We start from the raw sequence: 115343 nt of genomic DNA, 5'->3' as shown, positions 1-115343 counted from the left end.
TTGCGTATTTATCCCTACCTGACAAATAAAAAAAGAAGAATATAATGTTGCTACCAAAAAAATAGTTTTTGTTCTCATTAGTTATTATTAAAAAATTGATTTTCTTTTTGCTTGGATGAATTAGAAAAATGTTAGTTTACTATTAAAAATTTAACTTATTTCTCTTCTTCCATTTAGCCACACTGTTTCGGCTTATTCTAAAATGTAATGCAATCTGCGAATTATTGAGTCTATTTTTTTTCTGATATTCAAGAATTTCCATTATTGCATCATCAGTATAAGAACGGTGCTTTTGGTTCGCCTCCAAAGTTTCTTTATTCTCACCGAAAATCATTGTATTAAGTTTTATAATATCTAAAGTAGAAAGCATTTTTTTATCCAAAAGCTTTTGGCATTCTACAATTTTATGAGGAAATTTCTTATTAAGAACATCTTTGTAGATACGTTTGTAGTCAGGTGCATTTTCCATATTATTATATTTTGTTTGGCTATTTTTTTCCGTATTTGCTAAGCCATTTATAAAGAGTTGTTTTAGGAATTCTATACTCTTTTATAATCTGCGTTTTGCTCTTCTCACCAGTTCTTACAAGATCTAATATAAATTCTATAATCTCTCTGGTATAAATATTTTTTTTGAAATAGGGAAGTTCTGTATTTCCAATATTATACTGTACAGATGCCTGCGGAGAATACAGGATGAGATGCTGAGAATATATTCTGAAAAAATCATAATCTAATAATTTACTCCATTTCAAAAGCTGTTCGCATTCAAGAGACTTCTTTATGTATACTTCTTCAATTTCTTTTTCTGTACATTTAAAAAAATTGCAAATTCTCTGATCATCAATTTTACATTCCAGGACTCTTTGTTTGATTAATTCTCCTATTTCTATTTCTTTAAATTCTGTTGTCATCTTATTCTACTTTAAATAAAAGCCCCCCTAATTTCTTCATCATTTGTGTAATTAAGAACTAATTAATCAAGGGGGGCCTTAGGAAATATGAATATGTACGCGATTATTATTTTGATTTTAGAAAATTTATAAAAAAGTATTAATACTATTCTATATTTCCAAAGAAAGTGGCCGAGATAGGACGATTACCTCGACCGATGAGGGGAACTGAAAACACTTTCTTTAGGTTACTCTAATTTTTATCTTATTTCATTCATTTCTTTATTCGTGCATTCAAAATTTTTATTTTGTATTTTATTAAAAAACTATTGCAATAACTAAAGGGATTTACAGTAAAAGTGGTGTCTATCATGATTGATATATAGGCTTTTCAGTTAATGGGGAATATTAACATGATTGTTCAGCAAATTTCTCCCTTTGTATTGCAATAGCGAATAAATATTAAAAAAATTAAAAATTCTATTCTTTATTTTTAGAGTAATACCGCCTCCCCATTCATATTGCTCTCCATAAATACCTTATTATGAGAAGGCTGAGTATTATTAAAAAAACACAAAATAATGAAAAATTCTATCGTTAAATGTTATCCTTTTTTACTTGAAATTTTATTTTAATTAAAAATATAATCGGTTCTTATTTTTTAAAGCGGGCATAGTGAAGATTAAAATATGCCCGCTAAAGTCAAATTGAATAAAATACCTGATCTCAATTATTACAAAGTTGCATGAATATTTTTATAACTACAGTTGAACTATCTTAATAAATACTCTTAAAATATAATAAGCATTTTTTCGTTTTTAGACTATTTCATCGTTAATATTGTGTAGTATCAGATTTTCTGTAGCGAAATATTAAATACAACTTACATAAATGGATAAAATAAAAATTCTGTTTCTATTATGTGTGTTTTAGAATCATATTAAAATGTATTTAATTATTATAAACCAAAACCTGCATTTTTGTAAGCATAGCTTCGTTATCGCCATTATATCCCTGATACGTTGAAGGAACAAAATTAACTGCCGCAGCACCATCCCAAGAGGTATACTGAACTTTGAAAGTATAAGTTCCGGAAGGTAAAGTTATTCCTTTCAGGAAAGTAACAGGAACAGGCATGTTAGAATGAGCTTCACCAGTCCCAGCACCTGGAAATTGTCCTGCTTTAGAAGCAAAAGCAGAAGAAATTTTAGCTCCATTTTGTAATAAAGAGAAAACACCTTGTGTTGTATTACTATTTGCAAGTACCGCATATCCTAAGATTGTAAATAGAAAAGTTTGAGTACGCCCTGCAGGAACCGTTAAGGTTACACTAACTCCTGGAACATCTGCCGTTACTCCCTGATTGACTGTAATAGATGAGGTTCCCTGTACATACGTTGTAGAAGAGATCGAACCTTTAACCATGTTAACATTCTCCCAACTAGCTGCGGCTCCTGCCCCATTTGATACTAAAATCTGGCCATCTATCCCTGCAGATCCTGCTGTTGAAGCATTCCCTCCTACATTTAATTCGTTGGTTAGCTGTAAAGCACCATTAACATGCAATTGCTTTTGTGGTGTTGAAGTCCCAATTCCTATAAGACCGGAAGAAGTAATTCTCAAACGTTCTAAGTAATTGCCACCTAAAGAATTCCCAAAGAAAAAATCTTCGGTAGACGCAGCAGTACGGATGGTACCTATTCCCCAATTAGCTCCTCCCGATGTAGCCCCGTTATTGGTAAATCCTAAAAGAGCATAATTACCAGTAGCTGCAGGAGAAGAGTTTCTTAATGCCATAATCACCTGTTGATTATTACCTGCAGGCCCATCAATTAATGTAAACCTACTGGAAACAGCTGCAGTACTTGTTACATGAAATTTACCTTCAGGAGTAGCTGTTCCAATTCCAACTCTATCATTAGCAGCATCTACGGATAAGGTAGTTCCATCCACTGAAAATGCATTTGTTGCAGTTCCGTTAAATGCTAATGTATTCCCTCCCTGTGTTACAGTTCTGTTTCCGGTAAGAGAACCATCGGCATTGTAAATATTAACAGACGCAGGACTCGAAGCTGTAAGAGTTCCTCCGGAAAAAGATAAACCGGCACCTATTGCAACATTTCCTATATCCCCATTTGCATCTCTACCCATAATACTTGTTGAGGTACCGGTAGAACCAGTAATACGAGCCGTACCTTCTACATGTAATTTTTGCGCGGGCGTAGCAGTACCAATCCCAATTAACCCTGCAGAAGTAATTCTCAAACGCTCTAAGTAACTACTTCCTAAAGAATTTCCAAAGAAAAAATCTTCGGTAGACGCAGCAGTACGGATGGTACCTATTCCCCAATTAGCTCCTCCCGATGTAGCCCCGTTATTGGTAAATCCTAAAAGAGCATAATTACCAGTAGCTGCAGGAGAAGAGTTTCTTAATGCCATAATCACCTGTTGATTATTACCTGCAGGCCCATCAATTAATGTAAACCTATTGGAAACAGCTGCTGTACTTGCTACATGAAATTTGCTTTCAGGAGCGATTGTTCCAATTCCGACTCTATCATTCGCAGCATCTACGGATAAGGTAGTTCCATCCACTGAAAATGCATTTGTTGCAGTTCCGTTAAACGCTAATGTATTCGTTCCCTGTGTTACAGTTCTGTTTCCGGTAAGAGAACCATCGGCATTGTAAATATTAACAGACGCAGAACCCGAAGCTGTAAGGGTTCCTCCTGAAAGAGATAAACCGGAACCTATCGCAACATTTCCTATATCTCCATTTGCATCTCTACCCATAATACTTGTTGAGGTACCAGTAGAACCTGTAATACGCCCCGTTCCTTCTACATGTAGCTTTTGTACTGGAGTGGTAGTTCCAATTCCAACTCTACCAGCATCCGTTAAAACCATACCTGGCGCCTCTGTTGCTGTAGAAGAAGCATGAAACTGTAAGGTAGCTGAACTGACGCCTAATCCATAGAAATCGGTTCCACTACCATTATTATAAACTGCCAGCTTTTTCCCTACAACATCTGTAACGCTACTTCCTACATCACTCCCCAAGTGTAATTTATTGGCAGGAGCAGTAGTTCCAATTCCTATCCTTTTATTAGCTGCATCTACTGAAAATGTACTTCCGTCTACTGAAAATGCATTAGCTGCAGTTCCTGTAAAAGCTAATGTATTTGCTCCTTGTGTTACGACTCTGTTTCCGGTAAGAGAACCATCCGAATTGTAGATGTTAATATTAGAACCAGCTGATGAATTTAGCTTAGTCCATACTGTACCATTATAATAGTAATGACCTACTGCGTCTATATTAATTGCAGTACCTGCCTGTGTACCTGTTGCAATACTATTTACATAAATTATGGTAGAAGTAGGAACATCTATCATCCCTTGAGCCCTCTGTCTGTCTACTCTCGGAACCAGTAACCCGTCTACATTGGTTGTAGAACCTGTTTCATTTTTTGCAGTTATATCTAACGTAGCTGTAGGATTTGGGGTATTTATTCCTACCTGAGAATAAGCAATTACAGGGAAAAATAATGCTGCAATTAAAATTGATGTTTGTTTTTTCATCTTAAGTTTAAAATACTTTTGTTTTTATTGTGTTCTAGAATCATCTAAGTAAGCTAAATGAAAAGATTAAACTAGATTTATCAATTTGATTTAATCTTTTCATATTAATCATGCAAAATTGGAATAAAACATTAAGAACAACAGTTGAATTATCTTAATAAGCACCATTGAATTATCTTAATATTTTATTGAAATTTTAAATTATTTCATCATTATAACTATATTAAAATTTATATTTTCTGCAACTTAGATATTAAACACCTTTATATAAGTGGATAAAATCGAAATTCTGTTTCTGTTGTGTGTGTGTTTTTAGAATCGTATCAAAAAAAGTAATTTGTTATTATGATTATGAATTACATCAAAATACCAAATCAATATATATTATAAGAGGGAATAAGGGGGCAGAAACAAAATTTCAATAATAACCATTAGATCTATTAAAATTAACCGGTTTGAAAAATCTATTTAAATCTGAAAATTGACATTCTGGTTAAATTATCAATTGTAATATTTGGTTTATTAATAGTCTAATATTTTTCATCATTATCCTAAAAAATCTTTATTATAAAAAATTTAGGACTACTGGTTTAAAATACAATTGGAATTGCTATAATTCATAATATTATTGGGTATAGTAAACGACATTTACTGAATTCACTAAGGTTCTATTATAATTTATAGCCTCTACATTCAAGGAATTCGTCACAGGATTTATATATCTTGTTAGGAACATTACTTTTTCTCCTGCATTCATAAAAATCATACCTGTGGACAATAGAGTAACTGGAAAATTACTACTAGATACATTTTCATCTTTTTGAGCTAAAAATGCAAATGTATCATTTCCCACACCACTTGTCAGTTTTGCTCCTGTATATGGCTTGGAAACACCAATTCTTGCAAGTCCCGCATAAGGACCTTGAAAACACAGATTAATCTGAAAATTAAAATATCCCGATTTATTAGCAATAAATTCCTTTGTAGAAAGATCATAAGTAGCAGCATCACCTTGCATATTAATTTTATCAAATAAAACTTGTCTAATATTTGAACCTCCGCCAAGATCTGCACCTAAATATGTTGTATCATTTCCTGATGCCTGAAATCCTAAAGCATTTGCAACGACAGCAGTTCCTGTAGGTAATGTCGTTTCATCTATAAATCGGAACCACTTATTCAGTGTAGAATCAAATCTATAGAGATTATTTTTAATTACATTATTCGGAGCTACTCCTGAGTTTACTAAATTATATATAATTAATCCATTAACAGGATTAGGAATAGTTACTAGATCCGTATTGCTTGTTAGGGAAACTTGAGGAAAAAGTATTCCTTTTTTTCCATTTGCAGGGAGATTATTCACATTAATATCCAACATTGCAGAAGAATTGGGGACAGTAGTTCCAATACCTACATTTCCCTGTGGAGTGACAATAAAATCATTGGCCTGTTGGTTTATAGTAGGAGTACCTGATATTAAGTTATCTTTAGCACCATCTACATGAAAAATTCCTTGAGGATTACTAGTATTAATACCTACTTGAGAATACCCATTTGCATATAAAAATAATGCAGCTGTAATAGATAAAAGTTTTGTTTTCATTTTTTTTAAATTATTAATTGTGTTTATAGAACCGTCATTAAAATGACCTTTTTAAATAATTGTATTTTTAATTTTCATACAATTAATTAATATTTTAATAAGTAAAATATATTTTATTTAAAAAAATCATTTCAACAAGGCAAAATTGTGAAAATATTTTCGTTGTAACCGTTGAACTATCTTAATAAGTACCATTGAATTATCTTAATCTTTTAGCTACTCATGAAAATATTATCTGATCTTAATAGGGATTATTATATAGTAAAAAATAAGTAATGAAAATTGAGATTTATAGTTCAACGATAGATAGAGAGGTACGACCTGTTTGTATTGTACGGGCAATATTGTTGTTGTTCATCCATGCTCTAATAGTCAATTGCTGACCCGCATTCATTTGTACTAAGCCATTTATACTTACTGTTGGGCCCCAATTTGATGCATTCGTAGCAACAGAAAATACAGTACTGTTGGCTAGAGTTGTAGTTCCGTTTACCTGGGCGTCAAGATAAAGCTCATTTGTTGAGAGGTTCCAATCAATAGAAGGTGATATTATGATATTAGCATCAACCATATAATAACCGGTTCTTGGTGCCGTAAATACATTTACCGCAAAGTTATTACCCACATCTAAACTTTCACTATAAGAAAGTTGTGTAAAAGGACCTACTGATGGACTATTATTAGCCGCTACACTTGTTGTGCTTATAACTCCTTTTACCATAGCTTTTTGAACAACATTCTGCACTACTACATTTCCATTTGTATCAACTGCCAGTCCTGCAGCATTTGCGGTTGGAGTAGAAGAACTATTCATATTGGTAAATTTTAATCCGGATATACCACTTGTTCCGGAAGAAATTTCTAATCTGGAAGTAGGAGAAGTAGTTCCTATTCCAACATTACCTCCACCTTTTAAAACCATTCCCGGTGCAGCCGTTGCTGTAGAAGCTGCATGAAATTGCAAAGTAGCAGCGTTAATACCCAATCCGTAAAAATCAGTTCCTCCGGCATTGTTATATACAGCTAGTTTTTTTCCTAAAACATCTGTAACACTGCTTCCAACATCATTCCCTAAATGCAATTTATTAGCAGGAGACGTAGTTCCAATTCCAATTCTTTTATTAGCAGCATCTACTGAAAATGTACTTCCATCTACTGAAAATGCATTAACTGCAGTTCCTGTAAAAGCTAATGTATTAGCAGCCTGAGTTACTACTCTATTTCCATTTAGGGAACCATCTGAGTTATAAATGTTAGTGTTTGAACCTGATGATGTATTTAACTTATCCCAAATTGTTCCATTATAATAATAATATCCAACTGCATCTATATTAGCTGCAGTACCTGTCTGTGTACCAGTTGCAAAACTATTTACATAAATCATAGTAGAAGTAGGAATACTTGCCATACTTTGAGCTCTTTCTCTATCAACCCGTGGAATAAGAAGCCCGTCTACATTCGTTGTAGTTCCTGTAGCATTTTTTGCCGTTACATCTAATGTGGATGTAGGAGTCATAGTATTAATACCCACTTGGGAATAACCATTTGCATATAAAAATAATGCAGCCGTAATAGATAAAATTTTTGTCTTCATTTTTTTGTTTTAATTATTAATTATGTCTCTGGAACCAATATTAATATTTTTATTAACCATATTTTGAATTCTCATACAATTGATTAATACTTTACATATTAAAATATATCTGATTTAAAAACATTCTTTCAACAAAACAAAATTGCAGTAATATTTTTATTACAACTGTTGAACTATTTCAATAAATAACCTTAAACTATATTAACATTTTTTTTATTTATTGACGATATTTCTTCTTATTTTAGATAAAAATTCGGGGGTAATTCCTAAATAAGAAGCAATTTGAGAACTAGGAAGTTTTTGGGCTAAAGCTGGATATTGCTGGAGAAACAGAAGATAACGCTCTGTGGCAGTATAACTGATACTATATAAAATCCTTTTTTGTAGTAGGACAAATTTATCTTCAATAATCATTCTGAAAATACGTTCAAATTTGGGGCATATTGCGAAAAGAGTTGTAAGGTCTTCCTTACTTATTTGTAATACTGTGGATGGTACCACTGCTTCAATAAATAATACACTTGGAGCTGTAGAATTAAAACTATCGATATCAACAATCCAGTCATTTTCAACAGCAAATTCTATATTATATTCAATTCCTTTACTATCAATTCCATACATTTTAAAACATCCTTCCATAATGAAACTGTAATAATGACAAACCATACCTTCCTGTAATAAAAATTGTCTTCGCTTAATTTTACGTTTCACAACTTTATTTTTTAAAAGTTCAGCCTCATCCGGAGTTAGTGCGATATGATTTTTCAATAATATCTTTATTAGATTTTCCATCGATATCAAGTACTATCTATAGAGAGAAATGTTCCCCAAAAAAAGTAATATGATTTGCTATAAATACTATTTTTCAAGTTTATAGCTCCATCATAAAAAAACTAGAACTGGCATGAAGCCAATTCTAGAATAATTTTACTTTTTATCAAATTATCTCAACTCCATAGTTTTAACTCCACAAAATTGCAGCAATATTTTCTTTACAACCCTTGAACTATATTAGAAAATAATATTAAACTATGTTAAGTAATGCATACTATCTATAGACAACGTTTCGTCTTATTTTACATAAAAATTCTGGAGTAACTCCCAGATATGAAGCAATTTGCGTATTAGGAAGCTTACGTGACAAGGCAGGATACTGTTTTAGGAATGATACATAGCGTTCTTCTACAGTAGAACTGATATTTTGCAATACTCTTTTTTGTAGCAATACAAATTTATCTTCTATAATCATTCTGAAAATTCTTTCGAATTTGGGACATATATTGAATAAAGACATCAGATTCTCTCTATTTATCTGCAGAATAGTTGAAGGCTCTACAGCTTCTATAAATAACGAGCTTGCTTTTTTTGAATAAAAACTTTCAATATCCACCATCCAGTCTCTTTCTATTCCAAATTCAATATTATATTCACTTCCTCTTGTATCAATACTATACATTTTAAAGCAACCATCTATAATAAAATTATAATGCTGACATACCATCCCTTCCTGTAGAATAAATTGTCTGCGTTTTATTTTACGGACACTGATATTATTTTTCAATAACTCTATTTCGTCAGAAGTTAATGAAGTTTTAGTTTTAAGTAATGTGTTGACTAAGATTTCTTTTGATATAGGCATAGCAATTGTGTTTATTTTTTTAGAGACTACTTTTTTATGAATTTAAAACCATCATTTTTATTCGAAATTTTCAGAAAATAGGTACCCTTTAAAAGCTCCTGTATTTTTATTTTTCCCTGTTCTATCTTACCAGACTTCACGATCTGCCCAAGAGTATTAAAAATGTTGTATTCCTGATCCTTTATTTCTTTAATAGTAATAAAGTCTACAGCCGGATTCGGATATATTGTAAATATTTGTTTTTCAACAGATTCATCAACATTAAGAGTTGGTAAGACTAAATTTTGAGCATATACAACCGGATTAGAATCTGTTGTTTTTTGTTCCTGAAATACCAAAACACTTTGCCCATTAATTGGCTTTAATGAAGTAATATAAGATTTTGCGGCCGCGAATGTTGCCATCGGCATATAATTTTGAGACCATGCAAAATCGCCGTTATTATCCAACAAAACTGCGTTTAAAGAAATATTTAAAGAGGATGTACCTATTTTTTTCTGAACAACAAAAAACGGTTTGTCATCTAATAAATGTAAGCTTCCTGTATGAAAAATAGAATTTGTATCTACTGGAAAAACCTGTTTAGCATTGTTTGTAAAGAGTTTGGCTCCTGTATTTTTATCAAACTTCTGAACAAATTCTCCGTTTTGTCCTTGTGCAGAATCGCTATAATTTGCTATTGACCAAATATAAGGAGATCCCGGCGTAAAAGCAATTTTCATGTCTTTCTCATAGTATGTTTGATTGGTATCAAAGTCAACTCCGGCAGCTCCCCAAGGTAAAGTTCCATCTAAGTTTACTCTTTGTAAATAACCATCAAATCTACCTCCTTGCCCACTACTAAATCCGTAATACAGAACATTTCCATCTACAACTCCTTGATATTTAATATTCCATGAAGTTGTTTTTGTTGCAATCTGAACAGGTGCGCTCCAAACTATTCCTCCGTTAAGATTAAGCTTTTGTGCAAACAGATAACTATTAGTTCCTGTCATTACTTTACTGAAAATCACTTCAAATTCATTGTTCGGTAACTCAAAAAGATCTGCAGGAACAGTATTTTTTGTACTGTCATCAGACATAATCTGAACCGGTGAAGCCCAAACAGGCTGTCCGGCAGGATTAAATCGCTGTACTTTTGTATATTTTTGAGTTGATGGCCAATAACTTACTACGACATCACCATTTGATAACGGAAGAATTGTAGGAAGATATCCTTCTCCCAGATTAATACCATTCGGCCAGGCAGAAGTACCTTGAGGAGTTACTTTAAATACATATCCCGGAGTACCCGTTCCCGTTCCCGTAACGCCAATATATAAATTATCTGAAGAATCAACAGTAGTTCTTTCAACATATGTATAGGATCCCATTGCGATCTGGTTGCTCAATAAAATCCCATCCGAGCCCAATTGCTGAAAACCGTTTTGATCTAAAATCTGTAGACGCAATTCAAAATTTACAGGTGCTGCTACTTTTTTCCAGAATCCTATATAAGTTTTTCCGTCACTCATTCTTGCAGAAAAACTTGCGCCTCCTGTTCCGGGATTTGCTGTCAGTAAATTTTCATTAAGATTAGAACTCCATTGAGATTTTACAATTGAAATAGCATATAGAAATGCACAAAAAGTTAATAATTTCTTCATAATTGCAAAGTGTTTAATTGTTTTTGCAAATGAAGAAATTAAAGACCTACTCAGTCAAATTTAGTCCCACACAAATACCACTGATAACAAAAAAACATCCACATACTTACCACACACATACCTTAAAACCCGTTTAAATATTGGGAAAGGTCTTCTTTACTATTCGTTAAGTCCAATTTTTTTCTTAATCTGGTTCGAGAATTTTCCACTGTTCGCGGAGTTACATTTAGTACATCAGAAATTTCTTTGGTTGATAATTTTAACTTCAGCATGGCTGCTAATCTTTTATCATAATTCGTAAGTCCGGGATGCTTTTCATCCAAATTTTTATAAAAGGATTCATGAATATTAAGGAAGTGATATTCAAAACCCGCCCAGATATTTTGCTTCGAATTAATCTCAACTTCATTCACAATATCTGAAATCTCTTTAATGTAAGTGTAGTTATTTTTATCCTGTAATTTATTAATCTGATTTAAAATTGATTTAAAAATTTCCTCAATTCTAGATTGCTCCATAGATTTGTGAACAAGCATTTTTTCTTTCAACTGATTATCAATATCCAATTGTTTTTCTCTTTCTTCTATCAATTTATTTTCTAATCGAAGCTGCTCGGCTTTGTTTCTATAATTAATCACAAGGAGTAAACATATGATCGCAAGCAATATTAAAACCGCGACAACAACTATAAATAATATATTTTTTTTATTTTCCTCCAGATCCTCAACTTTCTTTTGAAGTTCGTATTCGTACTGAACTTTCATCTTTTCAACATTCACAGCCTTCTGCTCAATATTTAAAAGCTCCCGAATAGAATCATATCTTTTAAAAACTTTCACCGAGTTTTTATAATCATTATTCAATAAATGAATCTCATAAAGTGATTTTAAAGAAACTACATTTTGAAAGTTCGGAGTTTTTGTATCTACATATTTCTGAGTATTTTCAATATAAGTGAGTGCTTTTTGAGGATCATTTCTAGCTGCATAAAAATTTCCAAGATTATAATTAACTAGATATCTAGATTCCTTATCCTGAATATTATCTTTATCAAGAATATTAATAGCATCCAAAAAATATTTTTCTGCAACAGAAACTTTCCCTTTGAAAAAACTAAGCTTTCCAATATTTGAAAGCACAGTTGCTTTTAAAATTGGATTATTATATTGATTCAAAATGGGTAAGGATTGTTCAAAATAATATTGTGAAGAATCCAACTTTCCAAGGAACCGATACGCATTACCTAAATTATTAAGAGCTTTTAAAACAGATTCATTGTCTTTTGCCTTTTTATAGAATTTTAAAGTTTTTTTATAATAAGAAATCGCCAGTTTCGTATCATTCATTTGGGTGTATATAAATGCAAATAGTCCATTTGTTTTGGCTATTTTTTGTTCGTTTTTATCTTTTGTGAAAATTTTTTGAGCTTCTACACAAAACTCCAAAGCAGCATCAAAACGATCTACGTCATTATAGATATTAGCAGATTTCAAATAAAAATCTCCAAGATCTTTTTCTGAAACAATATTTTGAGCTTTTTTTATATTGAGTTCAGCTTTTTTCCAATCACTGGACTTCAATTTATTGGCAATATCAATATAATAAGAATAAGATTTTTCAGCTTGCCCATAAAACAAAACAATAGGAAACAGTAATATAAACTGTAAAAATCTAATCATCATAGGTTCTGTATTTTATACCTATAAAATTACATAATTATGACAATCATATTGAAAAAAATTATTAAAAAGACAGATTTTCAAACAGTTTTTTTTAGTTATATAAAAAATACCATTAAATTGACTCAAAATGAGATGTATCATAAATAACGTTGAATATTTTAGCTAAATTTGCTCCCTTAATTTTTAAATATCACACATGAAAAAAGGTTTAATTTACAATTTTCCCGTTCTTTGGCAGAAGCCGGCAAAACGACAATCACTGATTTTGAAATATCTAATTCAAATCGTTTAAAAGTATTCTTATCTAAAAATTGGTTTATCTTAATACTTAAAGCGCAGAATTAACATTTAATTTAAATTAAAATTCATTTATAAGTGAATAAAATTAGTTAATAACTGTCTTTTAATAAATTACATATTAAAACAAATTTATTATAACTTCGTCAGCTTTATATTACAATCTGCATTCAAAACCCTTATAAAACCCTCATTAATAAAGGAATATAGACTAGAGATATACTAGAATGAAATGCATAGTATTAACAGTATCTTCATTATAGATATTAAAAAAAAATGCTACTTTTGCTGACAGGAATAAAAATTGTTTTTTAGCGTTTTTATTAGTAATTTAGATATACCAAATTATAAAACATTAAAAATCATCACATGAAAAAAATAATTCTACTATTTACTTGCATGTTCGGTATTTCGGTTTTTTCACAGATTAAGGTCTTGAAAAACGAAACTTTAGTGGAAATTGGCAAAGATAATTCCGTTGGTTTATATAAAAAAGACGATAAATTTACGATCAACTATCAGGATCTTAATACCGCTAATCTAAATACTTTCAGATCTTTTTCATTTCAAAATATGAATAAAGATGTTGAAGGTTTATATAAAATGATTACCGACGGCTTCATCGATTCTCCTGAAGGAAATATTGTTTTGGAACTTCCTAACGATATTATTGAGCTCCATTACGAGAAAAACTTCGGACAGCCAACTGTTCAGTTTATTCAATATATTAATAAAAACAAAAAATATGTTGGAAAATCGCAGTTTCTGAACAAAAAACAGGTTGATAAGCTTTTTGGAAAAACAAACGGCAAATCTGCATTGTATGAGAGATCTGTAGCAAAAACAAATTCTACAATGGGCACAACAAGCTATAACTCTTCAACGAGTACAGCAATACCATTGAATGACAATCCTACAAAAACGCAATCTTCTACGCCAAAAAGCAAGAAATATAAAAAATAATCAATCTTTACAAAACATAATTAAACTCATTCTTCCCGGATGAGTTTTTTATTTCTATTTTTGTAAAAACATTGTTTTCATTTATGTCACTTCAAATAATCAATCTGACCAAGAAATTTGGTGAACAAACCGCACTTAACAACATCAATATTTCAATTGATAAAAGCGAGATCATCGGTCTTCTGGGTCCCAACGGAGCCGGAAAATCAACTCTAATGAAATCCATCGTTGGTGCTTTGAAAATAGATAAAGGTGAAATAATTTTCAATGAAAAAAACATTTCCGAACACGAGATTGAAAGTAAGAAAAACATTGGATTCTTACCTGAAAACAATCCGTTGTATCTGGAAATGTATGTAAAAGAATACCTACAGTTTGTCGCAAATATTCATAAAATTTCTGAAGCGAGAGTTGATGAGGTGATTGAATTAGTTGGTATTACTCCTGAAAAATCTAAGAAAATCAGTCAGCTTTCTAAAGGTTATAAACAAAGAGTTGGTCTGGCGCAGGCGATTATTCATCAACCTGATTTATTGATTTTGGATGAACCAACGAATGGTTTAGATCCCAATCAAATCATCGAGATCAGAAATGTTGTAAAAGAAATTGGTAAAGAAAAAACGGTTTTGCTTTCTACACACATTATGCAGGAAGTTGAAGCGCTTTGTTCGCGTGTGATTCTTATTCACAAAGGAAATATTCTTCAGGATTGTCCGATTGATGAATTTAAGGGCAAATTTGGAAGCCTGGAAGAAGCCTTTGCAAGTTATACTCAAACTGAAACAGTAAGCGTAACAGAAGAAATTAATAATTAAATCAAATATAAAAAATCCTGCAAGTTGTAGGATTTTTTCATTTAAAATATCTCTTTAAATTTAATTAATCCAATAAAATTTTCACTAAACAAAAATTTGTGGATTGGCATTAAATTTGAGAATATCCAACTAAATCAAAACTCGTTACAATGATCAAAAAAATTCTCTTGGGAGCATTTTGTATCGCTCAATTCTCATTGGCGTATGCTACCGAAATTAAAAACGAATCACCAAAATCATCAACCGTTTCTGCAAATTATCAAAAAGTACCCAAAACGGTAATTATTAAAACCAAAAAGTTTAAAATAAGAATTGATAAACAACCTAACGGTAAATATTTATACCAATCTTGGGCTGCCAATGCAAAAATCACTTCAAAGCCAAGTATGATAATCCCTGACGGAGAATTGATTCCTGACGGTACCGGCGGTAACTATTATTATGAATTTGTAAATAATGCTTTCACTTATCAAGTTTGGAGAAATTATTTAACCGCTTCGGCTAAAAAAGCACCTTATACTTTAAAAGTAGATGACAATACAGGAAAAACGATCGTCAATCAAGACGGACAAGTCGTAAAAAATTAAGCATAAAAAATCCCACTATGAAAGTGGGATTTTCTTTTTATTTATGTCCCTGACTGTTTTAATTTTGGAAAGAAACTACTTTCTGCAAAACTGTCCTTTGCGGCATTGTATCCTATATTAAAAATCTCTTCCAAACGGTCTTTTTTACGTTCAAAAGTTCCATAGCTTGAAAGATCCTGTGAAGATATAAACCAGTCGCAATATTCGAATTTCGATTTCTCAACTCTATATGAAAGAAGATCATAAGACCTTGAAACAATAGCTTTTATCGTTTTTAAATCATTAATTTTAATATCATGAGGCGGAGATACAAAAACACCTATCAACTGATTGCATTCATCTCTGATAATGTCTGCGGGAAAGTTATTTAAAACTCCTCCATCACAGTACATTTCTTCTCCCAAAATATAAGGCGTTGTAACTCCCGGAATAGAGCATGAAGCAATAACAGCATCTGTCACCTTAAAACTATTGTCAAAAATTTTCTGAGTTCCGGAAACCAATTCTGTCGCTACAATTTTTACTTCTTTATCTAAATCACCAATTTTCATATCCTGAAAAATAGGCCTTAAATAATTATTAAAAATCACCGAAGAAACCAATCCCGGCTGATTGAAGGCAAAATGTTTCCAATTGAAAAAATAGATGGACTGAAAAAAATCTAAAATCTCCTCAGGTGTTTTTCCCACTGCATGCAAGCTTCCGACAATGGAACCCGCGCTGCAGCATGCTAAAACATCTATATTAATATTCTTTTCTTTCAAGAATTTTAAAACTCCTGCATGGGCAATTCCCTTCGTTCCGCCACCAGATAAAACCAGTCCTGTTTTTTCAAAATTCATAGAATAAAATTAAGAAAACGTAAGGAGAAAATGAGATTAATTTTTCTAAAAATGCGGATTTTAAAATTATTTTAATAATTCTTTCATTTATCTTAAAAATATAAATATTTAATGCATAAAAAAAACCACAGACAAAAATCTGTGGTTTAATATTTTTATTTTTTGTCGTAGAGCTTAAGAATATTTAATATATCCTTATCTTCAATCACAACATCTACTAAAGCTGATAAGTCTGGATAACCGTATAATTTTTCTTTGAGCTGAGTAACAGAACCTCGCATCTTTAAATGCATTTCAATTACACTTTTATCTTTACGGAATAATACATAATCGGTATCATTTGTTTCATAAGTATAGATAGGTCCTGAATAAGAGCTTTTTCTATACCAAGCTGTCTTCTTTCCATTATACTTCACTTGGAGCAATCCAAGATCTTTAGAAAATATAGATTTTCCATTTATAAATTTCCTTTCAACTTTCTTAAGATCAACAATCTCCATATACTGAACATCATCTTCGTTTACTTTTATTCTTTTTCCTGAAGGATCTAAAACCGTCATTTGTTTGATATAAGTTGCGGGAGAAAACTCTTCGTTTGTATAAAATCCAATATTTAAAATCTTCGTTTTTATGGTGTCTTTAGAACTTTTTAATACATATTTTACAGGAAAATATATTTCTTGAAATTTATCTTCCTTTTGAGAAAAAAGAAGGTTACAATAAACAAATGCCAGTAATAAAATAATTTTTTTCATAGTTGTATCATTTATAAAAAAAGCCCAGAACGAATCTGGGCTTTAAATATAGTGTAAATAATTTATCGTTATTTAGAAGCCATATTAAATATGAATAACTTCTCCGTAAGCAGCAGCAGCAGCTTCCATGATAGCCTCAGAAACTGTTGGATGCGGGTGGATAGACTTGATGATCTCATGACCTGTAGTTTCTAGTTTTCTAGCAACAACAGCTTCAGCAACCATATCAGTAACACCTTCACCAATCATGTGACAACCTAACCATTCGCCATATTTAGCATCAAAAATAACTTTGATGAAACCATCCGTATTTCCGTTTGCAGTAGCTTTTCCACTTGCAGAAAGAGGGAATTTACCAACTTTGATTTCGTAGCCTTTTTCTTTAGCTTGCTTTTCTGTAAGACCAACAGAAGCAACTTCAGGGTGACAGTAAGTACATCCAGGGATATTACCATAGTCGATTTTCTCAACGTGTAGTCCTTTGATCTTTTCAACACAAGTGATTCCTTCAGCAGAAGCAACGTGAGCAAGAGCCTGAGTCGGGATAATATCTCCGATCGCATAGTAACCCGGAACAGAAGTTTCGTACCATTCGTTTACTAAAACTCTACCTTTATCTGTCTGGATTCCAACTTCTTCAAGACCGATGTTTTCGATATTTGCAGCGATACCAACAGCAGATAATAGGATATCAGCTTCAAGAGTAATAGTTCCAGTAGCTGTTTTCACAGTAGCTTTCACCCCTTCTCCACTTGTATCAACGCTTTCTACAGAAGCATTTGTCATAATTTCGATCCCTGTCTTTTTCAAAGATTTTTCTAAGTGCTTAGAGATATCTTCATCTTCCACAGGAACGATGTTTGGCATAAATTCAACAACAGTAACTTTCGTTCCCATTGTGTTATAGAAATCAGCAAACTCAACTCCGATAGCTCCAGAACCTACAACAATCATAGATTTTGGCTGCTCAGGAAGAGATAATGCCTGTCTGTATCCGATTACTTTTTTACCGTCTTGAGGTAAGTTTGGCAATTCTCTAGAACGTGCTCCGGTTGCAATAATGATATTGCTTGCAGCATATTCAGTCACTTTACCGTCTTTATCTGTAACAGAAACTTTTTTATCTTTTAAAACTTTCGCAGTTCCTAGAATAACGTCGATCTTGTTCTTTTTCATTAAGAACTCAATCCCTTTACTCATTTTATTAGCAACGCCACGGCTTCTTTGAATTACATTTGGAAACTCAAAACTTGGCTCCACTTTATTCAAACCATAATCTTCTGCATGGTTGATATAATGAAAAACCTGAGCAGATTTCAACAAAGCTTTCGTTGGAATACATCCCCAGTTAAGGCAGATTCCTCCTAGATTTTCTTTCTCGATAATTGCAGTTTTGAAACCCAATTGTGCCGCTCTAATAGCTGTAACATATCCACCAGGACCACTTCCGATGACAATAATATCGTAGTTCATTAGCTTAAAAATTTTAATGCGAATTTAAGGAAAAATATTGGATGTTTCATGTTTCTGAAAATTCGTGAGGTAATGCATAATAAAGCCTGTTTTTATTATATTTCCAACAAAAAAAGAGAACATAAAATACGTTCTCTTTAATAAATTTTTATTTTAATTTGAAATTCATCAAAACCTGATATATAGAATTAACCTATTTCAATTTTAATAATTTCAAGAAATGTCTGTTATTACATTTTTTTTAGTAATCTTTTTTGACTTCTATATTTTTCATTTAGAGCCTTCAACTGTTCCTGTTTCATTTTTTTTGAAGCAATTGGATGATTCAAAATCAATTTCTTTTCCTGATTATATCTTTTATCAAGCTCACGTGATTTGGTATTAATCAATTCACTTTTTGAAGGATGAGGTGGTGGCGTAGGATGTTTTTGTGCTGAAACATTCATTGATAATCCTACTAATAAAATTGTTGATATAAAAAACTTGTTCATGATATTTACATTTATGAATGATTTTAAACTTTTAATTAAATTCATTCGGATTCGTAGTGAATATTACATATATCGTACCATTAAATTTTATCCTTCTCTTTTTTTAATACTTCTTTTTGACTTTCGTATCTTTTTTTCAGAGCTTCTTTTCTAGTTTTTTTCTGTGTTTTCGTTAAAGTTTTATTATCATCAATCAGATCTTTCTCTTTATCATATTTTTTTTCTAATTGATCAATTTTATCTTCCACTTGCTTTTTTCTTCCATCTTTAGAAGTTCCGTATTTTTTCTTGTAAGCTAAATCATATATTTTATTATCCTGATCTTGTTTTAAAGCCAATTGCTTTTTCAATCTAGCCTTTTCAGGACCTGATAATTTAGAATTTTCATTGATTTTTCTATACTGTTCAGCATATTCTTTATTGATTTGATCCTGCGTTTTCTGAGCAGAAACATTCATTGACAGGCCTAAAAATAATGCGGATAAAATGAAAAATTTGTTCATGACATTTATATTTTAAAATGAATATTTAAATTAAAAAATTTCACTTCTTAAGTGCAGATATCATACCATATATTTTACCGCCAAGCCAAACAAAAATTTTAATCTACTATTATGTTTAAAGATAAATAAAGGTATTTCATTTAAGAAAGTTATAGAATCTTAATCCTATATAATCTAAAATTATTGAATCTCAATATTTTGTTTCAACGGCAGGTTTTTCGAAGAATTTCCGATAAAAATCCTGTAGATGCCTTTTTCTACAATCCAATTCATTTTTTCGTCTAAAAATTTTAATTCCTGAACTGGAACTTCAATTGAAATTTGCTTTGATTCTCCTGGTTTTAGCTCTACTTTTTGAAAACCTTTCAATTCAATAATCGGTCTTGAAACCGAAGCCAGCAAATCTTTTACATATAATTGAACGACTTCGCTTCCCGCTTTTGAACCTGTATTTTTAACATTAACTTTAGCAACAATCGTTTCGCTTTCAGAATATTTTGTTTTATTTAATTGTAAATCAGAAATTTCAAAAGTTGTGTAACTCAATCCAAAACCAAACGGATACAACGGTTCGCCGCTCAAATCATAATAATCATTTCCGCGTCCGGTCGGGTGATGATTGTACGTCAAAGGCAACTGACCTTCCTCAATCGGAAACGTAATCGGTAATTTCCCCGATGGATTTTCTGCCCCGAAAAGCACTTTTGCAACGGCATTTCCACCTTCTTCTCCGGGATACCAAACATCTAAAACAGCCCCGACTTTATCTTTCCAATCCGTAGTTTTTATTGCAGAACCGCCCACCAAAACAACTGTTGTCGGTTTGTTTAATTTTGAAACTTCCTGAATAAATTGTTCCTGATTTCCGGGAAGACTCAACGAAGAGCGATCCTGAAATTCACCTTCATGAATTCCCGCTGTAACGATAATGTAATCTGCATTTTGAGCTAATTTTAAAGCATCATTAAAATCTTTCTGATAATCATTTAAGCCATAATTCCAGATCAATTCAATATTTGCTTCTCCTCTGCTTTCATGAAATTCAATGACAATATCAGATTTTTGACCTTTTACAAAATCTATATCAACAGTTTTGGTTGAATAACTCAACTTTTCCCAATTGTCAATCAACAATTTTCCATTTACATATAATCTGAAGCCATCATTTCCTCTTAAACCCAACTGATATTTTCCTGAATTTGGAGCTTCTAATTTTCCTGTCCATCGAACACTGTAATTGTCGGGTTGTAGCTTTTCAGGATTTGGAGAATATAAAGTCCATTTGAAATTTAATTGTTCGTCCTGTTTTTCAAAAGCGGGATTTCCTTTTAAATCAGAATTGGAAAAATAATTTCCTTTCAAACCTTTTTGATTTTCAAAAGATAAAAACTCAGCTGGAACGGTTGTGAAATTCTTCAAACTCCAATCAATTCCTTTTGAATAATTTACTTCAATATTTTTATTTTTAGTGAAATTTTTAATTCCATCCAAAATACTCACTTTCTTGTTTCCCGGCCCGGAATAACCGCCCAATCTTGCATCAACAGCATCAGTCCCAACCACTAAAATCTTTTTAATATTTTCCGAAATCGGTAGTGTTTGATTATTATTTTGAAGCAAAACAAAAGATTCAATAGCTGTTTTTTCGGCTAATGGTTTGTGATTTAATTTCTTTAATTCCGAAATAGCTGCATCGGAAACGTAAGGATTTTCAAACAAACCCAATTCAAATTTTGCTCTTAAAACTCTAGCGACAGCATCATCAATTCTTTCCTGTGAAATCCTTCCATCCAAAAACGGTGGAATAAACAATTTATAATGTTGATATTCTGTCTGGAAAATCACGTCAAGACCTGCATTGATCGCTTGTGCAGAAGCATCATCATAATCTTTTGCTGTAAAATGGAGAATATTTGCTCCACCTACCGCGCTTGCATCACTGATGACAAAACCTTTGAAATTCCATTCATTTTTTAATTTTTCGGTCAATAACCAATGATTTGCCGTTGAAGGTCGCCCGTCCAACAAATTATACGAAGTCATCACCGACCTGCTTTTGCCTTGTTTGAAAGCTTTTTGAAAAGGAATCAAATGTGTTTCTTCCAAATATCTTTTGCTCCAATGAATTGGATATGAATCTCTTCCACCTTCTCCCACATTCGCTAAAAAATGTTTTGGAGTGGTAATAATTCCCTGATTTTCAAATGAACTGACAAAATTTACACCCATCACGGAAGTCAAAAACGGATCTTCACCATACGTTTCCTCCGTTCTACCCCATCGAACGTCGCTCGCCAAATTGACAACTGGTGTTAAAATCTGACGAATTCCTCTCAATTTCGTTTCTTTTGCAATCGCTGTTGAAACTTCTTTCATCAACTCAGAATTGAAAGTTGCTGACAAACCAATTGCTTGTGGAAAAGCCGTTGCACCTTCACGCATTAATCCATGTAAAGCCTCATCAAAAGGGATAATAGGAATTCCCAACCGTGATTCTTCCACAAAATATTTTTGAATTGCATTGATTTTTTTTGCCAATCTTTCTGCATCTTCATTGGCATTATATTTCAGCAATTGCCCTGCAATTCCACCTCCTTGATTTCCTGCACTTACCTGTAAACCAAAAATTCCGTGAGAATATTGACCTTTCGGAACATTCTCCAAATCTCCGGGAATCATGAAACACTGCCAGAATTTTTCTTCCGGTGTCATTCTTTTCAACAAATCCTGAACTCTGGCTTCTACAGGTTGTTTGGGATCTTTGTATAAAGGTTTTTGAGCGGTAATAAATGTAATGCTCAATAATGAAATTACTATAATTTTAAATCTGAGTTTAAAAGGCATCGTAAATAATTTAGTTTAAAATCAGTTCTTTTATCTTGAAACAAAAGAACCAAAAGTTCAAGACTTGGAACTCTCCACTAAAAATAAAATCTGTTCTCTAAAAATTCTAAAACTCGCGCGAATTTAATAGTGGTTTTCAGTTCAAGATTTGTGTCGCGCTCAAACAGTAGAATTTTCTTAACGTTCACAGACTTTATTTTCTTAACGCTCCGATTTCCTATGTCATTTTAAGACAAAAAAAGTTTGCAAATTCAACTATTGTGTAATTTGGACTACAGTTGAATATTTTAATTGATTTCTTTCTTTTGGTAAATTTATTTCAATAAAATTTCCTGATTTTTTCCATTGAATTTTTGAGGAAATTCCTAATATTTTCAATGATTTTGGTTTAAAATTTTCAGGAATTGTAAATTTTAAAGTTGATGGAGCCTGATAATTCGTTTTTTCATCAATGTGAAAAATATTCATTGTTTTTCCGTCTTTGCTTTGAGTATAATAAAAATCTCCTTCATGATAAGGTGCTACAGCTCTTGTTGCAAAAACAGCGGACTGATTTTTATCCATCCAAGTTGAGATTTCCTTTAATCTTTCATAAACGATGGCATCGTAGTCTCCGTTGGGTCCGGGAGCGATATTCATCAGGTAATTTCCACCTCTCGAAATGATTTTAACTAAAGTTTCAATGATTTTCTGAGACGATTTATAATTGTCATTCGGAACATACGAAAACGAGTCACCCATCGTGATACAGCTCTCCCACGGGATCGAAAGCGCGTGCTCAGGAACGGCTTGTTCGGGTGTCACATAATTTTCCCACTTTCCGGGAACCGTGCGGTCTACAATAATAATTCCGGGTTGATTTCTTCGCGCCATTGTTCCAATTTTATCCATATCAATGTCCTGTTCAACCTTGATCGTTCTTTGCCATTCTACTTTTGGATCGATGGTGTTGAAAGGGCGAACCCAACCTCCGTCTAGCCAAAGAATATCGATTTTACCGTAGTTTGAAGTGATCTCGTTTAGCTGATTAAATGTAAAATTTTTGAAATTGTTCCATCTTTCAGGATATTTTTTTGGATCATAATTGACATTTCTATCTTTCGGCGGAAAATATGACCACCAATAATCATCAGAATGCCAATCGGGTTTTGAGAAATAGGCTCCAATTTTTAATCCTTCTTTTCGAAATGTATTGAAAATCTCTTTCGTTACATCCGCTTTCGGATTTTTAGAAAAAGGCGTTTTTGGAGAAGTAATTTTATAATCAGACTGTTGTGTATCAAACATAGTAAAACCATCATGATGTTTTGTTGTGAACACCACATATTTCATTCCGGCTTTTTTTGCTGCATCTGCCCATTTTTGAGGATTAAATTGAGTCGGATTGAAAGTTGTCTGAAGATTTTCATAGTTTTTCACGTATTCATTGTAAGATTTTCCGTGTTCGGGTTTACGCTGCGTCCATGATTCATCTTCAGGACAAAGGCTCCAACTTTCGACAATTCCCCACTGACTGTAGGTTCCCCAATGCATAAACAATCCGAATTTTAAATCCTGCCAGTTTTCAAGATTCTGAATAACAAGCGGATCAGTCGGTTTTTGGTAGCCCTCCGAAACATTGTGAGCCTGTGAAAAAAAAATGGATGATATGAGGATTGAGGAAAGAAATATGGTTTTTGCTTTTTGTCTGATTAACATTGAAGTTTAGTTTTCGCTAATTTAATCATCATTTATTAAAACCACAAAAGTCATAAAAGATTTAGGTTGAGGTCAAGATATAGTTTAAGATAAATTTTTAAATGTAGATTCGATATTTGGATAAGAAAATTCAAATCCGTTTTTGATTAATTTTTCGGGATAAACGTTTCTGCTTTTTAATAATAATTCTGTTTCGGTTTGTAAGAAAATTGACGCGATTTCTAATTGCCAAACAGGAGCGTTTAATCCAAATGGGATTTTCATTTCTTTTCTTAATTTCTTCATAAATTCTTCATTAGGCAAAGGATTTGGAGCAGTTACGTTGATTACTTCGGACATATTTTCGTTATCAATAATGTGTTCGATCGCTTTACAAAAATCATCGATGTGAATCCAGCTTACATTTTGATTTCCTCTTCCCTGTTTTCCGCCCAGCCCTAATTTTGTAATCAATTTTAGTTTTGGAAAAGCACCTCCGTTGTTGCCTAAAACAATCGAAGTTCGTAACGCTACTTTTCGCACATCTTCATTTTTAACAGTAAAAAATTCTTTTTCCCAGCTTTTGCAGATATTCATGGAAAAATCGTCACCAATGATTCCGTTTTCTTCTGTATTTAATTGTGTTTCTGAGTGAGTGTAAATTGTTGCTGAACTCGCATTCAACCAAACTTTAGGTTTTTTGATACATTGATCAACAGCGTATTGAAGAACTTTTGTACTTTCAATTCTTGAAGAATAAATTTCCTTTTTGTTTTTCTCGGTATATCGACAATCGACAGATTTTCCTGTGAGATTGATTAGAACATCAGCATTTTCAATCCAATTTTTCCATTCGCCTAAAGTTTTGACATTCCAATGAATTTCGTTTTTACGTTTTGGATTTCTTGTTAAAATATAAACTTCATTTCCTTTTTCTATAAAATATTTTTCCAGATTTTTCCCGAGGAAACCGGTTCCGGCGGCGATGATTATTTTCATTTTGGTTTGGTTGATAGTTGTTGGTTGCAAGTTAATGGTTTTTTGTTGAGATGCTTCGACAGGCTCAGCATGACAGCGCTAATACTAACCGTTTCTGAGACATGTATTTAAGCTAGATATTTCTTAGTTTTCACTTCAATTTCAGAGCCTTCTGCAAGCATTACGGAAATTGGTTTTTGATTATTTAAAAATTCAAAATCTTTTCCGTAGATCTTATTGAAATCAATTTCGAGCTGATGGTTTTTGACCAGATAATAATTCCATTTTGGATGACAGACTTCGTATTCTGAAGTTTTGTTCTCTCTTTTTGTAAAACCAAAATAATGTTCGGTGATAAATTCAAATTCTGAATTATTTTGCATTGGTAGTAATTCGCTTTCAGCGGTGATTTCTATTGAATGCCAAGTTTTATCTTTCCAAGAGTATTTTATTAACAGTTCTCCATCTTTTTCATTAATAAAATTTTCCATCGGCATGGTTTTATAATTTTCTTTGTAAATTGAATTTGCGACAAAGCTCAAAGCAGGTTTCGGAACAATTTCTTTGATGAAAACGACACCTCTTTTCCACTCATTTCCTTCTTTTTTCTTGACATAAAATCTCAAATTAACTTCTTCAAAGTTTCTGTGAAAAGGAATTGGAAATCCTAATAATTTTGTGTTTAAAAACATAAAACCAACCAAACTTATATAACATTTTCCTTTGTAGAAATCGAGTTCGGTACCTTCGGGAAGGTATTTTATTAGAATTTCTGGATTGATTTCGAAGTTTATGATTGCTAATTTTCGCCATTCGGCTTTTAGGAAGTTCATTGTGATGTTTTTTTGTTGTTAATTGGTTGATTGATATATTTAATAGGATTTTATCCTATTCTTTATTAAATCGCCACTTTGTGGCTCTTAGATTCTGCCGTAATTTTTATTAATTTATTTCGTTCTAACAGAAAATTTTTCATATAATTTTTAAGAAAAAATTTATTAAAAAGTTTTCCGATGATTCCAAATGGAGATTCAAATTCGAGAATATCAGTCATTATTGTGTTTTTGCCCTCTTGGTTAAAAATATGTTGATGCTTAAATGATTTAAAAGTTCCTTTTAACATGATATCTGTGAATTGATAAGGTTTTTCCATGCTGATAATCTTTGAGGTATGTGTTTGATAAACACCTAAATGTTTTGCCCGCCAAGTCACCGTCTCGCCTTCTTCAATTAATCCTGAAATTCGACCGGCGATCGCTTTTTCGTCTGTTTTGAAAGTTGATTTTTGATGTAAATCAATGTCTCTTGCTAAGTCGAAAACGGTTTGAATATCGGCTTTTATGATTGTTTTTAGATGGATGGTTGACATTTTTATTTATGTTTACTTTTATGATTGATAGGATTTCATCCTATGTTAAATCGTCTCGTTGAGACTTCCGAATTCTGTTAGAAGGTTTGCTTTTTATTTAATTCAGGCAAAACTTTATCTATTCTTTTTGCGAGTTCGGGTAATTTTATTGTCGGAACTGCAGGGAAAAGATGGTGTTCCATGTGATAAAACATACTAAATGTTAGTTTATTTTTCCAAAATCCTCTTTGCGTTCTCGCGATGTTTGGATTTTCATGAGTGTCATGATGAACTGTCCAAACTGCGAAAAATGCCATTAAAAATTCCCCAAAAAACATAATTAAGATGTGATATATCAAAAAGTTAATGTTAAAATAAAAAGCGATACATACAAAAGCTAAAATCGAAATTAATTCTAAAATCATATTCCGTTTATAATTTTTATTTGCCAATTTGAAAGTGATCCAATGAATTAAAAACATATGTTTTGGACCATAAAAAATCGCTTCATACCATTTCATTGAAGCAGATCTCCCTTCATAATCTTCTTCTGAAAGACAGAATTTATGATGTCTGATGTGATTGAATTTCACAGCATGAATCGAAGCTATCATTGAAATACTGTTGAGATACATTGACAGCCAAGTTAGAAATTTTCCTGTTCCCAAGGAATTGTGAAAACCATTGTGAACTTGTCTCAATGCGGTCAGAAAATAGAATCCCGAAAACGGAAGCGCAATCCAATAATATCCTTTATAAGCCAAAAACAGTGAAATCAAAAGCCATGGCAAACTGATATTATTTTCAATCAGCATTTCTTTGACAGAAAGTTTTTTGAGGTCTTTCCATTCTACTTTTTTTGTGAGTTCGAGATGATTCATTTTTTTGTTTTTTAAAGTTTATTATTCCAATTGATTGGAATTTTTCGCTAAAATCAATTTTTATTATCTTTCTTATTTTTAGAATCAGATAAACTAATGAATAATGATTGAAAAATAAGTATTGGGGTAAGAATTGTCCAAGACAAAGCCATAATTCCTGATAGTTGATCGAGAGCATCCCAATGAAAAACAAAAGACAGTTTCCAAGTAAGAAAACCTAAAACTACAAATGTCGAAAGAAACATATACAGTTTTCGAGAGTCTGTCCTCACATAGTTTTTATTGAAAAATTTGACTGTATTTAAAGTATATTGTATAATTGCCATAACAAAAAATTGAATTATAAATAGCATCGAAAAGAGATCTTTTTTAAACACTATTATTGTGATGATGGTGACGATAAATAATGCAATCAGTATCTGCTGAATCTTTGATTCATATTGTAAAAGAGTTTTCATAGTCTTATATTTTTAAAAGTCTATTTTTTTTGTTTTTCCTCCGAAATAAAGGATTAAAAATAAATGAATGATTAAATTTTTCATAATATTCAATTTTCGGAATTAGCAAGTTCTTCAGTTTTGGCTTTGTCTTTATTCATTGCGTGTTTACGGCCTTTCAAGAAAAGTAACAGGTTTAAAAGCATCATTATTCCTAAGTAAATTGAAAAACCACCGATCTTTTTGCTTAAAGCAACAACAAGTCTTTCAACGGTTTCGATTTGAAAAAACTCGATGATACATAAGGCAAATCCAATATTTAAAAGGTAAAAACCAATTTTAAAGAGTGAATTTGTTGCCATTGCGATGTCTTCTTTCTGGTGAAAAATATCAATCATAAAAGTTTTTGAATTTTTAAACAGAAATTGAGAAACCAAAACCGTAAGTGCGATTACAATTGGTAAGTAGATCATGTACGCTGAAAAGTTGTACGTTTGGGTAAGGATAGTTGCAGTCATGATAATTTTATTTTATTGTTAATTTTTTTCTTAAAATGTAAAGCATGAGAATATTTGTAAAATGTAAAAAGCAAAGAATTAAAATGATATATCCGATACGGCTAAAAACGGTTGCTAAAACTTCTTCCATACTTGTTATTTTTCCCCAAGAACTCAAGCTGATAGCGATGTAACCGAGATTGACCAAATAATAGCTCCCTAAAAGTATTCTGTTGACCGTTAAGCAAAAATATTTGTCTTTGATCAGATATTCCAAATACACTTTTCCGGAATTAAAGCATCTTCTGCCCACATCGATCGTGATGTACGAACTGATGGAAAGAAAAAGCAAGTATGAAACAATATTGAACATTTTATAAATATTATAGTTTCAATAATTTTTGAAAGTTTATCTGAAATAAAAAAGGATTTTGAAGTCCTTTCTATTTTAATAAGTTGGTAATCTTCCCGACCAGCCAGTGATCATCACTTTTGATCGCCAGATCCATAATATTGTTGATTTTTCCTGTTACAGAACTAAAATCATCCATTAATTTGATAAACTCTTTTGCTCCTTCAGAATCTTTGTCTTCAATATTTTTAAGTTCTTCTAAAAAGGAAATTACAGGTTCGATTTCTCTTTTTCTGCGCTCTTTCGTAATCTGTTTAAATAGATACCAAACATCTTTTTCAGCTAAAAAATATTCTTTTCTTTCGCCTTTTACGAATTCTTTTTTCACAATTCCCCAATCCATCAAAGCGCGAAGATTCATATTGGCATTTCCTCTTGAAATTTCAAGCTGCTCCATCACCTCATCGGTAGAAAGTGCTTTACCACTTGCCAAAAGCAAAGCGTGAACCTGCGCCATCGTACGGTTAATTCCCCAATTTGTAGCGAATGTTCCCCAAGTCTGAATGTATTTTTCTTTAGCTTCTGAAAGTTGCATTTTGTTGTACTTTTAATTTCTATTACAAATGTAATAATAATTTTCGAACTTTCAATAATATTTGAAAGTTTATTTTAAAATAAAACAGACATTCGATGTGAATGCCTGTTTTAGCTTTATTTTTTGATTGATTTATAGCTTTCAACTAATCTTATAAATTCAGATCTGTAGCCTTCTTCATCTTTATTTTTCCCCTCTTTGGCTAAATTTTCAATTGTATTGAGATCTTTTTCTTTTATTAATTTAGAATCTCTTAAAACCAATCCAAACCAAGCAACAGAAGTCGCAAATTTGAAATCCGGACTCGATTGTGAAATAGACTCATTAGAATCCTTAACTACTTTTGTAATCTCTGTACTTTTATCTCCATCAGGCTTTTTATAACGGAACTTTACAGTCGCCAATTCGTCTCCAAAATTTTCTGTAGGTGAAGTTGAAGAATATTTTAACTTACTTTCCTTCGGAGCATATGAAGAACTTACACCTGTAGGAATGACTTCATACAGAGCAGTTACCGTGTGCCCGCTTCCCAATTCTCCTGCATCAATTTTATCGTTTGTAAAATCTTCATTTCTTAATTTTCTGTTTTCATAACCAATTAATCGATAGGATTTTACAAATTTCGGATTAAATTCAATCTGAATTTTCACATCTTTAGCAATGGTATACATACTTCCTGCAAATTCTCTTCCCAAGAACTTATTAGCTTCCTGTAAATTATCAATATAAGCGTAGTTTCCATTACCTTTATCTGCTAAAGTTTCCAGTCTGTTATCTTTGTAATTTCCCATTCCGTAGCCAAGACAGGTAAGGAAAATTCCGGTTTTTCTTTTTTCTTCAATTAAAGTTTCAAGGTCTTCTTCAGAAGAAATTCCTACGTTGAAATCCCCGTCTGTAGCCAAAACTACACGATTATTTCCCCCTTTAATAAAATTTTCCTGAGCCAATTTGTAAGCCAATTCGATTCCCTCTCCTCCTGCTGTACTTCCACCTGCCTGAAGTTTGTCTAAAGCTTTAATAATCGTTTCTTTTTCGGCTGCCGAAGTCGGTTCCAACACTGTTCCTGCATTTCCAGCATAGACAACAATCCCGACTTTATCCTGTGGTTTGAGTTGATCCAACAAAATTTTAAGCGAAGATTTTAACAAAGGAAGTTTATTGCTTTCATCCATAGAACCTGAAACATCAATCAGAAAAATAATATTGGAATTCGGAAGATTTTCCATCGCAATATTTTTTCCCTGAAGTCCAATTTTCAATAGCTTATGATTAGGATTCCACGGAGAATCGCTGTATTCTGTATTGATTCCGAAAGGGTGCTTATTTTCAGGTTGAGGATAATCATATTTAAAATAATTAATCATTTCCTCTATTCTCACCGCATCTTTATCAACAATACTTCCGTAATTGATCATTCTTCGGATATTGGAATAAGAAGCATTATCCACATCAATAGAAAATGTAGAAACAGGCTGATTTTTAGTTGATTCAAAAGGATTTTCAACCAATGAATTGTATTCTTCATCAGTATTACTGATTTGTTTTACTCCTTTTTTTGAGGCTGTTGTCGTAATTTTTTTATTGTAAACTTTATTATCAGTTGCAGTTTTAGCCTGTTTTACAGGTTTTGAAGGCACATTACGCTTTTGCTTTTTCTGTGAACCTACCATTGCGACACTTTCTATTGAATATGAAATTTCCTCTGCTGTCACTCGTTTCGGTTTCGGACAACCATTATATTCAGGCATTCCGGGAACGGTTGGGCAGGCATCATCCTTATCCAAAACTCCATCTCCATCTGTGTCAGGCCAAGGACAACCGTTATTTTCTGCGGGTCCTGCAACTGTTGGGCAAGCATCATCTTTGTCGATGATCCCATCACCATCCGTCTCTGGCCAAGGGCAGCCGTTATTTTCCACAGGCCCGGCGATTTCCGGACATTGATCTAATTTATTGGGAATTCCGTCCTGATCTTTATCTTTTTTTATACTTAAAGGTTTTGATTCTTTTGTAGATTCAGAAACGGTTTTGGTCTTACAACTTCCTAATAAAGCTAAAGCCAATATTGATATACTAATTTTTTTCATTATCATTTTTTCGTTATTAAATATAAATAAATTTGACGGCTACAATTATTTCTGCTAATCAAGCTTTGAACAAGTTTGAACTTTTTATTTTAACCACAAAAGCAACAAAAGATTAACACATTAGTATTTTAAGTTATCTAAATAGACCGTAAATAAGATCACATTAGCTTTAAAAATCTTTGATTTTTTATTCTTTTGAGCGCTTTTGTTTTCAAAACTTTTAAATTTTAAATCATTGCTTTTGTATATTTTGTGGTTAATTTTTTAGTTAGTTTAAACAGGTTTGTTATATATAGATGCAAAAATTAAAAAAAGTTTCAGTTTATTTTAATTTTTTCTCAATTAAGGTTCTATTTTAGCTTTAATTCCTTCATTCCAGAACTTAGATTCGGGCATATAATAAAGATATACGTTGTTCGCTTTTCCTGTGTATTCACCGGCAAATTCTACTTTTAAATCCAGATTGATAACTTTCGTTTCATTGGCGGCAAAATGTTCCCAATATAAAACCAGATAATTATCAAAAATTTCATAATAAGCGATCTGTTTTTTATCAATCAAATCCTTCAGCAATGCATTTTGCAACGTCAATCCGGCAGGAATTCCGATTTTGGCTGTCGTCATCGGCAATTGACCGTTGATTTTATTTTTAATTGAAATCGTCATTCTGTTCGTCTCTCCTACTTTTGAAATTTCAGATTTTAATTTGGTTTCCATTGTTAAAGGAATATCAGTACTTTTCGGAGCCTGCAATGTGAAATATTGATACTCCAATTTATAAGGAAGCCCTTTTTGAGTCGGATAATTCACACTGATTGTATTTTCTCCTGTTTTAAAGGCAGATCCTAGGGAATTATTCACGTTAACTTCCGCTCCATTGATCTTTATTTTAGGCTTTTCATTGCCATATAATTTTTCATTTTTAGCAAAAAACTGAGACAAAGCTTCCAATGCCAACGTTGTTGCCTGTGTAGAACCAAAACCGTAATATCCGTTGTAATTGATTAATTCATCGGCAACTTCGGCGATTTTTAATTGATTTAATTTTTCATCTTTTTGCAAAGCCATAACATACAGCGACAATATTTCTGCGTTGGCAGATATTCCGCCTGAACCCGTGAATGTTGTTTTTGTCTTTATATTTTTTTCTTCGTATTGTTTATTTAAAAGACCCAAAATTGTTTCATATTCTTTTGTCTTTCCTAGATTGACAGATGCATTAGCCATTAAAGCCAATTGGTAAGAATCTTTAGTTGCTAAAGCTTTATTTAAGCTGATTTTATATGAATCTTCCAGCTCATTTTTAAAGCCGATTTTAGACAAAGCATATAAAACATACATATTTCTCGACCATGCAAATTCAGAATAAGGATGATTGATTTCATAACTTTTTCTTACTTCAAAAATTCCGTTTTGATTTTTCTTGGATAAAATGAAATTGGTCAAATTTTGAATTAATTTTGAATCAATATTCACATACTTTTTTAAATCTCTAAATTCCAGCAAAGCAAAAGCAGAAATTGCCACATCAGATTCCGCAGAATTGAAGTATCCGAAACCGCCATCCCTGTTTTTATAACTCAACATTTTCTGATAGCCTTTTTTCATGTTTCTAATGACAAAACTTTCTGTTTCTGGTGTAATTTTCTTGACAGATTTCAAATAATCCAGAATAAAAATATTAGGATAAACCGTTGAGGACAACTGTTCAAAACATCCGTGAGGTTCTCTTTTAAGTCTTTCTATATCTTCAAACATCTGTAATGCTGTATTTTCATAAACATAATATGATGCGAAAAAACTTCTGTTGATATATTCCGGAATATCAATTTTTATATCCTCGGTTTTATTATTAATGATCGAATAATAATGTGGAAAACCTTTTTCTTCAACCCCAAAAGGAAGAATCACCGTCTCCCTGAAATCATCTGACTTCACGCTAAACTGAATATTAGAATTAATAATTTCATCAGTCTGTATTTTCACAAATAATCTTCCAGATTCTAATGGCTTTAACGTAATAATACTGTCAGACTTCATCAATTTAACTCGATTTGGAACTATCACATCCATTGTCATTTTTCTGGTTTCTGACGAATTATTTTTAATCACAACAGGAATGGTCATTTGATCCGTTCTCGTCAGATATTGCGGAATTTTAGCATCAATTGAGATCAGACTTTGCGCGGCATAAGTTGTTTCGTTCCTTCCAATTAATCCCGAAGACGAAATTCCTTCCGTTATAATTCTGAAAGCTGTATTGGCATCAGAATTATAAAATTCAACCTGAGCTTTTCCGTTTTTATCGGTTTCTACAATTGGATTCCAATAAATGCTTTCTCTATAATCATGTCGATATGAAGTATTTGTCGTTTGGTAAACGGGATAGTAGAAATCTCTGCTGTAGGAATATCTCACCAAACTATCTTGGGGAATGGTCATCACGGCATAATATGATTTTGGAGTAATATCAAATTTGATGTGGGATATTCTGTTTTTGAAAGAATTAATAACTATCACTCCATTCGCTGCTCTACTTCCATAAATAGAGGTTGCAGCGACATCCTTAAGAACTGTAATACTATTAATATCATCAGGGTTAATCGTCGTTTTAAAGTTCTCTACCGGAACACCGTCCACCACAAACAAAGGAGTTTTATTAGAAATCGAAGCAGATCCTCTTATTTGTACATTAATCGGACTTCCCGGTAGACCATTTGTCGTATTTATAATAAGCCCGGCAACCTTACCACTCAAAACTGAAGCTATATTAGGGTTTTGAAAACCATTGTTATCTACTGTTACCGTGGCTGCGGTTGATTTCGATTTTACAGACATACGAGAATATCCCAAAACAACAACTTCCTCTATATTCTGTGATTTTACGGTATCACTTAAACGTCTCAATTTGGAAGTATTGGAACGGTTTTCAGTACGACTTTTATTTTTTTCTTCGTTAGTTAATTTTTTATCCGCTTCTTTTACGGCTTCCTTCACCACTTCTTCTACATTTACATTGTTCAACGATTTTTTGGCAAGCGGATTTACAGCTAATTTATATGACAAAATTCTGATCTTAACTTCCTGTTTTGGCTGAAAAGACTTTGCAACCAGATTATAAGAATTTCCTCCATTCAAATCTGAAAAATAAAATGTTCCATCATCTGAAGTAATTTGTTTTTTGATTAATGAACCATTGACCAAATAAACCTCAGCTTTTACAGGATTTTTGTTTTCATCTTCTACAATTCCGTAGATCGGATTTTTCTTTTCCGGAAGGTATTTATATTTCTGATTTTTGATAATTTCAGGAAGCAATTCAAAATATCTGTAACCGTTCGTAAGCATTACCAGATCAAGACTTCTTTTTGCTTTTTCTTCTTTTTTGTCAAAATAAAACTGTGGTTTTTCAATTTTTCCTCTTAATTCAGAATCCATTAAAAACCAAGAGATGATATGATTTTGCTTATCGTCGGCATATGTCCAAAGCTTGTCATCAACGACACTCATTACAAGGTTTGCAGGAATGGGTTGATTATTTTCATCTGTCGTTTCAACATTTACAATCACTTTCTCTCTTGGAAGATAATTTTTCTTGATTGGCGTTATTTTCACATTCATCTGCTTGTTTTCATTGGCGAAAATGATACGTTCGGCAAGAGGAATTTCACCTTCAAAAACGGTAAATCTGCAAATTCCGATCGGAAGTTCGTTTTCTGAAATTTGAAATTCATTCAATCCCTTTTTTAAAGAAAATAATTTCATGTAAACCTCTTTTTCACGGAAACTTCCTTTCACAACAACATTTCTTTCATCTGTTGAAATAATTTTAAAATTGATCTTTCCATTTTCTTTATTGAGATTAAAAACAACACCGTCATCTTTAGCCATTGGAAGCTGATAAACCTGATTAATATTTTCGGGTTTTATAACTTTAGCATAATAATTTTCACCTTTTTTAGGCGTAAAAAGAAAACTTCCCATCCCAAAATTGTAAGCCGAAACTTCTGCAACTTTCTGATTATTTTGATTAAGAATCGCTAAAACGGCATCAACCGGTTTTTCAAATTCATCTAATATTTTGAAAGCGATATTTTGTTCGATTCCGTTGATGAAAGTTCCGCCTTCAGGCATAAATTTAATATCAAGATTATTCAAAACAATCGGAATATTTCTAGAAATGGATTCTGTAAATCCATCGAAATTCACTTTAATGTTCAACAAAGCATCAGAAGATTTTAAAACTGACGGAAGAGTAAATTTCAACTGTTTTTTTCCTTCCTTATCTGTAACTAATTTCCCTTGTGAAATGGTTTCGCCATTATGCATTACCGTAAAATCTGCCTCATAAAAAGGAATTGGCAAATTACTCAGACTTCTCATCGAAAAATCTGCCAACACTTCATCTCCTGCTCCGTATCCTTTTTTAGGAAAATCAAGTTTCATTAAAATTCTTGGAGAGACAATTTTCTGTAAAGTGATTTCTTTCTCAAATACATTTTTGCCTTCTTCATTCTGCATCCAATTCGTGAAAGCTCGGATCTTGTAAATTCCGCCTTTCATCTCATCATTAAAGTAGAAATATCCTTCTGCATAGCCGTTTTTAATTTCGTATTTATCTTTTTTAATGACACTTCCACTTGGATCAATTAACTCAAAATTTACGACCTTACTTTGATCGGCAGGAAGATTATTTTCTGCTTTTACAATGTAAATTTTAAAGTACATTTCCTCACCAGGTTTATAAAAAACATGATTGGTCTGTATATACGTTTTTTCTTTCTCGAAATCTTTAAACTGATTTTGCGCTTTCAAACTCAAATTTGAAAACAAAAATCCTAGTACGATATATAATGTAAACTTGAAATTCATAAATTAAAATTGAAATGAAACCATACACCCAAAAGTCTTATAAGAAGGAAGATTGAAGAAATCGAGCCCTCTTCCGTTATCAAAATCGTAGAAATTCTGATTCGGATCTGCTCCTTTATTGGCCTGCCAAAGCAGAATATTATTCACATAAAATGTAATTCCCAGCCCTCTTTTGAAAATTCCTACGTCAAATTTTGCCGTCAAAGAAATATTGTTGATTCTTATGTAGTCTGCCTTTTCAACATAATTTTCTGCAACACCTAAATAGCCGTATCTTGTCCATCGATTTTCTGAAACATCTTGATTCGGATTGTAAAAATCAACAGGAATTTGATTGGTATTTCCACTGGAATTTACGCCTTGAAAAACATAGTTTTTGATATTTCTTTCGTCAGCAAAAATTTGAGAACGTCCGTAATAATCGAGAACAGCCTGCGTTCCATTCCAAATTTGTCCGCCTTTTTTCCATTCCCAATTAATGTCTAATGACAACATTTTATATGTAATATTATGATTGAATTTTAATACAAAATCGGGAGTCGGGTCTGCAATTATTTTCATTCCGTCCGCTTTTTTAGGATAACCAGATTCATCGATAATCAATTCTCCATTAGCATTTCTTTCAAAATAACTCCCCATTACCACGCCTAAAACCTGACCTTCCGCCAACGTCTTATAAATATCACTGAAACCCGAAAGCGCAAGATTATTGTAGCCAGTATTTACCCTGTCAACTATATCTTTATATTTAAAAAATGAAACTTTCTGATTCATTCTAAAATCTCTATCCAAGTAAATATTGTCATAAGAAAAGTTTACTTCATACCCGCTGTACGTATGATCTGCAATGTTTTTTAATTTCAACTGATTATTTTCAAACACAGGAAAAATATCGTTAGTCGTTTTTCTTTTAAAATATTCGGCTTCCACATTCAGTTTGCGTCTGTAACTCAATACAAAACCGGTTTTCCATTCTTTGCTGTTGATATTTGATAAATTTTTAAAGGTTTCTACTTCATTAATCGGGAAATATTGATACGCATTTTGAGCATTAAATAAAGTCGTTCCGTAAGACGCGTAAGATCTTGTAATTTCTGGTTCCGAACTCAATTGCGTGTAAGTTCCGAGCATTTTAAAATTGAGGTTATTCCAATTAAAAATATCTTCAAAAGTGGCATATGCGCCAACTTTTGGAAGCCAATAATTATTTTTCTTAGAGGTATTTGAGATATAGAATGCGTTTCCAATATTTGCTCCTGCCTTAAAATCATAATCATCGTAGTCGAGTTTGTAATTAAAAATATAATCTTGTGACGTTCTTTGATATAAATAATTTTTATTATTTGAATTATTGTAAATATTTGATTCTCTATCATTCAAAATATGATTAAAACCCACCTCACTTCTAAAATCATACCTTCCAAAAGAATAAGTTCCTAAAATATTAGAATTATATAATTTATTATTTTGAGCTCTTTCATTAAAAAATCCATTAGCAAATCCGTAAGTTGAAGGCTTATAAACATCTAAATTCCAGAAGTAATCATTTTCATAAGACTGACTAATATTTAATCTGAAATCACCCCAACTTCTCGCAAGATCAAAGCTGAATTGTCTCCTGTTATCCCGATAATTGTATTTATTTTCCTGATCAAATAAAAACTGTGGATTGTCTGCAAACTGGCTGTAACTTCTTTGTAAACCATTTGATAAATACAAATTCTGCTCATTTGAAAAAGAAATCGGCGTTAATAATGAATTTTGATAAACTCTGTTGAAGAGTCCAATTCTGTTGGAGTTTGTGGCTTTATTTTCTTCATAATTAAAGGCAAAATTTAAGCTGTATTTTAAAATTTTTGTACTTAATTTCGTTTTAAAAGAATTTATAATATTATACTGATCAATAAAATACATTTGATCTTTCTGTTGTCCCAAATCTAATGATAGCCGGAATTTATCACTATAATTATAGCTATAACCATTATCACCGATGAATGCGCTCAACCTTAGTTGATTATTGTAGCCGACAGTTGTTTTAAACAGATCATTATGGTAAGCTTTTGCGGGAGAAATTCCGTTGGTTAAAGGAATTAATCTTCCATTTTGGTCATACTCATAAGCCTGATGATCAAATCCTAATGTAGAAATATCCGGCCCAAAACTGAAGAGCTCATTGGTTTTAGGACCCTGCCAAATAAGTTGCCCGTTTTCCGATCTTCCCTGAACATATTGAGTCTGAGTCTGCGGAATAGAATTTCGACTTTTGATGTCAAAAGAAGTGGTGAAACTTCCGTTAAAATTCAAATATGTTTTCGTTTGCCTTTTAAGTTTAAAAGTATCTTGAGCAATCTCTTTTAATTTTCTTATTGAATTAAAATTCTTATCTGATTTTATCGTCAACTTTTGAGGAGAATTTTCAATACTGAATTCATCCTTCGAATCTTTAGAAACCAAACTGTCATACGTTTTGCTGCGAATATTTTCTACTCCTTTTCTCGCGATTTTACTTTCAAGAATATATTTAAGTTCTTGCGGACTGTACACAACCATCTTATTTTTTCCATTATTCCAAACTAAGGTGTCGAAAGTTTTTGCGGCAATGATGGCAAAACCTTTTTCATCGGTTAATTCATAAACACCGCTGTTTTTATTTAAAACCTTTAAAAAATTCTGTGGTTTTTCTTTATGATTTAAAAATATTCCGGAATAATAAAACTGCGAATTTTGCGCTGAAACAATTTTAAAAACAAGAAGAAATAGCAATAAATAAAATTTTCTCATATTTTAAATTATATTAATAAATGGCACTTTCAAAGGAAACTTTCCTTTAAACTCATTGTGTTGAAAAACGGTTAAAATTTTAATAAATCTGTGAGTAGACTACGGTTTTTCCTTATTCTCTAAATGTTTTTTTTCATTTACATCTTTAACCTTTGATGCTTCTTTGGTTTCCACTACAATAACTCCGTTTACAGCTTTACTTCCATAGATTGAAGTTGCTTTTTCTCCTTTTAAAACGGTCATTGTGTCAATAGAATCTGCATTTAAGCTCTTGAATTTTGCAGCATCAGAAACAGCTCCGTTGATGATATATAAAGGATTTGCATCTTCTTTGACCGAGCTCACTCCACGAATAACAATCGCATTATTAGATTCAATTTTTCCTGAACCTATATTGATTGAAAGCCCTGAAACCGATCCTTGCAATGAGTTTGTAAAATATTTATTTCCTACTTTTTCTGCCAATCTCGGAACTGCTGCAATATTCCTTTTTATATTTGATTTATTATAACCCATAACCTCAGGATTAACTCCATTATCAGGTGTAAGAGATTCTGCTTCAGACGTTTCCTGTAAAGAACTTAAAAGTGGATTATTAGATTTCTTTTCAACTTCAGCAGAAGAAATTGTTTGTGCAGAAGATGTAATATCTTTTTTTGCTCTTTTCATTCCAAAAGCGGTTACGACAACTTCTTCAATATTCTTTTGTTTTAAGGTATCCTCCATTTTATAGGGAGCGATAGACGGAGGTGTTGGAATACTTTGAGGTGCAACATCAAAAACGGGAGATGGAGAAGGAACGTGCACTGAATTAACAGCATACCCCTCAAGTTTAACTACAGGATTTGGTACTGAAATTTCCTTCTCAAGATTTGATTTTACAATCTCATCTATTTTTTGAATTTTCTCAGATTGAGCAATTGTACTTTTAGGAATTTCCGTATTTTTTGCAATAACAGGTTTTACAGGTTCAGTTATATTTACTTTTTTATTCAAAAAATAAAACCCTCCTACACCGATCAGTAAACTTGCTGCAATTCCATACGGAAGCCAGATTGGGAGAATTCTTTTTTTATCTTCTTTTTTATCTAATTTCTCTTCAACTTTAGCCCAAACTTTATCAAAACCCGGAAAAGTCGCAGGTTCTTCTACATCTTTAGAAGCCTCATTGAATTTTTTATCGATATCGTGATTATTTTCCATTGTCTTAAAAGTTTAAATGTTTTGATTGATCAAAAGTTCCTGTAATTTTTTTCTGGCAAAATTGAGTTGAGATTTCGATGTACCTTCACTTATTGAAAGCATCATCGCAATTTCTTTGTGCGGATAACCTTCAATCGCAAACAGATTAAAAATCGCGCGGCAACCTTCTGGAAGAAAGTTTAATAAACCCAAAATATCTTTCTCAAAGGAGATTCCATCTGTTGAATCTGAAGATTCAGCGTGGCTGTCTTCTAGCTCAATGTGTAAAGCTTTACTATTTCTTAATTTCTGCAGACATTCGTTTACAGCAATTTTTCTTGCCCAACCTTCGAAAATATCATGATTTTGCAGTTGATCAATCTTCGTGAAAATTTTGTAGAACGTATCAGCTAATACTTCTTCAATATCTTCATCGTTTTTAAGATAGCGTTTGCAGACCGAATATAATTTTCCCGCCATTTTTTCGTAAACTTTCCGCTGTGCATTGCGGTCGTTCCGTTGACATTCTAACAGTAATTCTCTTTCCATAGTCAGGCTTTATATTAGTATAGATGCAGAAAATTTCAAAAAGGTTGGAAACATGATAAACTTTTTTTAAAATTAATGGAAAATGGCGAATGTAGCAAAGAGATTTATTAGGGTTGCAAGCTGGAGGTTGGAGGCTGGAGGTTATTAAAGTTTAAAAGATTAATTAGTTTTAAACGATCTTCGTTCGAGTACTTTTGATAATGAAATGAAAAAAAATATATTGAAAAATTTAATTAAACTTAAATTCTCGACATGATTTACACTTCAAAAATCTACTCTAGGAGATATTGAACTTTCGACATAAACCTTCTTAAGCTCTGATTAATAAACTGTTCAATATTAACTTCAAGCTCCCCACTTCCAACTTCCCTACCCTTCCATCTACCTTTTCATAAAAAACTTTCATTTCAAATTTAACTTTTCCCTTTGTAACATATCTTATAACTTACCGACTATTCATATAAATAATCTTTTTATAGTAATGAAAAATAACAAAATTGCATCATTACTTTTTGTTTTGTCTGCAGGAAGTATAATGTTTGCACAGGATGACTTAATCAATAAGTTAAAAAACAATCAATCTCAAAATGCCAATTTTAAATTCACGACTTTAAAGGACGTGGGGGCAACTTCGGTAAAAAATCAAGGTTCATCTGGAACTTGCTGGAGCTATTCAGGAAACTCTTTCCTTGAATCTGAAATGCAGAGAATGGGTAAAAAACCTGTTGATTTGGCAGAAATTTTTACGGCAAGAAATTCTTATCACGATAAAGCAAAATTATACGTTCTTAATAACGGAGCAATCAGCTGGGGAGACGGAGGAGAATTGCATGATGTTGTTAATATGTACAAAAAGTACGGAGCTGTACCTCAGGAAGCTTATACAGGTTTGAAAAACGGACAAACAGCCAACAATTTCAAAGAAATGCAGGATAAATTAAAGCCTGTGTTGGATAGTTTGGTTCAGGCAGCTACAAAAGGAAAACTTTCTGATAACTGGATGGATTCTGTAGATGCGATCTTGGATGAATATTTAGGAAAAGTTCCTGCTAACTTTACATATGACGGAAAAAATTATACTCCAAAGACTTTTGCTAAAGAAGTTGTAGGTATCAATCCTGAAGATTATGTAGAAATTTCTTCTTACAAAGATTATCCATACTACCAGAAATTTGTAGTTCCAATTCCTGATAACTGGAGTCATGATTCTGACTGGAACGTTCCAATGAAAGACATCACAACAATCGTTGATAACGCAGTAAGCAAAGGATATTCTGTAGGTTGGGCAACTGACGTTTCTGAGCCTTATTTCTCATATAAAAATGGTGTTGCCTATGTTCCTGACATGGATTTAGACCAAATCAATGCTGAAAACAAAGGAACTTTATTCACAGAGCCTAAAAAAGACAAAACGATCACAGAAGATATGCGTCAGAAAGCTTTGAATAACCTTTCTACAACCGATGATCACGGAATGCACATCGTAGGATTGGCAAAAGATCAGTCTGGAAAAGAATATTATATGGTTAAAAACTCTTGGGGTGTAACCAACGATTTTGAAGGATATATTTATGTAACAAGACCTTATGTTGAATATAAATCAACGGCAATCTTGGTTCACAAAAATGCGATTCCAAAGAATATTTTAAAGCAATTGAAACCAACTGAAAATATTGGTTTATAAGAAATCACTGTTGTCATTTATTTGACAATTTTAGATATTTAAATCTGTTAATAGACCGTTCTCATTTTTTGGGAACGGTTTTGTTTTTGAACTTATTTTAACTTTAACCACAAAAGTTACAAAAGATTTTAACACTTAAGATTTTTAAGTAAAACTCATACTGTTAACAAGTACACATAAGTTTTTTGAAAATCTTTGATTTTCTTCTTTTGTGAACTTTATTATTCTCGTATAGTAAAACAAACTAATCAAAAAAGCTTTTGTGCCTTTTGTGGTTAAAAGTTAAAATTCAATATAAATCAATTCAAATATCAAAATTAAAAACCGCTTCCAGAAATTCCGGAAGCGGTTTTTGTTTAAAAAAATAATTAGGTAGAAAATTTAATATAAATAAGTGAATTGTCAATGGTTTACCAAGCTAATAGTCTAACAGCGAAGTAAATTCACAACTCAATAATTGTCTTTTTTAGTAAAGAACTCCTAAACTTTCAGCTGAAAAGTTTAAAAGGTCATCTGTATTTCCTTCTTTTACTTTTTTCACCCATTCCGGATCTTGTAAAAGGGCTCTTCCGACTGCGACAAGATCGAAATCTCCTCTTTCCAGCCTTTTTATTAATTCTGATAGATCTGCTTTTTCAGTTCCCTGTCCTGCAAATGCTCCCATAAAATCTCCTTCAAGACCTACAGAACCTACAGTGATTGTTGGTTGTCCTGTGATTTTTTTAGCCCAACCTGCAAAGTTTAAGTCAGAACCTTCAAATTCAGGTTCCCAAAAACGACGTTGTGAACAGTGGAAAATATCTACGCCAGCTTCTTTTAAAGGTAACAACCATTCTTCCATTTCAGCAGGTGTTGTTGCTAATCTAGATTTATAATCCTGTTGTTTCCATTGAGAAAGACGGATAATAATTGTGAAGTCAGGTCCAACCGCAGCTCTCATTGCTTTAACGATATCAACAGCAAATTTGCTTCTTTCTTTCAATGTTTTACCACCGTATTCGTCAGTTCTCGTGTTGGTTACTTCCCAAAAGAATTGATCGATCAAATAACCGTGAGCTCCGTGAATTTCAAGAACATCAAATCCAAGATCTTTAGCCGATTTTGCAGAAGCTGCAAACTGAGCAATAGTATCCTGAATATCTTCCAATGTCATTGTAGAAGCCTTTTCCATATCAACCAAAGGATAATCTTCAGAACTTCTTGTATCACCTACATGCCAGATCTGAGGTCCCATTTTACCTCCATTTTCATGAACGGCGTCGATTACGTTTTTCCAGCCGTTTAATGCTTCTGTTCCATAAAAATCAGGAATATTCTGCATGTTTTTTGAACCTGGTCTGTTGATTACTGTACCTTCAGAAAGGATCAAACCTACTTCTGAAGCCGCTCTTCTTGCGTAATAATCTGCGATTTGCTGAGTGGGTACTCCGTTATCAGATTGTGCTCTTGTCATCGGAGCCATTACCACTCTATTTTTAAGTTGAAGATTTTTATAACTAAATGGACTAAATAATGCGTCTATACTCATTTTGCAATTATTTTATATTTAACATTTTTAAATTGTTACACAAAGTAACTAATAATAGTTCGGATTTGTATCTTATGAAGAAAAAAAGTGGTAACTTCGCAGTAACTTACATTAGTAACTTAAAAGTAACGTATGATAAAGAGTGAATTAATGAAATACAGCTGCCCTCTAGGCAAAGCAATGTCTGCATTGGGAAGCAAGTGGAAACCGATCATTGTATTGGTTATCAAAGACCGTAAACTTCGTTTCGGAGAGCTTGCCGTACGAATTAATGTGATCTCAAGAAAAGTGCTGACCGACCAGTTAAGAGAAATGCAAACCGACGGATTGATCATCAGAGAAGAGTTTAAAGAACTTCCTCCAAGAGTTGAATATTCGCTGACAGAAAAGGGATTGGCGCTGTTGCCGATTTTATATTTGCTGGAAGAATGGGAAGCGAAATTTGATAATAAGGAGGTGCAATATGATAAGGATTGTAATTTAATTAAGAAGGAAACAAAAAAGGCTGTTGAAGCTTAATATTGGTATTTTGTATCGTTGAAAATTAATTCCTTGTTATTTTATTTCTGTAATTCATAATAGGCTTTTCTATGAGCTGATAAGAAATAGCAGCAGTAATAAATGACAAAATAAAGAAAATAATAAACTTTAAAGATCCCGGAATAAAATTGAAATATGAAATTTCTAAAATTCTGTAAACCAACCAATGGGTAAGATATAGTGAATAAGAAATCTTACTGATGAAAGTAACAGATTTTATTATCAATGGATTATCAGATACATACCCTTGCAAAAAAGGAAATAACATAGCAATTCCTATTCCCAAGACAGAAAAATAAATTGTATTAAAATATTGAATATCAATAAATTGACTTTTAAAAACCATATATTGGTTAAAAAATAAAATAATGATACCTGTTATTAATAATACATACTTTTTTGAGGAAATTTCATCTTTAAAATATTCAAATCCATAAGCAGTCAAAATCCCATAGGCAATAGAGTCCAGACGGAAAAATGCGATTTTTCTGATCCCTTCATAAAAGGTAAAATCATACTCCGGAAAAGCAAAAAATCTCATCATCAAAAAGTATGAGATAAATACAAAAATACCTATTCCAAATAATTTTTTACTCGATATTTCGGAATTCAATTTTTTAATCATAAAAAGAACAGCCGGAAATAAGATGTAAAACCACTCTTCAATACTCAAACTCCATGAAACTCCAAAAAATGAAGATTGATGCTGAAAAAAATTCTGAATGAAAAACACATATTTCCATACACTAAAATCACCATTCTTCACCGGATCCAGAAAGTAATTTCCAACTCCATACACCACTAGCATTACAAAATACAGTGGCAACGTACGAAGCCAACGTCTAATTAGAAAATTCTTCAGTTCCTTTTGAATATTATCCGAATTAAAAACATTAATCAATAATTTCCCGATAAGAACACCACTGAGAACAAAGAAAAATTCTACCCCAAAAAAACCACTAAAAAAAGAGTAAAAAAATGAGTTGGCTCCAGAATATACATATCCCAGCACATGGCCAATCATCACAAGCAAAATGGCTATTCCACGAATAAGATCATAACCGAAAATTCTTTTCATCACATATTTTTAATAAATTTATATAAAAAAAACCGCTTCCAAACGAAAGCGGTTTCAAAATTTATCTAAAATTCCAATTAAAATATCGCAGGATATTTCTCGGGATTTGTTTCATTAAATAAGGCATAAATTCTTTCAACCATATCATCAGAAGATGGCTTGCTGAAATAATCTCCATCACTTGCATATGCAGGTCTGTGATCGTTTGCAGCAATCGTCAACGGATCAGAATCCAAGAATCTGAATGCTTTTTGTTTCTCTAAAATCTGTTGAAGAATAAACGCTGAAGTTCCACCTTCCACATCTTCGTCGATTACGACTAATCTGTTGGTTCTCTTTACGCTTTCAGCAATTTCGCTTGTTAAATCGAAAGGAATTAATGACTGAACATCAATAACTTCCGCAGAAATTCCTAATTTATCCAATTCTTCCGCTGCATCCATTACAATTCTCCAAGTCGAACCGTACGTTACCAAAGTAACGTCTTTTCCTTCTTTTGTAACCTCGATTTTTCCAACAGGAACAGTGAATTCACCTAAGTTATCAGGTTGTTTTTCTTTTAATCTGTATCCGTTCAGACATTCAACAATGATAGATGGATCATCACTTTGAAGCATTGTGTTGTAGAATCCGGCAGCCTTCGTTAAGTTTCTTGGAACTAATACCAAAATACCTTTTGAAAGGTTCAAAATTCCCGCCATTGGAGAACCTGAATGCCAAACTCCTTCCAATCTGTGACCTCTCGTTCTGATGATTACAGGCGATTTCTGACCGCCTTTTGTTCTGTACTGAACTGTCGCCAGATCATCACTCATTCCTTGCAAACAATACAAAATATAGTCTAAATATTGGATTTCAGCGATTGGTCTTAAACCTCTCATCGCCATTCCGATACCTTGACCTAAGATCGTAGCTTCACGGATTCCTGTATCAGCAACGCGAACATCACCATATTTTTCCTGCATTCCTTCAAGGCCTTGGTTTACGTCACCGATATTTCCGGCATCTTCACCAAAAACTAAAGTTTCAGGATATTTTTCGAATATTTTATCGAAATTATTTCTAACCACTACTCTTCCGTCTACATCCTCAGAAGCATCAGAATAAATTGGTTTGATTTCTTTTACGTTTTCAGCTTTCCACTGAGACTGAGAGTATAAGTGAGAAGAATAATTGTCTTTTTCAACCTCAAAAATCTCGTTGTATTTCTGCATCAATTGATTTCTTTCAGCAGAATTTGTTCCTCTTGTTGCCAATAAAGATTTTCTTACTAAATGGAAAACATCTTTTTTAGCTTTTGAAACTAATTTATTGAATTGATTAATATAATTTTCAATTTCAGTATTTTGTCCTTTAATATTTTCAACTAAAGGTAAAACTGATTGAATTAAATCCGTAATTGTTTTCTGATAACTTTCCCAAGCCGATTTTTGTCCGGCTTTTACAGTTTTTTTAGCTTCTTCATCTATTGCATCCAATTCTTCAACAGAAGCAATGATTTCTTCTTTTCCTTCAATTTCGATTGAATAATTCAAGATCCATTCTCTGAATTTCACCAATCCATCAAACTGAGATTCCCAAGCTAAACGATCTTCATTCTTATATCTTTCGTGAGATCCTGAAGTTGAGTGACCTTGAGGCTGTGTAACTTCAATTACGTGAACTACAACAGGAACGCTTTCCATTCTTGCAAATTGTTCCGCTCTTGCGTACGCGTCCAATAATGCAGGATAATCCCAAGCTTTCACCTGAATGATCTCGCAACCTTGGTTTTCACCTTCTTTTCTTTGGAAACCGCTTAACATTTCAGAAATATCAGCTTTTGCTCTCTGATTTTTGGTTGGAACTGAAATTCCGTAACCGTCATCCCAAATAGAAACAATCATCGGAACCTGAAGTGCACACGCAGCATTCAAAGCTTCCCAGAAATGGCCTTCTGCTGTAGAAGCATCCCCGATTGTTCCAAAAGCAACTTCGTTACCTTCTTTTGAGAATTTCTCAGAACCGTCAAATTTTACTGATTTATATATTTTTGAAGCCTGAGCTAATCCTAATAATCTAGGCATCTGTCCGGCTGTCGGAGAAATATCCGATGAGATATTTTTTTGAGCGGTAAGATCTTTCCAGCTTCCGTCCTCATTTAAGCTTCTTGTTGCGAAGTGCCCGTTCATCTGTCTTCCGGCCGATGCTGGCTCTCTTTCAACGCTTGTATCTGCGTATAACTGGGCAAAGAAACTGCCAACCGTTAAAGCATCTGCAGCTAATGCAAAAGTCTGGTCTCTGTAATATCCTGAACGGAAGTCTCCATTTTTGAAAACTTTCGCCATTGCCAACTGTGGTAACTCTTTACCGTCACCAAAAATACCAAATTTAGCTTTTCCTGTAAGAACTTCTCTTCTGCCCAGATAAGACATTTCACGAGAGATTCTTCCTAATTTGTAATCTTCAAGTATTTGATTTTTAAAATCTTGAAAGGAAATCTGCTGAGTTTCAATATAGGTTGTTTGCATAGCCAATATAAAAAATTTTTAGTTTTCGAAGTATTTTGCTAATATACACTTTTTAAATTAATTTTAATTTTTAATAATCTTTTTTAAAAATTTGATAATAAAAAAAATTGTGTTTATCTTAGAATAAATTTGTAAAGATGGAAAAAAAGTCGGGTCATATTCTTAACGCATCGAGTAACCTTTTAGGGTTTTCACTGCTAATTATTACTTCTTTAAAGATCACTAAAATAAGTGGCAATACCCATTTAGACGAATTTGCAGGAGTTGCATGCATCTTTTTTGCGTACAGTTGTTTCTTCTCATTTTTGGCCATTAGAACAACAAATGATAAGCAAGAAAGTAAATTTGAGACCATTGCGGATTATTTATTTTTAATCGCTTTATTTTGTATTGTTTTGGCTGTTATAATTGTAACTGTAAGGATTATTTAATTTTAAATTTTCAACAAATCAGACGATTTAACATAATAATTCGAAGCTTTTCAATATAAAAATTAAGACATTCTAATATAAAATAGAATTGTTTTAATTAATTATTAAAAAATATTTTATGATTTTTTTAATATAAATTTTAAATAAAGATTACAATAATTTCATAGTTATGTGATAAATCTATAATACTTTCAACCAAACAAAGTACCATATTAAGGAACAATAGCAATAAAACAATTCATAATAACATGAATTAATTTATAAAATACATCAATTTTAAGTGATATAATTAAATAATTCGCAACAAATTAACGTCAAATACAATTAATATTCATTTTTTATCGAAAAAACTAGCTATGTTTGTAAAATATTATACAAACATACACAATGAAAAAACAAATTATTTTACTCGTAACATTATTAATTAGTGCTAATCAATATGCTCAAGTTGGTATCAGAACTAGCAATCCCCAAACAGCTTTACACGTTGACGGAGCCAAAGACAATGCAGCAACGGGCGCGCCAACTGCTGCTCAACAGCTTAATGATGCCGTTGTAACATCAACAGGAAATTTTGGCCTAGGAACAATAGCTCCTACAGAGAAACTAGATATTGCTGCAGGTAACGTCCGTATTCGTGATATCAATACAAATATTGGCGTTGGAGGCACCGACAGAACCGTAGTAGCTGATGCAAATGGTATTTTAAAAACGATTAATTTTACTGATTATTCACTATTTCATGCACGTTTGGCAGGAGATCAAAGCCATACTAGCGGAGTTATCAGCACATTAGTTTTTACAACACCTCTGGCAACTTCACCTTACTATAGCTATAATACAACCACAGGTGTTCTCACTTTTAATCAGCCAGGAAATTACATCGTTACTTTGCAGGCAAGTTTTACCAATTTAGCATCAGCAGGAACACAGATTGTTTTAGGTGTACGCCCCGTTCCCGATGCCAATTATATAGCAAGAGGAAGTCACTATAATGCTGCAGTCACCAGTGGCACTATTGGAGAATTAATGAATTACACAACGTTGGTTATTATACCTACTTCAGGCTATCAAATTCGCTTTACAGCTGCTACAAATGCCAGCTGTACAATTTTAGCAACAGAAACCGGAGGAACAGGTAGCGGAAATGTCACGAATGTAACAGTGCAAAAAATTTAAAATACAAAACCAAATAAACAAAAAACGGAACTTTTATTGAGTTCCGTTTTTTTATGATAAATATTTTAATTAAAATTTTCTTTCGATAACATAATCCAACATATTGTGTAAAGATTTTCTTACCTCAGTATCAGGGAATTCATTAAGAATATCTTTTGCTTTCTGTTGAAATTCTTTCATTATTTTGATCGAATATTCCAGACCGCCTGAACTTTTAACAAAAGCGATAAGCTCTTTCACTCGCTTTTGATCGTTATTATAACGTTTTATCGTATTGAAATAATACTTTCTGTCTTTTTCGCTGGCAATTTTCAAAGTATGAATCAAAGGTAAGGTCATTTTCTGTTCCTTAATATCAATTCCTACAGGTTTTCCGATGACATTTGAACTTAAATAATCAAATAAATCATCCTTAATCTGGAAAGCCATTCCTGTATACGTTCCGAAATCCTGCATTTTCTTAGCAAGCGTTTCATCAGCATTATTGGATAAAACCCCAATCTCACAACAGGCAGCAATCAAAGTAGCTGTTTTCTGTCGAATAATCTCGTAGTAAACATCTTCCGTAATATCTAATTTTCTGGCTTTTTCCAATTGAAGAAGCTCGCCTTCAGACATCTCACGAATCGTTCTCGAAATAACGGCCAACAAATCGTAATCTTTATGGTCTGTAGATAATAAAACCGATTTCGACAAAAGATAATCTCCTACCAAAACGGCAATTTTATTCTTCCACAACGCATTGATTGAGAAAAAATTACGTCTTTTAAAACTTTCGTCCACCACATCATCATGAACCAAAGTCGCTGTGTGAATCAACTCGATCATGGAAGCTCCACGAAAAGTTTTCTCATTGACGTCGCCAATTAGTTTTGCACAAAGAAATACAAACATCGGACGCATCTGTTTTCCTTTAGTAGTAACGATAAAACGAGTTACTTTATCTAATAAAGGCACTTTGCTTTGCATTGATTCATAAAACTTCTGCTCGAAAAGTTTCATTTCCTCATTGATCGGGTGTTTGATGTCTTCTACAATATTTGCCAAAATCTACGAATGATGGATAATAATTATTAATATCACAAAGATAATTTTTTTCAGTCAATTTTAAGTTAAATTAATCTTAGAGTTTATCTTTCGGAATAAAATAAAAACTCTGCTTTGAACCTCCCAATGGCGAACTGAATTTTTCACCGGAAATATAGACTCCTTTTTCATCAACTGCAATACCCTCAATCTGCCCGATTGACAGAGAACTTCCGAGATAATAATGCTTTGGTTTTTGCTTAAAAAAGATTCCGGATTCTGTTTCATCAAAGACATCCAAAAATACTTCTGTTTTCTTTGTATAGCCTATCAAATAAAGCTTTTTATCGAAATAAGAAGCATCTGTAACAACGAAATTGGTTTTATATGACTCTATTTTTTCGGCTTTTTGTTTTTCTGAAATTTCAGGATCAACAATATAATGTGAAACCGATCTTGACGCCCATTCTTTTGAAAAAACATGCAGTTTTCTATTTAAATAAATCATTGCTTCTGCATCGTAGTCAGTATTGGTGTATTTTGGAATAAATTCTGTCTGGTCTGGATAATAGAATGAAATTATTTTAACAGAATCGTTTTTCAATTCATTATTTTGAAAAGGAACTTTATAGATTTCCAGATCTCGTCTTGTTCCGCCATTGTTTCCAAAATCTCCGATGTAAAAGTATTTTCCATCATTTGCGAGCGCTTCCCAATCTTTATTTTTAGCATTGATTTTTAAGGTATTGATAATATTTCCTGAGTTTTTATCAATCTCAAAAAGCTCGGGAGAATTTCCGCTGTCATTGAAAGTATATAGTTTATCATTAAAAAAACTTAATCCTGATGTTTCCTTTAATTTCTCATCAAGATAATTGATTCTATATTTTCTTATTTTAAGAAAATCAGATTGCTGCGAAAATGAGTAGGTGAAAATTACGGTTGTTATTATTAGGAAAAGCTTTTTCATGGAGTAAAAATAATTTTTATTTAAACACGAATTGCACGGATTTTTGCACAAATTACACAAATTTATGTGTTTACTTTATCATTTCACAAACATCTAAACTTTACAAGTTGAGATTCTTTCTTCTTCAGAAGGACAAACTGTATCGTAATATAATTCTTAGAAGAGATTTGTGAAATTTGTGAAAAACATTCGTGCTTATTTGTGTTTGAAAAATCAAGCTGATTTCTTCAATTTCTGTCTTCTATTTTGCTTTTCCAAATGTTCTTTTTGATATTGTCTAACCGTTTTTCCGGTTCCATCATGTCTCCAACCTGGAGAATTAAAAAGATAATTGATTCTGTCTGAAAATTTTAAATCTGATTGTTTGATATCTTTCCAAATTTTTCTCCATTCATAAAAAAGAACTGTATCAGGTTTGTTATCGGGCATTTTTGGATAAATTCCGTATTTCACAGGAACATTGGGATCTTCTTTTTCAAAAGTTCCGAAAATTTTATCCCAAATAATGAGACACATTCCCATATTCCTGTCGAGATATTTTATGTTACAGGCATGATGAACACGATGATGAGAAGGTGTCACCAAAATATATTCAAGAATTCCCATCGTTTTTACCGTCTGAGTATGAACCCACGTTCCGTACACCTGACCGATCGCGTAAACAACCATAATATGCCAAGGATTAAAACCTAAAAAAGCTAAGGGAGAAAAGTATAAATACCGATAAAGCGGTTGTAAAACCGGACTCCTGAAACCTGTTGTTAAATTGAAATATTCCGAACTGTGATGCGTAATATGAACCGCCCAAAATACTCTTGAATGATGATCAACATAATGAAGAACATAATACGCAAAATCTGTAATCACAAAGCAAATCAACCAATACCAGATTGTAAAATCCCTGGAAAAAATTCGGTGATTGTAGAAGAAAAACATGACCCCCATCGCGGAAACTTTCATCAAGAGATCCAGCCCGAAGTTCATCAATGCAAGAAAAACACTTGTTGCAACGTCTTTTCCATTGTATAATTTGGCTTCAGAAATATGACTGTAAATCATTTCTGCCAAAATAACAGCAGCAAGAATCGGGATCGACCAAGCATAGACATTTTCTAATCCGTCTTCACCTAAAAAGTAATCCGTCATTGTACATTAGTTTTATACAAATGTAGGATTTTAAGAAATCGTTAAGAATTAATTTTTGATTTTTTAATGAAATTTTAATTCACAGCATCAGCCGTTTTGTTGGCCAACTGTCCGCAAGCCGCGTCAATATCTCCTCCTCTACTTTTACGGATCATTACGGTGATTCCTGCATTTTCAAGCTGACGAACATAATTCTCTTCTGCCTGTTTGTTGCATTTATCATATTTTCCGTCGCCAATCGGGTTGTATTGAATTAAATTAACCTTAGAAGGAACCTGTTTACAATATCTGATCAAAGCTTTAATATCTTCATCTCCATCATTAATACCTTTCCAGACACAATATTCAAAAGTGATTACTGAACCTGTTTTTTTGTACCAATATTGAAGAGAATCCATAATATCCGTTAATGGGAATTTATCCGAAAACGGCATGATTTCGTTACGCTTAGATTCAATTGCTGAGTGAAGAGACAATGCCAATTTAACACGCAGATCGTCATCAGCCAACATTTTGATCATCTTTGGAATTCCTGATGTAGAAACGGTAATTCTTCTTGGAGACATTCCCAAACCTTCCGGCTGGGTGATTTTTCGGATGGCTTCCACTACATTTTTGTAATTCATCATCGGCTCTCCCATTCCCATAAAAACAATGTTGGAAAGCGGTCTTTCGAAGTACATTTTACTCTGGCTATCGATCAGGGCAACCTGATCTACAATTTCAGCAACTTCAAGATTTCTCATTCTTTTCAGTCTTGCTGTAGCGCAGAATTCGCAGTTTAAAGAGCATCCAACCTGTGAAGAAACACAAGCTGTAGTTCTTGTTTCTGTAGGAATTAATACAGATTCTACCAACAATCCGTCATGAAGCTTCACTCCGTTTTTGATGGTTCCGTCTGTACTTCTTTGAAGAAGATCAACAGAAACAGGATTTATAGTATATTCTTCGGAAATTCTTTCACGAAGCGTTTTCGAAAGATTCGTCATTTCATCAATCGAATGGAGATTTTTACTCCACAACCAGTCGTAAACCTGTTTCGCACGAAACGGCTTTTCTCCTAAAGTCAAAAAATAGTCTTTAAGCTGGTCTAGTGATAAAGTACGGATATCTTTCATTTGAGGGTTTAGGTATTAGGACTTAGGATCTAGGGACAAACTAAGCCCTAAATCCTATCTCCTATTATCTTTTTATAAAATTAACATTGCATCACCGTAAGAGTAGAACTTATATTTCTCTTTTACAGCTTCTTCGTAAGCTTGCATAATGAAATCTCTTCCTGCAAACGCTGCAATCATCATCAATAAAGTTGATTTTGGCGTGTGGAAGTTAGTAATCATTGTATTTGCAACTCCGAAATCGTGAGGCGGATAGATGAATTTATTCGTCCAACCATTGAAAGCAGAAATTTTCTTGTTTGAAGAAACAGAAGTTTCCAAAGCTCTCATTGTAGTAGTTCCCACAGCACAAACTCTTCTGTGCTCGTCTACCGCTCTGTTGATGATGTCTGCATTTTTCTCATCGATGATGATTTCTTCAGACTCCATTTTATGTTTAGAAAGATCCTCAACTTCAATTGGGTTGAAAGTTCCTAATCCTACGTGAAGCGTAACTTCAGCAAAATCAATGCCTTTGATCTCTAATCTTTTCATTAAATGTCTTGAGAAGTGTAAACCAGCAGTTGGTGCCGCTACAGCTCCTTCAATTTTAGCATAAATTGTCTGATATCTTTCAGCATCTTCAGGCTCTACTGCTCTTTTGATGTATTTTGGAAGTGGAGTTTCTCCTAATTCTTTTAATTTAGTTCTGAATTCTTCGTAAGAACCATCAAATAAGAATCTTAACGTTCTACCTCTAGAAGTAGTATTATCGATAACTTCAGCAACCAAAGATTCGTCTTCTGTGAAGAATAATTTGTTACCAATTCTGATTTTTCTTGCCGGATCTACCAAAACATCCCAAACGCGAGTCTCTTTATCAAGCTCTCTTAAAAGGAAAACTTCAATTTTAGCTCCAGTTTTTTCTTTATTTCCATAAAGACGTGCAGGGAAAACTTTAGTATTGTTGAAAATAAATAAATCTTTTTCATCAAAATAATCAACCACATCTTTAAATAACTTATGTTCGATAGTTTGTGTTTTTCTGTCAAGAACCATTAATCTAGCCTCATCTCTGTGCTCTGATGGATGTTCTGCCAATAATTCTTCAGGAAGATCAAAATTAAAATCTGATGTTTTCATTTTTTAAATTACGGTTTAAAAATTTAATGAAATTACAAGGTGTAATTTTCGAGTTGCAAATATACGACATTGGATACCCCTTTGTCAAGTATTATTTAACATGATATTAAAAACCGTAATATCACGGTACTTTTCAAGCCGAAAAAAGTTTATTTTTGAGAACATTAAAAAATTAAACTTTAAACACATGAGTAAGTATTCAATTGAAGCTTTCGTTAACGAAACAAAAGAGAATCCACAGGAAAGAGACTATTTCGAACTTGAAAAACCACAACTTTTAGAAATCAACCTAAACAACCAATCTGTATGGACCAAAGCAGGAAGCATGGTAGGTTACGTTGGAAATGTAAAGTTTGAGAAACAGGGAATGCTTTCCGGCGGATTGGGAAATCTTTTGAAAAAAGCAATCAGTGGTGAAGGCGCAAAACTGATGAAGGCAGAAGGAACAGGAAAATTATATGTTGCAGATGCCGGGAAAAAAGTTCGTATCCTTTATTTAAATAATGAAGCTGTCTGCGTGAACGGAAATGATGTTTTAGCTCACGAACAAAGCATTAAAAATGACATCACCATGTTGAAAAGCGTTGCAGGAATGATGTCTGGCGGATTGTTTCAGGTAAAACTATCAGGAACAGGTCATATCGCAATCACAACTCACGGTGATCCGCTGACTTTATTGGTTACTCCAGATTCTCCGGTTTTCACAGATCCGAATGCAACAGTTGCATGGTCCGGAAATCTAAGTCCTGAACTGAAAACCAACGTATCTTTCAAAAGCCTGATCGGAAGAGGAAGCGGAGAAGAATTTCAAATGAAGTTTTCAGGTCATGGTTGGGTGCTTATTCAGCCTTACGAAGAAGTTTATACGATAGAGAAATAATTATTGATGATTAATTTAAATCAGATCTTTAATAATTAATTATTTTTACAATGTAAGTAATTCAATATTGTTAAAAATATACATCCATGAAAAATTTATTGACTGTGCTATTATTGATCACTATCAACATAGCTTATTCACAACTCCAAAAAGTCGAAAAAGTAATCGATTCCTGTGTGAAGACAGACAATTTCAATGGTTCTGTATTATTAGCAAAAAACGGCAATATTGAATTGCTTACTTATAAAGGTTTAGCCAACAGACAGTATAACATTAATTTTTCTGACGAAACCAAATTTCATATTTTTTCTCTTACTAAAACTTTTACGGCAGTGCTTATTATGCAATTATACGAAAGAGGAAAAATCAATTTAGATGCTACGATTTCTACTTACTATCCTGAATACAAAGGAGAAGCTGCGAAAAAAGCAACAATACGAAATTTGTTGACCTACAGCAGCGGAAGATTTCATAAAGACATCAGTTCACCCGAATTTATTCATCAGGCTTACGACAATACAATTTGGGATCTTGATAATTTTATCACCACTTTTTTATCTGAAAAACTGATCGACAAACCGGGAACGAAATTCAGCTATAACAATGGTGACTATATTTTACTTGGAAAAATCATTGAAAAGATATACAATAAACCATTTGAAGAGGTTTTAAAGGAACAAATATTAATTCCTTTGAAAATGCAGAACACAGGATTTCTGCATCATAATGATATTGTTAAAAATATCGATGAAGGCTATTCTGCCGATGAATCCGACGCTTTCTCACTTCACATGCCTACAAATACTTATATTGATAATCTTTACTGTGCCGGAGCTATGTATTCTACTCCAAAAGATTTGTTAGTTTTTGATCAAGCAATTTTCAATCATACTTTACTTAAAAAATCAACTGTGGATACGATGCTTACTCCATATAAAGAGCTTGGAGATACTGCTTTTAGTTTTTGGGTTTATCCTAAAAAATTTGGCTTCGTAGACACTTTATTTGCAGAACGTCAAGGTGAAGGGTACGGCCACAGTGCAAATTGGGTGCATTTGATTGATAAAAATGTTACGTTAATTATTTTATCAAACACAAAAGATATTAAATATTTAAACAAAATGAGAGAAAAAATATTAACTTCATACTACGGACAGTAACATTACAAAGAAATTTGTTCTACAAAAAGACACATTATTTAAATCTTTAAGCAAAAGGACTGTTTTATAATATATAACAGTCCTTTTGCTTAAAATAGAATAAAAAGATTCGTAGATCACAATCAATTGCTTTATCCATGGTCATAATTTGATATAATTAGCTTTTTGATATTAATATTTTAATATCTTTAAAAATAAAAATACACAGATGAATAATTCCCGTAGAAATTTTATCAAAACAACAGCATTGGCAACTTTTGGCGCCCTTGTTTTGCCCAATTCTTTATTTGCTTATTCTGAAAATTTTAAATCTGACAAAAAAATTCGTGTAGGCTTCATCGGAGTCGGACTTCGAGGACGAGAACATGTAAAATTACTTGCAAAACGTAACGATGTCGAAGTCATTGCCTTTGCAGATCCCAGTAAAATCATGTTAGCCGAATGTCAGAAAATACTTAAAGACAACGGCAAGCCTGCCGCAAAAGAGTTTTCAAATGGTGAATATGATTATCGAAATCTATTAAAACAAAACAATATTGATGCAGTAGTGATCGCGACTCCGTGGGAATGGCATTTGACACAAGGTGTAGAAGCCATGCGTGCAAAGAAAATTGTAGGAATGGAAGTTGCCGGAGCAATTAAACTTGAAGACTGCTGGGAGTTTGTAAAAGCTTACGAAGAAACAAAAGTTCCTATTTTCATGATGGAAAACGTCTGTTACCGAAGAGATATTATGGCTGTTCTCAACATGGTTCGTAAAGGTATGTTTGGAGAATTGGTTCACGGAAGAGGTGGTTACGAACATGATCTGCGTGGCGTTTTATTTAATGACGGAGTTACTCCTTATAATTCGGGAGTTGAATTTGGTGCAAAAGGGTTCAGTGAAGCAAAATGGCGAACGGAACATTATGTAAAAAGAAATGGTGAACTCTATCCTACTCACGGATTAGGGCCAGTTTCCATGATGATGAACGTCAACCGTGGAAACAGATTAACAAGACTATCTTCATTTTCCTCAAAATCCGTAGGATTACATAAATATATTGTAGAACATGCAAAAGGTGGCGAAAATCATCCCAATGCAAAAGTAAAATTCCATCAGGGAGATATTGTAACCACGCAAATCGCCTGTGAAAACGGAGAAACCATCCTTTTAACTCATGATACAAGCTTACAGCGACCTTATGATCTGGGATTCAGAGTTCAGGGAACAGAAGGACTTTGGCAGGATTTCGGATCGGGAGGACCTAGTGAGGGACATATTTATTTCGAAAAAATTATGAACCACACCCACAAATGGGACAATCCTGAAAAATGGCTAACAGAAAACGATCATCCAATGTGGAAAAAATATGAAAATATGGCTACAGGAGCCGGACATGGTGGAATGGATTTCTTCGTAATGAACACTTTTATTGAATGCATCAAACGAAACATAGAATTCCCGATGGATGTTTATGATTTGGCAACTTGGTACTCTATCACTCCGCTCAGCGAAAAATCCATCGCAAAAGGAGGTCAGGCAATTGACATCCCTGATTTCACGAAAGGACAGTGGAAAAACCGTAAACCCGTATTTGGAATGACAGATGATTTCTAAAAAAACACTTCTCATATTAGCCGGAGGTTTAGGCAGCCGATACAAAGGCCTGAAACAGGTAGACGGAATTTTAGAGAACGGATCTCCTCTCATGGAATATTCTCTCTATGATGCTCTGGAAGCAGGTTTTAATAAAGTAGTTGTAGTTTTCAACCGATTTATTCCTGAAAGTTATATTGAAAGGCTTGAAAAAATTTCGAAAAACAATAATTTCGAACTGCATTTTGTTTATCAGGAACAGGAAATGTTTGTGCCCAAAAATTACGATCATTCCGCAAGACAAAAACCTTGGGGAACCGGTCATGCTATTCTTTGCGCAAAAGAGATTATTAATGAAACATTTACAGTAATCAATGCTGATGATTTTTATGGAAAAGAGGTCTATCAACTCGCTTCAAAAGAAATTGATCTTGGGAATATTTCACCATCACAATTTGAAATTGTTGCATACAATTTAGCAACAACATTGAGCGAAAATGGAACTGTTGCAAGGGGAATCTGCACGTTGGATTCTGAGGATTATTTAATAAAAGTTGAAGAGCAAACCTCGATTCGTAAAGAAGGAAATTCAATTATTTACACTGAAAATGAGAAAGATATAAAAGTTGATCCTAAAACTTTGGTTTCAATGAATTATTTTGTTTTTCATCCTGAAATTTTTGATTCTTTGGAATTATATTTTAATGATTTTATCAACTCAGATCCTTTGCCTAAAGAAGAATTTTATATTCCGTCCGCTGTTCAGAGAATGATGGATGAAAATAAGGTAAAAGTATTAGTAAAATCTTCACCCTCGCAATGGATGGGAATGACGTATGCAGACGACAAAGAAATTATTAAAAATTATCTTGAAAAAGAAATTGAAAATAACCGATATCCACAGATTTTATGGAAGTAAATCATATTGTTCAACAATTCATTACTACTGAAAATTACACCGTCAATTCTATCACAAATGGATTGATCAATGCTACTTTTGTCGTAGAAAATAAGGATACTGATCAAAAATTTATCTTACAGAGAATTAATAATCACGTTTTTAAAAATTCAAATTCAATTATCATTAATCATTTACAGGTTAATTGTCTATTGCAATCCAATGATTATCAATTAAATATAATTAAACCCATTCTTTCTCTTTCAAAAGAATTTTTAGTACAGGATGAAAATTTACAGCTTTGGAGAATGCAAAGTTTTGTAGAAAACAGTGTGACTTTTATTAAAGTTCCGTCACCGGAAATCGCTTTCGAAGCAGCAAAAGCATTCAGTCATTTTCTTGACACAATAAATACGAAAACACTTCCCAATATTGAAGAAACCTTGCCCGATTTTCTCAATTTTGAGAAACGAGTGAATGATTATAAAAATGCATTAGAAAATGCAAATCTTCAATTAATTGAAAACGCCAAAACTGAAATAGAAACTACCAACCAATTTTTGTCTTTGCCTAATAAATGGATCGAAATGGTGAAAAATAATCAACTTCCCAAGAGAATCATTCATGCCGATGCCAAAATCAGCAATATTTTGTTTGATGAAAACCATAAAGCATTAGCCGTTATCGATCTTGATACTGTGATGATTTCGACGATTTTATACGATTTCGGAACGATGATCCAATCCTACACCAACACGACAAATGAAGATGACGGAAGCGCTGAAAATAATTTTAATCCTGAAATTTATAATGCTGTAAAACAAGGATTTTTATTTCATTTAAAAGAAAAATTAACTCCGGAAGAGTCTGAGAATCTTGATTATGCAGCCCAAGTGGCAATTTACATTCAGGAGATTCGTTTTTTGACGGATTATTTAAATGGAAGTATTTATTATTCAACAAAATACGCGGAACATAATCTGGATAGAACTAAGAATCAGCTGGAACTTTTGAAAGGGTTGAATGAGTTTTTGAGCTGAAGAGGGTTTCAGGGTTGGAGAGTTTTAGAGTTGGAGGGCTTTAGAGATGCTTCGACTACGCTCAACATGACACTGCTAGAAACACAAGCCCCGCTAAATTATGCTGTTAGTATTAGAAATGTCATGCTGAGCGTAGTCGAAGCATCTCTACAAAACTGGCTAGATTCCTCCGGAATGACAAACTTTAAGTAAAATTTTAGTTAACTAATATTTATAAAAAATTCAAAATAACTTTCCATTCTTCATACTTTTTTTCAAAAGAAACCGTGTGTAACGGACTTGTTGAAGGCAATAAAATAATAGGAATTTTATAATTCTTTCCTAAAATTTTCTGTAAATTTTTATAAGATTTTCCGCCGTTGCAGAAAATAGCTTTTACGTTTGGATACTGCTCCAACAGTTCTCCAATTTGATTGGCCTCTTCATTTTTTATTTCAGAATCAAGACTTCCTTTTCTTTCGCAGGAATCGATGACATCCCAAATGGCGATATGGTGTTTCTTTAAAACAGCAATTCTTTCAGTATAATTTTGTGTAAAATCTTCATTGAATAATTCAAAAATAATTTTCCAGAATTTGTTTTGAGGATGAGCATAATATTGCTGTTTTTCTAACGACTTCACACCGGGAATTGAACCTAAAATTAGAATTTTAGACTGATCGTCAATGAATGGCGGAAAGGATGAGATTCTGTTTTGCATGATTCAAAGATATAAATTTTGGCTAAAGCCAATCGAGTACTATCAAACAAAAAGCGGGCTAAAGCCCGCTCCTATTGATATTTTTTAAACAATTAAATTCGATTATAATCTAATTATAAAGTTTCTTTCAACCAGTCAAAGAATTCTCTCTGCCAAACCAAACCGTTTTGTGGATGAAGAACCCAGTGATTTTCGTTCGGGAAATAAACTAATTTAGATTTCAAACCTCTCAATTTTGCAGCTTGGAAAGCTTCCTGACCTTGTTCGTAAGGTACACGGAAATCTATTCCACCTTGGAAAATCATAATTGGCTTGTTCCACTTATCTACAAAATTACTTGGGTTAAATTCTGTATATGCTTTTGGAAGCGGTTTTTCCCACGGAGAACCTAAATCCCAATTTGCAAACCAAAGTTCTTCCGTTGTCAGATACCAAGATTTCATATCAAACAATCCATCGTGAGCAATGAATGTTTTAAATCTGTTTTCGTGAATTCCAGCCAACATAAATACGCTGTAACCACCGTAACTAGCTCCAACAGCTGCTACTCTACTTCCGTCAACATATGGTAACGTTTTCGCATAGTCTGTTGCTGCCAAATAATCTCTCATTGGCTGTCCGCCCCAGTCTTTAGAAATTTCTTCGTTCCATTTTGTTCCCCAACCCGGCATTCCGCGACGGTTTGGTGCTACCACAATGTATCCGCTGGCTGCCATTAAAGCAAAGTTCCATCTTGTGCTGAAAAATTGAGTTAATGCAGATTGAGGACCACCTTGGCAATAAACTAAGGTTGGATATTTTTTATTCGGATCAAAATTTGGCGGATAATGGAACCATACGCCCATTTCTTTTCCGTCCGTTGTTTTCACCATTTTCAATTCAGATTTTCCTTGAGCCAATTTAGAATACATGTCTTTATTAGCTTCGGTAACCTGCTTCATTTCACCATTTTTCAGATTAACTGAGAAAAGATCTGTTGCATGATTTACATCTGTTCTTCCAACAACCAATGAATTTTTATTATCAGTAAAAATTTCGTTGACGTCAAAATCTCCTTTTGTAATTTGCTGAACTTTAGCATTTTTAGGATCTAAAGAAAACAACTGTTTTGTTCCTCTAAAAGCTGCCGTGAAGTAAATCGCCTTAGAATCTCCGCTCCAAAAAACATCTCCGGAAACGCTTTCATCCCAAGCTTTTGTAAGATTTGAGGTGTTACCAGACTTCCAATCCATCAATTTGATGTCATTTTTATCTGCTTCATATCCGTCTCTTTCCATGCTCTGCCAAACCAAAGACTTTCCGTCCGGACTGAATTTTGGGTTAACATCGTAACCTTTATTCGTTTCAGTTAAATTTTTAGTTGCTCCTGAAGTTAAATCGTACGCGAAAATATCTGTATTAGTGCTTGTAGAATATTCTTTACCGCTTTTCGGTTTTGTAACATATAAAAGTTGAGAAGAATCCGGGCTCCAGATGAAATCTTCAGCTCCACCAAAAGGTCTTTGAGGGGAATCCCAAGTTTTCCCGTCCAATAAATCTTTCGCAGAATCAACACCAGCTGAAATATTTACGACAAAAACGTGGTTGTATTTTCCTTCATTAAAATAATCCCAGTGTCTGTGGTTTAAGTCTGTATAAACCTGAGCAGTTGTTTTTGGAGTGTCAGCATATTTATCTTTCCCCATTAATTTTTCAACCAAAACCTGCTTACTGAAAGCAATTTTCTTTCCGTCCGGAGAAATTACAATATTATCTACTTCACCGATCGTGTAAAATTCAGTCCAGGTTTTTCCATTATCCTTTGAAAGGAAAATTTCATCGCCTTCCTGAGCGTAAATTCCGTTCTTATCCCACTGAATAAGAGCTTTTTTACCCAAATCGATTTTAGAAGCCTGATTATTAAGAACATTTAGAAAATAGTTCTCACTTTTTGTTTTTTCTGTTTTTAAATCAACTTGTCCTACCTTATAAATAAGCGAAGACTGATCCGGTGAAACTGCCTGTACTCCAACTTTTTTCAAAGTCCAAAGGATTTCAGGAGTCATTAATTGTTGTGCATTCATTAAAAGCGGAGCTGCCAAAGCCAGCAGACTGTACTTAAGTTTCATATATTGATATTCATTTTGTTATTGATCCACGAAATCGCATCATGATTTCAGTAAATCCCTATTTAATTCAAAGATTTCCAAAGTTAATGTTTATCTTAAAATTGAACGAAAGAATTAACAATTATGTTTGGAACAAAAAATCCGTCAGCTAAAAAACTGACGGATTTTTATTTGATATGAATTTAACGCTTTATTTTAATCTCCATCCGAGAACATAGAATTGGCCAATGAAGTGACCAGTGAAAGTGCAATACTGAATATAAATGCCCACCAGAAGCCATCTACAGTCATACTATCAATGAAATAATCTGCTATCAGGATAATGATCGCATTGATTACCAAAGCAAATAATCCGAGAGTGATGATCGTAAGCGGAAGTCCGAAAAGACTCAAAATAGGCTTTACGATAAGGTTTAAAACTCCCAAAACGATCGCAAAAATAATTGCCGTTGAGAAACCTTCAAAATTTACTCCGGGTAAAATTTTAGTTAAAAGATACGCAACTATCGCAGTTACGAACAGGCGAATAATTAAGTTCATAGTAATTGATTTTTTAATGTTTATAGGTGCTACCGAGCAAAAGCCATTCCATTTAGACTAAATAAATCGATAACAATTAGTTCAATTTAAGAAAATTTTAAATCAAATCTTAAAATCAGCTTTATATATTTCTGAATATTAAAAACTTAATGAAAAGTTGAGGCTCTGTAGACCAATTCCGTATCCATTATAATTGTTTTATTGGGCGCAGAAATATCTTTTATTTTTTCTAAAATTAATTGCGCCGCAGTTTCGCCCATTTTAACTAAAGGCTGTTGCACACTTGTTAATTTCGGATGTACAATTGTTGCCAATTCCGTTCCTGAAAAACTCGCAACAGCAACCTGTTCCGGGATCTTTATTCCCTGTTCAAGAAGATAATTCATCGCTCCGATTGCCAATGTATCACTGAAAGCAAAAATACTGTCGAATTCTATTTTCTTGTCTAATAATTGTTTCGCGGCGTTTTCTCCGGCATCGAACATCATTCCGTCTGTTTTTATCGTCAATTCGGGATCAAAAATATTATGTTTAGTCAAAATACGTTTGTAGCCCATTTCTCTCTCGATCGCATTACGGATTGTTGAAGGTCCCATGATGTGAGCAATCCTTTTTCTGCCTGTGTTTATCAAATGTTCAACAACCAATGAAGCTTTAATGTTATCATCCACCACAACTTTTGAAACATCCAACGTTTTACTCGGAATTCTGTCGAAAAAAACAAATGGAATCCCTCTATCCATGATCTCCTTGTATAAATCTTCGTTGTAGGTTTCATGGCATAGATTAATAATAATTCCATCAACATTAAATTCTTCTAAAAGTTGCAGATTTTTCCTTTCAATTAAAGGATTTTCGTCCGATTGAGTGATAATTACCCTATATCCCAACGGATACAAAATATTCTGAATTCCCTGAAGAACTTTTGAAGAAAAAGGCGTAATCATTTCGGGAACTACAAGCCCAATATTCTTTGTCTGGCCGTACTTTAAGCTTAAAGCTGTCGCGTTAGGTTTGTACCCTAATTTTTCGGCTGCTTCCACTACTCTTTTCTGAGTTTCGGGGTTGATATTTTTATCATTCAAAAGCGCCCTTGATATCGTAGAAGTCGACAAGGATAGGAATTTGGATAAATCTTTAATGGTAATTCGTTTCATCAGGTGCTTTTTTGAGGTAGATTTTCATCAAAAATACACAAAAATTACACAAATGGGAACGTTCCCAAACTTTTGGGAACGTTCCCATAAAGAATTTTCAAATAAAAAACATTATCAATAATCAAATTAATATAAGTTTGAGAAATCGACTATTATTTAAAAAATATATAAAATTTTTCTCATGGATATACAAGCCTTTCAATACGATTCTAAAAATATAAAATCCGGTATTCTGCACATTGGTGTAGGTAATTTTCACAGAGCGCATCAACAATTTTACACCAATGAATTGCTAAAACATGAAGACCAGCAAAATTGGGGAATCTGTGGAGTTTGTCTGCTTCCATCTGACGAAAAAATTGTCAATAATTTAAGATCCCAAAACCTTGATTATACTTTAACCATCTGCGGAAGAGACGGAAAAGATGAAATTCACAAAATAGGTTCATTAACGGAATTAATCTGGGGCGTTGAAGATCCAAAAGCTGTTGTTGATAAAATTGCAGACTCTTCCATCAAAATTATCACTTTAACGATTACAGAAGGAGGTTATAATTTAGATAAAGAAACCAATGAGTTTAATTTAAATGATGAAAAAATTAAATATGATCTTGAAAATCCAAACAATCCGACAACTGTTTTCGGATTTATAGCGGAAGGTCTTCGTAAAAGAAAAGCAGACGGAACCGGAAGTATTACCATTTTATCTTGCGACAACCTTCAACATAACGGAAATACGGCAAAAAGATCTTTTACCACTTTTATTGAAGCTCAGGATAAAAATTTAGCTGAATGGGTAAAAGAAAACGTGACTTTCCCAAACAGTATGGTCGATAGAATCACACCTGCAACAACTCCCGAAGATGTTGTGAGACTGAATAAAAAAAGTGGAATTGATGATAAAGCTCCCGTGTATTGCGAAGATTTTACACAATGGGTGATCGAAGATAATTTTATTGCCGGAAGACCAAGTTGGGAAAAAGTTGGAGTAGAATTTACACAAGACGTTACAGCTTTCGAAAATATGAAATTGAGCTTACTGAATGCTTCTCACACTCTGCTTTCTTATCCCTCATTTTTAAAAGGTTACAGACAAGTGGATGAAGCTATGGAAGATAAAAGTATTGTGAAATTTATCCGTGATTTTATGGATACAGACATCACTCCTTACGTTCCAGCTCCTGAAAATACCGATCTTGAAAAATATAAACAGACTTTAATTGAAAGATTTGCCAATCACAGCGTGAGCGATCAAGTGAGCAGACTGTGTTTCGACGGAATTTCAAAGTTTCCGGTTTACATTATGCCGAACCTTGCAAAAATGATCGATGATGATAAATATCTTACTCGTGTCGCTTTCCTATTCGCTTCTTACAGACAGTATTTAAAATATAAAGTTGATGATAAAGGTCATTCTTACGACGTTGCAGAACCCTGGATGACTGAAAATGATGAAAAATTTATTTCCAGCGACAACGCTCTCGATTTCTTAGGTTTATCTGCTTTTAAAAGTGTTGATTTGAAAGAATCAGGCTCATTTATTCAGCTTTATGAAAGATTTGTAAGCGAAATTAAAAATCAGGGAACGACTCAGGTATTAGAATCAATAATATAAAAAACAAACACTTATGATAGTTAATTCAGATATTAAAACCCTTGATACAAAGACGAATACCAGCGTATTTCCGTTCGCTATTATTACGTTTATCTATTTCATCGTTGGTTTTTTAACCACCGTAAACGAGCAGTTACAAGCTCCTTTGAAGTTCACATTTCTTTCTCATGCAGGAAGCTTAAAAAATACTTTTACTACCTTAATTTCCTTCTTTTTCTTCTTAGGATATTTATTAAACGGAACATTAGGAAGTAAATGGGTGAATGCTTTCGGATATAAAAATACCATTCTGAGAGGGCTTTTATTCATGATCTCAGGATTATTTATGTATTTGTTCTCGTCATGGTTTGGCTCGCAATATCCGAATATGGAATTTAGTGTTGCTGATGCCGTTATCCCTTTCGGATTCATCATTTTCGTTGCGGGATCTTATTTAATGGGAACTTCTGCGGCTGTTATTCAGGTTGTTGTGAATCCTTATGCTGCTTCTTATCAGTTAAAAGGCACTCAGCCTGTACAAAGATTGAATATTTTAACAGCAATTAATTCCATCGGAACCACTTCTGCCCCATTCTTCGTTACTGTTGTGATGTTCAGCGGAATTTCGATTGAAAGTATTGAAATTAAACAATTATTACTTCCGCTTTCTGTATTGATAGCATGTATTTTAACTGTTATTTTAATCACAAAAAGACTTCATCTTCCTGATATTGAAAACACCAGAGCCGTTGGCGGTGAAAAACTGGAAAGAAGTATTTGGTCGTTCAGACATTTTGCATTCGGAGTTGTAGCGATATTTTTCTATGTTGGAACTGAAGTTGCGATTGGTGCGAATATCAATCTTCATGCTTTTGAACTAACAGAATCCGGCCATCCCATTACTTTTTTCGGAAAAACAGACATTATGATTGGCGGAATGGACTTAGGAATTCACGCTTTACTTTCCACATTATATTGGGGCGGATTTTTAGTTGGAAGGTCAGTTTCAAGTTTTCTGAGTCATATTTCAGCAAAAACTCAATTGGCGGTTACCACTATTTTGGCCACGATCTTAGCGATTATTTCAATGATTACTCAAAATCTTTGGTTCTTAGTTGCCATCGGACTTTTACATTCATCGATGTGGAGCTGTATCTACACACTTTCAATTAAAGGTTTAAATAAATACACTTCAAAAGCTTCGGGAGTTTTCATTTCGGCAGTATTTGGAGGGGCTGTATTTACGCTTGTTCAGGGTGGATTGGCAGATGCTTTCGGATCTTGGAGATGGACATGGATTTTAACCGTAGTTTGTGAATTATTAATGCTGTCTTATGCATTATTTGGATCAAAAATCAGAGAGAAGGATTTAATTAACTAACAATATTCATTTTTGTGTTTACGCATTCCTATTATCCGGTATTTATTTGTCGGATGTAGGGATGCTACAACAAAAATCTAAAAAACACAGCATCATGATCAAAACTAAATTATTGATAATTTCTTCAATTATCATCGGAAGCTCATTACTTTACGGGCAGAAAATTCATTCGGCTTTACAACTAAGAAACAGTCATTTATGGAGAGGACTTGAAGTTTCTTCAGGTTTAGTTTATACAGGAGACATTCATTTAGACGGAAAAAATTTCTACGGCGGATTTTGGACGGGCGGAAATTTTGACGGTTCGTACAAAGAATTCAACAATTATGTTGGCTATAAAAATAAACATTTGACGGTTGAACTTTGGGACATTTATAATTTTTCACCTGATGCAACCTATAACAACAAAGAGTTTTTTAATTATAATGCCAGCGAAACAGGTCGTTTTTGGGATTTGAGATCGTACTACACTATCAGTGATAAAGTTCCTTTAACTTTAAGTGCAAACACTGTTATTTTCGGGCGTGACAGGAATAAAGAAAATACAGAAAACAAATATTCATCTTTTGTTTCCGCAGAATATCCTGTTTATAAAAATGTAGATGAAAATCTGGAAGTCCGCACAAGAGTCGGCTATGGTTTTGCATTAAATCATGCCGGAGAAGAAAGTAATTTCTTTGCTAAAAAAGATGGCATCAATGAAGTGAGTTTAATTGTCTCTAAAACGTTTATGGTTGCAGGTTACAAACTGCCAGTCGGCATTTGGGGAATGTGGAATCCTATCGGAAATAATGCTTATCTGCAGTTTTCTGTTCAGGCATTTTCATTCTGAGTTTGTTTGAGAGTATTAGAGGTTGAGGGTTGTAGGGTTTGAGTGTCGTAGAGTTTGAGAGTGTTTGGGTATGAGTTTTTTAATGCTAAAAGTTTATTTTGATATGATATAAAAATTAATTATACCCTATTTTTTATTTTATCTTCATCATCGTAACTAATGAAGTTGCAACATGACTTTCGGAACCTCCATTTTCGTCAACAACATAAATTTCTGTTCTGATGACACTGATCTTTGCGCCACCTTTTACAACATAAGATTTTGAAACCAAAGCATCTCCGATTGCAGGTCTTAAATAATTCACTTTTAATTCGACTGTTACCACATAACAATCTTGTTCATAATGACTCACCGCAGCATATCCTGAAGAAACATCCACCAAAGAAGCGATCATTGCGCCGTTGAACATTCCTGCTTTTCTGGTCATTAATTCCATTTTTGGGATTTTCATGGAAATGAAATCGGTGTCGACTTCCAGTAATTCTGCTTTGTAGAATTTTAAGGTTTCTGAGCGGTTGAAGCTGTCGGTGATGAGTTGTTTTTTTTCAGGTGTCATTGATTGTTGTTTGAATGGTAAATTTAAACACAAATTGCACTAATATTTTACACAAATAGCACAAAGCTTAAAAACAAAGCTTAAACTTAATACTCTTCTTAATAAAACTTAATGGTTATTTTTTTGAAATAGTAAGAAGCATTAAGTTTTTAAGATTAGTTAAGTTTTGGCTAAAGCCATTTGAAGATTGCTTAAAATGAAAACGGGCTAAAGCCCGTTCCTATTGATATTATTGAGAATAATGTTCGTGTTATTAGTGTAAAATATTTGTGCAATTTGTGTTTGAAAAAAAAAATTAATTAAGTTGAACCTGAAAATCATCAGACAACAATAAAATTCCTTCCGCCAAACTTTCCGGATGTGTTGTAAATCCTTTCAACTTTGAAGTTTTTCCTTTTAACACTAAGTCTAAAAGTTGTTTATCCGAAATCTTTTTTCCGAAAATATCAAAAGAGATTTTAAAGCCACAATTTTTAAAATCAGAACAGCCGACAGCGGTTTTTCCTTTGATCAGATTATGTTCTTTACATTTGGGACACTTGGTTTCTTCCCAAGTCTGGAGTTCTTTTTTTACGGCAGGCTCGCGTTTTTTCTTTTCAACAACAACTTCTTCTTCCTGCAGCATGATGACCTTTCCTTTTCCGTCAACCACTTTTTTGGTTAACTCCGTTACCATTTGGATCAATTCTTCTTTGAACTGGTTGGCTTCATATTCACCACTTTCAATTTTACGAAGTTTTAATTCCCATTCACCCGTTAATTCAGGGCTTTTCAGTAATTCATCTTCAATCGTATCGATCAATTGAATTCCGGTTTGAGTAGCGATCAGATTTTTTCTTTTCTTTTCAATATACTGTCGTTTGAAAAGCGTTTCTATAATGTTGGCTCGGGTGGATGGTCTTCCAATCCCGTTATTTTTTAATAATTCTCGAAGTTCTTCGTCTTCCACCTGTTTTCCCGCGGTTTCCATTGCTCTCAGAAGAGTTGCTTCCGTGTAGGGTTTTGGAGGTGACGTTTTTCCCTGGTGAATCATTGGATCGTGCGGTCCGGTTTCTCCGGCAACGAATTCAGGAATTGTTTGCTCCTCTTCCTTATCTTTTTCTTTATCAGTCGGTTCTTCTTTGGCATCTTTTGCATAGACTGCTCTCCAGCCGGGTTCAAGAACCTGCCTCCCACTTGTTTTAAATGGAATAGTTCCTACCTTACCTTCCACCAATGTATTTGAAATTTTACATTCAGGATAAAACACAGAAATAAAACGTTTTGCGATGAGGTCATACACCAATTTTTCTTCCCTCGTCAGGTTTTGAGAAGGCGGAACTTCTGTTGGAATAATCGCATGGTGATCCGTTACTTTAGCATCATCAAAAACTGCTTTCGATTTTGGAATTGGTGCTTCTAATAAAGGCGCAATCAATTCCTGATAGAAATACATTTTTCTAAGAATCCCTTCAATTTTCGGATATAGACTTTCCGATAGATACGTTGTATCAACACGTGGATAAGTCACATGTTTTTTCTCGTAAAGACTTTGAATATATTTTAAAGTGCTTTCCGCAGAATAACCATATTTTTTGTTGGCTTCCACCTGAAGTCCAGTCAAGTCAAAAAGCCTTAGATTTTTTTCTTTTCCTTCTTTAATTTCAAAAGAAACGATCTCAAAAGGATTTACTTTAAGATATTCCAAGCCCTTTTCTGCACGATCTAAGGTTTTTAAACGGTCAATCGCTGCGTTGAAAATAACGTCACGATATTTGGTTTTCAGTTCCCAATATTCTTCGGTGTTAAAAGCATCAATCTCTTTCTGGCGCTGAACCAACATCGCCAACGTCGGAGTCTGCACTCTTCCGATAGAAAGTACGACTTTATTTCCGCCAAACTTTTTGGTGAAAAGTCGAGTTGCATTGATTCCCAATAACCAATCGCCAATCGCTCTTGCATTTCCTGCGAGGTAGAGATTTTTGTAATCTTCGGCTGGTTTTAGGTTTTGAAAACCTTCTTTAATCGCTTCTTCGGTAAGGGAAGAAATCCATAAACGCTGAATCGGTTTGTTGCATTTTGCTTTCTGCAAAACCCAACGCTGAATGAGTTCTCCCTCCTGCCCGGCATCCCCGCAATTGATTACCTCATCACATTCTTCCACTAATCTTTCAATCACTTTAAACTGATTTTCAACACCTTTGTTAGGTATTAATTTGATCCCGAAATTATTTGGAATAATCGGCAGTAAAAAAAGATTCCAGGATTTGTACTGAGGACCGTAGTCGTGAGGTTCTTTCAGGGTACAAAGATGTCCGAACGTCCATGTCACGCAATAACCGTTTCCTTCCATATAACCTTGTTTAGGCGTGGTTGCGCCCAATACTTTGGCGATATCTCTGGCAACACTGGGTTTTTCGGCAATACAAAGTTTCATGAATTTCGGGATTATTGAAAGGGTTGCAAAAATCGGGATTTTTTTTGGATTTCGCTAATTTAGTTGAGGGTTGATAAATTGAGTGTTATGAAAATAATACTTTAAAATATTAAAATATTCGTCTGTTTTAAATCAAAAAAGCTCCCTTAAAAAAGAGAGCTCTCAACAATATTAATGAATCTAACTTCATTATTTCTTATTCACCTCAGCAATCGCATCCTTAATTCCACCGCCTGCAACTTCAAAGAAAGACGGACCTGCCAGCAGATATACTTTTTCTATTTTTTTGGTATTTGATAATTTGTGTTCCTTTAAATAAGTTTCAGAACGATTAGCTGATACAATCCCTTTCACTACATTTCCGGCTACCAGAGCGGTTGGAGAATCAATTCCGGCATCTTTAAGATCGCTGGCAAAGGCGAAGTTGGTTACTCCTAATTTCATCGCTTCACGAGCTGCCACTTCTCCTACGGAAGCCATCAGTTCGGGAGTGAATTTATTGCGGTCTCCTAAGCCTATCAACAGAAGTTTTTTTGCTGACATTGAGCCTGCCGGAGGGGTAATTAAAATTGTTTCCAATGAGTGTCCCTGAAATTGCCCTGACTGTCTGATTTTGGTGAATTCACCTTTCAAAGCATCATCCAAATGGACTAAACCATTTAAGTTTGCGGGTAATGCTTGGGCACTGCGAATATCATTTTCAGTATATTCGAAGACACAGGCAACTTGTAATTGAGCATCTGCGGAAGATGGTCCCTGAACCAATCCGATCATTGAAATTCCGTCAACAGAGCCCCAGTTTTTTGATGTTCCGATGGCTGTGGGTGTTGGAGATGAGTTCGCTGAGCTTGTTTGCGCGAAAGTCAGTGTTGAAAATGCTAATCCTGCGATGAATAGAGATTTTTTTAAGCTATTTTTTAGTGTATTTTTCATAAGGTTTATTTTAAAGTTTAAGATTTTTGTTTTAACGCTAAGTGCGCAAAGTTTTTATTTAAATATTTTCTGTTTTTAAGTTCGCAAAGGCGTTTCACTCAGCTAAGTTTTGCGATGTTAACTTGTAAGATTTAATTCTAATTTATTATTTGTCTTATTGTTTTTCAAAGGTAGTTTCTATCTAAAAATTTCACATTGATGTGGGATAATAAAACACAAATAGCTCAAATATTTTTACAAATAATACCATTGAAAATTCTTGCTTTTTGAATAGATGTTTGTGATATTATTGTTTCATTTAAAATTTAAATACGATTCTGGAATTAATAAAAAGACCGTCTTTATCATCTTCGATCACATCATTGACGAACGCTCCGGTTTTGAAATACTGGATTCCAGTGTTGAAGGTCAGAAACTTATTGATTTTATAATTAATACTTCCCAGAAAAGCCGTTCCTATATATTTCTTGGTCGAGTTTGAAGAGGTCAGGTTCAATGTTCCGCTGGGTCTGTAAACGCCGTCCTGTACTGAAAATCGCCAGTTGAAAACTACGTCTCCCTGAATTGTTATTTTACTGTTCAGATCAACCGTTGCATAAGGGTGAATATCAATCAGATTCACAGGACCGATTTGCGGATTGAATCCGAAATAACCGCCTTTTGGATAGAGAGGATTGAATGTTCCCAGTGTTCCGTCCCCTTTTTTACGGTCGCCTGAAATATAGTCGTTTCGGAGGTTGACCGTAGGTTTTCCCTTTACATTTTCGAACATATAGCCGATATCTGCTGAAGCTGTCCAAGCACTGATATTTCCTTTATTGAAGTTTCCGAACTGATAGGCTCCTTCAAAATTGTAAATAAATCCGCCGCCATATCTGTAGAATCTTCCGCCTAATGTATGTCTTGTTTCAGCTCCTGATCCGTCTTCAAAACGTGATTCCTTACGGTGAATTCCCAAATAGTAAAACTCTATGTTTCCGCTTTTAGGAAGGATAAAAGTGTTATAACTTCCCCAAAGATTGATTGATTTTGAAGATATGTTGTCAAAAGTTCCGACGTTCACTTCACTCGCCATCATCATAAAAGCATCTGATCTGAAATTTCCTCTTTTGTACATGAATTTTAATCCATCAAAATAAAGTCTCAGGTTCGGACCTTCGCGTACAGAAATCAGTCTTCCGCTTCCATAATCCAATTCCTGTCTTCCTGCACGGATCGTCAGTTTTTCTTTTTCATTTTTGATCGCATCAACGTCTACAAAAAGGTTCTGAATATTCAAATGATCCTCATCAATGGGTCTCGGACCGTTTTTTCTTCCGTTTTCCCAGGCACTTCTGAGTTGTCCGAAAATTCTCACCCTTGAACCCAAATGTACATCTGCATGCACTGTATATCTCTGGATTAAAAACGGATTGCTTCCAATTCCAAGTCTTCCCCAATCTTCATTATTAAAATCTACAAATTCAAGTCTTGCTTCTCCGCCCAGCGACAGGTATTTGTCTTTTTTTTCGGATAACGGAATGTATTTTATTGAATTATAAAACGTTTCCGTTGAGTCTTTATAGGCAGAATAATCTTCATCAAACCTCATCAATTTAAACTGAGCAAAAAGATAAGTCGGGAAAATGATTTGCAAAAGCAATAGAACAATGATCAGCTTTTTCATGGTTTTGAATTTGATTTTTCAATGGTTGATTTAAATGATATAAGTTTTTTAACGCAAAGAATGATTTTTAAAACTGTAGATTAGAAGAGCAAAGAGGAATCAATTTCATTGATTTTTAGAAGCTAACTTTTATGAACCAATCCGTCAACAATTCTTTGAATTTTCACCACCATCCAATAGAGAAGAATTTTATGATGGCGAAATATTATTTAGTTAAAATTTAAATGATTATTTGGTTTGGTAACCTCCGTAATATTTTACCGGTGACCATTCCGGAAGTACGGGCAATGAAGCGGGAGCAACGTTTTTGTAAGATTCGTCTCCATATACTACTTTTCCGTCTACGATGGTTAATTTTGAAGTAATAGTTTTGATTTCCTCTTCATTAACCGTGAAATAATCTTTATCTAAAATCGTAAGATCTGCAAAATATCCTTTCTGAATTTTTCCTTTTTCGTAGTCTTTTATCAATTCATATCCTCTATATGTAGAAAGTGATAAAGCTGTTTTTCTGTCGAGTGTATTTTCTTTTGCCATCACCTGAGTTCCACCGATTGTTTTTCCTGAAGTGATCCAGTATAAAGCAACCCAGGGATTGTAGCTTGCGACTCTTGTTCCGTCTGTTCCCAATCCTACAGGAATTCCCATTTCAAGCATTTTTTTAACAGGAGGAGAAGCTAATGCTGCTTTTTTACCGTAACGGTGGATGAAACTCTCCCCCTGATATGCCATTCTGTGTTGTACAGCAATACCTCCGCCCAATGCTTTGATTCGTTTCATATTCTCTTCTGTCACGGTTTCTGCATGATCAATAAACCAAACCAGTCCGTTCAGAGGATTTTCCTTATTCACTTCTTCAATGACATTCAAAAATCTCGTAATGCTTTCATTGTAGGTAGCATGAATTCTGAAAGGCCATTTTTTTGTCACCAAAAGACTGACTACCTCTTTCATGCTTTTTTCCATGGTAGTGGGAAGCTCAGGTCTCGGAAAAAGAAAGTTTTCAAAATCTGCTCCGTCAGAAACCAGGTTTTCACCGCCTCCGTTTACGTGATAATCAATATCATTAAAATCATTATGTCCGTGATCATCAATTTCTACCATTCCTGTCCATTTTGTATAATCCGCCAGTTCAGAGCCTTTCTTCTGAGCAAACAGGTAATAAGGCAGACGAACGGTAATTTTTCCTTCCTTATTCAGTTTATCTGTTGTACCGTAGTCGTCGGGAAAATTCTGAAAACCACCTCCCGCATCCATTACAGCGGTTACTCCAAGACGATTCAGTTCTGTCATATACTGAAGGGTAGAATTTTCTTTTTCAGCCTCTGTCAGCTCTGGTAGTTTTGCCAATGTTGAATACAGAATAAAAGCATTGGGTTCTGCCACCAATAAACCTGTAGGGTCGCCGTTGTTATCTTTTTCAATTAATCCCTGCATCGGGTTTGGCGTATCTCCGTTGATATTTAATTCTTTCAGACCGGCTTTGTTCAGCCAGGCTTTTCCATAGAGATACATCACGAAAGCCGGAACATTTCCTGTCGCTTCGTTAATCTCTGCTAGAGTCGGAAGTCTTTTTTCTTCAAACTGATATTCATTCCAGCCTCCGATTACTCTTACCCACTGTCCTTTCGGAGTTCTCTGAGCCTGCTCTTTCAACATTTCCAATGCTCTTTTCAGAGTTTTCACGCCATCCCAGCGGAGTTCTGTATTATAAAACCTTCCACCGCGAATCACATGCAAATGGCTGTCGAACAATCCCGGAATTACTCTGCTTCCTTTTGCATCGATAATTTTTGTGCCGTTTCCCTTTAATTTTAAGATCTGAGCATTGGTTCCGGTCTGAAAAATTTTATGATCTTTAATAGCTACGGCCTGAACTTCCGGATTTTTGTCATCCATAGTGGTTATTTTTCCGTTCGTTACGATCAAATCAGCCTGTTGAGCATATAATAATCCTGAGCCTAAGATGAAAGAGAATATAAGTTTGTTGAATAATTTCATAATGATAATGATTTATAATTGAAATTGCGACTATATGACTATTTTGAGAATTTTAAGCGCAAAGATTTATTTTAATAATCTTTATATTTTAAGGAGCAAAGTTTTGCGACAAGTCGCTTTTAAGCTAGTATATTCTTTGCTCCTTATTAGTTTTAATTAATGTTTAAGCATATCCTGAGCATACTGAATACCCAATCCGTAAGCACCTCCATATTTTTTCATTAAATCATTTACAGGTTTGTATGTTTCTTTTCTTGACCAGTCTCTCTGTAATTCAAGCACATACTGAACTGAAGTTATTGGATGCGCTCCCATTTGAACCATACGTGTAATCGACTGATCATGAGCTTCTTTTGAAATATCACCTGAAGCATCCGTAATAACATATACTTCATATCCTTCATCTATTGCTGATAAAACAGGACCTACAATACATACACTCGTCCATAATCCTGCGAAAACCAGTTTCTTTTTATTTTTTCCTGTGATCGCTTTGTGAGCATTGATGTCTTCCCAAGTATTCATCGTGGTTCTGTCTACATAACCGCTGGTTGCTTCCGGATACACTTCAGAAATTTCAGGGAAAACAGGTCCTGCAAATGATTTCTCTGCCACTGTTGTTACGACTGTCGGAATATTGAAGATTTTTGATCCGCCTGCGATTAAGGCTACATTATTTCTCAGTTCTTCCATGCTGATACTTTTTGTTGCGAAAGCCATCTGCCCTTCATGATCAATTAGCACTAAAGCGTGATTGGTTGGGTTTAATAATCCTTTTCCAGGTTTTTGAGCTGATGCTGCGAATGATAGTAAAACGGTTGCGAATGTTAAGATTAAGTTTTTCATGTTGTTTAAATTTTTAATGTTGTTTGTTTATTTATTGTATTGATTTTTAAAACTTGTTGAAGTATTTGTTTGATTTTGATATGACAAATTTAGGGCGATCAGAAACCCTGCACATTTAACTAGTTTAATAAATCATGTGTTTGTAGAAAAATATTGAATATTTTTACATTTAGTATTAAAGTAGAAATATCTTCAACATAAAAATCATTAAACAAATCAATACAAATAACTTTAAATCAAATATTTAAAGCATAAGCAACAGTAAAATTTTAGAATATTATTCAATCAAAAAAAATAGGCTCAGATTATAAAATCCAAGCCTATTTTTTCAACTATTTAATTCTCACAAAAGTGAGTGTTTAATTTTATTACATTGTCATTGGTACTTCCATCAATAATATTTCTGTACCTCCTGTTGTTGCTTTAATTTTTAAATTTGAAATGTCCCAAACTCCGAATCCGTCTCTCGTTTCCAATTGCTGACCTTCAATCTCAGCACTTCCATTTAAAATGAAGGCATAGACTCCATTTCCTTTTTTCTTGATCTGATAATTGGTTTCGATCGTATTTTCAAAATTCCCTAAGTGAAACCAAGCATCCTGATGAATCCAAACTCCTTCGTCATCAGCATTCGGAGATAATATTTGCTGGAATCTGTTTTCACTTTTTGTTTTATCCAATGTAATTTGATCATATCTCGGCGTTACATTTCTCTTATTTGGATAGACCCAGATTTGAAGAAATTTAACCTCGCTATCTGTATTTTTATTGAATTCACTATGCATGATTCCCGTTCCGGCGCTCATCACCTGAATATCACCACTTCTGATAATGGCCGAATTTTCCATACTGTCTTTATGCTCCAGATCTCCTTCCAACGGAATGCTGATAATTTCCATATTGTCGTGAGGATGGGTTCCGAAACCTCTTCCCCCTTCCACTTTATCATCATTAAAAACCCTCAATACTCCGAAATGCATTCTTTCCGGATTGTGGTAATTTGCAAAACTGAACGTGTGATTACTCACCAACCACCCATGATCTGCCTTACCTCTTGAATCTGCTTTATGAATAACTGAATTATCTTTGATTTTTGACTCTGGATTAGGTAAATGATTGTATCCGATCGGTTCTAATGGTTCGATTTCGTCAATCTCATTTTTCATTGTGTTTCCCAATGAAGCTGATGCTACAAACATTCCTGTTCCTAGTAAACCTTTCTTTAAAAAATCTTTTCTGTCCATATCTGTTAGTTATTTTTTTGATTTTGATAGGACAAATTTAGGGAGAGGGAAAATGCTGTGCATTTAACTAGTTTAATAAATTGCTTTTTAAAGTATTTTTTTGATTCTATTTTTGTTGGAAGATGCAAAGACGCAAGGTGTTATTTATAATGCATAAATAAGACGCAAGGATTTTATCTACGATAAAATTAATTATGGATAATTTGCTGAAAATCTCTGATTTTCTTGCGCCTTAAAAACGTTTTTAATTATAAAACTTTGCGCCTTTGCGTATTCCAACCAAATTGAAATTTCTTTTGTCTTGAAATCGAAGATTCGACGTAGTCAAACAAAAGAAAGAAAAATTCAAGACTTGGAAACTTCCGCTAAAAAATAATTAAGTTTTGGCTAAAGCCAATTATGGAATGTATACTTTTTAAACGGGCTAAAGCCCGTTTCTATTGATAGGAAATTGGTCGTTATTTATGAAAATAGTTGTAGAATTGAGGTTTAAAAATCAGCTCCATTTGTAAAATGAAGGAAACAAAACCATTTCTATTTTGAAGCTAATCTCTTTCGGATTGTGCTCACGAATTCTTTTGAAACCCCAAGGTAAGACGCAATATAATACTGCGGAACTCTTTGCGGAATTGTGGGATATACTTTCACAAATTCTAAATATCGGTCTGATGCACTTTTTGAAATAGTATTAACCAAACGGTTTTGAAGGGTTGATAAATTTCGCTGAACCAACATTCTGAAAACTCTTTCAAATTTTGGATATTCTTTTAATAGTTTTTCTTTTGCAGTTGGAGTCAGCATATAAATCTCTGAATCTTCCAATGTTTCGATATATAATTTGGATGGTTTCTGTTCCTGAAATGACGCGATATCACTCGTCCACCAATCTTCAATGGCGAATAAAATCGTGACTTCGAAACCGTTATCATCAAGATAATACACCCTCACACAACCTTTCTGAATATAGCCTTCAAACTGGCAAACCTCTCCTTCTCTTAATAAAACTGTTTTCTTTGGGGCAGTCTCGCAAGTGAGTAAATCTGTGAAAAATTTTTCTTCTTCCTGACTAAGATTGATGAATCGTGTTACGTTTTTGATGATATTTTCGAACATAAATTAAGTTTACGGCTGCAAATTAGGGAAAAGTGCGTAAACTTCGTTCTTTAAAAGTCCACTTCCTCCGCCATAATGGTCGATTACCTTAACTTCTTGATCCAAATTTTCACAAAAAGCTTTGATATCTTTTTCAAATTGCTCTTCTAAACCCGAACTTAATAATACAATATCTACCTGATTTTCTTTGAGGTAATCATAGCAAAGCAATTCTTCACTTTTAATTTCGGCTTTCCAGCCTTCATTATTTTCTATGATTCTTTTTAAAGTATCCAATATTTCCTGATTTTTTCCGATAACTAGGAATTGTAATGTTTTCATTATGTATTTTGTTATTTTTAAAAATGTTTGGTTCCCGTGATTTTTAATTCATTTAAATCTAATTGAGATTCTGCTTTTCGGATCTCGTCATCACTGAAAAACTTCTCTCTTTTCATGGCAAATAATTCCTTTCTTTGCATTGCAAAAATATCAAGCATAATCTGATGGTATTCTTTCAAATCATTTTGCCTGTTGGAACACATTTCCAATGAACTTAGGTGCCCTTTTTGCAATTTGATATCGTTTTGTAAACTGTCCTTGAAATTTTCAACTAAACTATTACTTGTTACACTCTTTTCATATTTTTCATTTAATCTATCAACTGCCAGACTATCTAATCTTATCTGAATTCCAGCCTGTTGCTCATGCGAAGGTAAAATATCATCAATTTCGCCGATTTTGGTTAATTTAATAATCAAAGGAAGCGTCAAACCTTGAAAAACTAAAGTCACAAAAATTACAATGAATGTAATGAAGATAATTAAATTTCTCATGGGAAATTCGATCTGATCATTCATCATCACAGGAATTGATAAAGCTGTTGCTAAAGAAACTACTCCACGCATTCCTGCCCAACCGATAATCAAAGGATTTTTCCACCCAGGACTTGGATCTCTTCGTACTTTTTTACTCAACCATCTCGGAATATGTGCTACCGGATAGATCCACAACAAACGGACAACAATTACGATTAAACTAATAATTAAACCATATTTAATTCCTTCCATTAAAGAAGTTTCACCCAATCCATTGATAATATCTGGAAGTTCAAGCCCGATCAATACAAAAACTAATGCATTCATCACAAAAATCAATGTATTCCAAACGCCTGTCATATTGATTCTTGTTGTTCCTGTTTTAAAAATTTCATGTGAACGGAAAGACATGAATAATCCACCACTTACAACCGCCATTACTCCCGAAAAATGAAAATGTTCAGCACTCAGAAATAAAATATAAGGCGTCATTACCGTTAAAGCCGCATCTATCGCGGGAGTTGTCGGCAAAAATTTATGAATAGCGTAGAAAATGTGGGCGCCTACAATTCCAACCACAATTCCCATTCCGGCAACAAGAAAAAATTGACCCGTTGCTTCCTGCATTGAAAAAGCTCCTGTAGTGACCGCTACTAAAGCAAATCGGAAAACAATTAATGATGATGCATCATTGATCAAACTTTCACCTTCCAACATCGCAAGGGTTCTTTTTGGGACTTTTAAGCCTTTTAAAACTGTTGTTGCAGCAACTGCATCAGGTGGTGAAACAATTCCTCCAAGTAAGAATCCTAATGCCAACGTAAACCCCGGAATTAAAGATTGAGACGCAAAAGCCACAACAATAGACGTCAGAAATACCAACCCGAAAGCCATTAATGAAATTGTTCGTTTCCATTTCCAGAAATCATTCCAAGACGTATACCAAGCTGCTTCGTATAAAAGTGGTGGTAAAAAAATCAGGAAAATAATCTCCGGATCCAATTTTAAAATCGGAACTCCCGGAATTAAACTGATTCCCAATCCTGCCAATACCAAAAATATGGGATAGGCAATTTTGATACGCTGCGCCAGCATAACGAGGAGCATAACGAGTAATAAAAGTCCTAGTATTAATAGTAAATCTTCGTGCATAGTTTTTTGGTTTAAACTTCTTTTGTCTTGAAACAAAAGAAGCAAAAGTTCAAGACTTGGAATCTGAATGCTAAAAATAAATTCTGTTCTCTAAAAATTCTAAAACTTGCGCGAATTTATTGTTTGTTCTTCGAGTCAAAATTTGTCTCGCGCTTCAAACAGTAGAATTTTCTTAACGTTCACAGAATTTATTTTCTTAACGCTTCAGCTTCCTATGTCGGTTTTAAGTTAATGAAAAATGAAATTCACATTTTCCTTCGCTTTATATTTTTTATGTTTTATTAAATTTCATTTGTCTTGAAACAAAAGAAACAAAAGTTCAAGACTTGGAAACTGAATGCTAAAAATAAATTCTGTTCTCTAAAAATTCTAAAACTTGCGCGAATTTATGGTTTGTTCTTCTATTCAAAATTTGCCTCGCGCTTCAAACAGTAGAATTTTCTTAACGTTCACAGAATTTATTTTCTTAACGCTTCAGCTTCCTATGTCGTTTTTAATTGTGTTTATTTGTGAAAAATATTCGTGCCAATTCGTGTTTAAATAACTCTATTTAAAAATCAACGCATTCGCCAATTCCATTTCTTCCTGATTGATTGAATGACCAAAGTTAGCGTAAACTTTTTCGGTAACATCGGCATTCATTTCTCTTAAAATATTTGCTGTAGCATAGACTCTTTCCACAGGAACATGAAAATCAGGATTGCTTGTTCCCAAGAAAATTGGAGTCTGAGCAAAATCTCCCTTATAGTTTTCACGATTGATTTTATCACCAATGACTCCACCAATAATTGCTACTGCTCCACCGAATTTTTGTGCATTTCGGGCTAAAAATTCCAAAGTAAGACAAGCGCCTTGAGAAAATCCGAAAAAGTAAATATTTTCTGGTTTAATTCCTGAATCTAAAACATTTTTCACTGTTTCACCAATCGTTTCAATTGCTGATGATAACCATGGTTCGTTTTGTTCGACAGGAGCGATAAATGAAAGAGGATACCAACTTCCATTCGCTGCCTGTGGTGCTAATACTGCATAATTTTCAACGTTTAAATGTTGTGATAAACTCAAAATATCTTGTGCACTTCCACCTCGACCATGAATCATAATTAAAGCTTTTTCGGCTTGGTCTAAAGGTTTTCCTGATGTTTTTATATCTAAAATGTGACTCATTATTTTATCTGTATTTTTCTGTTGGATAATTAATTTTTGGAAGAACGTCGATCAAATGTTCTCTTTTTTCTTCAAACTTTTCCGGGAGCATTAAATCTTCTCCCAAAGAGGCTAACTCTTCATCGATATCGAATCCCGGGCCTGAAGTCGCAATTTCAAATAAAACACCTCCCGGTTCTTTAAAATATACGGAAGTGAAGTATTTTCTGTCTTTCACTTCGGTATGCTCCAAGCCGAATTTGTTTAATTTTTCAATCATTTCAAGCTGAGATTGCGCATCGGGCGTCGCAAAAGCAACGTGGTGAACGGTTCCTCTTCCAGCCAACCCTTTCAAAGCATTTGGAGTGCAAACCAAATCAACATATTTTCCCGGGTGATCATCTGTCCCGAATCTGAACCTGTCTGAACTTTCAGCAATTAATTTGTGATCCATTTGGGTTGTCAACAACGCTGCCGTCCTTTCATAAGCATCTAACCAAATTTCTACGTGATGGATTCCTTTGATGGCATAATCTTTCGGGATAAATCCGTTATAGTAGCCTTTTCGGTCATCTTTATCATTAAAAACCAATTCTAATCCCAGTCCGTCAAAATCTTCAAGATAAATAAAAGCTTCACCAGAAAACCTTTGCTGTGGCTGTTTGTAGGGAATATTAAATTGATCAAGTCGATTCAACCAATAATCTAACGCGTCTATTGAAATTGAAAATGCCGTTGTATTCAACATTCCTTTTCCATGTCTTCCATTCACCAAACCTTTTCCATAAGGGAAAGTGGTCATAATCGTTCCCGGAGTTCCAAATTCGTCTCCGAAATAAAAATGATAAACATCAGAATAATCAAAATTGACCGTCTTTTTTATTAATCGAAGTCCTAAAACTCCTGTGTAAAAGTCTATGTTTTCCTGTGCATCGCCTGTGATGGCTGTAACGTGGTGAAGTCCTGTTATAAGTGGCATTTTCTTTAGTTTTTGGTTGTTGGTTTCTGGTTGTTTGCTTTGATGTTTGGTGTAAGGTTTAAAGAATTTTCTTTACAATTCTTCCTTCAACCAAACGTCATTATATTCTTCCGGATTGCGTTTGAATTGTGCGTGAACATATGGACACAACGGTACAATTTTCAGCTCATTTTCTCTTGCGTAGGAAACCAGTTTTTCTAATAATATTTTTGCAAAACCTTTTCCTGCGTATTCTTCATTAACTTCTGTATGATAAACGGTTAATTTTTTTCCGATTACCGAGATATCCATTTTTCCTGCTTTGTTATCGTCTGAGAAAAGTTGAACTTCTCCTTTTACGTTTCCTAAAACTACTTCTGTTCTTTCCATTGTTTTTGATTTTTTAATTAATAATTTAAAGGTAAGACCTTTGATAAAACTGTGTAATGATCTATGATAACTTCGGTAAAACCCCAACTATTTTATCACGTAATCCTTCATGTTGTTTTGGAAGCTTTAAGCTTGTTCCCAACTCATTTAAAGGCTCATCAACAGTAAATCCTGGGTTATCGGTTGCAATTTCGAATAAAACTCCACCCGGCTCACGGAAGTATAATGAGTAGAAATAATCTCTATCAATTTTTGGAGTGATATTCAATCCTGCTGACATTACCTTTTCGCGATATTCCATCAAAACATTGTCATCTTTCACTCTAAAAGCGATGTGGTGATTGGTTCCCGCAGCGTTTCTTCCTGCAACAATTTTATCGTTTTGAATAATATCAATCAAATTGGCAGTTTCTATTGAATCTGTTGCAAAACGGAATCTTTCACCTTCCTGTTTTTGAAGATCATATCCTAAAATATCTGTCAACACTTTGATCGTAGGGTCTGCTTTTTTCAACGTCAAAGTCACATTGTGGAAACCTTTTAAAGCATTTTCATCTTTAATATCATCGGTTGTCCAAACTTTTCTGTCGTCCGGAGTTGATGACTCGATGAACTGTAATTGCAAACCATCCGGATCTTTAAATGAAATTAATTTTTCACCAAAAATTTCGCCCTCTTCAACATTTACATTGAATTGTTGAAAACTATTTTTCCAAAATTCCAAGCTTCCTTTTGGAACTGAATATCCGATGTGTGTTGCTAATCCGCTTCCGTTTGTTCCCTTCCCGATCCCTTCCCAAGGAAAGAATGTTAAAATTGTTCCCGGAGTTCCGGTTTCGTTTCCGAAATAAAAATGGTACGTTCCCGGATCATCAAAGTTGACCGTTTTCTTTACTAATCTCAGTCCTAAAACCTGAGTATAAAAATCAAAATTTCTTTTTGCGTTGTCAGCAATTGCTGTTATGTGGTGTAATCCTAAAATTCTATTTTCCATGTTTTCTATTGTTTTATTTTGATATGACAAATTTAGGGTGATGAGAAATGCTGCACATTTAACTAGTTTAATAAATGATGTTTTCTAATTTCTTTTGTCTTGAAACAAAAGAAACAAAAATTCAAGATTGGAAACTTCCGCTAAAAATGAGTTTTGTTCTCTAAAAATTCTAAAACTTGCGCGAATTGAACATTAGTTCTTCGATTCAACATTTGTCTCGCGCTTCAAACAGAAGAATTTTCTTAACGTTCACAAAAATCATTTTTTTAACGCTCCATTTTCCTATTTCGGTAAAACAAAACGGTTTAGCCATAAATTAAGTAAATTTAAAATACTAAAAATCAATAATTTAAGTATTTAAATTAAAATTAATCTTAAAAAGTCTATTGTTTTAGTAGACTAATAAAAATATATGTTTTATATTTGCACCATATTAAGAACAAAAAATAAAATGAAGACAGAATTACAATATAATTCTCTACAGAAACACAACATCAATATGATGATGATGGATTGCTGTATGCCTATGTTTCATCAAAATTTCTGTGGTTGACCTTACTTTTATATGACATATTTTTAAAGGCCCTACCACGTTGTAGGGCCTTTTTTATTTCAAAAAAAACAACATCAAAAAACATAATTAACAATGACTCACTCTAAAAATAACTGGCTGATCCCCATAGCATTTACCAATATTTATGTAATCTGGGGAATTACATTTTTAGCAATCTCTTTCGGGTTAAAAGGATTTCCTCCTTTTATACTTTCGGGTTTCAGATTTTTAGCAGCGGGAATATTAATGTTGGGCTATCTTACCGCAAAAGGTGAAAAAGCAAATTCAGTGACTAACTGGCGAAAAAACGGCATCACAGGAATTTTAATTCTTACCGGAGGAACCGGACTTGTAGCCTGGGGCGAACAATATGTCACGGCTTCCGAAGCTGCGATTACCATTGCAACAGGACCATTTTGGTTCATCGCTATTGATAAGAAAAACTGGAAATATTATTTCTCGGATAAGTTCATTCCGATAGGTTTAGCGATAGGTTTTATTGGGTTGATTTTATTTCTAAAAGGAAGTGTTAATTCTAACGCTCATCACTCAACCGTAAGTGAATCTGTTAGGATCACGGCATTTATTGTCTTAGCAATAAGTTCAGTAACATGGGTTTTGGGATCTTTATATTCTAAGAAAAATCCGGCGAGCCACTCTACTTTTATGAATATTGCGCAACAGCTGATCATTGCAGGAATTGCATCTTTCATCATTGCTTTTTTCAGAAAAGAATGGAATCATTTTTCGATCACAGGAATTCCATTATCAGCATGGCTGGGGTTACTATTTTTGATTTTCTTCGGATCTATTGTCGCATATCTTTCCTATATCTGGCTGTTATCTGTAAAACCGGCAGCTTTAGTAAGTACGCATACGTATATAAATCCAATCGTAACGGTGATTTCTGGCTGGATTATTGCTAATCAAACGATCAACGTAAGCCAGTTATATGGTTTATCAGTCATATTAATTGGAGTTCTCCTTACTAATATTACCAAATATTTCAAACTTTCAAAACGATCGAAAGTAAAAATCAGAAGAGTGATAAGACACGTGAACAGAAATAGCAGACCTTATCAACCTATATAAACGTTTTAAGTAAAAAAATGATAGAAATAAAGAACATCTCAAAAACATTTCATCAGAAAAAGCAGTCTTTTAAGGCGCTGGATGATGTAAGTCTAAATGTTGAACAAGGAGATATTGTAGGAATCATCGGTTTTTCAGGAGCAGGGAAAAGTACCCTGATAAGAACAGTGAATTTATTGGAAAAACCAGATCAGGGACAAATTATTATTAATGAAAATGATTTTACGAAATTAAATTCAAGACAATTAGCGAAAGAGCGAAAAAAAATCGGGATGATTTTCCAGCATTTTAATCTGCTTTCTTCAAGAACCGTTTTTGAAAATGTGGCGCTTCCTTTAGAATTAGATAACAATAATAAATCGGACATTCAAAATAAAGTAAACGAATTACTGAAAATCGTAGGATTGGAAGACAAAGCCAACGATTATCCTAAAAGTCTTTCGGGCGGACAAAAACAAAGAGTTGCCATCGCAAGAGCGCTTGCAAACGATCCGTATCTCCTGCTTTGTGACGAAGCGACGAGTGCGTTGGATCCGGCAACAACTCAATCTATTTTACAGTTATTGAGAGATATTAATCAAAGGTTGGGAATTACCATTTTATTGATTACTCACGAAATGGAAGTTATCAAATCGATCTGTAACCACGTCGCAGTGATAGACAAAGGAAAACTTTTAGCCAAAGGAACTTTAAGCGAGATCATCTCTAATAAAGACAATCCGATCATCAAACAATTTTTAAACTCAGGTGTTATGACTATACCGCAAGAACTTAATAAAAAACTACAAAAAGACCCACAAGCGGGATTATTTCCACTTGTAGAAATAGAAATTGACGAACATATATCCGTTGAAAATCTTCTTTCAATAATCTATGACAAATATAAAATTCCATACAAGCTTTTGAAAGCTGATGTAGAATATCTTGGAGATTCAAATTTCGGGAAATTATTGTTGCAACTTCAAGGTGAAGAAGAAGAAAACCAAAAAGCAATCTATTATTTTAATCAGAATAAAATTCAAAATACAGTAAAAGGTTATGCTTAGTGATACGGTAATTTCGCTTTTGTCGAAAGGAGTTTGGGAAACAATTTATATGACTTTTGTTTCAGGATTTTTTGGATTTATTTTAGGTCTTCCTGTTGGGATTCTTTTATTTATGACAAGAAAAGGACAGCTTTTAGAAAATGTATATTATAACAGGATTTTATCTGTTTTGGTTAATATTTTCCGTTCTATTCCTTTCATTATTTTGATTGTTTGGATGATTCCTTTCACAAGAACTTTGGTGGGCACATCTATTGGAGTGAATGCTGCTTTGGTTCCGTTAAGTATCGGTGCAGCGCCATTTATTGCAAGATTAGTGGAAAATAGTTTGCTTGAAGTTCCTGCCGGTTTAATTGAAACGGCAAGAGCTTTAGGAGCTACTCCATTTCAAATCATAAAAAAAGTTTTGCTCCCTGAAGCACTTCCGTCATTAATAAATAATGCAACGATCACTTTGATCACCTTAGTCGGATATTCTGCAATGGGTGGAGCTGTTGGTGCAGGTGGATTGGGACAAATTGGTTACCAATATGGTTATATCGGCTATGATGCTGTTATTATGAATCTTGTATTAGGTTTATTGGTGGCTATTGTGTTTATCATTCAGTTTTCGGGTGATAAATTGGCGAAAATATTTGATCACCGTTGAGTTTAGTTAAACGCAAAGGCGCAAAAAATTAATAATAAATGTTTTTAAGGCGCAAGGATTTTATCTTCGATAAAATTGATTGTGTTATAATTGAAAATCTAAGATTTTCTTGCGCCTTAAATCCGCATAAAGATTAGAAACCTTTGCGCCTTTGCGTTTAAAACAAAAAATAATTAAAGAAAATAATTTACAATGAAAAAAATAAAGATTTTAAGCTTTCTAGCAGCTGGTTTGTTGTTATTCACAGCTTGTAATTCACCAAAAAAAGAAGATCCGAATTTCATTAAAGTCGGTATCACATCAGGTCCGGAACAGGAAATTGCTGAAGTAGCAAAGAAAGTTGCTAAAGAAAAATACAACCTTGAAGTTGAGCTCGTCTCTTTCAATGATTATGTGGTTCCAAATGAAGCATTGAATAATGGAGATATTGATGCTAATGCTTTTCAACACGCTCCTTATTTAAATGAACAATCAAAACAAAGAGGTTATAAATTGGCCATTGTCGGAAATACTTTTCTTTATCCGATCGTGGCGTATTCAAAAAAGATTAAAAATATCAGTCAGCTTCAAAACGGAAGTACGATTGTTATCCCAAATGATCCTACAAATGGTGGACGTTCATTACTTCTTTTGCAGAAAAACGGATTAGTAAAATTAAAAGAAGGTATCGGTTTACTGCCTAAAGTAACCGACATTGTTGATAACCCAAAACAGTTAAAAATTGTAGAAATCGAAGCTCCACAATTGCCAAGAGTTTTGGATGATAAAGAAGTTGTAATTGCGATTATTAATAACAATTTTGCAGCTCAGGCTGGATTGGATGAAGCCAAATTCGGAATTTTTAAAGAAGATAAAGATTCTCCGTATGTAAATCTTGTGGTTTCAAGAGAGGATAATAAAAACGATGAAAAAGTGAAAAACTTCCTGAAAGCCTATCAATCTGATGAGGTTGTGAAGAAAGCCGAAGAAATTTTCAAAGGCGGAGCAGTTAAAGGTTGGTAGCGAAAAGGTCAATTGTGAGTAGTCAATAAGTCAATTTTTCCATAATACTGTAAAATTAGCGATTGACACTTCAGAATTGACCATTCACATTACACATATTCTATTATTATATACCGAGGCATCGTTTTAGAAATTTATTTTCCAAAATGATGCTTTTTTTATTTGAACCTAATTTTTTTCCAAAACTTACTTCAGTTAAAAACCTGCATATTTTTAATTAACAATTGATTATAAATAACCATTTATGTAAAAATTATATTTTCTCAATTTGAGATAATAAATATTTTCCTTAATTTTGTTACGAATCAATAAAAAGGTTTTTTATGTTAAAGAAAACTGCCATCGTAAGTTTATTCACTCTTATTTCTGCTTATTCTATGGCTCAAAATACAATTCTACCCGTTTATTTGGATGAATCCAAACCAGTTGAACAACGCGTTCAGGATGCGCTTTCCAGAATGACGCTGGAAGAAAAAGTGGCGATGCTCCATGCACAGTCGAAGTTCAGTTCTCCCGGAGTTCCAAGATTGGGAATTCCTGAATTCTGGACAACAGACGGCCCTCACGGTGTACGTCCGGAAGTAATGTGGGACGAATGGAACCAAGCCGGCTGGACGAACGACTCTATCATCGCCTACCCTGCTTTGACCGCCCTTTCCGCAACATGGAACAAAAAAATGTCATGGAATTACGGTAAAGCTCTTGGTGAAGAAGCCCGTTACAGAAAGAAAGACATTCTTTTAGGCCCTGGAGTAAACATTTACAGAACACCATTGAACGGAAGAAATTTCGAGTACATGGGTGAAGATCCTTATTTAACCTCAAAAATGGTTGTTCCTTACATTAAAGGTGTGCAATCAAACGGTGTAGCGACTTCTGTAAAGCATTATGCTCTTAACAATCAGGAAATGTTCCGTCATACAAGCAATGTGAAAATTGATGACAGAACTTTGTATGAGATTTATCTTCCGCCTTTCAAAGCTGCGGTTACAGAAGGAGATTCTTGGACGATCATGGGTGCTTACGACATGTACAAAGGTCAATATGCAAGTCAAAATCAATATCTTTTAAATGATATTTTAAAAGGAGAATGGAAATACAAAGGCGTTGTAGTTTCCGATTGGGGAGCCGTCAACAATACTGAACAAGCCATCCACAACGGATTGGATCTTGAATTCGGAAGCTGGACGAACGGACTTTCTGCAGGAACAAAAAATGCGTACGATAATTACTATTTAGCAAAACCTTATTTAGATTTGATTAAATCAGGAAAAGTCGGCACAAAAGAACTTGACGATAAAGTAACAAGACTATTAAATCTTGCCTACAAAACGACAATGAACCGAAACAAACCTTTCGGAAATGTAGCTTCTGAGGAACATAAAGCTGTTGCTAAAGAAATCGGTGAAGAAGGAATTGTTTTGTTGAAAAATCAAGGAAATGTTCTTCCAATCGATAGTAAGAAAGCTAAAAAAATTGCCGTTATCGGTGAAAATGCCATTAAAATCATGACTGTTGGAGGAGGTTCATCTTCATTAAAAGTGAAATATGAAACGTTACCTTTAGACGGAATTAAAGCAAGATTCGGGAAACAATCCGATGTACAATATGCAAGAGGTTATGTTGGAGATATTGGCGGAGAATATAATGGCGTAAAATCTGGACAAGACTTAAAAGACACCCGTTCTGAAGCCGAATTATTAAATGAAGCTGTAGAATTAGCAAAAAAATCTGACTATGTAATTTTCGTTGGCGGATTAAATAAAGCCGACTTCCAAGACAGCGAAGGAAACGACAGAAAAAGCTACGGATTACCTTACAATCAGGATAATGTGATTGCTGCTTTGGCTAAAGCAAATAAAAATCTTGCTGTAGTTTTGGTTTCAGGAAATGCAGTGGCAATGCCTTGGGTAAAGGAGGTTCCGACAATTATTCAGTCTTGGTATTTGGGTTCTGAAGCAGGTAATTCTATCGCTTCCGTGTTGGCAGGTGACGCCAATCCATCAGGAAAATTGCCGTTTTCTTTCCCTGTGAAGTTGGAAGATAACTCTGCTCATACATTAGGAGAATATCCTGGAAATAAGGAAGAATTGGCTGCCGGAAAAGGAAAAGATCAGCAAAATCCAATCAATATTATTTATAATGAAGGAATTTTTGTTGGATACCGTTGGCATGACACAAAAAAGATCAAACCTTTATTCAGTTTTGGATATGGTTTGAGTTACACAACCTTCGAATTTGGAAAGGCTAAAGCTGATAAAACAACAATTTCTCAAGACGATAAAATTACGTTCACGGTTTCTGTTAAAAACACAGGAAAAAAAGCGGGAGCGGAAGTTGCCCAATTGTATATTTCTGATTTAAAATCTTCTGTTGAAAGACCAACAAAAGAATTGAAAGGTTTTGAAAAAGTATTTTTAAATCCCGGAGAAGAAAAAGAAGTTACTTTTACGATTGATAAAACAGCGTTGAGTTTCTTTGATGCAGCGAAACACGACTGGGTTGCAGAACCCGGAGATTTTGAAGCGTTGATTGGAAATTCTTCGGATGCAATTAAGACGAAAGTGAAGTTTACGTTAAAGTAATCTTACTTATATATTTCTAAATGAAATGCCTGAATTTGATTCGGGCATTTTTTATTTATGAGTATAAAAAAATTTTCTTTCTTCTATTAATTTTTTATTTCCGTCTTTTATTTCAAATATTTTCACAACATTCCCTTTTTCATCAAGTTCTTTTTGTTGCTTGGGTAAATTATATAAATCAACTATTTCCACTTCCTTTTCTCCTTCAATTTGTAAATTCCCTTTCATAGATAAAATATTGCCTTGCTCATCTAATAAATAAGTTCCAACGAATTTTTGCCGTGGAAAAGTAAATTGTTCAGATTCATAATTGTAACCATTTCCATTGAGAAGCCAATCATATTTTTTTATATCATTAACAACAATATCATTATTTGAATAAAATATATTAATAATTTCTTTTTTTCGCCCTTTTTCATCATTGATTTGAAATACTTTATTCTGAAGTTTATTTTCAGAACTATAATAATTTTTTGAAATAGTATTTTTTCTATAAATATATTCTGTAACTCTGCTGAAAATGGTATCTTTAAGCTTATTATTTCTGATAACAACACCAGTTAAAAATTCTTTTTCTTTTATTAATTTATAGCTATCATTATAATTTAAGATAGCATATAATAATTTTGCATGTAAATCATCCTTAGGTTTTTCGTAATTACAAAATAGAAAGTCATTTTCATTTTTACGATGATGGATTACATTAGCTAAAACTAGTTTTTCATTTTTATTTTTATAAATCTGTATTGAATCAAATGTACTTTTAATTAAATTCTCATTAAAAACATATTGTATCTGAGCATAAGCACACAAACTGGAAAATAAAAGTATAGTTATCAAAAATTTCTTCATAGTTATTAAATCACGCTGACAAATTAAAACAAAATATTCAGTAAAAGTATTTCTGAAATTTAAAAATCAATCTATGATAGTATCAACAATTTTAATCTAAATAAAAAAAGTGACCGAATTACTTCTGTCACTTTTAAATTGAAAATATTTTAGACTAAAAAAAATTACTTTCCGCCACCTCCGTTTTTCTCGACATCGGTTTTTGTATTGTCTTTTACTTTTTGGTTTCCGAAACGTTTTACGAAGGTAAGAGAAACTCCGTACCAATCAGATTGTGAGGAGTTTTTGAAAGTTCCTGCCGTGCTGAAAGTCGTAGAATCAAAATTAGGTCTCTGGAAAATATTCATCAGCTGTATACTAGCTTCCATCTGTGTTTTCGGGAAAATTTTGGTTATCGAAATATTGTGGAAAACGTTTGTTCTGTTGGCCAAAGAATTTCCGTTATTCTGATTAGCAAGTTCAACCCAAGCACTCAAATTAATATTTTTATTAAACAGATTGGTGTATGACAGATTGGTAGAGCCACCCCAATAGCTGATATAACTTTTAGGACCTGAACCATCTTCTTTGATAAGTCCGTTCTTATTATTAAAATCACTGTTATCAATGTAGTACCATCCGAAACCTACGTTGACGCTCAGTTTATTTTTAAGAAAGGTTTGATTGGTACTTGCAAAAAGATAGTATTTCTCTACTTTTCCGGGGAAATTTCCAGGATATGAAACTGTTTTATTATTTTCTTCATCATAAGTTGTCCAATAATCCTGTTTTGTAAACATGTACCTTGCAGAAAGGAAATATTTCTTAAAAACGCCTAGTTTCATGACCACTCTGTCGCTTGGATTGGGCTCCAGATCCATATTTCCTCGCGTATAAATTCCATCATTATTGGGAACAAGAAACGGATTAAATTCCGAGTACCAAGGACGCCAAATATTACGGTTATAGGTTACACTCAAATCATATTTATCAGAGAAAGAATATTTTAGCAATAAATTAGGCAAAAAAGTTCCGTAAGAATCTTTTCTGTAAGTTCCGGCAACGTCTTCACGTACTTTAAAATCGATGTGTTCGTAACGAAGTCCGATTCTGGTTTCTAGCTTTTTAAAGAAAGTTTTACTATAATTTGCGTAAAGAGAGTTAATATTATCACTATAACGGAAAATATCATTTGTACGAAGGTCGATGTCAAGATTATTTCCATAAAGACTGTTTGGAATAACATTGTTGTTAAAATCCATTTTTCCACCTACTTCAAATGTAGCTCCCGATTTTCCTAAAGGCTGCGTGTAGTCTACTTTCAGATAGTAATTTCGCATCTCATTATTAGAATTAATTCCTAATTCATTCGCAATAGGGTTCGTACTGATATCTTTTACAAAAAAGCTATTATCTTTCTGAGAATTGTAATTGGTTCCGACGTTAATATCTAAAATTTTATTCTTCTCTTTGTCGTAATATTTATAAAAAAGGTTGGTTCCCACCGTTCGGTTAAGTCCGTTTGAACTCTGATTCTGAATGTAAGAATCCTGAAGACCATCCTTATTAAAATTCATTCCGCTTGCATCAGAAGTAGAAGATGTTTTGCTTTGGTAATATTCAAGAATAAGTCCGATATTGTTTTTATCATTCAGTTCAAATTCGGAAGTTGAGGAAAGAGACGGACTTCTATTTTTATAGATGCTTTCACTTTCTATCTGGGTAATTTTATTGTTTTCATACAATGTGTTGAAGATAGAATTTTGCTGAACATACGTATTATCACTATAGCTGCCGATTACCGTTTGGGTGAATTTTTTCTTGTGATAATTAAGATTCAGATTGGTATACTGAGAATTCTTTCTGTTTTGTCTGTTATTGAAAGTAGCGCTTCCTTTCAACCCTTCATCATCACGCTTTTTCAGGACAATATTAATGACAGATCCAGCGCTTTCATAACGTGAAGATGGACTTGTAATGACTTCGATTTTCAAAAGATTATCTGCAGGAATTGTAGCAAGATATTCCTTTAATTCTTTGCCTTTAAAAACAGATTTTCTGTCGTTGATATAAACTGTTACGGACTCTCCTTCCGCTTTTATTGCGTCATTATTGTCAATGCTCACCAAAGGTGTCATTCTAAGCACGTCCCAGGTTGTATTTCCTGCAACGATCGAGCTGTTGGCAACATTAAAAACCGTTCTGTCAACCTTAGATTCTACGGTAGGTTTTTTGGCAGTGATAACAACAGCTTCTATATCTTTTCCTTTAATAGTATCTTTTTTCGCTGCCTGAGCAAAAGCTAAGGAACCTATTAATAAAGCGATTGGAGCTAATAATATTTTCATGTAAAAATTGAGTTTCATGTATAAGACACTTATCATTGAAGTTATGTTACACCAAATCGTGAAAAAAATTCACGCCTATTGAAATTCACTTTTACGTTATAAAAACACAAAGATTAGTTACTGTAAAATATTAATAAAGAATAGATAAAATTAACATCTTTAAAACAAAAAACGTCCAAATTTATTCGAACGTCTGTAATAAGAAATTTGTAAATAAAAATTTAAATATGCTGTTTTATTTTTTCAAAATACTGAATAACACCAACCTCCGGTAAATACAACTGGCCATTAGAACTGTTCTCAAAATCATTCGTCTTATCCAGAAAAGAATTGCTGAATAAAGCATAAGAAGGCTGTTCCGCAAAGTTATTTTTAAGTAACTGATGGGCTTCTACTACTGTTGGTCCATACAATTTCTTGAAATTTCCGAGAGTATACTGCGAAAATTTCCCATAATTAACAATGAATTTTAATGAAAGATCAATCGAGGTATTCAAAACTTCGCTTAATTCTTTCACTTTTCTGTTAAAAGCATTCCTCATTTTATTAAGCAATTTTGAAACAGTTTGAAACGATGGTTTCGAATCATATTTATAAAATAAAATAGCATCACCCTCAATCTCAGAAATATCAAAATGTTGATCATTCACCTCCAACAAAGTGGAAAGTAGCTCTCTTACAATATATTGACCTGTATACAATTTTGTATTGAACACAAATTCTGTAAACCCATTGAAGTCCGGAATGAGTATAATTCCCTCGTGTATATTTGTATTTTTCATGATGATAATTTTTAAAAACCTTCTTCATCGTAATAGACGCAACAGATTTTATTTTACTTTATCATCATCTTAAAATTTTAATTAAATCTCAATCAACAATTCTTTATCGTAGCCATTGTATTTTTCATCAATATAACCATGAGGATTACAAATGATCTCCGTTTCTCCAATTTTATATCTGCAAGGTGTGTGAATATGTCCGTGAATCCAATACAAAGGCTGATGTTCTACAATAAAATCATCAAGATTTGAAGCATATGCTGAGGTTATCGGATCTTCTTTATACTGCTCGGGAACAGACTGAATACTTGGCGCATGATGAGTAACCACAATATTTTTCAACCCTTTTGAATTCTCAAGGCTTTCCTGTAACCATAATTTTGAAAACTGATGAATTTTAAACGTATCAATTGTTCTTAATTTTGAATAAGAAGGATCACGTGTTATCTTTTTATAATCGTTCATTTTGGGCTGACAGATCATCCCATAATGCATTGGATTTCCGAATATTGAAAAATCTGTCCATAATGTTGCACCGTGAAAACGAATTCCATCAATATCTACAAAAGAATCCTCAAGCACAAAGATATTGGAATCCTGAGCGGCAGCCTTTATTTTATTCAGCGTTTTTGGGTAAGAACCTTTATAATATTCATGATTTCCCAACACGTAAATTACAGGTTTGTTTGGAATTTTAGTTTTGATCCATTCAATTCCTTTTGTTCCCAAATTTACATCACCAGCGAGTACGACCAAATCAGCATTATCAAAAGATAGATCGGTGAATCCAAATTCCTGGTGCAAGTCGCTAATGATTTGTATTTTCATTTTGCTAAAATAAGAAAGAATCATAATTTTTGCTTCATTTATGTTCCAGATCATTCGAATTCCAACATTAATTTAAGTCTTTTTTAATATTTAAAATTCTTCAATTTATTCTAAAATTATTAAATTGAATCCACTTAAAATCTACAAATTATGCCTTGGAATCCTGACATTTATAATCAATTTAAAAATATTCGTTTCAAACCATTTTTTGATCTTGCTGATCTTATTAAAGATGAAAAAAACATGAAAGCGATTGATCTGGGTTGCGGAACAGGCGAACAGACCGCCATTCTTACAGAGAAATTTCCAAACGCAACATTTGTTGGAATTGATTCTTCAAGTGAAATGCTGGAAAAATCTAAAACTCTTGAAAACAACCGTCTTCATTTCCAAAAAGCGACCACCGAAGAAATTTTGAACCGTGATGAAAATTGGGATCTTATTTTCAGTAATGCCGCTTTGCAATGGTCTGACGATCATCAAACTTTGTTTCCGAAATTGATCTCAAAGTTGAAATCTGATGGTCAGTTAGCTATCCAAATGCCTTATCAGCCGGGAAATATTCTTAATCAAATTTTGTTTGAAATGGCTGATGAAGAACCTTTTAAATCACAATTAAACAATTGGAATCGCCCATCTGCAGTTCTTACAATCGATGAATACGCCCAGATTTTATTTGATAATGGAATTGAAGAGTTGAATATTTCACAAAAAGTTTATCCAATCATCGCGGAAGATTACGAGACCTTATTTAATTTTATTTCAGGATCGGCTTTGATCCCTTATTTGGAAAAATTGGATGAGGAGCAACAAAAATATTTTACAGCAGAATTTAAACAAAGAATTGCAAAGAATTTCCCGAAACTTCCTGCTATTTATTCTTTTAAGAGGGTTTTGATGTATGGGAGGAAGAATAAATACTAAATAACATCTAATAATAGCTACCCATATTGGAATGCATAAAAACAAATTTAATCTTACCATTATCTTCTAACCTATTCCGTATTTTTGTACACAACTAAACGAGTAAAAGCTTTATTAAAAAATATGAGCAATATATTTTCTGACAACAATCAAATTGGAGTGGTTTCTACTTTTTCTGAACTTATAAACACCAATTTCCAAGGGGAAATGAATGCAATTTGCTGGAATAGAAATTTGAATGGAGATTTTAAAGAAATTGTATCTCAACTTCACTTAAAAGAGAACATTACGGAAGTTTCCATTGAGGATCTTTTATCACTACAACTTTCAGAAAATGGAAATATCGCAAGAGAAATTATTTTAAATGATTTACAATTATTAACCGATTTTGGAGCATCACCTTCTCTTAATTTACTTAAAAATTATGAACGAGATGAGGAGCTTGATTTCATTTCAACAGATGTATATTCTTTTCATGTAGATCGTTCAACTATTGGTACTAATACTTTTTTATGTACTTATCACGGTGCTGCGAGCGATATTATATCCAATAATGAGGTTGAACAAAAAATTTTGATTCCAGAAATCCGCGAAAAGCTTAAAGAATTACATAATGGTTCGGAAGCAGAATTTGAAACCTTCTTAAAGGAATATTATTTTGATTTGCATTATCAACCTAAACCTAATGCAAAACCAATAAATCTGGGATTAGGACATCTCTGGAAATTAGCCGTAGATCATCCCGAACAGGAAGTTTTACCTTGTGTTCATAGGGCTCCAGTTGAGAATGATGGGGAGTATCGTCTGCTTTTGATATGTTAAAGGATTATTTATTAAACTTTTACAAATTGTAATTGAACAACTTTTTATTATTTAGCCTCCTGTTTCAAAAAATAAAAATCTTTTTTTAATAACAAAAAACGACAACTAAATAGTGTCGCTCAGTATAAGTTATGATTTGAATGCTAATTATTTTTCAAATATATATCCAGATTTTACTGCACCCCAAACCTGTTTTCCGTCTTTATCAAATCCCTGATCCCAAGAAAGAATTTGATCAGTTGAAACGAGAACTTTTGATGTAGCATAAGTAGCACCTCGAAGTTCACTTGCACAGGTTTTTATTCCGGTCTGACCAGAAAACTTGTTTTTTTCGATTCGCTTCAAAACAACTTCGCAACCATGTTTCGGATCAAGCTCATTTTCATAAAGTTTCTCAAATGCTAAGGGATCGTTCCATTTTCCTATCCAATCTTTTTCATTTCTTAAGGTATATATTTCACTTACAAATTCATTTTCATTACGTTGTGTAATTTTATAAATTCTAACCCTATAAGGCTTGTCCTGCTTATCTGTAAGTGCCTGTTCTACATATAAATAGTTGCCCCTATCTTCCCAAATTGGAATCATTTTTAATGAAATATTAAAATAAGTTGAATCTACGGTAGCTTGTTTTGCAGAAGAATAAGTACCCTGCATAGTTGATACCAATTCATTAAGATAGGCACTGTTTTTATTTTTTTTGATTTGGCCACTGCACGCAAAAGTTGCAAAAACTGCAAGAAAAAAAATGTTTTTTTTCATTTAATTGAATTAAAGGTTATTATTGTTTTTATTTAAAATAGGATTTGTTAATTGTATTTTTTTACTCATCCCAATTGTTTGGAGTGCAAATATAAAAAACATTTACAAAAGTCTATAGATTCAGTAGACTTTTATTTTATTAATTAAAAACTTATTGATTATCGATACTAGTTTGGATTGAAGTTTATAAAGTAATTCACTGATAATCCTTATTACAGAATAAGAAATACTGCAAATTTCACTTATGTTATTGTGTAGTAAATTTGTCCCACAGACTTTTTATAAATTGATATATTTAATAAACATGAAATAAAAATCCCCTTAAATATTATATTTAAAGGGATCTTTGTATTATTGGAGTTGCAATCTATATACTCTACTTTCCGATACAGAAAGTAAACAATCCTTTATTCATAATACTTAACAGAGTTCAAGGTGTACAAAAGTTGTACAGTTTTGAAATGCTGCAACATCTTTTTTTTCTACATTTTGCAAGAATATCGTCATCGCAAACACCGATAAACAGTAGATTTAGCTTTATTCCCGGAAAATTACAAAACATATTTGTACTACTTTTGTACACCTCCAAACCTGTAAATAACTGCAAATTAAAAAATTAACATTTCCCGATGGCAGCAAAGATAATTGATAGATTTTGCCAGTACAACTCAATTTCCACCTACTTTTAGAACGAAAATAAGTTTTGGAATCCACCAAAACTGCAAAAATTTTATATTACGTTTATTAAATGTCTGGTATGTTTTTTCTTAAAATCATGGATTTTTAAGAGATTAGGAATTTGTGGGTTTATAGCTGCGGAATCTGAATCAAGACTTTTTTTAGGTGATCATAATTTGACATTATGCTAAAAAGTTAAAAATTCCGTTAGTGCGAAATTCCAACATACTATTCTAACAAAACTTTAATCACTAGTAATGGTAGAGTATATTTATATTTTTTTTCAAGAGGATCATAGCTGATACAAAAAGTACTTTAACCACCCATCATGGCTTTAATTTAAATATCCGTATCTAGGTCAATATACAAATACGTTGCAGTATTAAAAATAAAATATTGGAATTATTTTTCCAATATAAATTTTATGCGTAAATTTGGGAATTAAAATTCCAATATAAATAATTATGGCAACATTAAAAGGAAAAACAGCCTTTGTGACCGGCGGGACACGGGGCATGGGTGAGGCAATCGTTAGACGCCTTGCAGCAGAAGGAGCTTCTGTTGCGTTTACGTACGTAAATTCTGATGAGAAAGCACAAGTGATTGTACAGAATATTCTTCAAAGCGGAGGGCAGGCATTGGCTATAAAGGCGGACGGGGCAGTGAAAGGCGCGGTAATGAACGCAATAACAACAGCAGCGGAAGCCTTTGGTAAAATTGATATTTTGGTAAACAACGCAGCAACATCAGTTGGAGGATCTTTAGAGACCGCGTCAGAACGAACTAATGATTATGACCGTATGATTGATGTGAATATTCGTTCCACCGCAGAGGCTGTCAGAACAGTACAACAATTTATGCCTGATGGCGGACGTATTATCAATATGGGTTCCGTTGGTGGACGTCGCATAGGAGGTCCAGGACTTAGCGATTATATCGCGACAAAAGCTGCCCTTTCTGCTTACACACGTGGACTTGCATGGGACTTAGCACCTCGAAAAATTACTGTAAATTCAGTAGAACCTGGAGCTATCGATACCGATATGATGCCACAAGATCCTACTATACGCGAGGCATACATTAATGCAATTCCCTTAAAAAGACTTGGAAAACCAGAAGAGATTGCCTCTATGGTCAATTTTCTGGCAAGCAATGAAGCTTCTTATATAACAGGCAGTGCATTTTCTGTCGACGGTGGAATTACCGCATAAGCAGATTAAAAAAAATCAATATGTAATGGCTTTCAATAAAATTACTTTTATTATAGAAATTTTATTGAAAGTCATTTATCGTTAGTATGTTTCTCAGGTTACATCGATCTATTTTCCCAACTATTATCACATCATATCACTAAGTAAAACTGCAAATTGATTTTGCATATATTTGCAGAAGAATTGAGGGCTAAGGAGGTAAATAATTTCTACGATGAGATTTTACCGCTATACAATCGTTTGAAATATGGGACGAAATAAAAATTTTATAGAAGAAGAGATACTGGATAAAGCAATTGTAGTTTTTCAGGAACGTGGCTTTACTGCTACATCACCAGAAGAACTGGTCAAACACCTTGGCTTAAGCAGATCAAGCCTTTACTCTACATTTGGGGATAAACGTGCGTTGCTGATACGTTCTCTTAATCGTTATCACGAACTTACAGGAGAAGCATTAAATAAGATTAAAATAGACAATATTGATCCTACACAGGGCATTGAACAAGTATTCGAACTGGCCATTCAGGGATGTTATCATCCAGGCAAACCCAATGGGTGCTTTCTAGTGAACTCAATTATTGAGTTTAGCCCGGAAGATAATGGTCCTTTGGAAATCGTCCAGGAAAGCTACCGAGAATGTCGTGATGCACTTGTGCATTTTATCGAAATAAGGAAAAATACTAGCCTTTCATTTAAAAATATTGATGTTGAGATAACTGCGGATTATCTTATCAATGCAATCTCTGGAATGGTTGTATCTGCTAAAGCTGGAATGGATGAAAAAGCATGCAGGTTGATGGTGAAAAAAACATTATCAAACCTTCTATAATAACCTTAACTCTTCTTAAAAGCCATTTGACTTTACGTACAACGGATATTCTTTTTTAGCCAATCTGCTTTTCTCTAGGTCAACAGTAATGCTTACGAACTTATTATTCTTAGAAGAAGTTGCTAAGAGCGAGCCGTTGATTGGAGCTGCTATCCAGCCTGTCCCACCCCATTGAAAACCTTCTGCTCCATTTCCTGACCTATTAGAACTAAGGCAATAAGATCCTGAAATTATTGCTGAAGTACTCCCGCAATTGAGCCACTGTTCAACACTTTCTTTCCCCGTAGCCCTAGGACATAATAGAAGGTCTATTCCTTGTTCTCCATATTTTCTTGCATTGTTTGTAAACCAGAGTTCTGTGCACAACAGAACTCCAATACAAAACCCATCAAGTAAAAAGGTATCAAACACAACAGGATCAGGTCTGTCAAAACAGCTCTCTTCCCAAAAATGCGGTTCTTCTGGGAAATAAGCCTTGGAATGTAACCGTTGATGCCCATCTCGCTTGGAATAAACATAAGCTGTATTGAGAAATTTATCACCAATATATTCCGGTGTTGAATACACAATATAATCTGCTTCCAGCTTTTCAAGCTCGTTCATCCAATCCCTGTGTCGCTCTATGCTTTCCATCTTCAATTCCTTTGAAATATTACGATCAGCAGCCAGCCACCTGTCGAAAGGCATTTCCGGCAACAGTAGTAATCTCGGCCGCTCAATAGCTATGTGTTTTTGCAAAGCACTCCAGTCTGTTAAAAATTCGTGACGATCTTCACTGAGTTCACAAATAGTTACCTTTATTTGGTCACATTTATTTTTTGCCATAAACATATTAATTAAGGTATCTAGTCTTTTAGGCTGATTACAATTTTCCCTTGCGCATTATCAAGCTCCATTTCCCTGTGTGCATCAGCAGTTTCTTCCAAGCGAAAAGTTTTAGATATGTATGACTTCAATTCTCCAGCAGCCAGGAGACCTGCTAATTTTTCCATATCCTCCCCACTACCATGAACTGTATTGTAATATGCGTTAACTTCCATTTCTTTCGCTAGTTCTTCCAATGGCGTCCCTGCAATGGGGGTATAAAGTGTAATTAGTCTTCCTCCAGGCTTTACTACAGTTAAGCTTCGTGCTATATGATCTCCACGCAAACCGTCAAGAACTACATCGACCGGAGTAATTATATCTTCAAAGCGCTGCGTAGTATAATCTATTACTTCATCAGCACCTAAACTTAGTACAAAATCACGTTTTCGCGCCGAAGCTATACCAATAACATATGCTCCGAAATGTTTGGCAATCTGCACAGCATAATGACCAACTCCGCCACCGGCTGGCGCTATAAGAACCCTGTCACCCGGTTTAATACCTGCTTTGCTAAGTGGTTGCCAAGCTGTTAAAGCAGCCATTGTTGCACCGGCAGCTTCCTCAAAACTGATATTTGCAGGTTTGATCGCCAGATCCGTTACTGGTGCTGTTGCAAATTCAGCATACCCTTTTCCATGCCCAGAATGGTTACGACCAGGGAAATTTATGGCACCAAATACTTCATCTCCAACTTTGAACTTATTAACACCCTCACCAACTGCTGCTATAATACCTGAAACATCCCATCCCATAATTCTTGGACGTTCATCACCAAAAATATAGTCTAGGCTCTCTTCCTTTCTGATATATGTATCTGAAGGATTAATGGCAACAGCTTTAACTTCTATTAGCACTTCACCCGTTTTTGCTACCGGAACCGGTACCTCAGCTAATACCAGATTTGATGCATCCCCATGGGCTTGTAAAATTATTGCTTTCATTTTTTTTTTAAAATTATATGAATGCAAATATACAATTTTTTGGAATAAAAATTCCAAAAAAAAAGATACAGATACAAATGAACATTAATTCTAAAATGAAAATAAAAAAAATGAGCAAACCTGTAAGGATTTTAGTGCAATACTATCACTTGTGGGAATATACTTTATTATCCAACTAATATTGAACAGGCAACTGTTTCTTTATTCTACATTTTTAGGTTGATTAGATACTAAATTTTGATACTCTCTTCCATTCGAAGCCTCAGTAACTCCATAAGCAAATTTGATCCTACCCTTACTCCTTTAGATTTTTATGCAGATTTTGTTTGCATATGCAAACAAAGGTATATATCTTTGCAACATACTAATTAGTATGTTTTATGACAAGAGCAGAAATTACGAGATCTAATATTTTAAAGAGTGCTTTGATTCTCACCTACAGGCAGGGGTATCAAGCAACAAGCATCGATGAGATCTTGGAAAAAACTCAAGTTACCAAAGGCGCTTTCTATTATCATTTTCGTAATAAAGAGGAAATGGGTATAGCACTTATCAGTGAAGCCTTAAACAATGAGATATTACCTTTCATAGAAAAATCGCTTTCCAAAGGAATGGACTTTAAGAAAAACATGTATCAGATGATGCATAGTTTACTATTGGAACATCCATTCATGAATGCCGCAAATGGATGTCCGACCGTTAATCTAATTCAGGAAATGGCACCTCTGTCGGATGCATTTCGCAATGCTTTGCTAAAGTCATTAAACAAATGGCGAAAGGCAATTGAAGACGAGATAATAAGAAGTCAAACGGCCGGTCAGCTGCGTTTGGATCATGATGCAAAAAAGATTGCAATTCATATTCTGACTCAATATCATGGCGTAAGAAATATGGGAAAGATATTGGGAAAGAAGTACTATTATACATTTCTCAAAGAGTTTAAAATTTATATAAATTCACTAGACTAAATTTATAATTTTGCACAGAATTTCTTCATGCCTAAACATCTTCTTAGATCAAATAATTAATACTCCAACATAAAGCTATTTTTTTTGCAATTAAAACATACCAATTAGTATGTTAAATTAGAATTAAAATTTAAAACATACCAGATAGTACTTTTAATTTTTGCAAAGCAATCGTTTTTGAGATTACTGTCCAATTCAAAATAGTGGTTATCAATATGGCATTCAAACAACAACAGAAAAAATTAAATATAACTCAAAAATAACAATTAAAAATGTCGATTATGAATCATAGATCAGCTTTCAATTGTCAAAAATTTATACAATTTCAAATATTCTAATAAATAATTTCATGAAAAAAACTGTAATATATGGCTTGTTCGCCTACGCTGTATTAATAGGCTGTAAATCCGGTGATGACAAAACAGAGTCAGCAAATATACCCTCGGTTCCGGTCGCAACCGTTAATCCTGGCAATGCAATGGTCTATCTGGAATATCCTGCCAAAATGGAGGGACAAACTGACGTTGAATTACGAGCTCAAGTGTCAGGAATTCTCGAAAAAATCTATATCACGGAGGGATCTTACGTAAAAAAAGGGACACGTCTGTTTCAAATTGATCACAGACCTTTCACAGAAGATTCCAATTTTGCTGAAGGCGAGTTGCTTGTTGCAAAGGCAGATCTCATGACGGCAAAGTTGGAAGTTGATAAACTTACACCTTTAGTTCAGAACAAAGTTGTTTCACCCTATCAGTTAAAGACTGCTCAAACCTCCTATCAGGCATCAATGGCAAGACTCAAACAGGCAAAAGCCAAAGCAGGCAACGCCAAAATAACATTGGGTTTCGCTACCGTCAAAGCTCCGGTTAGCGGTTTCGTCGGAAGATTGTTTAAGAAAACCGGCAGTATCATCTCCCCTTCTGATGTTCAGCCCCTGTCCTACTTATCTGATAACAGGGAGATTCACGCCTATTTTTCCATATCTGAATCAGATTTTGTGACCTTTAAGGAAGGGCTCCAAGGGGCATCAATTGCAGAGAAAATAAAAAATGCTCCTGCTGTCAGTATCATTCTTTCAGGAGGACAAGTATATCCTCAGGCTGGCAAACTGGACATGGTCGATGCTGTTTTTGACAAAACGACGGGAGCAATAACCTTACGTGCAACATTCCCGAATGAGCAAGGCTTACTGCGTTCCGGAAATTCAGGTCGAATAAAATTGGGCCTGCAGCAATCGAACGTTATCGGAATTCCACAGTCCGCGACTTTTGAAATGCAGGATAAACTATTCGCTTTTGTGGTCGATAGAAATAACAAAGTCCGACAAGTAGCCTTAACCATATCAGGAACGTCGGACACAACCTACTATATATCTGAAGGACTAAAAGCAGGTGATCAACTCGTGTTAAAAGGGATGGAGTCTCTAAAAGAAGGCATTGTGGTGAAACCTGAAAAGTCAACAGAAAAAATAGCTAAAATAAATATCAACTAAAGATTATGTTAAAAGTTTTTATAGACAAACCGGTTATTGCAACAGTAGTTTCCATTATGCTGGTCATTTTGGGAGCCGTAGGTCTCATGGATCTTCCCATTCAACAATTTCCGGACATTGCACCTCCTGTCGTTCAGGTTTCTGCAAACTATCCCGGCGCCAATGCCGAAACAATGGTTCGTGCCGTTGCACCCGCTCTCGAAGAATCAATCAATGGGGTTGAAAACATGACTTACATGAGTTCGACATCGAGCAATGACGGAACACTCACCATATCGGTCTATTTTAAATTAGGTACAGACCCCGATCAGGCTGCGGTGAATGTTCAAAATCGTGTTTCATCTGCAACGGGATTGTTGCCGACCGAAGTGGTTCAGGCAGGTATAACCACGCAAAAAGTTCAAAACTCACTGGTCATGGCAATCAATCTAATGAGTGAAAATCCAAAACTATATGATGCAACATATTTAACAAATTATGCTCAAATAAACGTAATACCTGAGCTGAAGCGTATACAAGGAGTTGGGCAGGTAAGATTTTTAGGAAGCAATAAAGATTACTCCATGCGTATTTGGCTAAATCCGGCACAGATGACCGCATATAGTATTACTCCTAACGAGGTCATGGCAGCTGTCAAAAGTAAGAACCAAGAGGCGGCACCCGGAAGATTAGGACAATCAAGTAACCGATCTTTTGAGTATGTTCTTAAGTATTCAGGAAAATATACCAAACCTGAAGAATATGGAAACATGATCATTAGATCTAACTCAGATGGAACTATCTTGAAATTGAGAGATGTTGCCAAAGTTGAATTGGGAAGTTATACTTACAATTCTTTGAACACAGTACATGACAAACAAAGTATTTTGTTTGAGGTAGTTCAACTGCCGGGGTCAAATTCAAGGGAAATACAAACCAAAGTAGGTGAATATCTAAAAAAAGCTGAGAAAGATTTCCCTCCCGGAATCAAGCAGCAAATTCTGTACAACACCAAAGATATGTTGGATCAATCCATTGAACAGGTTCAACAAACTTTACTGGAAGCCTTCATCCTTGTATTTATTGTTGTTTATATATTCTTACAGGATTTCAGATCCACATTGATTCCCGCCATTGCTGTACCCGTAGCAATTATCGGAACATTCTTTTTCATGTCGATTTTCGGATTTTCAATAAATCTTCTAACCTTATTTGCACTTGTTCTTGCTATCGGAATCGTGGTGGATGATGCAATCGTTGTGGTGGAAGCTGTTCATTCAAAATTGGAACATAAAAACATCACACCGAGAAAAGCTACCATGTCCGCTATGCACGAAATAACCGGCGCAATCATCTCCATTACTCTGGTAATGGCTGCGGTTTTTCTACCTGTTGGATTTATGAACGGTTCAGCCGGGGTCTTTTATCGCCAATTTGCCTTTACTCTGGCAATCGCTATTTCTATTTCGGCTGTAAATGCATTGACCTTGAGTCCCGCTTTGTGCGCTTTGCTTTTGAAAGATGTGAATCATGACCACCACGAAAAGCCAAAAAATTTCAAACAAAGATTTTTCTTCGCATTTAACAAAGGTTTTGAAAACGTAACCTCAAGATATGTTGGGAGCGTAAAGAAAATGATAAAATTTAAATGGATAAGCCTCGGAGCACTTGTGGCAATCATGCTTGTAACAGGAATATTAATACGAAAAACTCCCACAGGATTTATTCCTTCCGAGGATTTGGGCTTTATTGCCATCTCAGTTAATCTTCCTCCAGGTTCATCGATGAAGAGAACGCAGGCAATTCTTGATGAAGCTGCTGACAAAGTTAGAGATATGCCGGCAAAGTTCGCTTTCAATCAGGTAGCGGGATTTAACATATTGACAAGTTCTACAAGTCCATCTTCGGGTGTTGCATTTTTCAGGATGAAGAAAGACGGAGAACGCGGTGATATGAACGACGTATCCGCAAATATTGCAGAACTTCAGAAACGTATGAATACGATAAAAGGTGCGCAATGTTTTGTCTTTTCATTCCCGACAGTACCGGGATTCAGTAATGTAGATGCACTGGATATAGTTCTTGAAGATAAGGCAGGCGGAAAACTTGATAAATTTGGAGGTATTGCAAATCGTTTTATTGCAGAACTGATGAAAAGACCTGAAATCGCAGTGGCTTTTACGACATTTCGTGCGGATTACCCACAGTTTGAGATGATATTGGATCATGAAAAAATCGAACAGCTCGGTATTGATGAAAAAGATGTCTTAAGCAGTATGCAGGCATATTTTGGAAGTGCTCAGGTATCGGATTTCAACCGGTTCGGTAAATATTATCGGGTGATGATTCAGGCGGAAAAAGAAGAACGCGCCGATCTTGCTTCAATGAATGAAATTTATGTCAAAAACAAAACAGGAAGCATGGTACCCGTTAACACTATAGTAAGTCTGAAAAGGGTATTTGGTCCTGAAGTCATAACCAGATACAATCTTTACAACTCCATCGGAGTTAATGCGGTACCCAAACCGGGTTACAGTACAGGCGATGCAATTCAGGCTATTCGCGAAGTTGCGGAAAAAGAATTGCCTGCAGGTTATTCATTTGAATTTTCAGGAATGACAAGGGAGGAAATTTTATCCGGTGGACAATCTGTATTAATATTTATACTGTCCCTTCTGTTTGTATATTTCCTGTTATGTGCTCAATACAACAGTTACATCCTTCCTTTGGCCGTCGTTCTTTCAGTACCTACGGGTATTATCGGAGTATTCGTGGCAATACGTCTGGCCGGGATCGATAACAATATTTACATTCAGGTTGCTTTGATCATGTTGATCGGATTACTCGCTAAAAACGCAATTTTGATCGTGGAATTTGCATCTCAACGAAGAAATGCCGGACACTCACTGGTAGAATCCGCACTGGAAGCTGCCAAACTGAGAATACGTCCAATTATTATGACGTCGATTGCATTTGTTGCCGGTATTGCGCCAATGATGAGAGCAACAGGACCATCTGCAATGGGCAATCACTCCATCAGTATTGGTGCGGCCGGAGGAATGATCGGCGGCGTTGTTCTGGGACTGTTTTTTATACCTGTTTTGTTTATCGTGTTTCAGGCGCTGCATGAGAAAGTATCAGGAAAACCAGCTAATACTACTCCGGAACCTGTTTTACAATAACAGATAGAACCTTTTAACAAAATTCATCATTAAGAAATGAAAAAATACTTTAAAATAACTGTCACAGCAAATATCCTTTTCATCATTATCGGTTGTACAGTCTCCAAAGACTTGAAGACACCTGCACCCGAACTGCCTTCGACATTTCGTAATGCGGTAATTGAGGATACGATGTCGATCGCTTCTCTTCCGTGGAAAGAATTTTACAGAGATACTATGCTTCAGAAGTTGATTGACAGTTCCATTGTCAGGAATTTTGATATGCAAATCGCACTGAAAAATGTCGAAGAATCCCGGTTAAGATTGAAACAGTCGCAATGGAACAATGTACCGATTGTAGGACTAAATATTGCTTCTTCAACAAACAATCCTTCGAACAACAGCCTGAATGGAATGTCAACTTCGCAGTTTCTTGGAACCAATCATCTGGAAGATTATACAACAAGTATAAGTTTGTCTTGGGAAGCAGATATTTGGGGCAAGATCCGCAGCAAAAACAAGATTGCTCTTGCTTCTTATTTATTAACCAATGAAGCACGCAAAGCAATACAGACTGAATTGATTGCAAATGTAACTCAAGGCTATTATAATTTGATAATGCTTGACGAACAATTGAAAATCGCACAAAGAAACATCGCATTGAATGAGAGTACTGTAAGGATGATGACAATACAATATGAATCAGGTCAGGTTACTTCACTTGCGGTCGAACAGGCTGAGGCACAGCTTCTGGCAACACAAAAATTAATTCCGGAATTGGAACAGGCAACCATTCAACAGGAAAATGCACTGCGTGTTTTGAGCGGTGATCTGCCCTCAAGCATTAACCGTAGCTTTTTGTCGGAACAAGTAATACTTCCGGAAACAATTTCCGCAGGACTGCCTTCGACATTACTGAGACTGAGACCCGATATCAAGAGAAAGGAATTCGAACTGGCATTGTCAAATGCCAAAGTAGGTGTAAGCAAAGCTGACATGTACCCATCATTAAGAATCACAGCAAGCGGAGGAGTAAATTCACTCAAGGCGAGCGACTGGTTCAATATTCCTTCGGCGCTTTTCGGTATCGTCGGTGCAAGCGTTGTACAACCTCTCTTGCAACACAAAGAATTGAGCACTCAATATAAAGTTGATTTGGTCGAGCGTGAAAAGTCAGTATTGAAATTCAGGCAATCTGTAGTGAATGCCGTAGGTGAAGTTTCAGATGCACTGGTAAAAATTGAAAAATTAAAGACACAGGAAACATTAGCCGAAAAAAGAGTAAATAAACTCAAACAATCAACAACGAGAGCAAATGATTTGTTTACCAATGGGATGGCCACATATCTTGAAGTTATTATTGCACAAGGCAATGTGCTGCAAAGCGAACTGGAATTGGCTTTGATACGAAGATCGGAACTTATCGCAATATCCGAACTCTACAGGAGTTTGGGAGGCGGTGTCAATTGAATTTCACAACAGATATCTAATCAGTGCTCAGCAGTACCGTATTAGTTATGCTACTGCTCAAAAATACATACATTCATTTTCAAAAATCGTCATTTAGATTATCTAAGTGGCGATTTGCTTTATTTGTATACTGCTATAATCCGATCTTGCTTTTATCTGAAAGCAGGAAAGTCCGGTTACCTTCTAACGTATGGATTAATTTCATTCAGGGCCGATATCTTGTTGAAGTCCAGTTATAAAAAATTATTTTCAAAACTCTTATAATAATCAAGTATTTTTTTATCGTTTACGAAGATTCGTCGTTCTTAGAATTCCGTAGACAACCGAACTTAAAAAGTTGTTCAAACAGGAACTTTATTTTAAAGTCAGTTCTATTAATTCAAAAAAAACACTCAAATTAAAAAAAACCAGTAATTTAACACTTTATAAAAACTAAATAAACCATGGAAAATTCTATTACTGCATTCGAAGTATCCGGACAAAACAGTGATGCTCTCTTTTCGTTGAAAGCCTATCGTGGCGAAGGTATGATACTTTTAGCCATGAATTGGAAAGATGACGATCTACCTGTAAATTTTGTAGGCTTTGCAATTGAATACAAAGAACCTGAGGGCACGATATTTTATCCTCTTAAAAACCGTCTGGCATTTACCAATGATACTGACGAATTAAATTCCGAAATACTCTCCACGAGACTTTCACCAATCCAAAAATTCCGCTGGGTTCACTTCCCCAGAAATGCAGATATCAAGGGAGAGTACCTTTATCGTGTCATACCTGTTTTTATGAGCGATTCGGGTGTTTTAAGTTATGGAGAGTATCAAGAGATAGCCATGCAATTGTTCCATCAAACATATCCAGGGAAGTTGAATATATGTTTTACAAGAGGCTTTGTTTCTTCACAAGCGTTTGTCAACCATTACGAATCGTATGGTGAAATAAAAACTTTGTTACCTTCAAAAGCAAAAGAGGGATTGAACTTTACAAGCAGTCATCCAAAATCAAAAGAAGCTTTGGGGTGGATGGGTTTCGAAGCCCGGAAGGAGATTATGAAAATACTTGAAAACGCTGTTGACGATCCGCACGCAAAAGTATATATGGTTGCCTATGATCTTAACCTTCCTGATATGGTTTCGCTGCTTGAGCAACTTCAGGATCGCCTTATTATTATTATTATTATTATTATTATTATTATTATTATTATTATTATTGATGAGGATGGCACCCACGGTGAGGATGGTTCGGCAGAAAATGCAGCGGAACATCGTTTAGCAGCAACTGCGGGAAGGGATCATGTCAGAAGGCAGATTATGGGAAAGCTCCAGCATAACAAAATAATAATTGTTGACAGCCCAACCCAGAAAACTGTTTTGTGTGGTTCTACAAATTACTCTTGGAGGGGCTTCTTCGTACAAGGAAACAATGCAATTATTATGCATGGTACAAAACCTGTCAAACTTTTCCTGGAAGCCTTCAATAACTACTGGTCCAATAAAAATAATACAGCTGCATTTGGTTCGACAAGTTCTTCAGGCTGGAATGATCTGGGACTGGATGGAATTGATGCCTCAGTAACTTTCTCTCCTCACATTGCTGAAAATGCACAACTCGATAAGATAGGAGAAGATATAGCTAACACCGAATCCAATCTTTTCTATTCCCTGGCATTTCTGGCACAGACCGGCGGACCTGTAAGAGAGGCATTGACAAAAGCAACATTCCACCCCGAAATATTTGTTTATGGTATGGCTGACAAAGAAATTGGCGGGTTTGAGCTGCTGAAACCCGATGGCAATTTTGCGCCCGTCAGCGCCGAATCACTAAGCGACTATATACCGGAACCATTTAAATCAGAACCGGTTGGTGGTAGCGGTACCCGTCTTCACCACAAATTTATTGTCATTGATTTCGATAAGCCCGGAGCGCGCGTCTACATGGGCTCTTATAATTTCTCTAAAGCTGCAGATTTATCAAATGGCGAGAATTTACTTTTAATAAGGGATCGTCGTATAGCTGTTGCTTATATGATTGAGGCACTTCGCATTTTTGATCACTATCATTTTAGAATTGCGAGGAAGAAAGCGAAAGACGAAGGAAAAAAACTGATTCTTGCAAAACCACCAAAAAATCATCTTGATCATCCTTGGTGGAAAGAGTATTATACAGATCCCAGAAAAATAAGAGATCGCAAACTATTTTCATCCTAAGTTTCTCCGGTAGAAATCATATTTAGAAAGAACCGGAAATACATAAATTAAAAGTATTCGTACTAATACAGGATTCAATTCTAAAATCAAGCATTATTAGTTTTTCATTCTTTTGAGTTTTTTCGCCATATTTTACTCCAAAAATTTAGTCTGTTAATTATTTTTGAAGATCTCTTAAAAATATTATACATACTGTTTGTTTACAAAAAAATGGCCTGTTCTAATGAACAGGCCAAACTAAAAACTAAATTAACACTCATTAAAATTTATTTTGCATAAGATAGATGATAGACCTTCGAAATTATCTTCCATTGGCCATCAATCTTCATCAGAGAGAGATAGTCAGTGGAGTTTTCATTAGGTGCTGTCGACTTCAATTCGGCAAGAACAAATGCTGTATTAGAAGTCTGATGCAGAACTTTGTTTTTCGCTGTAACGTTCGATAAGGCACCCGCCTTTTCAATGATATCGTAAAGGTGTTGCACGCTTCCTTCCGTAATTTTATTATCTCTCGAATATCCGTGCATGATTGCATCTTTATGAAAACTTTTTTTCAAAAGATCGACACGACCTTGACGAAGTCCTTCTATGTAGGTATCTATAACTGCAAGAATAGCTTTTGTATCATCCATCTTTTCCATTTTTTTTGACCTATTTTCTTTTTCGTTACTATTTCCCCCTGAACCGTAATTCACTTTTGCTGTCGCTACTGTGGAAAACATAAGTCCGACGGCTACTAATAATTTAATCATATTATCTAATTTTTATTATTAACAAATTAACGCCGGTTTTTGAATTATTTTTTTTCTATACAGACCATCTTTTTGTACTATTCAGGTCAATTTGCAAGGAAATTATAAAATTGCTCTCTGCCTGAAGTTAGTGGGTGGTGAACCATGGTAATCTTTATATATTCGCGAAAAGTGGGAAACATTCTCAAACCCTAATGAATAGCAGATCTCATTTACCGACAGATTTGTTGACTCAAGCATTTCTTTCGCTTTGTTGAGTCTTGTTTTTCTTATCCATGTGGCAGGAGCCATATTGAATACTTTTTGAAAATCTCTCTTAAAACTGGAAAGACTTCGGCCTGACAAATAAGCAAGTTCTTCCAGACTTGCAGGAGAAGCATAATTTTGTTCAATGACTTCTCGCAAATTTTCACGCACCGGATTTTGCAAATGAAGGATCTGACCGAACATATTCTCACTGCATACAGCGGTGTCATATAGCATCTCCATCATTTTACGACGCAGCTGACTAGGAGCAACCTTATCAGCGTCTTTAAAGTATGGTTGCAGAGAACCTGTGAAAGCAATCAGGCACTCATTGACGGGTTCTACAGAGGATTTTCTTGTGTCGTATCGTTTGGATATATTCAATTCGGTACTGGTCAAAAATGACTTCACCAATTCCTCTTTTATAGTAAACATCATGCAGTCGAAGATCTCACGATCTTCCTGACCGATGTACTTTTCGTAATAAACAAAAGTTGCCTTTTTCAACAAAATCATTTCATTCTTGTTGACATTGAATATCTCATTCCCATAAATTATCTTGGCACTTCCCTCCAGGATAAAAATAAGTAAGTGATCTTGAAGATACATTGCGCCCTGATTATCTTCGAAATCGACAATATGTTGAATTACAGGTACACCATCCAAAGAAAGTGACGCATATGAATCTTTTTTTGAGTTTCCGGAAAAATTATTTTTGATTTTCATTTGAATCAGAACTGTAGTCAATACTGTTGAAAATTTTTAATTCTTGTCTGTAAACGGAAGAAGTGGTTATAGTAACCTTGAAGAAATGGCGCCTTATAAAACTGAGATAACCCAGAGCTCCAACAGATTCAGGAGAATAATTCAGTTTCTGCAAATAATCTAGCAATGACGACCGTAATTTCTTTTAAAAGTTGAAAGCCGCCGGATAAATATCGAGTTCTTATTTATTCTTAATACTTTTCTGCAAATCACTCCACGCACCGCCGTTGTAAACTTTTTTGAAACCTTTTTCCTTTAATATCGATTCGGCTTTTACACTGCGCAGTCCATGAGAGCAAACGGTAATATAGGTTTTTGTAGGATCGAGTTCAGTATATCGTTCCCTGATTGTTCCCAAGGAAATATTCTGAGAGTCCGGGATATGTCCGGTGGCAAACTCCTTCTCGGTTCGTACGTCAAGTATAATGGCACCTTTTTCAATTAACGTACCGAGTCCATCGTCCAAAGTTTGATATTTGTAAACTCTGTAAATGACATAAATGAATATAATTACTCCTATACAGATAAAAATGTTTTTCATAGTTTGCTCAGTATTTTTTTGTCAACGTAAAATGTGCCGAAAGGAATAATGCAGGCCAGTAAAACTTTCCATGTAGTTGTAAATCGTCAGCAAAAAGTGGACATTTGATATTAGAAATTTAAGGAGTGTTTTCATAAAAAGAGTAATTTTAATT

95 protein-coding genes (1 of these 95 running past the window's edge) are annotated in these 115343 nt (G+C 34.0%); 29 read left to right on the top strand and 66 right to left on the bottom strand.

Features of this window, described 5'->3' with window-relative positions; translation table 11 throughout:
• From SB689_RS20955 to SB689_RS20910, 10 genes are all read right to left on the bottom strand, one after another.
• Nucleotides 1-78 carry the 5' end (the start) of a hypothetical protein gene (locus SB689_RS20955; protein ID WP_410694031.1) on the bottom strand. Its footprint begins 609 nt before the window's first position, so the window shows 78 of its 687 coding nt (coding positions 1-78); its start codon is at nt 76-78; its stop codon lies beyond the left edge, outside the window.
• A gap of 64 nt (nt 79-142) precedes the next feature.
• Nucleotides 143-469: a helix-turn-helix domain-containing protein gene (locus tag SB689_RS20950; RefSeq protein ID WP_410694030.1), complete on the bottom strand. Its 327-nt coding sequence runs from the start codon at nt 467-469 to the stop codon at nt 143-145.
• 19 nt (nt 470-488) lie between these two features.
• On the bottom strand, nt 489-914 hold the full coding sequence (locus SB689_RS20945) for a transposase (protein ID WP_410694029.1): 426 nt from the start codon (nt 912-914) through the stop codon (nt 489-491).
• Nucleotides 915-1844: 930 nt separating this feature from the next.
• Nucleotides 1845-4472: a beta strand repeat-containing protein gene (locus tag SB689_RS20940; protein ID WP_410694028.1), complete on the bottom strand. Its 2628-nt coding sequence runs from the start codon at nt 4470-4472 to the stop codon at nt 1845-1847.
• Nucleotides 4473-5097: 625 nt separating this feature from the next.
• Complete coding sequence (locus SB689_RS20935; protein ID WP_410694027.1) at nt 5098-6078, bottom strand: hypothetical protein; 981 nt, start codon at nt 6076-6078, stop codon at nt 5098-5100.
• Nucleotides 6079-6367: 289 nt separating this feature from the next.
• A complete protein-coding gene (locus SB689_RS20930; protein WP_410694026.1) occupies nt 6368-7672 on the bottom strand; it encodes a hypothetical protein in 1305 nt (434 codons plus the stop codon).
• Between the two features lie 213 nt (nt 7673-7885).
• The gene (locus SB689_RS20925) at nt 7886-8440 is read right to left on the bottom strand and encodes a Crp/Fnr family transcriptional regulator (RefSeq protein WP_410694025.1); all 555 of its coding nucleotides are present in this window, start codon (nt 8438-8440) and stop codon (nt 7886-7888) included.
• A 280-nt stretch (nt 8441-8720) separates the two neighbouring features.
• Nucleotides 8721-9311, bottom strand: coding sequence for a Crp/Fnr family transcriptional regulator (locus tag SB689_RS20920; RefSeq protein WP_410694024.1), 591 nt, complete (start codon nt 9309-9311; stop codon nt 8721-8723).
• A gap of 26 nt (nt 9312-9337) precedes the next feature.
• The gene (locus SB689_RS20915; protein WP_410694023.1) at nt 9338-10957 is read right to left on the bottom strand and encodes a T9SS type A sorting domain-containing protein; all 1620 of its coding nucleotides are present in this window, start codon (nt 10955-10957) and stop codon (nt 9338-9340) included.
• Between the two features lie 122 nt (nt 10958-11079).
• On the bottom strand, nt 11080-12639 hold the full coding sequence (locus SB689_RS20910) for a tetratricopeptide repeat protein (RefSeq protein ID WP_410694022.1): 1560 nt from the start codon (nt 12637-12639) through the stop codon (nt 11080-11082).
• Nucleotides 12640-13305: 666 nt separating this feature from the next.
• Here SB689_RS20910 and SB689_RS20905 point away from each other — a divergent pair.
• From SB689_RS20905 to SB689_RS20895, 3 genes are all read left to right on the top strand, one after another.
• On the top strand, nt 13306-13899 hold the full coding sequence (locus SB689_RS20905) for a hypothetical protein (protein WP_410694021.1): 594 nt from the start codon (nt 13306-13308) through the stop codon (nt 13897-13899).
• A gap of 83 nt (nt 13900-13982) precedes the next feature.
• The gene (locus SB689_RS20900; protein WP_410694020.1) at nt 13983-14714 is read left to right on the top strand and encodes an ABC transporter ATP-binding protein; all 732 of its coding nucleotides are present in this window, start codon (nt 13983-13985) and stop codon (nt 14712-14714) included.
• 149 nt (nt 14715-14863) lie between these two features.
• Nucleotides 14864-15301, top strand: a complete 438-nt coding sequence (locus tag SB689_RS20895; RefSeq protein ID WP_410694019.1) for a hypothetical protein — start codon at nt 14864-14866, stop codon at nt 15299-15301.
• A 41-nt stretch (nt 15302-15342) separates the two neighbouring features.
• On the opposite strand, the gene SB689_RS20890 is transcribed toward SB689_RS20895, so the two are convergent.
• The 20 genes from SB689_RS20890 to SB689_RS20795 all read right to left on the bottom strand — a co-directional run bounded on the left by SB689_RS20890 (nt 15343) and on the right by SB689_RS20795 (nt 40445).
• Nucleotides 15343-16143, bottom strand: a complete 801-nt coding sequence (locus SB689_RS20890; RefSeq protein ID WP_410694018.1) for a patatin-like phospholipase family protein — start codon at nt 16141-16143, stop codon at nt 15343-15345.
• 155 nt (nt 16144-16298) lie between these two features.
• Nucleotides 16299-16898 (bottom strand): hypothetical protein, encoded by a 600-nt coding sequence (locus tag SB689_RS20885; RefSeq protein WP_410694017.1) that lies wholly within the window; start codon nt 16896-16898, stop codon nt 16299-16301.
• Between the two features lie 84 nt (nt 16899-16982).
• Nucleotides 16983-18371 carry a dihydrolipoyl dehydrogenase gene (gene lpdA / locus SB689_RS20880; RefSeq protein WP_072410071.1) on the bottom strand — a complete coding sequence of 463 codons (1389 nt, stop codon included), beginning with the start codon at nt 18369-18371 and terminating at the stop codon, nt 16983-16985.
• Nucleotides 18372-18601: 230 nt separating this feature from the next.
• Nucleotides 18602-18862 (bottom strand): hypothetical protein, encoded by a 261-nt coding sequence (locus SB689_RS20875; RefSeq protein ID WP_410694016.1) that lies wholly within the window; start codon nt 18860-18862, stop codon nt 18602-18604.
• A gap of 80 nt (nt 18863-18942) precedes the next feature.
• Nucleotides 18943-19365: a hypothetical protein gene (locus SB689_RS20870; protein ID WP_410694015.1), complete on the bottom strand. Its 423-nt coding sequence runs from the start codon at nt 19363-19365 to the stop codon at nt 18943-18945.
• Between the two features lie 180 nt (nt 19366-19545).
• Nucleotides 19546-22209, bottom strand: coding sequence for a glycoside hydrolase family 3 N-terminal domain-containing protein (locus SB689_RS20865; RefSeq protein WP_410694014.1), 2664 nt, complete (start codon nt 22207-22209; stop codon nt 19546-19548).
• Between the two features lie 255 nt (nt 22210-22464).
• On the bottom strand, nt 22465-23907 hold the full coding sequence (locus tag SB689_RS20860; protein ID WP_410694013.1) for an alpha-L-fucosidase: 1443 nt from the start codon (nt 23905-23907) through the stop codon (nt 22465-22467).
• An 84-nt stretch (nt 23908-23991) separates the two neighbouring features.
• Complete coding sequence (locus tag SB689_RS20855; protein ID WP_410694012.1) at nt 23992-24885, bottom strand: TIGR01777 family oxidoreductase; 894 nt, start codon at nt 24883-24885, stop codon at nt 23992-23994.
• A gap of 107 nt (nt 24886-24992) precedes the next feature.
• Complete coding sequence (locus tag SB689_RS20850) at nt 24993-25697, bottom strand: YqjF family protein (RefSeq protein WP_410694011.1); 705 nt, start codon at nt 25695-25697, stop codon at nt 24993-24995.
• A 65-nt stretch (nt 25698-25762) separates the two neighbouring features.
• Nucleotides 25763-26233, bottom strand: a complete 471-nt coding sequence (locus SB689_RS20845; protein ID WP_410694010.1) for an SRPBCC family protein — start codon at nt 26231-26233, stop codon at nt 25763-25765.
• Between the two features lie 77 nt (nt 26234-26310).
• Nucleotides 26311-27093 carry a fatty acid desaturase family protein gene (locus SB689_RS20840; protein WP_410694009.1) on the bottom strand — a complete coding sequence of 261 codons (783 nt, stop codon included), beginning with the start codon at nt 27091-27093 and terminating at the stop codon, nt 26311-26313.
• Between the two features lie 53 nt (nt 27094-27146).
• Nucleotides 27147-27338 carry a hypothetical protein gene (locus SB689_RS20835; protein WP_410694008.1) on the bottom strand — a complete coding sequence of 64 codons (192 nt, stop codon included), beginning with the start codon at nt 27336-27338 and terminating at the stop codon, nt 27147-27149.
• A 302-nt stretch (nt 27339-27640) separates the two neighbouring features.
• Nucleotides 27641-28048 (bottom strand): hypothetical protein, encoded by a 408-nt coding sequence (locus SB689_RS20830; protein WP_410694007.1) that lies wholly within the window; start codon nt 28046-28048, stop codon nt 27641-27643.
• A gap of 7 nt (nt 28049-28055) precedes the next feature.
• Nucleotides 28056-28400 carry a hypothetical protein gene (locus tag SB689_RS20825; RefSeq protein WP_410694006.1) on the bottom strand — a complete coding sequence of 115 codons (345 nt, stop codon included), beginning with the start codon at nt 28398-28400 and terminating at the stop codon, nt 28056-28058.
• A gap of 70 nt (nt 28401-28470) precedes the next feature.
• Nucleotides 28471-28974 carry a GbsR/MarR family transcriptional regulator gene (locus tag SB689_RS20820; protein ID WP_072410050.1) on the bottom strand — a complete coding sequence of 168 codons (504 nt, stop codon included), beginning with the start codon at nt 28972-28974 and terminating at the stop codon, nt 28471-28473.
• 116 nt (nt 28975-29090) lie between these two features.
• Complete coding sequence (locus tag SB689_RS20815; RefSeq protein ID WP_410694005.1) at nt 29091-31061, bottom strand: vWA domain-containing protein; 1971 nt, start codon at nt 31059-31061, stop codon at nt 29091-29093.
• 342 nt (nt 31062-31403) lie between these two features.
• Complete coding sequence (locus SB689_RS20810; RefSeq protein WP_410694004.1) at nt 31404-35933, bottom strand: TonB-dependent receptor plug domain-containing protein; 4530 nt, start codon at nt 35931-35933, stop codon at nt 31404-31406.
• A 3-nt stretch (nt 35934-35936) separates the two neighbouring features.
• Entirely contained in the window at nt 35937-38714 is a 2778-nt protein-coding gene (locus SB689_RS20805; protein ID WP_410694003.1) for a hypothetical protein, read from the bottom strand.
• A 99-nt stretch (nt 38715-38813) separates the two neighbouring features.
• Nucleotides 38814-39917: a TonB-dependent receptor plug domain-containing protein gene (locus SB689_RS20800; RefSeq protein WP_410694002.1), complete on the bottom strand. Its 1104-nt coding sequence runs from the start codon at nt 39915-39917 to the stop codon at nt 38814-38816.
• A 12-nt stretch (nt 39918-39929) separates the two neighbouring features.
• A complete protein-coding gene (locus SB689_RS20795) occupies nt 39930-40445 on the bottom strand; it encodes an RNA polymerase sigma factor (RefSeq protein ID WP_410694001.1) in 516 nt (171 codons plus the stop codon).
• Between the two features lie 481 nt (nt 40446-40926).
• On the opposite strand from SB689_RS20795, the gene SB689_RS20790 reads away from it, so the two are divergent.
• Nucleotides 40927-42129: an aminopeptidase C gene (locus SB689_RS20790; RefSeq protein ID WP_410694000.1), complete on the top strand. Its 1203-nt coding sequence runs from the start codon at nt 40927-40929 to the stop codon at nt 42127-42129.
• A gap of 466 nt (nt 42130-42595) precedes the next feature.
• On the opposite strand, the gene SB689_RS20785 is transcribed toward SB689_RS20790, so the two are convergent.
• Nucleotides 42596-43657, bottom strand: coding sequence for an NADH:flavin oxidoreductase (locus tag SB689_RS20785; RefSeq protein WP_410693999.1), 1062 nt, complete (start codon nt 43655-43657; stop codon nt 42596-42598).
• Nucleotides 43658-43789: 132 nt separating this feature from the next.
• Between SB689_RS20785 and SB689_RS20780 the strand changes: the two genes are divergently transcribed.
• Nucleotides 43790-44176 carry a winged helix-turn-helix transcriptional regulator gene (locus tag SB689_RS20780; protein WP_410693998.1) on the top strand — a complete coding sequence of 129 codons (387 nt, stop codon included), beginning with the start codon at nt 43790-43792 and terminating at the stop codon, nt 44174-44176.
• 25 nt (nt 44177-44201) lie between these two features.
• Here SB689_RS20780 and SB689_RS20775 read toward each other — a convergent pair whose 3' ends face one another.
• Nucleotides 44202-45275, bottom strand: a complete 1074-nt coding sequence (locus SB689_RS20775) for an acyltransferase family protein (RefSeq protein WP_410693997.1) — start codon at nt 45273-45275, stop codon at nt 44202-44204.
• Between the two features lie 77 nt (nt 45276-45352).
• Entirely contained in the window at nt 45353-47785 is a 2433-nt protein-coding gene (locus SB689_RS20770; protein ID WP_410693996.1) for a thiamine pyrophosphate-dependent enzyme, read from the bottom strand.
• A 137-nt stretch (nt 47786-47922) separates the two neighbouring features.
• On the opposite strand from SB689_RS20770, the gene SB689_RS20765 reads away from it, so the two are divergent.
• Nucleotides 47923-48216, top strand: coding sequence for a hypothetical protein (locus SB689_RS20765; RefSeq protein WP_410693995.1), 294 nt, complete (start codon nt 47923-47925; stop codon nt 48214-48216).
• A 387-nt stretch (nt 48217-48603) separates the two neighbouring features.
• Nucleotides 48604-49395, top strand: a complete 792-nt coding sequence (locus SB689_RS20760; protein ID WP_410693994.1) for a hypothetical protein — start codon at nt 48604-48606, stop codon at nt 49393-49395.
• A gap of 69 nt (nt 49396-49464) precedes the next feature.
• Here the strand turns inward: SB689_RS20760 and SB689_RS20755 are convergent, their stop codons facing one another.
• The 5 genes from SB689_RS20755 to queA all read right to left on the bottom strand — a co-directional run bounded on the left by SB689_RS20755 (nt 49465) and on the right by queA (nt 54777).
• Nucleotides 49465-50442 carry a polyprenyl synthetase family protein gene (locus SB689_RS20755; RefSeq protein ID WP_410693993.1) on the bottom strand — a complete coding sequence of 326 codons (978 nt, stop codon included), beginning with the start codon at nt 50440-50442 and terminating at the stop codon, nt 49465-49467.
• A gap of 76 nt (nt 50443-50518) precedes the next feature.
• A complete protein-coding gene (locus SB689_RS20750; RefSeq protein ID WP_410693992.1) occupies nt 50519-51391 on the bottom strand; it encodes a hypothetical protein in 873 nt (290 codons plus the stop codon).
• 213 nt (nt 51392-51604) lie between these two features.
• Nucleotides 51605-52537: a sterol desaturase family protein gene (locus SB689_RS20745; RefSeq protein ID WP_410693991.1), complete on the bottom strand. Its 933-nt coding sequence runs from the start codon at nt 52535-52537 to the stop codon at nt 51605-51607.
• 74 nt (nt 52538-52611) lie between these two features.
• Nucleotides 52612-53655, bottom strand: coding sequence for a 23S rRNA (adenine(2503)-C(2))-methyltransferase RlmN (rlmN, locus tag SB689_RS20740; RefSeq protein WP_410693990.1), 1044 nt, complete (start codon nt 53653-53655; stop codon nt 52612-52614).
• A gap of 72 nt (nt 53656-53727) precedes the next feature.
• A complete protein-coding gene (queA, locus tag SB689_RS20735; protein ID WP_072410025.1) occupies nt 53728-54777 on the bottom strand; it encodes a tRNA preQ1(34) S-adenosylmethionine ribosyltransferase-isomerase QueA in 1050 nt (349 codons plus the stop codon).
• A 187-nt stretch (nt 54778-54964) separates the two neighbouring features.
• Between queA and SB689_RS20730 the strand changes: the two genes are divergently transcribed.
• From SB689_RS20730 to SB689_RS20710, 5 genes are all read left to right on the top strand, one after another.
• Nucleotides 54965-55657: an AIM24 family protein gene (locus SB689_RS20730; protein WP_410693989.1), complete on the top strand. Its 693-nt coding sequence runs from the start codon at nt 54965-54967 to the stop codon at nt 55655-55657.
• 86 nt (nt 55658-55743) lie between these two features.
• Nucleotides 55744-56817 carry a serine hydrolase domain-containing protein gene (locus SB689_RS20725; RefSeq protein WP_410693988.1) on the top strand — a complete coding sequence of 358 codons (1074 nt, stop codon included), beginning with the start codon at nt 55744-55746 and terminating at the stop codon, nt 56815-56817.
• A gap of 208 nt (nt 56818-57025) precedes the next feature.
• Nucleotides 57026-58417, top strand: coding sequence for a Gfo/Idh/MocA family protein (locus SB689_RS20720; protein ID WP_410693987.1), 1392 nt, complete (start codon nt 57026-57028; stop codon nt 58415-58417).
• On the top strand, nt 58407-59315 hold the full coding sequence (locus SB689_RS20715; RefSeq protein WP_410693986.1) for an NDP-sugar synthase: 909 nt from the start codon (nt 58407-58409) through the stop codon (nt 59313-59315). Before SB689_RS20720 ends, SB689_RS20715 begins: the two co-directional genes overlap by 11 nt.
• Nucleotides 59306-60334, top strand: a complete 1029-nt coding sequence (locus SB689_RS20710) for a phosphotransferase enzyme family protein (protein ID WP_410693985.1) — start codon at nt 59306-59308, stop codon at nt 60332-60334. Before SB689_RS20715 ends, SB689_RS20710 begins: the two co-directional genes overlap by 10 nt.
• Before the next feature lie 211 nt (nt 60335-60545).
• Here SB689_RS20710 and SB689_RS20705 read toward each other — a convergent pair whose 3' ends face one another.
• The 4 genes from SB689_RS20705 to SB689_RS20690 all read right to left on the bottom strand — a co-directional run bounded on the left by SB689_RS20705 (nt 60546) and on the right by SB689_RS20690 (nt 64839).
• Nucleotides 60546-61034 (bottom strand): DNA-deoxyinosine glycosylase, encoded by a 489-nt coding sequence (locus tag SB689_RS20705; protein WP_410693984.1) that lies wholly within the window; start codon nt 61032-61034, stop codon nt 60546-60548.
• Between the two features lie 113 nt (nt 61035-61147).
• Nucleotides 61148-63142 carry a prolyl oligopeptidase family serine peptidase gene (locus tag SB689_RS20700; RefSeq protein ID WP_410693983.1) on the bottom strand — a complete coding sequence of 665 codons (1995 nt, stop codon included), beginning with the start codon at nt 63140-63142 and terminating at the stop codon, nt 61148-61150.
• 195 nt (nt 63143-63337) lie between these two features.
• Nucleotides 63338-63682 (bottom strand): phage holin family protein, encoded by a 345-nt coding sequence (locus tag SB689_RS20695; RefSeq protein ID WP_410693982.1) that lies wholly within the window; start codon nt 63680-63682, stop codon nt 63338-63340.
• Nucleotides 63683-63828: 146 nt separating this feature from the next.
• Nucleotides 63829-64839, bottom strand: coding sequence for a LacI family DNA-binding transcriptional regulator (locus SB689_RS20690; RefSeq protein ID WP_410693981.1), 1011 nt, complete (start codon nt 64837-64839; stop codon nt 63829-63831).
• 181 nt (nt 64840-65020) lie between these two features.
• Here SB689_RS20690 and SB689_RS20685 point away from each other — a divergent pair, with 181 nt between their 5' ends.
• From SB689_RS20685 to SB689_RS20675, 3 genes are all read left to right on the top strand, one after another.
• The gene (locus SB689_RS20685; RefSeq protein WP_410693980.1) at nt 65021-66454 is read left to right on the top strand and encodes a mannitol dehydrogenase family protein; all 1434 of its coding nucleotides are present in this window, start codon (nt 65021-65023) and stop codon (nt 66452-66454) included.
• Nucleotides 66455-66467: 13 nt separating this feature from the next.
• Nucleotides 66468-67814 (top strand): MFS transporter, encoded by a 1347-nt coding sequence (locus SB689_RS20680; protein ID WP_410693979.1) that lies wholly within the window; start codon nt 66468-66470, stop codon nt 67812-67814.
• Between the two features lie 94 nt (nt 67815-67908).
• On the top strand, nt 67909-68646 hold the full coding sequence (locus SB689_RS20675; RefSeq protein WP_410693978.1) for a hypothetical protein: 738 nt from the start codon (nt 67909-67911) through the stop codon (nt 68644-68646).
• Nucleotides 68647-68779: 133 nt separating this feature from the next.
• Here the strand turns inward: SB689_RS20675 and SB689_RS20670 are convergent, their stop codons facing one another.
• The 14 genes from SB689_RS20670 to SB689_RS20605 form a co-directional block, all read right to left on the bottom strand.
• The gene (locus tag SB689_RS20670) at nt 68780-69202 is read right to left on the bottom strand and encodes a PaaI family thioesterase (protein WP_066756844.1); all 423 of its coding nucleotides are present in this window, start codon (nt 69200-69202) and stop codon (nt 68780-68782) included.
• A 295-nt stretch (nt 69203-69497) separates the two neighbouring features.
• Nucleotides 69498-71618: a DNA topoisomerase 3 gene (locus SB689_RS20665; RefSeq protein ID WP_410693977.1), complete on the bottom strand. Its 2121-nt coding sequence runs from the start codon at nt 71616-71618 to the stop codon at nt 69498-69500.
• A 189-nt stretch (nt 71619-71807) separates the two neighbouring features.
• The gene (locus tag SB689_RS20660) at nt 71808-72551 is read right to left on the bottom strand and encodes a M17 family peptidase N-terminal domain-containing protein (RefSeq protein WP_410693976.1); all 744 of its coding nucleotides are present in this window, start codon (nt 72549-72551) and stop codon (nt 71808-71810) included.
• Between the two features lie 298 nt (nt 72552-72849).
• Entirely contained in the window at nt 72850-74217 is a 1368-nt protein-coding gene (locus tag SB689_RS20655; RefSeq protein WP_410693975.1) for an alginate export family protein, read from the bottom strand.
• 228 nt (nt 74218-74445) lie between these two features.
• Entirely contained in the window at nt 74446-76218 is a 1773-nt protein-coding gene (locus SB689_RS20650; RefSeq protein ID WP_410693974.1) for an amidohydrolase, read from the bottom strand.
• A 156-nt stretch (nt 76219-76374) separates the two neighbouring features.
• Complete coding sequence (locus tag SB689_RS20645) at nt 76375-77064, bottom strand: hydrolase (RefSeq protein ID WP_410693973.1); 690 nt, start codon at nt 77062-77064, stop codon at nt 76375-76377.
• Between the two features lie 368 nt (nt 77065-77432).
• The gene (locus SB689_RS20640; RefSeq protein WP_410693972.1) at nt 77433-78308 is read right to left on the bottom strand and encodes a pirin family protein; all 876 of its coding nucleotides are present in this window, start codon (nt 78306-78308) and stop codon (nt 77433-77435) included.
• A 534-nt stretch (nt 78309-78842) separates the two neighbouring features.
• A complete protein-coding gene (locus tag SB689_RS20635; RefSeq protein WP_410693971.1) occupies nt 78843-79421 on the bottom strand; it encodes a Crp/Fnr family transcriptional regulator in 579 nt (192 codons plus the stop codon).
• A gap of 9 nt (nt 79422-79430) precedes the next feature.
• Nucleotides 79431-79742, bottom strand: coding sequence for a hypothetical protein (locus SB689_RS20630; RefSeq protein ID WP_410693970.1), 312 nt, complete (start codon nt 79740-79742; stop codon nt 79431-79433).
• 17 nt (nt 79743-79759) lie between these two features.
• Nucleotides 79760-81370, bottom strand: a complete 1611-nt coding sequence (locus SB689_RS20625) for a Na+/H+ antiporter (RefSeq protein ID WP_410693969.1) — start codon at nt 81368-81370, stop codon at nt 79760-79762.
• A 546-nt stretch (nt 81371-81916) separates the two neighbouring features.
• Complete coding sequence (locus SB689_RS20620; RefSeq protein WP_410693968.1) at nt 81917-82537, bottom strand: alpha/beta hydrolase; 621 nt, start codon at nt 82535-82537, stop codon at nt 81917-81919.
• Between the two features lie 4 nt (nt 82538-82541).
• Nucleotides 82542-83495 (bottom strand): VOC family protein, encoded by a 954-nt coding sequence (locus SB689_RS20615; RefSeq protein WP_410693967.1) that lies wholly within the window; start codon nt 83493-83495, stop codon nt 82542-82544.
• 72 nt (nt 83496-83567) lie between these two features.
• Nucleotides 83568-83864 (bottom strand): GNAT family N-acetyltransferase, encoded by a 297-nt coding sequence (locus SB689_RS20610; RefSeq protein WP_410693966.1) that lies wholly within the window; start codon nt 83862-83864, stop codon nt 83568-83570.
• 61 nt (nt 83865-83925) lie between these two features.
• The gene (locus tag SB689_RS20605) at nt 83926-84858 is read right to left on the bottom strand and encodes a ring-cleaving dioxygenase (protein ID WP_410693965.1); all 933 of its coding nucleotides are present in this window, start codon (nt 84856-84858) and stop codon (nt 83926-83928) included.
• 646 nt (nt 84859-85504) lie between these two features.
• On the opposite strand from SB689_RS20605, the gene SB689_RS20600 reads away from it, so the two are divergent.
• The 5 genes from SB689_RS20600 to SB689_RS20580 all read left to right on the top strand — a co-directional run bounded on the left by SB689_RS20600 (nt 85505) and on the right by SB689_RS20580 (nt 91785).
• Nucleotides 85505-86503, top strand: a complete 999-nt coding sequence (locus SB689_RS20600) for an EamA family transporter (protein ID WP_410693964.1) — start codon at nt 85505-85507, stop codon at nt 86501-86503.
• A 17-nt stretch (nt 86504-86520) separates the two neighbouring features.
• On the top strand, nt 86521-87549 hold the full coding sequence (locus tag SB689_RS20595; protein WP_410693963.1) for a methionine ABC transporter ATP-binding protein: 1029 nt from the start codon (nt 86521-86523) through the stop codon (nt 87547-87549).
• Nucleotides 87542-88198, top strand: coding sequence for a methionine ABC transporter permease MetI (gene metI, locus SB689_RS20590; protein ID WP_410693962.1), 657 nt, complete (start codon nt 87542-87544; stop codon nt 88196-88198). Before SB689_RS20595 ends, metI begins: the two co-directional genes overlap by 8 nt.
• Nucleotides 88199-88390: 192 nt before the next feature.
• Nucleotides 88391-89200, top strand: a complete 810-nt coding sequence (gene metQ / locus SB689_RS20585) for a methionine ABC transporter substrate-binding lipoprotein MetQ (RefSeq protein ID WP_410693961.1) — start codon at nt 88391-88393, stop codon at nt 89198-89200.
• A 323-nt stretch (nt 89201-89523) separates the two neighbouring features.
• Nucleotides 89524-91785, top strand: coding sequence for a glycoside hydrolase family 3 C-terminal domain-containing protein (locus SB689_RS20580; RefSeq protein ID WP_410693960.1), 2262 nt, complete (start codon nt 89524-89526; stop codon nt 91783-91785).
• A 51-nt stretch (nt 91786-91836) separates the two neighbouring features.
• Here the strand turns inward: SB689_RS20580 and SB689_RS20575 are convergent, their stop codons facing one another.
• The 4 genes from SB689_RS20575 to SB689_RS20560 all read right to left on the bottom strand — a co-directional run bounded on the left by SB689_RS20575 (nt 91837) and on the right by SB689_RS20560 (nt 96574).
• Nucleotides 91837-92637: a hypothetical protein gene (locus tag SB689_RS20575; RefSeq protein ID WP_410693959.1), complete on the bottom strand. Its 801-nt coding sequence runs from the start codon at nt 92635-92637 to the stop codon at nt 91837-91839.
• A 164-nt stretch (nt 92638-92801) separates the two neighbouring features.
• Nucleotides 92802-94964 (bottom strand): outer membrane beta-barrel protein, encoded by a 2163-nt coding sequence (locus SB689_RS20570; RefSeq protein WP_410693958.1) that lies wholly within the window; start codon nt 94962-94964, stop codon nt 92802-92804.
• A 221-nt stretch (nt 94965-95185) separates the two neighbouring features.
• Nucleotides 95186-95746: a DUF2652 domain-containing protein gene (locus SB689_RS20565; RefSeq protein ID WP_410693957.1), complete on the bottom strand. Its 561-nt coding sequence runs from the start codon at nt 95744-95746 to the stop codon at nt 95186-95188.
• 81 nt (nt 95747-95827) lie between these two features.
• Nucleotides 95828-96574 (bottom strand): metallophosphoesterase, encoded by a 747-nt coding sequence (locus tag SB689_RS20560; protein WP_410693956.1) that lies wholly within the window; start codon nt 96572-96574, stop codon nt 95828-95830.
• 150 nt (nt 96575-96724) lie between these two features.
• Here SB689_RS20560 and SB689_RS20555 point away from each other — a divergent pair, with 150 nt between their 5' ends.
• Together SB689_RS20555 and SB689_RS20550 are read left to right on the top strand one after the other, a co-directional pair.
• A complete protein-coding gene (locus SB689_RS20555; protein WP_410693955.1) occupies nt 96725-97498 on the top strand; it encodes a methyltransferase domain-containing protein in 774 nt (257 codons plus the stop codon).
• 123 nt (nt 97499-97621) lie between these two features.
• Nucleotides 97622-98320: a DUF1826 domain-containing protein gene (locus SB689_RS20550; protein ID WP_410693954.1), complete on the top strand. Its 699-nt coding sequence runs from the start codon at nt 97622-97624 to the stop codon at nt 98318-98320.
• A gap of 147 nt (nt 98321-98467) precedes the next feature.
• Here SB689_RS20550 and SB689_RS20545 read toward each other — a convergent pair whose 3' ends face one another.
• A complete protein-coding gene (locus SB689_RS20545) occupies nt 98468-99082 on the bottom strand; it encodes a chromophore lyase CpcT/CpeT (RefSeq protein ID WP_410693953.1) in 615 nt (204 codons plus the stop codon).
• A 1142-nt stretch (nt 99083-100224) separates the two neighbouring features.
• Between SB689_RS20545 and SB689_RS20540 the strand changes: the two genes are divergently transcribed.
• Together SB689_RS20540 and SB689_RS20535 are read left to right on the top strand one after the other, a co-directional pair.
• Entirely contained in the window at nt 100225-100971 is a 747-nt protein-coding gene (locus tag SB689_RS20540; protein ID WP_410693952.1) for an SDR family NAD(P)-dependent oxidoreductase, read from the top strand.
• 247 nt (nt 100972-101218) lie between these two features.
• Nucleotides 101219-101800, top strand: a complete 582-nt coding sequence (locus SB689_RS20535) for a TetR/AcrR family transcriptional regulator (protein WP_410693951.1) — start codon at nt 101219-101221, stop codon at nt 101798-101800.
• Nucleotides 101801-101815: 15 nt separating this feature from the next.
• Here the strand turns inward: SB689_RS20535 and SB689_RS20530 are convergent, their stop codons facing one another.
• On the bottom strand, nt 101816-102538 hold the full coding sequence (locus tag SB689_RS20530; RefSeq protein WP_410693950.1) for a carbon-nitrogen hydrolase family protein: 723 nt from the start codon (nt 102536-102538) through the stop codon (nt 101816-101818).
• A gap of 107 nt (nt 102539-102645) precedes the next feature.
• Nucleotides 102646-103665, bottom strand: a complete 1020-nt coding sequence (locus tag SB689_RS20525) for an NADP-dependent oxidoreductase (RefSeq protein ID WP_410693949.1) — start codon at nt 103663-103665, stop codon at nt 102646-102648.
• Nucleotides 103666-103988: 323 nt separating this feature from the next.
• On the opposite strand from SB689_RS20525, the gene SB689_RS20520 reads away from it, so the two are divergent.
• The 5 genes from SB689_RS20520 (at nt 103989) to SB689_RS20500 (ending at nt 112885) form a co-directional block, all read left to right on the top strand.
• On the top strand, nt 103989-104576 hold the full coding sequence (locus SB689_RS20520; RefSeq protein WP_410693948.1) for a TetR/AcrR family transcriptional regulator: 588 nt from the start codon (nt 103989-103991) through the stop codon (nt 104574-104576).
• Between the two features lie 349 nt (nt 104577-104925).
• Entirely contained in the window at nt 104926-106068 is a 1143-nt protein-coding gene (locus tag SB689_RS20515) for an efflux RND transporter periplasmic adaptor subunit (RefSeq protein ID WP_410693947.1), read from the top strand.
• 5 nt (nt 106069-106073) lie between these two features.
• Complete coding sequence (locus tag SB689_RS20510) at nt 106074-109229, top strand: efflux RND transporter permease subunit (RefSeq protein ID WP_410693946.1); 3156 nt, start codon at nt 106074-106076, stop codon at nt 109227-109229.
• A 36-nt stretch (nt 109230-109265) separates the two neighbouring features.
• Nucleotides 109266-110678 carry a TolC family protein gene (locus SB689_RS20505; RefSeq protein ID WP_410693945.1) on the top strand — a complete coding sequence of 471 codons (1413 nt, stop codon included), beginning with the start codon at nt 109266-109268 and terminating at the stop codon, nt 110676-110678.
• A 443-nt stretch (nt 110679-111121) separates the two neighbouring features.
• Nucleotides 111122-112885 (top strand): phospholipase D-like domain-containing protein, encoded by a 1764-nt coding sequence (locus SB689_RS20500; protein WP_410693944.1) that lies wholly within the window; start codon nt 111122-111124, stop codon nt 112883-112885.
• Nucleotides 112886-113151: 266 nt separating this feature from the next.
• Here SB689_RS20500 and SB689_RS20495 read toward each other — a convergent pair whose 3' ends face one another.
• From SB689_RS20495 to SB689_RS20485, 3 genes are all read right to left on the bottom strand, one after another.
• On the bottom strand, nt 113152-113607 hold the full coding sequence (locus SB689_RS20495; protein ID WP_410693943.1) for a nuclear transport factor 2 family protein: 456 nt from the start codon (nt 113605-113607) through the stop codon (nt 113152-113154).
• Between the two features lie 132 nt (nt 113608-113739).
• The gene (locus SB689_RS20490) at nt 113740-114630 is read right to left on the bottom strand and encodes an AraC family transcriptional regulator (RefSeq protein ID WP_410693942.1); all 891 of its coding nucleotides are present in this window, start codon (nt 114628-114630) and stop codon (nt 113740-113742) included.
• Between the two features lie 199 nt (nt 114631-114829).
• Nucleotides 114830-115189 carry a rhodanese-like domain-containing protein gene (locus SB689_RS20485; protein WP_410693941.1) on the bottom strand — a complete coding sequence of 120 codons (360 nt, stop codon included), beginning with the start codon at nt 115187-115189 and terminating at the stop codon, nt 114830-114832.
• Nucleotides 115190-115343 lie beyond the last annotated feature (154 nt).

The organism is Chryseobacterium sp. SIMBA_038 (genome assembly GCF_046535115.1).
In the GTDB taxonomy this organism is placed as follows: Bacteria; Bacteroidota; Bacteroidia; order Flavobacteriales; family Weeksellaceae; genus Chryseobacterium.
The sequence above is the reverse complement of the archived record's forward strand: the minus strand, read 5'-3'. Positions and strand labels throughout refer to the sequence as shown.

What these genes read in the sequence shown, in the direction of transcription:
- SB689_RS20950 (WP_410694030.1), bottom strand. Translation starts at nt 469, where the DNA reads ATGGAAAATGCACCTGACTACAAACGTATCTACAAAGATGTTCTTAAT.
- SB689_RS20945 (WP_410694029.1), bottom strand. Translation starts at nt 914, where the DNA reads ATGACAACAGAATTTAAAGAAATAGAAATAGGAGAATTAATCAAACAA.
- SB689_RS20940 (WP_410694028.1), bottom strand. Translation starts at nt 4,472, where the DNA reads ATGAAAAAACAAACATCAATTTTAATTGCAGCATTATTTTTCCCTGTA.
- SB689_RS20935 (WP_410694027.1), bottom strand. Translation starts at nt 6,078, where the DNA reads ATGAAAACAAAACTTTTATCTATTACAGCTGCATTATTTTTATATGCA.
- SB689_RS20930 (WP_410694026.1), bottom strand. Translation starts at nt 7,672, where the DNA reads ATGAAGACAAAAATTTTATCTATTACGGCTGCATTATTTTTATATGCA.
- SB689_RS20920 (WP_410694024.1), bottom strand. Translation starts at nt 9,311, where the DNA reads ATGCCTATATCAAAAGAAATCTTAGTCAACACATTACTTAAAACTAAA.
- SB689_RS20915 (WP_410694023.1), bottom strand. Translation starts at nt 10,957, where the DNA reads ATGAAGAAATTATTAACTTTTTGTGCATTTCTATATGCTATTTCAATT.
- SB689_RS20910 (WP_410694022.1), bottom strand. Translation starts at nt 12,639, where the DNA reads ATGATGATTAGATTTTTACAGTTTATATTACTGTTTCCTATTGTTTTG.
- SB689_RS20905 (WP_410694021.1), top strand. Translation starts at nt 13,306, where the DNA reads ATGAAAAAAATAATTCTACTATTTACTTGCATGTTCGGTATTTCGGTT.
- SB689_RS20900 (WP_410694020.1), top strand. Translation starts at nt 13,983, where the DNA reads ATGTCACTTCAAATAATCAATCTGACCAAGAAATTTGGTGAACAAACC.
- SB689_RS20895 (WP_410694019.1), top strand. Translation starts at nt 14,864, where the DNA reads ATGATCAAAAAAATTCTCTTGGGAGCATTTTGTATCGCTCAATTCTCA.
- SB689_RS20890 (WP_410694018.1), bottom strand. Translation starts at nt 16,143, where the DNA reads ATGAATTTTGAAAAAACAGGACTGGTTTTATCTGGTGGCGGAACGAAG.
- SB689_RS20885 (WP_410694017.1), bottom strand. Translation starts at nt 16,898, where the DNA reads ATGAAAAAAATTATTTTATTACTGGCATTTGTTTATTGTAACCTTCTT.
- lpdA (WP_072410071.1), bottom strand. Translation starts at nt 18,371, where the DNA reads ATGAACTACGATATTATTGTCATCGGAAGTGGTCCTGGTGGATATGTT.
- SB689_RS20875 (WP_410694016.1), bottom strand. Translation starts at nt 18,862, where the DNA reads ATGAACAAGTTTTTTATATCAACAATTTTATTAGTAGGATTATCAATG.
- SB689_RS20870 (WP_410694015.1), bottom strand. Translation starts at nt 19,365, where the DNA reads ATGAACAAATTTTTCATTTTATCCGCATTATTTTTAGGCCTGTCAATG.
- SB689_RS20865 (WP_410694014.1), bottom strand. Translation starts at nt 22,209, where the DNA reads ATGCCTTTTAAACTCAGATTTAAAATTATAGTAATTTCATTATTGAGC.
- SB689_RS20860 (WP_410694013.1), bottom strand. Translation starts at nt 23,907, where the DNA reads ATGTTAATCAGACAAAAAGCAAAAACCATATTTCTTTCCTCAATCCTC.
- SB689_RS20855 (WP_410694012.1), bottom strand. Translation starts at nt 24,885, where the DNA reads ATGAAAATAATCATCGCCGCCGGAACCGGTTTCCTCGGGAAAAATCTG.
- SB689_RS20850 (WP_410694011.1), bottom strand. Translation starts at nt 25,697, where the DNA reads ATGAACTTCCTAAAAGCCGAATGGCGAAAATTAGCAATCATAAACTTC.
- SB689_RS20845 (WP_410694010.1), bottom strand. Translation starts at nt 26,233, where the DNA reads ATGTCAACCATCCATCTAAAAACAATCATAAAAGCCGATATTCAAACC.
- SB689_RS20840 (WP_410694009.1), bottom strand. Translation starts at nt 27,093, where the DNA reads ATGAATCATCTCGAACTCACAAAAAAAGTAGAATGGAAAGACCTCAAA.
- SB689_RS20835 (WP_410694008.1), bottom strand. Translation starts at nt 27,338, where the DNA reads ATGTTTCTTTCGACATTTGTAGTTTTAGGTTTTCTTACTTGGAAACTG.
- SB689_RS20830 (WP_410694007.1), bottom strand. Translation starts at nt 28,048, where the DNA reads ATGACTGCAACTATCCTTACCCAAACGTACAACTTTTCAGCGTACATG.
- SB689_RS20825 (WP_410694006.1), bottom strand. Translation starts at nt 28,400, where the DNA reads ATGTTCAATATTGTTTCATACTTGCTTTTTCTTTCCATCAGTTCGTAC.
- SB689_RS20820 (WP_072410050.1), bottom strand. Translation starts at nt 28,974, where the DNA reads ATGCAACTTTCAGAAGCTAAAGAAAAATACATTCAGACTTGGGGAACA.
- SB689_RS20815 (WP_410694005.1), bottom strand. Translation starts at nt 31,061, where the DNA reads ATGAAAAAAATTAGTATATCAATATTGGCTTTAGCTTTATTAGGAAGT.
- SB689_RS20810 (WP_410694004.1), bottom strand. Translation starts at nt 35,933, where the DNA reads ATGAATTTCAAGTTTACATTATATATCGTACTAGGATTTTTGTTTTCA.
- SB689_RS20805 (WP_410694003.1), bottom strand. Translation starts at nt 38,714, where the DNA reads ATGAGAAAATTTTATTTATTGCTATTTCTTCTTGTTTTTAAAATTGTT.
- SB689_RS20800 (WP_410694002.1), bottom strand. Translation starts at nt 39,917, where the DNA reads ATGGAAAATAATCACGATATCGATAAAAAATTCAATGAGGCTTCTAAA.
- SB689_RS20795 (WP_410694001.1), bottom strand. Translation starts at nt 40,445, where the DNA reads ATGGAAAGAGAATTACTGTTAGAATGTCAACGGAACGACCGCAATGCA.
- SB689_RS20790 (WP_410694000.1), top strand. Translation starts at nt 40,927, where the DNA reads ATGAAAAATAACAAAATTGCATCATTACTTTTTGTTTTGTCTGCAGGA.
- SB689_RS20785 (WP_410693999.1), bottom strand. Translation starts at nt 43,657, where the DNA reads ATGAGTATAGACGCATTATTTAGTCCATTTAGTTATAAAAATCTTCAA.
- SB689_RS20780 (WP_410693998.1), top strand. Translation starts at nt 43,790, where the DNA reads ATGATAAAGAGTGAATTAATGAAATACAGCTGCCCTCTAGGCAAAGCA.
- SB689_RS20775 (WP_410693997.1), bottom strand. Translation starts at nt 45,275, where the DNA reads ATGAAAAGAATTTTCGGTTATGATCTTATTCGTGGAATAGCCATTTTG.
- SB689_RS20770 (WP_410693996.1), bottom strand. Translation starts at nt 47,785, where the DNA reads ATGCAAACAACCTATATTGAAACTCAGCAGATTTCCTTTCAAGATTTT.
- SB689_RS20765 (WP_410693995.1), top strand. Translation starts at nt 47,923, where the DNA reads ATGGAAAAAAAGTCGGGTCATATTCTTAACGCATCGAGTAACCTTTTA.
- SB689_RS20760 (WP_410693994.1), top strand. Translation starts at nt 48,604, where the DNA reads ATGAAAAAACAAATTATTTTACTCGTAACATTATTAATTAGTGCTAAT.
- SB689_RS20750 (WP_410693992.1), bottom strand. Translation starts at nt 51,391, where the DNA reads ATGAAAAAGCTTTTCCTAATAATAACAACCGTAATTTTCACCTACTCA.
- SB689_RS20745 (WP_410693991.1), bottom strand. Translation starts at nt 52,537, where the DNA reads ATGACGGATTACTTTTTAGGTGAAGACGGATTAGAAAATGTCTATGCT.
- rlmN (WP_410693990.1), bottom strand. Translation starts at nt 53,655, where the DNA reads ATGAAAGATATCCGTACTTTATCACTAGACCAGCTTAAAGACTATTTT.
- queA (WP_072410025.1), bottom strand. Translation starts at nt 54,777, where the DNA reads ATGAAAACATCAGATTTTAATTTTGATCTTCCTGAAGAATTATTGGCA.
- SB689_RS20730 (WP_410693989.1), top strand. Translation starts at nt 54,965, where the DNA reads ATGAGTAAGTATTCAATTGAAGCTTTCGTTAACGAAACAAAAGAGAAT.
- SB689_RS20725 (WP_410693988.1), top strand. Translation starts at nt 55,744, where the DNA reads ATGAAAAATTTATTGACTGTGCTATTATTGATCACTATCAACATAGCT.
- SB689_RS20720 (WP_410693987.1), top strand. Translation starts at nt 57,026, where the DNA reads ATGAATAATTCCCGTAGAAATTTTATCAAAACAACAGCATTGGCAACT.
- SB689_RS20715 (WP_410693986.1), top strand. Translation starts at nt 58,407, where the DNA reads ATGATTTCTAAAAAAACACTTCTCATATTAGCCGGAGGTTTAGGCAGC.
- SB689_RS20710 (WP_410693985.1), top strand. Translation starts at nt 59,306, where the DNA reads ATGGAAGTAAATCATATTGTTCAACAATTCATTACTACTGAAAATTAC.
- SB689_RS20705 (WP_410693984.1), bottom strand. Translation starts at nt 61,034, where the DNA reads ATGCAAAACAGAATCTCATCCTTTCCGCCATTCATTGACGATCAGTCT.
- SB689_RS20700 (WP_410693983.1), bottom strand. Translation starts at nt 63,142, where the DNA reads ATGAAACTTAAGTACAGTCTGCTGGCTTTGGCAGCTCCGCTTTTAATG.
- SB689_RS20695 (WP_410693982.1), bottom strand. Translation starts at nt 63,682, where the DNA reads ATGAACTTAATTATTCGCCTGTTCGTAACTGCGATAGTTGCGTATCTT.
- SB689_RS20690 (WP_410693981.1), bottom strand. Translation starts at nt 64,839, where the DNA reads ATGAAACGAATTACCATTAAAGATTTATCCAAATTCCTATCCTTGTCG.
- SB689_RS20685 (WP_410693980.1), top strand. Translation starts at nt 65,021, where the DNA reads ATGGATATACAAGCCTTTCAATACGATTCTAAAAATATAAAATCCGGT.
- SB689_RS20680 (WP_410693979.1), top strand. Translation starts at nt 66,468, where the DNA reads ATGATAGTTAATTCAGATATTAAAACCCTTGATACAAAGACGAATACC.
- SB689_RS20675 (WP_410693978.1), top strand. Translation starts at nt 67,909, where the DNA reads ATGATCAAAACTAAATTATTGATAATTTCTTCAATTATCATCGGAAGC.
- SB689_RS20670 (WP_066756844.1), bottom strand. Translation starts at nt 69,202, where the DNA reads ATGACACCTGAAAAAAAACAACTCATCACCGACAGCTTCAACCGCTCA.
- SB689_RS20665 (WP_410693977.1), bottom strand. Translation starts at nt 71,618, where the DNA reads ATGAAACTTTGTATTGCCGAAAAACCCAGTGTTGCCAGAGATATCGCC.
- SB689_RS20660 (WP_410693976.1), bottom strand. Translation starts at nt 72,551, where the DNA reads ATGAAAAATACACTAAAAAATAGCTTAAAAAAATCTCTATTCATCGCA.
- SB689_RS20655 (WP_410693975.1), bottom strand. Translation starts at nt 74,217, where the DNA reads ATGAAAAAGCTGATCATTGTTCTATTGCTTTTGCAAATCATTTTCCCG.
- SB689_RS20650 (WP_410693974.1), bottom strand. Translation starts at nt 76,218, where the DNA reads ATGAAATTATTCAACAAACTTATATTCTCTTTCATCTTAGGCTCAGGA.
- SB689_RS20645 (WP_410693973.1), bottom strand. Translation starts at nt 77,064, where the DNA reads ATGAAAAACTTAATCTTAACATTCGCAACCGTTTTACTATCATTCGCA.
- SB689_RS20640 (WP_410693972.1), bottom strand. Translation starts at nt 78,308, where the DNA reads ATGGACAGAAAAGATTTTTTAAAGAAAGGTTTACTAGGAACAGGAATG.
- SB689_RS20635 (WP_410693971.1), bottom strand. Translation starts at nt 79,421, where the DNA reads ATGTTCGAAAATATCATCAAAAACGTAACACGATTCATCAATCTTAGT.
- SB689_RS20630 (WP_410693970.1), bottom strand. Translation starts at nt 79,742, where the DNA reads ATGAAAACATTACAATTCCTAGTTATCGGAAAAAATCAGGAAATATTG.
- SB689_RS20625 (WP_410693969.1), bottom strand. Translation starts at nt 81,370, where the DNA reads ATGCACGAAGATTTACTATTAATACTAGGACTTTTATTACTCGTTATG.
- SB689_RS20620 (WP_410693968.1), bottom strand. Translation starts at nt 82,537, where the DNA reads ATGAGTCACATTTTAGATATAAAAACATCAGGAAAACCTTTAGACCAA.
- SB689_RS20615 (WP_410693967.1), bottom strand. Translation starts at nt 83,495, where the DNA reads ATGCCACTTATAACAGGACTTCACCACGTTACAGCCATCACAGGCGAT.
- SB689_RS20610 (WP_410693966.1), bottom strand. Translation starts at nt 83,864, where the DNA reads ATGGAAAGAACAGAAGTAGTTTTAGGAAACGTAAAAGGAGAAGTTCAA.
- SB689_RS20605 (WP_410693965.1), bottom strand. Translation starts at nt 84,858, where the DNA reads ATGGAAAATAGAATTTTAGGATTACACCACATAACAGCAATTGCTGAC.
- SB689_RS20600 (WP_410693964.1), top strand. Translation starts at nt 85,505, where the DNA reads ATGACTCACTCTAAAAATAACTGGCTGATCCCCATAGCATTTACCAAT.
- SB689_RS20595 (WP_410693963.1), top strand. Translation starts at nt 86,521, where the DNA reads ATGATAGAAATAAAGAACATCTCAAAAACATTTCATCAGAAAAAGCAG.
- metI (WP_410693962.1), top strand. Translation starts at nt 87,542, where the DNA reads ATGCTTAGTGATACGGTAATTTCGCTTTTGTCGAAAGGAGTTTGGGAA.
- metQ (WP_410693961.1), top strand. Translation starts at nt 88,391, where the DNA reads ATGAAAAAAATAAAGATTTTAAGCTTTCTAGCAGCTGGTTTGTTGTTA.
- SB689_RS20580 (WP_410693960.1), top strand. Translation starts at nt 89,524, where the DNA reads ATGTTAAAGAAAACTGCCATCGTAAGTTTATTCACTCTTATTTCTGCT.
- SB689_RS20575 (WP_410693959.1), bottom strand. Translation starts at nt 92,637, where the DNA reads ATGAAGAAATTTTTGATAACTATACTTTTATTTTCCAGTTTGTGTGCT.
- SB689_RS20570 (WP_410693958.1), bottom strand. Translation starts at nt 94,964, where the DNA reads ATGAAAATATTATTAGCTCCAATCGCTTTATTAATAGGTTCCTTAGCT.
- SB689_RS20565 (WP_410693957.1), bottom strand. Translation starts at nt 95,746, where the DNA reads ATGAAAAATACAAATATACACGAGGGAATTATACTCATTCCGGACTTC.
- SB689_RS20560 (WP_410693956.1), bottom strand. Translation starts at nt 96,574, where the DNA reads ATGAAAATACAAATCATTAGCGACTTGCACCAGGAATTTGGATTCACC.
- SB689_RS20555 (WP_410693955.1), top strand. Translation starts at nt 96,725, where the DNA reads ATGCCTTGGAATCCTGACATTTATAATCAATTTAAAAATATTCGTTTC.
- SB689_RS20550 (WP_410693954.1), top strand. Translation starts at nt 97,622, where the DNA reads ATGAGCAATATATTTTCTGACAACAATCAAATTGGAGTGGTTTCTACT.
- SB689_RS20545 (WP_410693953.1), bottom strand. Translation starts at nt 99,082, where the DNA reads ATGAAAAAAAACATTTTTTTTCTTGCAGTTTTTGCAACTTTTGCGTGC.
- SB689_RS20540 (WP_410693952.1), top strand. Translation starts at nt 100,225, where the DNA reads ATGGCAACATTAAAAGGAAAAACAGCCTTTGTGACCGGCGGGACACGG.
- SB689_RS20535 (WP_410693951.1), top strand. Translation starts at nt 101,219, where the DNA reads ATGGGACGAAATAAAAATTTTATAGAAGAAGAGATACTGGATAAAGCA.
- SB689_RS20520 (WP_410693948.1), top strand. Translation starts at nt 103,989, where the DNA reads ATGACAAGAGCAGAAATTACGAGATCTAATATTTTAAAGAGTGCTTTG.
- SB689_RS20515 (WP_410693947.1), top strand. Translation starts at nt 104,926, where the DNA reads ATGAAAAAAACTGTAATATATGGCTTGTTCGCCTACGCTGTATTAATA.
- SB689_RS20510 (WP_410693946.1), top strand. Translation starts at nt 106,074, where the DNA reads ATGTTAAAAGTTTTTATAGACAAACCGGTTATTGCAACAGTAGTTTCC.
- SB689_RS20505 (WP_410693945.1), top strand. Translation starts at nt 109,266, where the DNA reads ATGAAAAAATACTTTAAAATAACTGTCACAGCAAATATCCTTTTCATC.
- SB689_RS20500 (WP_410693944.1), top strand. Translation starts at nt 111,122, where the DNA reads ATGGAAAATTCTATTACTGCATTCGAAGTATCCGGACAAAACAGTGAT.
- SB689_RS20495 (WP_410693943.1), bottom strand. Translation starts at nt 113,607, where the DNA reads ATGTTTTCCACAGTAGCGACAGCAAAAGTGAATTACGGTTCAGGGGGA.
- SB689_RS20485 (WP_410693941.1), bottom strand. Translation starts at nt 115,189, where the DNA reads ATGAAAAACATTTTTATCTGTATAGGAGTAATTATATTCATTTATGTC.